The organism is Nocardiopsis tropica (genome assembly GCF_042660575.1).
Taxonomy (GTDB): Bacteria; Actinomycetota; Actinomycetes; order Streptosporangiales; family Streptosporangiaceae; genus Nocardiopsis; species Nocardiopsis tropica.
Window position 1 is genome coordinate 1 of record NZ_JBHSUF010000016.1, and the last position, 112,479, is coordinate 112,479.

Here is a 112,479-nt window from a genome sequence, read left to right on the forward strand (position 1 = left end):
GTACAACATGAGCGGCGCGCTGGCCGACGCCCCGATCTCGGGCCACTGGTTCTCGGCCCAGTTCCAGGAGCTGCTGGACAACGCCTACCCGCCGCTGAACTGATCCGGCCCGCCCCTCCGAGGTGCCGAGGGGGATGACTGAACAGGACGCCCGTCCGCTCACCGAGCGGGCGGGCGTCCGCCACGGGAACCCCGGGCGGCGCGCGGGGCGCGGCTCACGCTGATCCGGGAGCCGGCCCGCCGCTGGAGGCGCGTGCGACGAACTCGAAGCCCAGGACCTCGTGCACGGGGTCGTCGTTCACGGTGCGGCCCGCGAGGATCTCCACCACGCGCCGCGCCATGGCCTCCGTGGGCTGCTGCACCGTGGTCAGGGCGGGGATCGACACCAGGCAGTTGCGGGTGCCGTCGAACCCCACGACGGCCAGGTCGTCGGGGACCGTCAGTCCCGCCCGGTGGGCCGCGTACAGGACGCCGAACGCCTGCTCGTCGGTGGTGCAGTAGACGGCACGCGGCCGGTCCGCCCCGCTCAGCAGCGTGTAGGCGGACTCCGCGGCGTCGTGCCGTGAGATCTCCGAGCGGATCGTCCACGCGCGCACGCCCTCCGCGCCCGCGACCGCCCTGTCGAAGCCCGCGCGGTGCTGCCGTGCCCCGGTGGACTCGACCGGGCCGTTGAGCAGCACGATGCTCCCGTAGCCGTGCGCCAGGAGGTGCTCGGTGGCCCGCTGGGCGGCGGCCTCGTAGTCGATGGTGATCGACGAGGCGCGCTCGCGGTCCGAGATCGGGTGCAGCGCGACGACGGGGATGCCGGCCTCGAAGAACTCGCCGAGGTCGGGTTCGTCGCACACCGAGACCAGCACGACCGAGTCGACCTGGCGCTCGACGAGCGAGCGGGTGTGGCGGCGCTCCTGCTCCGCCGAGAGCGCGGAGTCGGCGATGAGCAGCAGGTTGCCCCGGACCCCCGCGGCGTCCTCGATGGCGCGGGCCAGTTCCGCGAAGTAGGGGTTGCAGATGTCGGGCACGATCAGCCCGATCGAGTGCGTCCGGCCGCTGGAGAGGGAGCGCGCCAGCGCGTTCGGCCGGTAGCCGAGCTCGGCCGCCGCGTCGAGGACCTTCTGCCGGGTCGCCGGGGCCACCCCGCGCGGTCCGTCGTTGAACACGTAGGAGACCACGGCGGTGGAGGTACCCGCCCGTCGCGCGACGTCCCGTGCTGTCGCCATGCGGCACCAGTCCCTTCCGTTCTCCCTAGCGTGAGGGTAGCCGTCCCCGCGGGCGGCCCGGGTGCGGGGGCGCCCGGAGGGCGCCGGGTCACGAATCGGGCCCCCGACCTTGTCATTTACCGTTCACATGAGGTTTGCTAGCTTATATCTAAGCGCATAGATCGCTGACTTCCCGGTGAAGGCCTCCGCGACCCAGCAGTGCCGTGCGAGCCGGAACCCGCCTCGAAAGGTCACCGTCCATGAGAAAACGACAGAGAGTCCTGGCGTCCGTCGCCGGAGCGGCATCCCTGGCACTGATCGCGGCCTGCTCCCCGGGCTCCGGTGACGGGGGCGGGGACGGGACGATCCAGTTCCTCGGCCCGGAGGACCCGGCCTTCTTCGAGCCCCTCATCGAGGCCTTCGAGGCCTCCCACGAGGGCTACACCGTCGAGTACACCCAGGTGCCCTTCGACCAGTACAACAGCACGGTCCAGCAGCGGCTCTCCGCGGGCGACGAGTCCATCGACGTCTACGCGGTCGACCAGCCCCGCGTGCCGTGGATGGCCGCCCAGGGGCTCCTGGAGGACCTCTCCGACCTGGAGGACCGCGCCCGCGAGGCCACCACGGAGGGCCAGTACTCCACCGGGATCCACCAGGACAAGCTCTGGGCCCTGCCCGTGTGGAACTCCACGCAGCTGATGTTCGTCAACCAGGACGCCCTCGCCGCCGCCGACATCGAGGGACCGGGCACCGACCCCTCCGAGCGCTGGACGTGGGAGCAGACCGCGGAGGCTGCCGAGGCGGCCCAGGAGGCCGGCACCGAGTGGGGCCTGCTCCTGGAGCAGACCGACTTCTACTACCAGCTCCAGCCGCTCATGGAGTCCAAGGGCGGCGGGAGCGGGGTCGTCGGCGAGGACATGCTCGACCAGGACGTCGCCAACGCCGAGTGGGTCGAGGCCATGGAGTGGTTCGGCGCGACCTTCGAGGACGGGCTCTCCCCGCGGGGCGTCGGCACCTTCGAGACCAGCCCCCTCTTCTCCGGCGGGGACGTCGCCTTCTTCGTCGGCGGCCCCTGGGACCTGGGGGAGTTCGCCGACTCCGACGTGGACTGGACGGTCGCGCCGATGCCCTACTTCGAGGGCGGCGAGGAGGTCACCCCCTCCGGGTCGTGGTCCTGGGGCGTCAACCCCGCCTCGCAGGCCAAGGACGCCGCACGCCTGTTCCTGGAGTACGCGGCGCTGGACCCCGCCGGCAACCTCGCCAGCACCGAGCGCCAGACGATCATCCCGGCCAACACCGAGGCCGCCGAGGAGTACCTGCCGCGCATGGACGCCCTGGCGGGCGACCGGAGCGCCGGAGCCGCCGACCTCATCTCCCACGAGGTGGCCAACACCGGGGTGGTGCGGCCCGTCACGGTCGGCTACGCCCAGTTCGAGGAGGTCATGAACACGGCCTTCGCGGACATCCGCAACGGCTCCGACGCCGCGTCCCGGCTGGAACAGGCCGGGGAGCAGCTCGAAGACGCCTGGGCCCCGCTGCGATGAGCGGTCCCTCCACACGGGCCGGGGACGGCGGGCGGGCCGTGGGCGCCCGCCCCCGGCCCGGCCACTACCGGCGCCCGTGGTGGCGCGGGACCGCGGCGGTCGCGCTCGCGTTCCTGCTGCCCTCGCTGGTGGCGCTCACCCTCCTGCGGCTGCTGCCCGGCGCGACGGCCCTCTGGGAGAGCCTGCACCACACGTCCCTGCTGTCCGGCAGGAGCTTCGTCGGACTCGGCAACTACCTCGACCTGTTCGCCAACGCCGACTTCCGCGGAGCGGTGGCGGTGACCCTGCTCTTCACCCTGGTGGTGAACCCGCTGCAGGTGGCGGTCTCCGTCGCGCTGGCGGTGCTGTACACGCGCCGCCGCATGGCCGGCTCCAAGGTGTGGCGTGCGCTGGTGATCCTGCCGATCGCCACCCCGCCCGCGGTCTCCGCCGTGGTCTGGAGCGTGATCTTCCGTCCCGAGGGCGGGCTCGCCAACGCCCTGCTGGCGGTGGTCGGACTGCCCCCTCAGGGGTTCCTGACCTCACCCGACCAGGCGCTGGCCTCGATCATCGTCCTGCTGTCGTGGATCGGCGTCGGCTACTGGATGCTGTTCCTCATCGCGGGGATCAACGACATCCCGGCCGAACTCTACGAGGCGGCGGAGCTGGACGGGGCGTCGCCGGTGCGCGCGTTCCTCAACGTCACCCTGCCGATGCTGCGCAGGCCGCTCTCGTTCGTCCTGGTCGCGGCCACCGTCTCCAACCTGCTGGTCTTCGCGCCCGTGCAGATCCTCACCGGGGGCGGGCCGGAGGGGTCCACGAACCTCCTCATGTACGACATCTACTCCCGCGCCTACTCGCTCGGCGACATGGGGCGCGCCCAGGCGGAGGTGGTCGTGCTGGTGGTGATCACCCTCGTGATCGTCGCCGTCCAGTTCCGCATGCTGCGAAGTGAGGACTGAGCGATGCCGACGAACACCTCCTCCGGCCCCGGGGCGCCGGCCGCCCGGGCGGACCGCCCCACAGGGCGGACACGGCGGCGCCCCCGCACACGGAGGGCCCTGATCACCGCCACGGGCGCCGTGGTGGGACTCGTCTTCGTGGTCCCGCTGCTCTGGGTGCTCACCAACTCCCTCAGGCCGAGCGCCGACACGTTCCGCTTCCTGTCGCCGGTCGGCTGGGAGACCTTCCTGACCCTGACACCGGCCCTCGACAACTACACGGCCCTGGTGGGGACGGGCCTGGGCCGGGGCATCCTCAACTCGCTGCTCATCAGCGCGGTCACGGTCGTGGTGGGGCTGGTGCTGTGCGCCACGGCCGCGTTCGGGCTCTCCGCGCTGCGGTTCCGCGGCCAGGGCGCGGTGTTCGCGGTGATCGTGGTCAGCTTCCTGATCCCGTTCGACGCGATCGCCATCCCGCTCGCGGACCTGTTCCGCGACTGGAACCTCCAGAACACCTTCACCGGGCTGATCCTGCCCGGCCTCGGCAACGGCATGGCGATCTTCATGCTGCGCAACTTCTTCCTCGCCGTCCCGGAGGAACTGGTGGAGGCCGGCCGCCTGGACGGCCTCAGCTGGTGGGGCGTGTTCTGGCGGATCTACCTGCCCCTGTCCAGGCCCGCGCTCATGGGGGCGGGCCTGATGCTGTTCCTGTTCCAGTGGCAGGCCTACGTGTGGCCGCTGCTCATGGGGACGGACGCCGAGCACGTCGTCGGCCCCGTCGCCCTGGCCAACATGCAGGGCCAGTTCAGCGTGGACTACGGCCTGATGTTCGCCGGGTCCGTGGTGCTGATCCTGGTGCCGCTGGTCGTGATCCTCTCCCTCCAGAAGTACTTCATCCAGTCCGTCTCGACCTCGGGGCTCAAGTGAGCCCGTCGAACCACACGAAAGGCTCCTCCATGCCCGCCGCCCCTACCGCCCGCGCCGTAGTCCTGGACACCGACATCGGAACGGACGTGGACGACGCCATGGCGCTCGCCCTGCTCCTCGGACTGCCGGGGGTGGACCTGCTCGGGGTCGCGACGGTGTACGGGGACACCGCGCTGCGCGCGCGGCTGGCCCGGCGCTACGGGGCCCTGGCCGGGCTCGCCCTGCCCGTGCGGGCCGGGGAGGGGAAGCCGCTCTCCGGCCGCGAGGTGTGGTGGGCGGGGCACGAGGGGTCGCTGCACACGGGCCTGGACGGGGAGGCCTACGAGGACGGGTCCGCCGTCGAGTGGCTGGTCCGCACGGTGGCCGAGCGGCCCGGGGAGGTCGACGTCCTCGCCATCGGTCCGCTGACCAACATCGCCCTGGCGCTGGAGGCCGATCCCGGCTTCGCGGAGAACGTGCGCACCCTGTGGGTGATGGGCGGCGCGTTCGACGACGTCGAGAGGACCGAGCACAACTTCCGGAGCGACGCCCTGGCCGCGCACCGGGTCTTCTCCTCGGGCATCCGCGCCGTGGTCACCGGCCTGGAGGTCACACGCAGGGTGAAGGTGCTGGAGCCGCACCTGCGCCGACTCGGGGCCGCGGGCGCGCTCGGCGGCGCGCTGGCCGCCGACATCGACCAGTGGTGGAAGTTCTGGGACGAGCAGTGGAACGTGCCCCACGACCCGGTGGCGGTCCTGAGCATGGCCAGACCGGAGCTGTTCACACTGTCCGAGCCGGGCACGGTCCTGATCGAGACGGAGGGGGAGGACGCCGGGGCGAGCGTCTTCAGGCCCGGCGGCGGTCGGACCCGCCTGGTCCGGGACCTGGACACGGCCGAGGTCCCGGAGGAGATCGTGCGGGGGATCGTCGCGGCGGGAACCGGGCGCGAGCCGGCGGCGGCAGAGGCCTGAAGCCGCCCGGGCTCCCCGGGAGGGGATGACGGGGCCTGCGCGTCCGGGGGCCGCTGCGTTCCACGGCCCCCGGGTGCGGGCCCCCGTGCTGCGGGGGAGCGCCACGCGCGGCCCCGGTGCCGTGGCCTCAGGCCGCCCCGAGGGCTGCGGCCAGGTCGTCGAGGCTCTTCGCCTCCAGGTCGAACGCGTCCGCCGCCCCGGGCGGGTCCCCGACGGGGCGTTCGACGTAGGCGGTCCTCATGCCCACCGCCTGGGCGCCCCGGAGGTCCCAGGCGTGGGCGGCGACCATGAGCAGGCGTTCCGGCGCGCAGCCCGCGTTGGCGATCGCGAGCCGGTAGACGTCGGGACGGGGCTTGTAGCTGCGCGCCTCCTCGGCCGAGAGCACCTGGTGCCAGCGCAGACCGGCGTGGGCGCCGATGCGGGTGAGCGCCGCGCGGCTCGCGTTCGACAGACCCACCACCGGGAAGCGGGAGGCGATCCTGTCCAGTGCCCGGACGGAGTCCGGCCAGGGGTCCAGCCGCTGCCCGGAGGCCGCCAGGGCGCGGATCGCGTCGGCGTCGCCGACACCGGCCCGGGCCGCGACGCGCGTCGCCGCCTCCAGGTCGAGCACCGTGCTGTCGGCGTAGGCGCGTCGGCCCGCGAGGATCTCCCGCTGCTGCTCGTCGACGTGTCCGTGCCACAGGGCGGCGAGCTCGCCCACCCCGGCCTCGTCGGTGTCCGGGAGCAGTGCGCGCAGACCGCGCCTGAGACCGGCGGGTTCGTCGACCATGGTCCCGAGGATGTCGAAGACGACCACGTCGATGTCGGGGTGGGGTGTCAAGGGGGTCGCTCCTGGGCGTCTCGGCCCGCGCGGTCCGGCGCGCGGGGCCCCGTCGGAGGGGCGCGGGGTTCGGCGCTGTGCCGGGTTCGCGGGCGAGCATAGTGCGCCGGGCCCCCCGTGTCAGGCGCGTTTATCCGACCTGCCGGTCCGCTGCCGGTCCCGGGCCTGCGGACCCGCGGCCGGGCGCCGACCCCCTGCCGCGAGGAATTCGCGGGCCCCGGAAAATGGCTCGACGGCTGCGCGGAGCCCTGCCACAGTGACGCGGTATGACGAACCCGGAACTTCTGACCGCCGCGGACGTGCGGCTCATGCAGGGTCTGGCGCAGCGTGTCACCGCCGTCCGCCCGGACCTGGTGAACAGCGACGCGTCATTCGGCGAGCTGGCGTGGAACTGGGGCAGGGGGCACGCCGCCGTCGGCGCGAGCTGGCGCCGCCGGCTGTGGTTCTCCGGCGGGGAGCTGGTGGCGTGGGGCTGGGCCCACCTGCCGCGCCGCGTGGAGCTGAGCGATGGATCGGTGAAGGACGTCACCAGCACCTATCTGGCGTACCAGGTGCATCCCGACCACGCAGGGCTGGTCGACGAGGTGATCGACTGGTACGACACCACGGCGGCCGGTCTCGAGCGCTCCGTGCTGCCAGGCGCCTCCGACGGGTTCGCCCTGCGGCGGTGGACGGAGCACGGGTACGTGACCGATCCGGCCTCCCTCGGCGACACGGGGGACTGGACCCAGCTCAACGTGCGGGACCTCGCCGACGTGGAACAGCCGGTGCTGCCCGCCGGGTACCGGTTCCGCACCGCCGACGAGGCCGGGCCGGAGGCCGCGGTCCGGGCCCACCTGGACGCCTGGGCCCCCTCGGCGTACACGGCCGAGGGGTACCGGGGCGTCCGGCAGACGGACGGGTACCGGGGCGACCTGCACCTGCTGGTGGAGGCGCCGGACGGGACCATGGCGGCCTCGGCCGTCATGTGGCTCGACGAGGCGAACAGGACCGTCGAGTTCGAGCCCGTCGGGACGCACCCGGACCACCGGCGCCTGGGGCTGGGAAGGGCGATGCTCCTGCACGGGATGCTTCTGGCGCGGGCGGCCGGGGCCGTTCAGGCGACGGTCGCCTGCCTGGGCGCGCCGGGTCATCCCGGGGCGCGCGGACTGTACTACGGCGTCGGGTTCCGGGAGTTCACACGGGACGCGCCGCTCGTCAAGGCCGGGACCCCGGGCTGAGGAGCGGTCGTTCGGGCAACCACCGGACCGTCCCATCGATGAGGGAGGAACACCGTGCAACGGCGCCCCTTGCTGTTCGTCGACATCGACGGCCCGCTCAACCCCTACGACCGCGGCAACCGCAGTGCCCGACGCGCCGGGTACGTCCGCCACAGCATCGAGGGGTTCACGGTCAAGCTCAAGCGGGCCCACGGCGCCGCACTCCTCGCCCTGCCGTTCGAGCTGGTCTGGGCGACCACCTGGAGGGACGACGCCAACACCCTGATCGGCCCCCGCATCGGCCTGCCCCGACTGCCGGTGTGCGAGTTCCCCTCCGGCGACGAGGGGGCGCCGGAGCCGGTCCACTTCAAGACCCCGGGCATCGTGGGGTACGCGGCGGGACGCGCCTTCGCGTGGATCGACGACGAGGTCACCGGAGCCGACCGCGCGTGGGTGGCGGAGCGGCACGGCGGACCGGCGCTGCTGCACCGGGTCGACCCGGCGGCCGGTCTGAGGGCGGCGGACTTCGGGGCACTGGCGGCATGGGCGGAGGACCCCGTCCCGCCGGCACCCTGACCGCACACTCCCGGTCGGCCGGACACCCCGGGAACCACGCGACGTTCCGGGCGCACCGGCGGAGGACCCGCGGTCCCCGGACCGCGGAGGTCCTGGGCCGGCGACGCCGCCCTTCGAGACGGGGGACGCGCTGCCGATCGCGGATCGGCCTCAGGGCCCCGCGCAGCGCGCCGGGGGCGCGGCCCCGGTTCAGGGGGACCCGTCGCGCCCGTGCAGCAGGCAGAACTCGTTGCCCTCCGGGTCGGCCAGCACCGTCCACCGGGCGTCCTCGGGCTGCCCCACGTCCACCGTCACCGCACCCAGCCCCCTCAGCCTCTCCAGCTCCTGGGCCACCGTCAGTCCGCCCGTGACCCTCAGGTCCAGGTGCAGGCGGTTCTTGACGGTCTTGCGCTCGGGCACGGTGAACACGTCGATCCCGATCCCGGCGTCCCCGGACGGGGCGAGGGTGAGCCCGTCCTCCGCCTCGTCCACGATCGGCCAGTCCAGGACACGGCTCCAGAATCCGGCCACTGTCCTGGCATCGGTCGCGTCGATGGCGACCACTGCGATTCGGCTTCCCATGGCCGGGACCCTGCAGGACGGCCCCGCGGACCTGTCGCACGCTCCCCAGGCGTTCCCGGGGCGGACCTACCCCCGGCCCCCGTCGCCCAGCCGCGCGTCGCGCACGGCGTTGGCGACGAGGACCCGGTTCGGGGCGTCCAGCTTGGCCATCACCCGGCCCACGACCGCCTTGACGTTGCTGACGCTCATGAAGAGGGCCTCGGCGATCTCGGTGTTGGACAGGCCCCGGCTCACGGCGAGCGCCACCTCGCGTTCGCGGGCCGAGAGCACGGCCACGCGCTCCCGCGCGCCTCGCAGCGCCTCGTCCTCGGCGCTCCCGACGGCGAGGTCGATGAGCCGCCGGGTGGCCGCGTCGGCCAGGTGCGGGCGCCGCCGGTGGACCGCGAGGACTCCCTCGACGAGTTCGTCCGGGGGCGCGTCCTTGAGCAGGAAGCCGCTCGCGCCCGCGCGCAGGGCGCGGACCAGGGCGCGGTCCGAGTCCAGGGTGGTGAGGACGAGCACGGGCGGCGCGCCGGGGGCGCCGCGGATGCGCTCGGTCGCGGCCACCCCGTCGGTGCCGGGCATGCGCAGGTCCATGAGGACCACGTCGGGGGCGTGCTCGGCGACGACCCGCACCGCCTCCTCGCCGTCGCCGGCCTCCGCGACGACCTCGACCGGCCCGCCGCCGAGGAGCAGGCGCAGGCCGCGCCTGACCATCGGGTCGTCGTCGACGACCACCACTCGTACGGGTTCGCTCACGGCGACCATGGTAGGCGCACCCTCAGCTCGAAGCGGTCCTCCGTCTCGCCCCAGTCCAGGGAGCCCCCGCAGATGGCGGCGCGCTCGGCCAGCCCCACGAGCCCCACCCCCGGGCCCGGCGCGCCCTCGGCGGGGGAGCGGGGGAGGGGGTTGGCGACCTCGATGAGGACGGTCCCGTCGGCCTCGGGCACGACGCGCACGTCCACCGGCCCGGGCGCGCCGTGCTTGCGGGCGTTGGTGAGGGCCTCCTGGAGGATGCGGTAGGCGTGGCGGCCCACGTTCGCGGGCGCCGGGAGACGGCCGCTCACCTCGTCGTGCACCCGCAGCCGCACACCCGCCCTGCGGTTCTCCTCCCACAGGCGCCCGAGCTCGTCGAAGGTCGGCTGCGGCCGGTCCCCGTGCCCGTCCTCCGCCGAGCGCAGGTCGGAGAGGACGCCGCGGACCTCCGCGAGCGACTGGCGGGTGTTGGCGAGGATCTCCCGGGCCAGGGCGTCCCGGTCGGCGGGACCGAGGTCCGGGCGGTGGGTGAGCGCGGAGGCGTTCAGCGAGATGAGCGTGAGCCGGTGGGCCAGCACGTCGTGCATCTCCCGGGCGATGCGGTTGCGCTCCTCCATCCTGGCGTTCTCCACGCGGAAGCGCTGCTGCCGCTCGGCGTCGAGTGCCCGCTCCCGCAGCACGCGGACCAGGTCGACGCGGGCGCCCCGGTAGGCCGAGGCCGCGGCCAGGGCGGCGACGGCGGCGGCCACGAGCAGCAGCTCGACCCACAGGGGCCCGATCGGGCTCACGGGGGACCAGGGGTTGTGCAGGCACAAGGCCAGGGCGGCGGCGAAGACCCCGCACAGGGGCACGACCGTCCGCCACCTCCTCCCCGAGGCCTCCCGGGCGACCGCGAGCGCGGCCAGTCCGGCGGAGGCCGACGACACGGCCGGCGCGGCGGCGACCAGCCACGGGGCCCAGGGGCGGTCCCCGAACCGGCGGTTCCCCGCGATGAGCACGGCTCCCAGTGCGGCGTCGGCCGCCAGGAGGGGCCAGGGGACGGTGATCATGTTGCCGAGGTAGGAGTCGGTGGCCGCGAGGGCGGCGAACACCACGGTCGACCAGGGGGCGAGACTGCCGAGAATCCTCACGAGCACACCGTATAGCCGCTGTTCACCGGGGTTGTCCGCAGCGGCGGACCTCCGGAGAAGCGGGTACCGCGGTCCTCTCCGGACGGTACCCGCGGCCACCCCGCCGGTACCCGGGTACACGCCCCCGGGCCCCCGGTCGGCCCCGACCGGGACCCGGGGCGGCGGGCCCGGCACCCGGGACACTGCCCTCCACGGCGGCGCCTCCCTAGCGTGATCGGTGCTGCCCCGGAACACGTCCGGGGCACGACCACGACGACAAGGAGTCGCATGTCAGCGGTGCTCTTGGTCGCGTCGATGATCGCGTTCGCGGGCGCGGTCACCATCGCGGCGGCCCGTTTCCTCTCTCCCGGCGGGACGAAGGGGTACGCCCTCCCCGGCGCCCTGCTCCTCGTCTACGCCGTCCTCTTCGGCCTGTGGATCGTGATCCCGTGACCCTGCTCGACATCCGCGGCGTCTCCATGGCCCACGGCCGCCACCAGGTGCTCCGGGACGTCGACCTGCGGGTCGAAACCGGCCGGGTGTACGGACTGCTCGGCCCCAACGGCTCGGGCAAGACCACCCTGCTCAAGTCGGTCCTGGGCGCCAACGACCACACCGGAGCCGTCGAGCACGCCAGGGGCCTGCGCATCGGCCGCCTGATCGAGTACCCGGCGTTCTACGGCAGCCTCTCCCTGCGGGAGAACCTGGAACTGCACGCCCGCTACCTGGGGACCCCTTTGGGCGAGGTCCCCGGTCTGCTGGAGGAGGTCGGCCTGGGCGGCCGGGCGGACCTGCGCTTCTCCCGCACCTCCCTGGGCATGCGGCAGCGGCTCGGCATCGCCCGGGCGCTCCTGGGAGAACCCGGCCTGGTGCTGCTGGACGAGCCGACGAACGGCCTGGACCCCCTCGGCATCCGCGACATCAGGGAGCTGATCCGGGCCGTCCAGAGCGAACGGGGGACGAGCATGATCGTCTCCAGCCACAACCTGACCGAGATCGCCTCCCTCGCCGACCACCTGCTGTTCATGCGGGAGGGCCGGATCGTCCGGCGCATGGACGCCTCCGAGGTCCTGGGCGACCTGGAGGAGCTGTACGCCGCGATACTGGGGGAGGGCGCATGAGGACGCTGGTCGCCAACGAGGTCCGCAAGATCCGCAGGGAGAGGTTCGTGTGGGCCGTCCTGGTCCTGAACGTCGTCCCCTTCGCCCTGGTGGTCGCCAACCACGCGGTGAACGGCGGGGAGCCCACCCCGGACCGCTTCTACTTCACCTTCCACAACCAGTACACGATGGTCCTTCCCCTGGTGGTGTGCGCGACCGTCGCGGCCTGCTTCCACACCGAGTTCAGGAACGGCACCTACTTCGAGTGGCTGACCTGCGGCCGCTCCAGGCCCGCCCTGTGGGCGGCGAAGCTGGCCGTCGCCTGCTCCCTGGTGGTGCTGATGGCGGCGGTGAACCACGTGGGCCTGGTGGTGTTCTTCCTGGTCGAGAACCCCGGAGCCGGGATCCTGCGGATGAGCGCCGCCTACTGGCTCCTCGTCGGCGTCTCGATCGCCTCCGTCGCGCTCCTGTGCGCCCTGCTGACGCTGGTGACCCGCAACGTCGTCATCGTGAACGTCTTCGGGATCGGCCTGACCGTGGCCACCCTCGTGTTCATGGCCGCCGACTTCTCGTACGTGATCCCCACGTGCTTCGCCTACCGGATCAGCCTGGGCATGATCGTCCCCGACGCGGCCTACCCGGACCCCGCGCAGGCCCTCACCGCGGGCTGGGCGGTGACGGCCCTGTCCCTCGTGCTGCCGCTGGCGGCCAACCTCGCGTTCGTCACGCGCCGCCGGTACCTGCGCTGACACGGGGCTGTCTTGCGGAGGTGGACCGGCCCGGGGACGTGCCCCGGGCCGGTCCGCCTGTGCGGCGCGGCGGTGTGCCCGGGGCGGGGCACACGCGCCGGGAACCGGGATCAGCGCCCGGTCGCGCCGTCGATCTGCTCGCGGAGGATGTCGGCGTGGCCGGCGTGGCGGCCGGTCTCCTCGATCATGTGGACGAGGGCCCACCGGACGCTGGGGGCGGGACGGCCCGGCCGCGTCCGGGGGAGCGGTGCGCCGAGGTCGGCGCACCCGTCGAGAACGGCGTTCGCGCGCTCGACCGTCCTCTCGTAGCGGGCGACGACGTCGGCCACGCCGTCCTCGGGCCCGGCCCGGAACGTCGCCTGCCAGTCGGTGACCTCCTCACCGAGGAACATCGCGCCCTCGACGGAGGCCAGGTGGTCGAGCAGGCCTAGCAGGTTCGTGCCGGAGGGGACCCCGGCCGACCGGACCTGCGGTTCGGGGGCGCCGGCGACCTTCGCGGCCATCGAGGCCCGCAGGTAGTCGAGGAACCCGCGCAGGACCTCGGCCTCACCGCCGCCGGTCCGCGGCGGAGGGGTGTCGCCGCGGCGGTCGCGGCGGTGGAGGGTCGGCACGGTGGCCTCCTTCGTCGGTGGAGCGGTTCCCTGCACCGGTCAGGCGGTGCGGCGGACGATCAGGACGTGGTCGGTGACCTCGGCGGTGCTCCCGTCCGGACCCGTCGCGATCCGGCGGGGGGCCTCGGCCCGCTCGACCGTCCACGACGCCGGGTCCAGGGCGATGCCCTCGGCGACCTCCTGCGGGGACGGGAACCGGGCGTCGGGGTCCTGGTTCCACGACCACGGCGCGACCGAACCGTGGTCGACGACCAGGAGCCGCCCGCCCGGACGCAGCGCGTGCGCCGCCGAGCGCAGGACGGCCGCCCGGTCCAGGGCGAAGAAGGTCTGGAGGTAGTGGGCGCTGACCAGGTCGAACCGGCCCTGCGGGAAGGACGCGTCCAGGTCGTGCCGCTCGGCGGCGACCAGGTCGCCCAGGCCGTGTGAGCGGGCGAGGCCGGTGAGGCGCTCGACCGCCACGGCCGAGATGTCCACGGCGGTGACCTGCCACCCGCGCCGGGCGAGCCACAGTGCGTCACCGCCGCCTCCGCACCCCAGGTCCAGCACACGGCCGGGCGGCAGGTCCGCGACCACCTCGGTGAGGCGGGCGTTGGGTTGCGGGTCGGTGGCCGCGGGGTGGGACGAGTGGACGTCGTTCCAGAACGTGACCGCATCGGTGGTGTCCATAAGGGCTCCTTCAGTCGGAATGCTCCCAGTCTCACCGCACCCACCACGATCTGGCACGAAAACTTGCGGTTCTGGCAAGCTGGCGGGATGGACCGTGAAACAGAAGACGTTCTCGACGTGGTCGGACCCCGACTGCGCGCGCTGCGCCGCGAGCGCGGCATCACCCTCGCCGACCTCGCCGCGACGACCGGGGTCTCGGAGAGCACCCTGTCCCGGCTGGAGAGCGGCCGGCGCCGGGCGACCCTGGAACTGCTGCTGCCGCTGGCCCGCACCTACGACGTCCCCCTGGACGTCCTGGTCGGCGCCCCGCGCACCGGGGACCCCCGGATCCACCTGAAGCCGATCCGCCGGTTCGGAATGGTCTTCGTGCCGCTGTCCAGGCGGCCGGGCGGCACGCAGGCGTTCAAGATGGTCATCCCCGCCGTGCCCGCCCCGCTCGAACCGACACCGAAGACCCACGAGGGGTTCGAGTGGCTGTACGTGCTCAACGGGCGCCTGCGGCTCGTGCTCGGCGAGCGGGACCTGACGCTGCCGCCCGGCGAGGTGGCCGAGTTCGACACGTCCCAGCCGCACTGGCTGGGCAGCGCCGACGGCGGGGCGGTCGAGCTCCTCATCCTGTTCGACCTGCAGGGGGTGCGCGCGCACGTGCGCACGGGTACCGCGTCCCAGGGCAGCTGAGACGCGGTCGGGGCCGGGACGAACGCCCGGGCGGGAGCCTCCGGCCGCCCCACTCCCGGGGCCGGGAGCCGCGCACGGCTCGGGCCCGCCCCGCGGCTCACCGCAGCCCCGGAGCGGGCCCGAACGCTGCTCAGAAGAAGAACCCCGCGACGCCCCGTCCGGCCGCGACCGCGGTCCGGCACCAGTCCATGCAGGACTCGGCGGCGCTCAGGACGGAGGGGTCCAGGGCAGCCTTGCCCTCATCGGTGGCGGCCTCCCACTGTTCGAGGGCCTTGCGGCACTCGGTGAGGCTCCACTCGCCGTAGCACGGCTCGAGCTCGGGCGCGGGAAGGGGTGAGGGCACACAGCCGAAACTGAACTCCTCGACGCCGACCGCGGTCACCCCCAGCTCCGCCAAGCCCTTGTCGACCGTCTCCAGCCACCCCGACCTCATGGGGCTGAAGTCGTTGTTGAACAGGGAGCGGCCGTGGAACGCGCAGATCCACTTGTAGGCGTAGCCGTACACGAAGCCGTACTGCTCGTCGAAGGGGCCGCCCTCGATGACCGCGCGGATCGCGTCGCGGATGGAGGGGCCGCCCTCGTCGGAGACGTGGGAGAACTGGTCGTCGAAGCCGCTCAGGTGCTGTTTGAACCGGCCGCCGATCATCCGGCGGAGCTTGTCGTCCTTCGACCCCACGGATGCGTGCAGGACGTCGAGGTCGACCACGTATGTCGTCAGCGAGTAGCTCATAGCGGGGAAGCTATCGCCCGGCGACGACATCGGGGAGCGGAGGTCGGTGCCGGTGGTCTCCAGGGGCCGGGGGAGCGAACCCGTGCCGGTGACGCCCGTCTCCGTCGGAGCGCTGCATCCCATGTCGGTCCTCCTCGTCCCTTCCTGCGGCCCGCCGGGGCCGGCCCGGTCTCGGTGCCGGTCCGGTCAGTCCTGCGCGGTGGCGGTGTCGGTCTTGACCAGGCGCTTGGTGGAGCGGCGGAAGGCCCAGACGACGGCGACGGCGGCCAGGGTGGTCAGGGGGAAGCCGGTCACGGTGTCGGCGATGGCCAGGCCGGCGGTGGAGTCGGCGACGTAGAGCCACTGGCGGACGATGAACCGGCCGGCGAAGACCGCGGTTATGGCGAGGGTCGCCAGGTCGTGCACGAGCAGGGTGGGACGGTCCTCGCGCCAGGGGTGGGCGCCGCCGTGGACGGCGTTCCAGATGACGCCGGTGAGCGGGCGGCGGACCAGGAGGGAGAGGAGCGTGACGATCCCTCCGGCGAAGGAGGCCCAGATCCCGATGAGGAAGAAGTCGTTGGCCGACCCGGTCATGGCGGAGACGCCTCCGGCGGCCGCGACGCCGAACACCCCGCCCAGCGCGGACATGAGCTTCTCGCCGCGCCACATCCGGAAGACGGCCAGGGCGGCGGCGATGGCGATCGCGGCGCCGATGGCGGCCATGAGCGACATGAAGGGGACGGCCAGGGCGAAGGCCACGACCGGCAGGGTCGTGTAGACCATCCCGGAGGGGCCGCCCAGCCCGTCGAGCACGGCCTGCTTCATGTCCACCGGCTGCTCGGGAGCCTCGTCGGCGCGGTCGGGTCCGGGGACGGGGGGCGGGGTGAGGCCGGGGGAGGTCTCGTGGGTGAGGCCGGTGTCGAGGTCCTTGGCTGCGGTCATCGCGTCCTCCCGGTGGGTTCGTCGTGAGTGGTTCTGTGCCGCTGTGGAACCAGTCAAAACCGTGCCGTTGCGGCATGGTCAACCTGCTCGTCACGAAAAGTCCCCGGGCGCGACGGTGAGTGATGCCCTCTCCGGGTTCCTGACCTGCGGAGATCCTGTGCGATGAAAAAATCGAACTTTCCGTCGGTCCCTGACGGTTCTCCGACGCGTCCGTGCCGGGGAGTGCGGCCTTTCGGTCACGTCCGCCCCTCCGGGCCCGTGCGGCGCCCCGCTCCCAGGACTGCGCGGCCCGTTCCGGCGGGGTCGGCCGCGCGTGCCCGGAGCGGAGCTTTCTTCGCTCCGCTCTGAGCCGCTCGGGAGACCCGGTGCCCGTGCGGTTGGCCTCAGTCCACCCCGAGGTGTGGGGGTCGCGTGGCTCGTTTCACTGCCGCCCTCACAGCGTGCTCTCATCGGGATGATGCTCGACCGGCTGGTCGGCGCCGGGAAAGGCCGAGCCGTACCGGCGGTTGTGGGGCGAGGCTGACGTGTCGAGGGGCGACGTCGAGACGGTCGCCGGCCAGGCCTGCATGGAGGTGCCGCAGGGATGACGGAAGCCCGCCCCCAGGGAAGCGGGGCGGGCTTCGGTGTCTACATGAGTTCAGCGCGCCGAGCCAGGGCGTGGAGAGTGATGACGCCGACGGCGATCAGGGCCCAGATGGCCCAGGCCCACCACGCTGCGCCCGGCAAGAGGGTGATCAGGGCGAGGGCGAGCGTCGCCCACGAAATCCAGACCCACGTTTTCGTGCTCATGGTCTCCCTCGGGGCTTGGGGGTCAGGTGAGAGTCCACGCCGGATCATAGTCCGGGTGGTCGGTGTAGGGGGCGGGCGGGAATCCGGAGACGCGCCGCCCCGACCGGCTGGTACCACCGCGGTCGGGGCGGTTGTGCATCTGTTGGCCACCGCCGTCGAGGATGGCCGGGACCTGTCCTCGATGAGCGGCTTCTGGCCGCCAGCTCCTACCGTCTGCTGTCGGCCTGGCGGGCCGGCCTCACTTCAGGTGCCGGGCGAAGAACCGGTTCCCGGCGTCCCCCTCGAACTGCGGGACGCCGGTGTGCCCGCCCATATTGGCGTGCAGCGTCTTCTCCCTGGAACCGAAGGCGTCGAACAGGTCCAGGGCCAGCTGCCGGTCGTTTCCTTCGTCGTCCCACTGCAACAGGACCTGCAGCGGAACGGTGACCTGCCGGGCCTCCTCGAACATGGTGCGGGGCACAAAACTCCCGGCGAACAGAAGGGCTGCCGAGATGCGCGGCTCGACCACCGCCAGCCGGATGCCGATGGAGATCACTCCCCCCGAGAACCCGACCGGGCCGCCGATCTCGGGCAGCGAAAGGAGGGCGTCCAGTGCGGTCCGCCATTCCGGGACCGCCTTCTCGACCAGCGGGAGGACGAGCCGGTCGACGATCTCGTCGTTGACCGGCTCACCGGCCCCCAGCGCCCGGAGCAAGTCGGCGCGGGCCTCCTCGGCGGCGGCCGAACGAGGCCGGTCACCGCCCCCAGGGAGCTCGATGGTGGCCGCGGCGAAGCCCTCCGCCACGGAGTGCCGGGCCCGCTCCGCCAGCCGGGGGTACATCTTGCGCAGTCCGCCGGGGTGGCCGAGCAGGATCAGCGGGGCCGGTGCGGATACGGATCCGGGCGTCCACAGGAGGCCGGGGATCTCGCCGAGAGTGAATTCGCGCTCGAGGACGCCGTCGTCGAGGCGCTGTCCGGAAGTGAATCGCACGGTCGTGCCTTTCAGGAGTGCTCTTGAACGGCGCTCCCGGACGACCTATCGTCCGACCATGACCCCGGAGGGGAGCACCCATGTTGATACTGCGTTCACGGGTACCACCTCCTCGCTCTCCGGCACGGCCTCCGGAAAAGTAGCAATGGTCGCGGTGGTCCACCAACGGGTTTTTGCGGAGGCTCCGGAGCCCGCCGCGAAGGCGATCACGCTCAGCCAGCAAGTTCCAACGGATCCACAGCCGCTCGCTCGACAAGTGCAGAGAAGGTCAAGGGCATGAGCGCCTGTCCTCCAGGACGGGTTGTCGTCGTGTCCGGGGTGGGGACTGCCCAGCTGGTAGAACTCGCCCCGCCCGTGTGAACCGCGTACCGCCAGCCTGGCGCGCAGCTCGGCAGCCGGGGCGGTCGGGTCCACCTGGAGGTCGGGGGGTTCGTGAGCCCCCACGCATGTGGGATCGCGCCGTGGTCCACCGGCTTCGGTCCGCGTGGCGGGGCTTGTCGGCCCTCGTTGCCGGGGGAGACGCTGAAGGACCGCTGGTCCCCGGCGACGTCATGGAAGGCCCTGCCGGTGCCGGTCCGGCAGGGCTCTTCCCGTCAGGGGGGCGGGGCCACCCGGTTGTCGGGCTCGTCGATCCACACCTGGTGGCCGATCGCGGTGACGGTGAGCCCCAAGCGGTCCCGGCCGGGCATTCCCCATCCCGCCCAGGTGAGGTAGGCCCTCTCCACCTCGTCCCACAGGTCGCGCGGACCCCTCTGCTCGACGCCTGTCCGGGCGTAGCCGGGGTCGTAGGCGATACGGGCCTGGGAGGAGCCGTCCCACATCCACACCTGGAAGGCGCCCCCCTCCCCGTCGGCTCCGTGCGCCTGGACCCCGGGGACCATGGCGCTGACGGTGACGTGGGCCCCCGGCGCGGCGCGCATGACCCGGCGGGGGTCGAGCAGTGTCGACCCCTCGCGCCAGCCCTCTCCGTCGAAGTCGGGGCCGGCGGGGCGCTGGGCCCGCATCAGCATGTAGGTGCTGCCGCCCGCGAACCGGCCGACGGCGCGGCTGTCGTCGAGGACGGTGAGTCTCACCCGGTGGCCGTGGCCGAACCCGGGCACCCACGGCGCGACGACGGTGCCGCCCGGCCGGGTCTGCTCCACCCACGCCATCGGGACCTCGCGCACGCCGCAGGTGGCGTGGACCCCGTCGTAGAGGGCGCCCGACTGCCAGCCCAGTGCCCCGTCGCCCGTGACGAGGGTGGGGGTGAGGCCTATGCGTTCCAGGTTCACCGCTGCCTGCCGGGCGACCTGTTCGTCGACCTCGATCGAGGTCACGGCGTCGGCGCCGAGCACGGTGGACAGCAGCGCGGCCGTCCACCCGGTCCCGGTGCCTATCTCCAGCACCTGGTCGCCGGGGTAGGGGTCGAGCAGTTCGAGGAAGGCGGCCACCATGCCCGGCGCGGACGCGGAGCTGGTCCCCGTCCCGGTGCCGAGGGTCAGGTCGCCTTCGCCGTCGTCGAGCTGGGTGACGACGGCGGTGTCGGTGTAGACCGCCGCACGCCAGGCGTCGGGGTCCCGGCCCCGGTCTATGGGGTGGGGCGGAGCGCCGTCCGTGGGAACCGCCCACGCCCGGGCCGGGACGAACTTCTCACGCGGTACGGAGCGCAGTGCGTCGCGCCAACGCGGTTCGGTCAGGTACCCCGACCGCGTCAGCGCGTCGACCAGGTTGTCGGTCCCGGGCATTACTTGGGCTTCTCGCGGGTTCTGCCGCCCGGGGGCGGCGTGTCGGGGGACTGCGGCGGCGGTTCGTAGGGCTTGCTGGGCTTGGGAGCACCCTGGTGCTTGGCCGTCATGGCACTGTCCTGTCGCTCAGGGAGAGGATTCAGAGTGACGGTAACTCACCGTGACTGATCTGTCAGTGGACCGGCCGATGCCGGACAGCGCGGGTTGCACCGCGTTGAGCAGGGGTACCGCCAGTCTCCTGGGCCGCCTCACTCGCGAAGGCCGGGTCCTTGAGCGTCCCTTCTTCGCCGGTGTGAGCCCCACGCGCGTCGGGATGGGCCGTCGTGCTGCGCCGGGCCCACGGGCCCGGCGCCGACGGCCTTCTCCCGCCGCGCCTCTGGTGTGGGGAGCGGCCTTCTCGGTCGGTGGGATGTCGGGAGAGGGGGGTAGGGCGCGGTCTGGGAGCAGCAGAGGCAGGACTCCCCGCAGGCGGCCGGCGCGCCGGAGCCGACACCCTCACCGACGCCGGCCTCACGGCAGGAGGTCACGGCCACGGCCTCCGACGCGGCACGCATCCGCGCCTACAGCGTCAGTGGCGAGACCGCTCTGACCGTCCACATCTACCCGGGAGAGTGCACGTCCGGCCATGTTCCGGCCAGTGCTCGGGAAGAGGAGCAGAGGCGCTGCCCCTGACCCCGGCACGAAGGTCCGGGTGGCCGGACGGGGCCCGGGTCGCACATCGTCGGGCGCACACCGCCGCGCCGCGTCCAGGAACAGGGCCGGACACGGGCGGCACCGCAGGTGCGGGAGCACGCGTCAGGGCTTGCGACCCACCCCGCAGTGCTCGTCCACGTCGTTGACCGAGCCCACCTCGGTGGGGTCCGGCCGCCAGCGGGGGCAGGAGACGACCCCGGGTTCGAGCAGTTCCAGGCCCTCGAAGAACGCCGCGAGCCGTTCGGGGGTGCGGTTCACGCGGGGACTCCCGCCCGAGGCGTTCCACCGGCGCACCATCGCGTCCATCTCCTCGGGGTGGATCACGTCGGTGTCGTCGGAGACGACCAGGAGGCTCCCCGGGGCCAGGGCCGCCATGAGTTCGGCCACCAGGACACGGGCCTCCCCGTCGTCGGTGACGTGGGCCAGCACCCCGGCCAGGACGAGCGCCACCGGCCGGGAGAGGTCCAGGGTCCGGGCCGCCTCCCGGACGATCCTCCCCGTCTCACGGATGTCGGCCCCCACGTAGCCGGTCGCGCCCTCCGCGGTCCCCACGAGCAGGGCCCGTGCGTGCGCCAGCACGAGCGGGTCGTCGGCCACGTAGACCACGCGCGACTCCGGGGCCGCCGCCTGCGCGATCACGTGGACGTCCTGCGCCGTGGGCAGCTCGCTGCCGACGCACAGGAACTGGCGCACCCCGTGCTCGTGGACCAGCCGGGTGATCGCCCGGCGCAGGAAGTCGCGGGCGGCCCTGGCGATCTCCAGGACGTGCGGGTTCGTCTCCAGGATCTCGTCGGCGACCGCCTTGTCCGCCGGGTAGTAGTCCTTGCCGCCCGTCCAGTAGTTCCAGACGCGGGCCGACTGCGGCACGGAGGCGTCGATCATCGGGGGACGTGCCTCGGAGGGGGTCACATGCGGCTCGCTTCTGTCCTCACGGGTCGACCGGGGGAGGGGACCCTGTCCGGTCGAACAGAGTGGCACAGCGCGGGAAGCCCTGCCACCACGGGACTCCAGTGTCTCAGGCGAGCTGCGGCGGACGGCTACCGCCGCCCGGGACCGGCCGCCGTGCGGCGCCGCAGGGGGGCGAAACCGACGGCCAGGCCGAGCCCGATCGCCGCCATCCCCAGCCAGGTCCCGGCCGTGGGGAGGGGCGCGCCGAACAGGGCGCCGATCAGCGCCGCGGCCGGTGCGGCCGCGCCCGCGGCGAGCCCCGCGCCGCCCGCCCCGATGCGCCCCACACCCGTGAACCACAGGACGAACGCCAGCGCGGTCGCCACGACCCCCAGGTAGGCGACCGCCCCCAGCGACGCGGGGGTGAGGAGCAGGCCGAGTTCCGCGCGCTCGGTCGCGGCGGACAGCACGGCGAACACCAGCGCCGCCACGGCTGCGGTCGAGGCCGTGTAGCTCCACGCCCCCATGCGCGGCAGCGCGGGTGCGCCGAACAGGGTGAGCCCCGCCTCCAGGGCGATCAGGGACAGGGCCATGAGGATGCCGAGGGCGTCGGCGGTGCCCCAGCCGGTCACCGCGACCGCTCCGAGGCTGACGACGACGGCCCCGGCGACAAGCCGCCGCGACGGGCGCTTACCGCGGGTGAGCGGGCCGGCCACCGAGAGGACGATCGGGATGCAGGCGACGGCGGCGCCCAGGACGGCGGGTTCGGCGTGCGCGGTGCCGATCACCACGGCGATGTTGAAGCCGACCAGGCCCGAGAGGGCGCCTCCGGCGACCCAGAGGAGGTCGCGGCCCCGGGGGAGTACGAGGCGCTTGCCGAGCAGGCGGGCCAGGGCCGCCACCGTGAGGGCGGCGACGGCGTACCGGGCGCTCTGGAGGCCGAACGCGGGGAGCCCGGCGGTCGCTCCGATGACCGCGACGCTGCTGCCCAGCAGGGCCATGCCGGCGAGGGCGGGCCACAGCCCCCACAGGATGCCGGGGGAGCCGGGGGCGGTGCGGGGGCGCGGGGAGGACGGGACGGGTGTTGTCTGCATGCGGTCCAGACTGGCCCCTCCTTGGTCCCGCCGACAGGGCCAAGTCCGGCGCAATAGAGTGGTCCAAATGAGCAAGGGTTCCGACTTCCTCCAACTCGACGCCGCCGGGGTCCCCAGGGGTGGGCGCACCGGCTGGCTGGCCTCCGCCCTGCGCGAGGCGATCGGTACCGGCGTCCTGGGGCCGGGGGCGCGCATGCCCGCGACGAGGGCCCTGGCCGAGGACCTCGGCTTCGCGCGCGGCACCGTCGTGGAGGCCTATCGGCGCCTCACGGAGGAGGGGCTCCTCGCCGCCAACCGTGGAGCCGGGACCACGGTGGCGGCGGGCCCCGTCCTCCGGGAGCCGTCGCCCGGTGTGGTGCCCCGCACCCGGTCCGGGGCCGGCTCCCGCCCCGGAGCTGGGGGAACAGGCGGCCCCGCCGCCGTACCCTCCCCCGAACTGGGTCGACGGCCCGGGCGGACGCCCGGTCCCGGTGCGGTCACGCCCGGCCGCACCGCGCCCGCCGAGGTCACGGACCTCTCCACCGGTCTGCCCGACCTCGCGGCGTTCCCGCGCGGCGCGTGGCTGCGGGCCGAGCGCGAGGTCCTGGCCACCGCGACCGCCCGCCAACTCGGCTACGCCCCGCCCCAGGGCACCCCCGAACTGCGCGTCGAACTGTCCGCCTGGCTGGCCAGGTCGAGGGGCGTGGACGCCCCTCCGGAGCGGATCGTCGTGTCGGCCGGGGTGACCGGGGCGCTCAGCCTCCTCGCCCAGGTGCTGCGCGACCGGGGAGTGGAGGAGGTGGCGCTGGAGGACCCCGGGGCCGACGGCAACCGCCGCATCCTGGGCTACTGGATGGACCGCGTCACACCGGTCCCCGTGGACGGCGAGGGGATCGACGTGGCCGGACTGGCACGCACCTCCGCGACGGCGGTCGCCGTGACCCCCGCGCACCAGTTCCCCACGGGTGTCGTCCTCTCGCCCGGCCGCCGGCGCGACCTGGTGGCCTGGGCGGGGCAGCGGAACGGGATCGTCATCGAGGACGACTACGACGCCGAGTACCGCTACGACCGCTCACCGGTCCGCGCCATGCACTCCCTCGCCCCGCACGCCGTCGCCTACACCTCCAGCCTGTCCAAGACCCTGGCCCCGGCGCTGCGCCTGGGCTGGCTCGTCCCGCCGCCGCGGCTGCTCGACGCGGTGGTGGAGCGGCGCTGGGCCACCGACCTCGGCTCACCGGTGCTGCCCCAGCTCGTCCTGGCCGCACTGCTGAGGGACGGAACGCTGGCCCGGCACCTGCGTTCGATGCGTACCAGGCACCGGGCCCGCCAGCGCGCGGCCGTCGCGGCGGTGCGCGAATACATGCCCGGGTGCCCGGTCCTCGGGGTGGCGGCCGGGGTCCACCTGCTGGTCATGCTGCCGGACGGGGCGGACGACGAGGAGGTCGCGGCCCGCGCCCTGGACGCGGGGGTCGCCGTGCAGCCGCTGAGCCGCAACCGCTCGGCGCCCGGCGCTCCGGGCCTGGTGGTCAGCTACGCGGGCCACGATCCGGAACGGCTCCGCGACGCCGTCGCGCGGCTCGGCAGGGTCGTCTGAGGGGCGGCGGGCCGGAGGTTGTCCACAGGGCGGCGGCTGGGGCTGGTCGGGGGCGCGGACGGGCGCCTACGCTGGAAATCGGGGGGGACCCCACGCGGGCGGCCCATGACCGGGCCCCGACGCGCGAACACGCCGACGCCCTCCCCGCCCCAGCGTCGGCTCCCGAGCCCTCCCCGCTCACGCCCCCGCCGCTGCCCGGGGCCCTGGCACAGCCGACGGCCGCCGCCCACCGGGTGGGGAAGGCCCGGTGGGCGGCGGCCGTCGCGCCTGTGTGCTGGTCGAAAGCGACGTGACTCCGGTTCAGAGCGAGTAGACGCGCACGTAGTCGACGACCATCCGCTGCGGGAACTGCGTGCTGCCGTCCGGGTAGCCGGGCCAGTTGCCGCCGACGGCCACGTTGAGGATCATGAAGAACTGCTGGTCGTAGACCCAGGGGTTTCCGCGCGTGTCGGCGGAGGTGTAGGTCTGGTAGGCGTTGCCGTTCACCGACCAGGTGACCGAGCCGGGCCGCCAGTCCACGGCGAACGTGTGGAACGTGTCGGCGAACGACCAGCCCTGCGGGTGCATGTAGGAGCCGGTCAGCGGGTTGCCGCCCGAGTAGCCGGGGCCGTGGAGGGAGCCGTGGACCAGGTGGGGTTCGCGGCCGATGTTCTCCATGATGTCGATCTCGCCGGAGTTGGGCCACGGCGTGCCCGGGAAGCTGCCGCCCAGCATCCAGAACGCGGGCCAGATGCCCTGGCCCCGGGGGATCTGGATGCGGGCCTCGATGCGTCCGTACTGCGGCTGGACCTTGCCCTGGGTGGTCATGCGGGCCGACGTGTAGGAGCCGTTCGCCTCCTGGCGCGCCGTGATGACGAGGTTGCCGTTGCCGTCGAGGGCGGAGTTGTTGCGGCTGTTCGTGTAGTTCTGCAGCTCGTTGTTGCCCCAGCCGTGGTTTCCGGTCTCGTGGTTCCAGTTGGCCGGGTTGGGCGCGCTGCCCGACGGGCCGTTGAACTCGTCGGACCACACCAGGGCGGCCTGGCTGTCCACCGTGTCGGAGGCGGGCGCCGCGGAGGCGGGTGCGGTGGACGCGGAGGCGGCGCCGGGGGAGAGGAGGGCCAGCAGGGTGAGGGCCGCCGTGGCCACGGGGGCGAGGAACGTGCGGGGGGAGCGCTCGGTGCGCATGGTCTGCTCCGGGGGGAGGCCCCGCCTGGGCGGGGCGGTCAGCGGGCGGAGTCGGGCCGTCGGACGCGGACCCTGGGAGGTCACGGCGGGAGGCGACCCAGCGTGGTCGCCGCGTGACCCGTTGGATTGTAAAGTTACTGTACGTTTAGTCACCTTGGTGTGCAAGGGGTGGGAACCCCGTTCTTGCCCGAACCGGGCGGCGTCGCCCCGACGCCGGGCACCGCGCGTCCCCCGGCCGTGCCCGGTCCCGCCCGCCGTCCCTCCGCTCCGCGTCGTCCCGGCGGCCGTTCGTCGGCTCCCCGCGCCTTGTCCGCGCCGGCCCGTGCCCCGCACGCCCTCCCGCCCCGTCCCGCCCCCTACTTGGAGGCCGCCGCCCCGTGGCGCCAGTAGCCGACGAAGGAGACGTTGGCCTTGGGGACCCCGTGCTCGCGCACCAGGGCGCGGCGCAGGCCGGTGGGCAGGCCCCGCTCCCCGGCCACGAAGCAGTAGGGCGTCCCCGGGGGGAGCTCCGCGGACAGGACGGTCTCCAGGGCGAGCGCCCCGGGTATCGCCGCCGCCCCGTCACGGGGCAGCCAGCGGACGCGGACGCCCTCGGGCGCCGCCACCTCCCGGGCATCCCCTTCCTCGGGCACCTCGAGGAAGACCTCGGCCCGCAGGTCCGCGGGGGCCTGCTCGACGATGGACAGCAGTGCGGGGACCGCGCTCTCGTCCCCCACCAGCAGGTGCCAGTCCGCGTTCTCCGGCGGCAGGTATTGACGTCCTCCCCGGGGTGAGCTCCGGGGATTCCCGCAGCCTCGCGGCTGTAGGCGCGAGACGCCTCGCGGCGTCCGCTGGTTCCTGCTTCGCGGACCGGTGCCCCACCCGAAAGCGGTGGTCTTACCCGGCCTCCACAGGCGTTTCAGCTCTCCGCTTCCCGCGCTCCGGCGAGTTTGCGTCCAGCGGCGAGCACGACCCGGGACGCGTTGACGTCCCGATCGTGGATGGTCCCACAGGCCCGGCAGGTCCACTTCCGCACGTGCAGGGGCTTGGGCCCGTCCACCACCCAGCACGTGTGGCAGGTCTGCGAGGAAGGCAGAAACCTGTCGACCCTGGCGAAGGTGCGCCCATACCGTGCGGCCTTGTACTCCAGCATGCTCACGAACGCCGCCCACCCGGCGTCGTGCACGCTCTTGGCCAACCGCGTGCGCCCGAGCCCCTTCACACACAAGTCCTCCACGTACACCGCTTGGTTGTCACGGATGATCGTGGTGGAGAGCTGGTGGTGGAACTCGCGGCGGGCATCGGCCACACGGGCGTGGACGCGGGCGACCCCCAGACGGGCCCTGGCCCGGTTCTTGGACCCCTCGGCCTTGCGGGACAGGGCGCGCTGGGCCTTGCGCAGTTTGCGTTGGGCGCGGCGCAGGAACCGGGGGTTGGCGACCCTGGTGCCCTCGGACAGGACGGCGAAGTGCCCCAATCCCAGGTCGATGCCCACATCATCGGTGGTCTGGGTGAGGGGTTCGTCCTGGGTCCGCACGACGAAGGACGCGAAGTAGCGGTCGGCGGCGTCCTTGAGGAGGGTCACGGTGGCCGGGGCCGAGGGCAGGGGCCTGGACCACTTCACCTTGACCTCGCCGATCTTGGGCAGGGACAGTTTTCCCTGGCCGGTGATCTTCCAGCGGGCGTTGGCGGTGAACCGGGCCGACTGCCGGTGGTCCTTGCGGGACTTGAACCGGGGCGGGCCCGTCTTGGGGCGTTTGCCTTGGAGGCCGTCGAAGAAGTTGCGGTAGGCGGTGTCCGCATCACGCAGCGCCTGCTGGAGCACGACCGCCGACACCCCGCCCAGCCACTCGCGTTCGGGGGTGCGCTTGGCGTCGGTGATCAGCTTCTTGGACAGCTCGCCGGCCGTGGGGAACGCCTGACCCTGGGCGCGCGCGGTCTCGCGGGCCCGCAGGGCGTCGTTGTAGACCACGCGAGCGCACCCGAACGCCTTGGCCAGTGCGGTGCGCTGGTCGGCGTCGGGGTACACGCGGAAGGAGTACCGCAGCTGCACACCCGCATCCTAGCGTTGGCCTAGGGGCGAGGAGAGCGATGTCAGGACCGGCAGACACTGTGTTTTCGCGATGCACGCGCACTTGGTTTTCGTGACGAAGTACCGGCACCGGGTCTTCACCGACCGCCACCTGTCACGGATGGAGGAGATCATGCGGGCGGTGTGCGCCGGCTTCGAGACCGAACTGGAGTCCCATTACTGGCGAGCCGAACGCCTGTGGTCCGGGTCGTACTTCGCCGGGTCGGTGGGCGGCGCGCCGATCGGTGTCCTGCGTCAGTACATCGAGGACCAGAAACGCCCGTCCCGAGGGACGGGCGTGTGTTCGGATCCGATTCACCTCTGGCGTGAACGCCGGAGCACCCTCGGACAAGACAGGTAGCACCCCTCCGCGAACAGCCCGGCCTCGTAGCCGGGCTCGGCCGCGGACGCGGACGACGTGCGCGCGGACCATCGCGCTGCGTTCGGGTTGCCGGATGCGCATGGCGTTCTCTTCTCCAGGGGGTGGGGAGGGGCGGAGGCCGCCGGGGTCGGGCGACCTCGGGCGGGTCAGGAAGAAGTTAGGTTAGCCTACCCAACATTCTTCTCCCCGTGCGGGGCCCGCCGCCCCGGCGGAAGCGGCCACGCGTTCCCGCGGTCCCTGGACGGCCGGAACCACCGCGTCCGCCCCGGTCGGGCGAAGCCTCCCCGCTCCGGCCTGCGGCGATGCCCCGCCCGGCCCGGCCGAACGGAGCCGGTGGCAGGAACCGCGGCGACGGGGGCATAGGGGAGGGCCAGAAGGGGAGGGAGATAGCAAGAGTTGCCGGAAAACGGTGTTGGAGGGACCGGAGTGATCTCCGGGCCGATGCGTCGTCCGCGAGGGCGGCGAAAGGATTCCGAAACCGCGTCATAGGCGCGGCACGGGACCGTGTACTCGGTGAACCCGGGGCACGGAAACCGTGTCGAACCGTGCACCCGGGGCTTTCCTGAACACCGACCCACCTCAAAGGACCATTCCATGAGCGCCACCGCATCCCACCAGGCCCACCCCGTCTCCGACCAGTTCGCGCGGGCCGCCTCCCGTGACACCTCCCGCGCCCGCTGGCGCCTGCGCGCCGTCCGGGCGGAGATCGTCGAGTTCGGTCCCGACGGCGACCCCGACCTCGTGCGCGTGACCGACGAACTGGAGCACCTGGAACTGGCCGCCGCCGCCAGGCCCTGACCGCGGCGGCCTCCGGCCGCCCGGAACCCCCGGGCCGGAGCGCCGGACCGTCCGCGGCCGGCGTCGCGCGGTCCCGACCGGTGGGTCGCGCGGACTCCCCGCACGTCCGCGCCCACACCGGCCCCTTCCGATCCCCGCCCGCCCTCCGACCGCCTCCGGGCGGTCGAGGTACCGGGCAGGGCGGACAGCAGCCCGCGCCCGCCCCGCGCTCCGCCGCCTCCCTACCCCGCCCTGTCCGAACTTCGCTCCCGTATGCCGCACGTCCCGGGGCCGTGTGCGGCGTGCCCGCTCCCGGCCGGGGCGCGGTGTCACGCGGAAACGGGAGAGGAACACCCCGCCCCCTGACTCCCGCGCCCGCTCGTGCGCGGTGTCACGGCGCCGGCGCCGGTTCGGCCGTTCCGGCGTCCGGAGAGGGTGCGCCACCGCAGCAGCCGGCCGGGGCAGCCGCTTCCGTGCCGGTCACGGGGAGCAGGTCCCGGCGGAGGGAGAGCACGGGCGTCTCCGCTCCGGACAGGCCGCCGCGGCGACCCCCCTGGTCCACGGCGGGCTCCTCCGCCGCCTCGGCGGGGCCGCAGCAGCCGCCGGCGTCGGCCTTGGTGGCAGTGGGGTCGTCGAACAGCCCGGCGCCGCCGCACACCCCCGTCTCGGGCAGGACCAGCTCCACCCGGGCCGCGCTCTCGTGGTCCCCGGCCAGGTGCGCGGCGATGCTGCGGACCTGCTCGTAGCCGGTCAGGGCCAGGAAGGTGGGGGCGCGACCGTAGGACTTCATCCCCGCGAGGAAGAACCCGGGCTCGGGGTGGGAGAGCTCGGCCGCCCCATGGGGGTAGACGGTGCCGCAGGAGTGCTGGTTGGGGTCGATGAGCGGGGCCAGTTCCACCGGGGCCTGGAGGGCCGGGTCCAGGCCGAGGCGGATCTCGGACAGGAAGGACAGGTCGGGTCGGAACCCGGTCAGGGCCACCACCTCGTCCACCGGCTCCAGCGCGCGCCCGCTCTCGCCGACGAGCACGAGACGGTCGTCCGCCGAGCGGACCTCGGCGGTGCGGAACCCGGTCACCACCTCGATGTGCCCCGCCTCCACGGCCGTGCGGGCCCGTTGGCCCAGGGCGCCTCGCGCGGCGAGCTGGTCGGCGGCCCCGCCGCCGAAGGCGTCGCCGACCTCCCCGCGCCGCAGCACCCACACCGCCTTCGTCCCCGGGCTCTCCTGGGCCAGTGAGGCCAGGGCCACCAGCGCGGTCAGCGCCGAGTGCCCGCGCCCGACCACGGCCGTGGTCCGCCCCGCGTGGCGCGCCCGGACCGCGGGGTCGGCCAGGTCGGGGATGCGGTAGGTCAGGTGGGCGGCCGCGGCCTCTTCGCCAAGAGCCGGCAGGCCGTCGCCGCCCACGGGGTTGGGCGCGTTCCAGGTGCCGGAGGCGTCCACGACCGCGCGGGCCGGGATCCGCTCCTCCCCGGCGCCGGTGCGCACGCGCACGGTGAAGGGCTGCTCCCCGCGCCCGGCGTCCACGAGCCGGTCCCGGCCCAGGCGGCTCACCCCCCTCACCTCGGCGCCGAAGCGCACACGGTCACCGAGGACCCCGGCCAGGGGAGCGAGGTAGGCGTCGACCCACTCTCGGCCGGTCGGGTACCCGCCGTCGTCCGGGCGCCGCCACCCGGTGGCGGCCAGGAGCTTCTCGGCCGCCGGGTCGACCAGGTCGCGCCACATCGAGAACAGCCGCACGTGCCCCCACTCGGACACGGCCGCCCCGGCCCGGTCGCCCTTCTCCAGGACCAGGACCGGAAGCCCGCGCGCGACCAGCTCCGCTGCCGCCGCCAGCCCCGCGGGGCCGGCGCCGATCACCACGACAGGAGATTCCTCGGCCATGACACACCTCTTTCATCGACTGCTGCCTATGAAGCGTGACTCTATCGATGAATATCGATGGAAGCAACCATAGATCGTGGTCGATAATGTGGGGCATGACCGTGACCCGGCCCGAGCGCGCCGTACCCGCACTGCCCCAGCCCGAAGCCGAGACCTACGCCGCCTGGTTCGCCTGCCTGGCCGAACCCATGCGCGTCCAACTGCTCCACGCCATCGCCACCACCCCCGGCTCGGTCAGCGTGGGGCAGCTCGCCGAGATGGTGGACGTGCGCCAGCCCACCGTCTCGCACCACCTGCGCAAACTCGCCGACGTCGGCTTCGTGACCCTGACCAGGGTGGGCACCTCCACCCGGGTCGCCGTCAACCCCGCCTGCTGCACCGGCCTGCCCCACGCCGCCGACGCCGTCATGGGCATGCTCAACGCCCGGCCCTGCTGCCCCACCGACCTGCCCGCCGACACCACCACCCGTGCCATGGCCGACGCAGACCTGGCCGAGGTGCACCGCATCTACGCCGAGGGCATCGCCACCGGCGACGCCACCTTCGAAACCGAGGCCCCCGCCGTCGAGGACCTGAAGGCCAGGTGGCTCCCGGGACACCGCTGGGTGGCCGAGACCGACGGGACCGTGGTGGGCTGGGCCGCCGCCTCGCCGGCCTCCTCCCGCGAGGCCTATGTCGGGGTGGCCGAGACGTCGGTGTGCGTCGCCGAGGGCGCCCGCGGCCGGGGCGTGGGAAAGGCGCTGCTGTACCGGCAGGTCACCGAGGCCGACGCCGCGGGCCTGTGGACCCTGCAGACCTCGGTCTTCCCCGAGAACCGGGCAAGCCTGGCCCTGCACCACCAGGCGGGCTTTCGCACCGTCGGGGTGCGCGAGCGCATCGCCCGCCACCACGGCGCCTGGCGCGACACCGTCCTCCTCGAACGGCGGAGGCCGGAGGACGACCGGGCCTGATGACACGGCGGGGGCGGCGCGGGCCGGGGCGCGCGACGGCCCGGCCGGGCGGGGCGCCGTCGCGGGAGGCGCGGGCGGAGATTTCGAGACGACGGGGTCTGCCCGCGGGGCCGATCACTCCAGCCACACGGTGACCACGCCCCCCACCGCCCCCAGGACAGCCCCACAGCTCCTCCTCCCTGGTGAACAGGGGTGCGGCCGTCTCCATAACCACCGTCACATTGTTGGTGGGAAAGATCTGTCAACCCCCTGTGTGACCACGGCGTCTCTGAGAGAGACGGTGCTCGCGCCGTCGAGCGCGTGGGAGTCACGCGTACGAGGTAGGGGGAAGCATGGAGGGCCGTCACGGCAACCTGGTGGAGAGCGGGGCGTACTGGCTCCTCTACGTGGTCTCGGTGAGCGGTGCGCTGCTGCACTGGCGGCTGGGCAACGAGGGCCTCGCGGCGGTGTGCGCCGCGGCCGCGGTGTCCGGCGCGCTCCTCATCGGCAGGGGGCACCGCGGCATCGCCGCATAGCGCGGCCGGAGCTCCGGCCGCGGCACTATTCCCGGCTGTACTGGGGGGATTTTCACCCACCGCCCGCACCCGTCCCCGGGCGTTCGCCGCACGGCCGTGCGGATAGTCTTCCGGGTATGCGTTCATGGTCTGCGCCTGACATCGTCCCCCTGCCGGGTACCGGCGGCCCCCTCCGTATCCACGACACCACCACCGGACGGATAGAGACGACGACGCCGGGGCCCCGGGCGGGGATGTACGCCTGCGGGATCACCCCCTACGACGCCGCCCACCTCGGACACGCCTTCACGTACCTCACCTTCGACCTGGTCAACCGGGTCTGGCGCGACGCCGGCCACGACGTCGACTACGTGCAGAACACGACCGACATCGACGATCCGCTCCTGGAGCGGGCCGAGGCCCTGGGCGTGGACTGGCGCGACCTCGCCCACCGCGAGATCGACGTGTTCCGGGACGACATGGCCGCGCTGCGGATCATCCCCCCGACCTCCTACGTCGGGGTCGTGGAGTCCGTCGACCTCATCAGCGAGCTCGCCGCGCGCATCCGCGGCACCGGCGCCGCCTACGAGATCGACGGCGACCTCTACTTCTCCATGGCCGAGGCCGAGCACTTCGGCGAGATCAGCCACATGAGCCGCGAAGAGATGCTGGAGGTGTTCGGCCAGCGCGGCGGCGACCCCGCGCGGGCCGACAAGAAGGACCCGCTCGACTGGCTGCTGTGGCGCGCCGAACGCCCCGGCGAACCCGCCTGGGAGAGCCCGCTCGGTCGCGGCCGTCCCGGCTGGCACATCGAGTGCAGCGCCATCGCCCTCGACAGGCTCGGCCCGAACTTCGACCTCAACGGCGGCGGCAGCGACCTGATCTTCCCGCACCACGAGATGGGCGCGGCCGAGACCCGCGCCACGACGGGCGGCCCCAACGCCCAGCACCACCTGCACGTCGGCATGGTCGGCCTGAACGGCGAGAAGATGTCCAAGTCCCTGGGCAACCTCGTGTTCGTGTCCAAGCTGCGCGAGCAGGGCGTCGAACCGGCCGTGATCCGCCTGGCCATGCTCACGCACCACTACCGCTCCCCGTGGGAGTGGACCGACGTGGAGCTCCCCGCCGCCGCCGAGCGCGCCTCCCGCTGGCGCGCGGCCCTCGCCCTGGGGGCGGGACCGGACGCCGCTCCCGTGCTGGCCGCCGTGCGCGCGGCCCTGGCGAACGACCTGGACTCGCCCGGCGCGCTGGCCGCCGTGGACGCCTGGGCCGACACCGCCCTCACCGCGGGCGGCACGGACGCCGCGGCCCCCGCCCTGGTGCGGGCCACGGTCGACACCCTCCTGGGCGTCGCCCTCTAGGGTTTTCCGGGCCGGGGTCCCGCCCCGGCCCCGGGGCGCTCCGACGCCCCGTCCGCCGCAGGAAGGGCGCACCGCGTCGCGCGCAGGCGGCGCCGCGCCCCTTGCCGGGCACGGGCCCTGTCGGGGCGCGGGGTTTGCCGGAGGCGCCCCGTCAGGGCGCCGAGAAGTCCGGGTAGGGCGACCGGGGCGGGTCGTCGGGGCTCAGCCGCACCACCGGGATGCCGTTCTCCGGATCGGCCCCCACCCTCGCGAAGGACTCCGGGCCGCCGTCCACCTCGTGCCCCAGCCCCCGCATCAGCGCCACCGCGGCCTCGGGGTGGCGCTCCGCGTAGTGCGCCAGCGCCTCCCCGGACTCCTGCGGGGAGAGCACGGTGGCCGTGCCCCGGTGGCGCCGCCCGCCGACCTGGAACAGCACACGCGGCTCCGCGACGATGTTGCGGAACCACTGGGAGCGCCGACCGTAGCCGGAGGCGATCAGCACCGCCCCCGTGGTGTCGTTGCGTCCCACCACCTCCAGCACCGCCTGGCGGGCCTCCCCCGTCGTGCGGCCCCGGTGCGTCAGCAGCACGAACCGGCCTCCGAGGGCCCCGCCCAGCCCCAACCTGTAGATCCAGATCGGCGCGCGGAACAGGGCCCGGCTCAGGGGTGTGGTGGGCGGTTGGGCGAACGGCATGGCGTGGCCTTCCTGGGTACGGTCCCGGGCACGGGCGCCCCGAGTGTAGCGACGACGCCGCCCCGCCCCGCCGCCGCCACGCCCGCGAACCGTCCGAGGGCGGTGCCACAATCCCGGACATGCAGACAGGACCGGACGTACTCCGCGACACCGACTGGAACCGTACCTTCCACGCCTACGGTTCCGGCGCCGACGCCCCCGACCACCTGGCGCCCCTGCTCACCGGAGACCCCGGCGGGAGCGAGCGGGCCCTGGGCTACCTGTACAGCGCGATCCTCCACCAGGGGACCGTGTACTCCGCGACGGTCCCCGCGGCGCTGTTCGTCGCCGGGATCCTGGACCGCCCCGCGCTCGCGGCCCCGGCCACGACGCCGTTCACCGCCTCAGGGGAGTCCGCACCCCTCCGGCAGCTCCTGCTGGGCTTCCTCGCCTCGGCCGCCGAGGGCGCGCTGCACTGCCCCGCCCCCGGGGACCAGGCGCCGCCCGAACCGCCCTCCGAGGCCGACCTCGACCGCGTGTACGCGGCGCTGAACGCCCCGGACGCCGCCGAGGACGCCGAGATCTGGGAGGACCCCGTGATGGACGCCCTCATGTACCGGGTCGGCCCGGACATGCGCGCCGCCGCCCCCGTTCTGTACGAGGCGGTCCACCCCCACCTCACCCACCCCGACCCGGTGACGCGCATGCACGCGGTGGAGGCCGCGACGGCCGCCGCCCGCCTGGGCGGGTTCGACCCGGACCTGTCCGGCGCGGCCGACATGGCCGAGTCCCGCGACGAGGGCGCGGTGATCGTCCTCGCGCTGGGACAGGCCGGGCGGGACACCGCCGAGTTCCTCGCCCACGCGGACCCGGCGATCCGTGCCTGCGCCGCCCTGGCCCCCTCCCAGGCCGGCAACCCGGCCGCCACCGACGAGCTGGCCGCCGCACTGGCCGACCCGGCCGCGGCGGACGCCTGGTTCGGGAGGCGTCCGGCGTACTTCCCCGGCCACGTCCGGTTCACCCTGGCCCGGGCGCTCGCCGAGCGGGCGGCCCCCGACGACGCCGAACGGCTGCTGCCGGTGCTGCGCGCGATGGTGCCGCTGTCCTCCACGTACGTCGGCGCCCAGGACGTCGGCCCGCTCCTGCGGGTGGCGTTCCCCGCGGCCGGGGAGGCCGGCGCGTGCCGGGACCTCACCGCGGTACAGCGCGCCTACCTGTCGGCCCTGCTCGACAACGACGCCCTGTGGGAGGGCAGGATCGCCAACTTCCGGGTCCACCTCAAGGGGCTGGGCCTGCCGGGGGACCGCGTCGGGATCAGCGCCCTGGCCGGGGTCTGAACGCGGGGGCGGACACCGGGTGCGGGGCCCGGCCCGCAGGGGCCCCGTCCGCTCCCGGCAAGGCCCGGAGGGGATTTGTTCATCTTCGTCTCGATATGCACGTGCAGGGTGACCACCTGTGGCCACGACCTCTGCCAAACACCCGTATCAGGGCTTCAGGCGTGGTGGGATAACCCCCATGACAACCCCCACGCGGCACAGCGCGGCCGCCGAACTCATCGCGGACTTCGTCTCCACCGGTGGTCACCTGACGGACCGGGCCGACCTCGCGCGGTTCCTCCGCCGGCACCACCTGGCCACCGAGGGGGCCATCCCCATCACCCTCGCCGACCTCGACGAGGCCATCGCCCTGCGCGACGGGATCCGGGCCGTCCTGGACCGGGACTCCGAACCGGACACCGAGGCGATCGCGCGGGGGCAGAAGGTTCTGGACGGCCTGCGGGTCACCGTGCGGCTGGAGCCCGCCCGCGACTCCGGGGGACAGCTGGCCCCCGCCGTCGTGGACGAGGTGCGGCGCGGCCTGGCCCGCATCGCCGGGGCCTGGGCCGCGGTCCTGGCCACGGGGGAGTGGCGCGGCCTGCGGGTGTGAGCGGGACCCTTCCGACCAGGGGCGGGACCCGGCGGCGGGGTGGCCGCGGCCGGGGCCCGTGGGCGTCGCGCCCGGATGTCAGCCGTCGTCGCGGCGGCGCAGGTAGCGCTCGAAGTCCCGGGCGATCGCGTCGCCCGAGGCCTCGGGGAGCTCGGCGGTGTCCTTGGCCTCCTCCAGGCCGCGCACGTACGACGCGATGTCCTCGTCCTCCGCGGTCAGCTCGTTGACGTTGGCCTCCCACGTCACCGTCTCCTCGGGCAGCGAGCCCAGGGGGACCTGGACGCCCAGGAAGTCCTCCACCCACGCGAGCAGCGCCAGGGTGGCCTTCGGGCACGGCGGCTGGGCCACGTAGTGGGGGATGGCCGCCCACAGCGACACCGTCTCCATGCCCACGGAGCTGAACGTCTCGTGCGCGACGCCCAGGATCCCGGTCGGCCCCGAGTAGGTGGTCGGCTCCAGACCCAGGTCGGTGCCCAGGTCCACCGGCGTGGCCATCCCGGTCACCGGGATCGGCCGCGTGTGCGGGGCGTCCGCCAGCAGCGAGCCCAGCATCACCACGCGGGTGACACCCAGCTCCCGCGCGATCGCCAGCAGGTCGGCCGCGTACGAGCGCCACCGCATGTTCGGCTCGGGCCCGGTGACCAGTACCACGTCGCGCCCGGCCCCGGGCGGAGAGGCCACCTGGACCCGCGTCGTCGGCCATTCGACCTCGCCGACCACGCCCTCCACCACGGACATGCGCGGACGCGTCACCTGGAAGTCGTAGTAGTCGTCCGGAGCCAGGGCGCACAGCTCGTACGCGCCCCACTCCCTGGACAGGTGTTCCACGGCGAGGCTCGCGGCCTCCCCTGCGTCGTTCCAACCCTCGAACGCCGCCACCATGACAGGCTCGACAAGCTCCCGGGCGAGCTTGATCATCGGTGGCCCCTTCCTGCACGTGGACGGAGTCCACCCTATGGGGTGCCGCCCCACCCGGGAAACCGTTATGCGGGCCCGGCCAGGGGGGCCTGGCGCACGCGAGGTGGGACACCTGTCTCACGTGCTGAAACAGCCTATGGGGTAGCCTCGGAGACAGCGACTGAAACGGACGCAGCTGTCCCCGGACGCCCGACCCGCCCCGCGCCGCGGGTCGACCCAGTGCCACGCATCACGGGGACAGAACTGGGCCGCCCCGGTGCTCTTACATAGAGTTGCTGAACATGAGAGCTCGCCTCACCTTCCGTGAAGCACTGTCCCGACGCGTCCTCGTGGCGGACGGAGCTATGGGCACCATGCTCCAGGCTCACGATCTCGACCTCGACCAGTTCGAGGGCCACGAGGGATGCAACGACATCCTCAACCTCACCCGTCCCGACATCGTCCGCGACACCCATGCCGCCTTTCTTGCCGTGGGTTCCGACGCCATCGAGACGAACACCTTCTCCGCCAACTTCTCGGGTCTGGCCGAGTACGGCATCGAGGAGAGGACCTACGAGATCGCGGAGGCCGGAGCACGGGTGGCCCGAGAGGCCGCCGACGCCTACTCCACCCCCGACCAACCCCGCTACGTCCTCGGCTCCGTGGGACCCGGCACCAAGCTGCCGACCCTGGGCCACGCCCCCTACGCCCTCCTGAGGGACTACTACGAGCAGTGCCACCGGGGCCTCATCGACGGTGGCGCCGACGCCATCCTCATCGAGACCTGCCAGGACCTGCTCCAGGTCAAGGCCGCCGTGGTGGCGGCCCAGCGTGCCCGCAAGGCCCTGGGCAAGGACATCCCGATCATCGCCCAGGTCACCATCGAGACCACGGGCACCATGCTGCTCGGATCGGAGATCGGCGCCGCGCTGACCTCCCTCGAACCCCTGGGCATCGACGTCATCGGCCTCAACTGCGCCACCGGCCCCGCCGAGATGAGCGAGCACCTGCGCTACCTCTCGCACCACTCGCGCATCCCCATCTCCTGCATGCCCAACGCGGGCCTGCCCGAGCTGGGCGCCAACGGCGCGGTCTACGCGCTCTCCCCGGCAGAGCTGGCCGACGCCCACGACACGTTCACCTCCGAGTTCGGGCTCAGCCTGGCCGGCGGCTGCTGCGGCACCACCCCCGAGCACCTGCGCCAGGTCGTGGAGCGCGTCCAGGGACGCGGCATCAAGGACCGCAAGCCGTTCGTGGAGGCCTCGGCCTCCTCGCTCTACCAGAGCGTGCCCTTCCGGCAGGACGCCAGCTACCTGGCGGTCGGCGAGCGCACCAACGCCAACGGGTCCAAGAAGTTCCGCGAGGCGATGCTGGAGGGCCGCTGGGACGACTGCGTGGAGATGGCGCGCGACCAGATCCGCGACGGCGCCCACCTGCTCGACCTCAACATCGACTACGTGGGCCGTGACGGGGCCAGCGACATGCGCGAGCTGGCCTCCCGCTTCGCCACCTCCTCCACCCTGCCGATCATGCTGGACTCCACCGAGCTCCCCGTCCTGGAGGCCGGGCTGGAGTGCCTGGGCGGCCGGGCGGTCGTCAACTCCGTCAACTACGAGGACGGCGACGGCCCCGACTCCCGCTTCACCCGCATCATGGAGCTGGTCAAGGAGCACGGCGCCGCCGTGGTCGGCCTGTGCATCGACGAGGAGGGCCAGGCCCGCACCGCCGAGTGGAAGGTCCGGGTCGCCAGCCGCCTCATCGACGAGATCACCGGCACCTGGGGCCTGCACACCGGCGACATCGTCATCGACTGCCTCACCTTCCCGATCACCACCGGGCAGGAGGAGACGCGCCGCGACGGCATCGAGACGATCGAGGCGATCCGCGAGCTCAAGCGCCGCTACCCCGAGGTGCAGACCATCCTGGGCCTGTCCAACCTGTCCTTCGGCGTCAACCCGGCCGCCCGCATCGTGCTGAACTCGGTGTTCCTGCACGAGGCGGTCCAGGCGGGGCTCGACTCGGCCATCGTGCACGCCTCCAAGATCGTGCCGATCAACCAGATCCCCGAGGAGCAGCGCAAGGTCGCGCTCGACCTCGTCTACGACCGGCGCGAGGGCGACTACGACCCGCTCTCCGCGTTCATGGACATGTTCGAGGGCGTGGACGCCAAGTCCATGCGCGCCTCCCGCGCGGAGGAGCTGGCCGCGCTGCCCCTGTGGGAGCGGCTGGAGCGCCGCATCATCGACGGGGAGCTCACCGGCATCGAGGCCGACCTGGAGGAGGCGCTCCGGTCCAAGCCGGCCCTGGCCATCGTCAACGAGACGCTCCTGTCCGGCATGAAGACCGTCGGCGAGCTGTTCGGCTCCGGCCAGATGCAGCTCCCGTTCGTCCTCAAGTCCGCCGAGGTCATGAAGAAGGCGGTCGCCTTCCTCGAACCGCACATGGAGAAGACCGACGACGACGGCAAGGGCCGCATCGTCCTGGCCACCGTCAAGGGCGACGTCCACGACATCGGCAAGAACCTCGTCGACATCATCCTGTCCAACAACGGCTACGACGTCGTCAACATCGGCATCAAGCAGCCCGTCTCGGCGATCCTGGAGGCGGCCGAGACCGAGCGGGCCGACGTCATCGGCATGTCCGGGCTCCTGGTCAAGTCGACGGTGATCATGCGCGAGAACCTGGAGGAGATGAACTCCCGGGGCATCTCCGAGCGCTTCCCCGTCCTCCTCGGCGGTGCGGCGCTGACCCGCTCCTACGTGGAGCAGGACCTGGCCGAGACCTTCGACGGCGAGGTGCGCTACGCCAAGGACGCCTTCGAGGGCCTGCGCCTGATGGACGCGTTCATGGCGGTCAAGCGCGGCGAGGAGGGCGCCTCGCTGCCGGCCCTGCGCCAGCGCCGCGTCAAGACGGGGGCCAGGCTCAAGGTCACCGAGCCCGAGGAGATGCCCGCACGCAGCGACGTGTCGACCACCAATGCGGTGCCCACCCCGCCGTTCTGGGGGGACCGGATCAGCAAGGGCATCCCGCTGGCCGAGTACTCCGCGTTCCTGGACGAGCGGGCCACCTTCATGGGCCAGTGGGGCCTCAAGGCCGCCCGCGGCGGAGAGGGCCCCTCCTACGAGGAGCTGGTGGAGACCGAGGGCCGCCCGCGCATGCGGATGTGGCTCGACCGCATCCAGACGGACGGCCTGCTGGAGGCGGCCGTGGTGCACGGCCACTACCCCTGCTACAGCGAGGGCGACGACCTGGTGGTCCTGGACGACGACGGGGTCACCGAGCGCACGCGCTTCACGTTCCCGCGCCAGCGCCGCGACCGCCACCTGTGCCTGTCCGACTTCTTCCGGCCCAAGGAGTCGGGGGAGCTGGACGTGGTGTCCTTCCAGGTGGTGACCGTGGGGGCGGCGATCAGCCGCGCCACCGCGGAGCTGTTCGAGAAGAACGCCTACCGCGACTACCTGGAGCTGCACGGGCTGTCGGTGCAGCTCACCGAGGCGCTCGCCGAGTACTGGCACACGCGCGTCCGCGCCGAGCTGGGCTTCGCGGGAGAGGACCCGGCGGAGCTGGACGCGTTCTTCAAGCTCGGCTACCGGGGTGCGCGGTTCTCCCTGGGCTACGGGGCGTGCCCCGACCTGGAGGACCGGGCCAAGATCGTGCGCCTGCTGGAGCCCGAGCGTGTGGGCGTGCACCTGTCGGAGGAGTTCCAGCTGGTGCCGGAGCAGGCCACCGACGCGATCGTCATCCACCACCCGGAGGCGACGTACTTCAACGTCTGAGCCGGACGCGCGGCCCCGCCCCCGGACCGGGGGCGGGGCCGCGCCCCTTTTCCCGGGCGCGGACTGTGGGGCAGCTCTCCTCCCGCCCCCGCCCGAGTGTTCGTAGTGTGGAAAGGACGCCGACAGGTCCTCTTCACGGCGCGGGCGCCCCCGGTTCGGCACGATGAACGGCAGGGGCGCCCCGCGGGCGGGCTGGGGTACCCATCACACACGAGGGGAGAGTGCGGCGCTCCGCCCGGCCGGGTGCCGGGACGCGCCGCCGAACGCATGAGTGAACCGAGCACGCTGAGCCGTGAGACCTCCGAGACCGGGACCGGGAGACGGCTCCAGGCCGTGCTGCTGGACATGGACGGCACCCTCATCGAGAGCGAGCACCTGTGGGGCGAGGCCGAGGCCGAGCTGGTCGCCGAGCTGGGCGGGGTGTGGACCGAGAGGGACCACGAGGCCAACGTCGGCAACGCTGCCGAGCCCGTGGGCCGCTACATCGTCGCCCTGACCGGGGCCGACCACCTCACCCCGCGCCAGGTGGCCGACCTGCTCTACGCGAAGTTCCGGACCAAGCTCGAGGGCGGGGCCCAGCTGCGCCCGGGGGCCAAGGAGCTGGTGGACATGCTGTCGCTGGCCGGTGTGCCCGTGGTCCTGGTGACCTCCACCGAACGGCAGCTCATCCAGGCGGCGATCGGCGGCATCGGCATCGACAGCTTCGACGACTCCGTGGCCGGTGACGAGGTCGAGGCCAACAAGCCGCACCCCGACCCCTACCTCAGGGCCGCCCGGCGCCTGGGCGTGGACCCCGAGCGCTGCGTCGCCTTCGAGGACTCGGTGGTGGGCGTGGCCTCGGCGGCCGACGCCGGGTGCGTCACGGTCGCCGTGCCCAACCACGTGGAGATCCCGCCGCGCGAGGGCGTGGTCTTCCGGGACAGCCTGGTGGGCGTGGACCTGGACTGGCTGGAGTCGCTGGTCGCCGACCGCTGACCGTCCTCCCCGGCCCGGGCAGGGGAGGAGGGCCGGCGGCGGGCCCGGCGTCCGTGCGCCGGACTTCCCCGCGGCCCCGCCCGGCCCCGGGGGACCGGCGGGCGGGGCCGCCGTCGGGGTGCCCCGCGCCCTCCTCCCGGCCCGCCGGCACGCGGGTAACGTGGGAGAAGGGCCCCGGCACGGGCGCCGGATCGGGGGCAAGCCCTAAGGGATCGACCGGATGTGCGCTCCGGCGCCGGATGGGAGACTGGGCCCATGCCTGAGAACCTGACGTGGATGACCGGTGTGATCCTGGGAGGCGGCCTCACCCTCGTGGGGCTGGTGATCTCCTTCGTCGTGTGGCGCGCGAAGGGCGCCGCCCACGGTCTGCGGGGGGTGGCGTGGTCGCTGCTCCCGCTGGCCGCCGGTCTGATCGGGCTGATGAACGCCGTCTGGCAGTTCGTCATGAGCATCGTCGGCATCCTGGTGGGGCTGCTGTTCAACCCCGCCGTGTGGGCGGGCGTGGCCCTGGCGGGCCTGGCGGTGGTCCTCTACGTCGTCTCCGGCGTCATGGCGGCCCGGGGCGTGGGGACCCGGTCCAGGGGCGGGGCCTCCGAGGAGCCGAAGGCCGCCCGGGGCGGCGGGCAGGCGGGCGCCGCCGGTGCGGCCAAGCCCGCGGCCGGCCAGGTGGGCGCGGCCCCGAAGAACCCGAAGAACCCGAAGAAGACGGCTGCCGACGACGACCTCGCCGACCTCGGCGACATCGAGGCCCTCCTGCGCAAGCGCGGTATCGACTAGGGCCCCTTCCGCACCGGCCCCGCGCCCTCTTCCCCAGGGCGCGGGGCCGACTGCTGTGCCCGGTTCCCCCGTTACCACGGACCGGTCGCCGGACGGACCGGGGGCCGGCCCCCGGTCCCGTGGCGGGTGGCCCGGTTCCGGTGACGGAGCGTGCGGACCCCCTGGTTCTCGGGGTGATGACGGCACAGTAACGGCCGAGTCACTGTTCGCTTTGCGCGTTCATGTCGTCACTCTTCGACGCATAGCACTTGCCATAGGACGCCGTTCTCGGGGTGGACGCGGGCAGAAGCGGACGTATCGTGGGGGATCGCGTCAGTGCCACATCGCCCCAGCTCGCGGCCGGTCGTCGGATGAATGCGAACTCTGTCATCATTTGTTGTTATATACGTTTTTTGACAGTGTTTGTCACGATTTAGATACATGGCCAGGGATTGGACGATATGCGCTCAAAGGGCGAGTAGGTTTGTCGCTGTGTAACAGCCCGGGCGTGACGGTCCCCGGATGTGCCCAACTCCTCATGTGAAGCGGCGCACCCCGGCGGCCAGAGTCGGCGAAGGCGGGTCACCCACCCGCCGCGCGGACCAGCGCCCACGCCAGCCAGCGTCGAGAACCGGCCGGCCCCACCGTGAGATCCCCGACGGGTCAACCCCCGGAGGTCTCACGCGTGGGATCTGCGCGTTCCCCTCGGCCAGAAGCGTATGAGTGGAGAGTGGTGGCCTGATGAGCGCGCCCTCGCATGTCCCTGAGTCGGCGGAGCAGTCCGACGCTGTGGACGTCGCAGTGACGGCCCCCGTGGGCCGCAGTGACGCGGGCAACCGGTCCCTCCGGCAGATCGCCTGGCAGCGGCTGCGCAAGGACAAGGTCGCGATGGTCTCCGGGATCGTCGTCGTACTGCTCATCCTGGCCGCGATCCTCGCGCCCCTCCTGGTCAAGTGGTTCGGGTACCCCCCCACCCAGTTCAACCAGGACCTGATCGAGCCCAACACCGGTCTGCCGATGAGGGACCCCGACAACCCGGACCCCTTCGACACCGACCCGTGGGGCGCCATCAGCGGCGACCACCTGCTGGGCATCGAGCCCAAGACCGGCCGCGACCTGTTCAGCCGCATCCTCTACGGCGCCCAGATCTCCCTGCTGGTGGCCTTCCTCTCCACGCTGCTGTGCGTGGCCCTCGGGACCGTCCTCGGCATCATCGCGGGCTACAAGGGCGGCTGGGTCGACACCCTCATCAGCCGGGCGATGGACGTCTTCCTCGCCTTCCCGCTGATGCTCTTCGCCATCGCGCTCGTCGGCGTCATCCCCGACGGGGTCCTCGGCCTCCAGGGCAACGGGCTCCGCGTCGGCGTCATCGTGTTCATCATCGGGTTCTTCAACTGGCCCTACATCGCGCGCATCGTCCGCGGACAGACGCTCTCGCTGCGCGAGCGCGAGTTCGTCGAAGCGGCCAGGAGCCTGGGCGCCAGCAACCGGCACATCCTCTTCCGGGAGATCCTGCCCAACCTGGTCACGCCGATCGTGGTCTACTCCACGCTGCTGATCCCGACCAACATCCTCTTCGAGGCGGCCCTGAGCTTCCTGGGCGTGGGCATCAACCCGCCCACCCCGAGCTGGGGAAAGATGCTCTCCGACGCGGTCCCCCTGGCCCAGTCCGCCCCGTACTACATCCTCTTCCCGGGCCTGGCCATCTTCATCACCGTCCTGGCGTTCAACCTCTTCGGCGACGGCCTCCGGGACGCCTTCGACCCCAAGACCTCCGACTGACCAAGGCCGGTGTGGCTGCCCCGCCCAGCCCACGCCATCCAAGGCACGGGTCCGACCACTGGTCGATCCCATCCCCACATCAGGTTCGCAAGAGAGGCAGTTCCTTGAGGAAACGCACCCTCGGATTCGTCGCGCTGGGCGCGGCGGCGTCCATCTTCCTTTCAGCTTGCGGCGGTGGTGGCTCCGAGGGCGGAGACACCCAGGCCAACGGCGCCTACGACCAGGGCTCCACGGAGATCGTGAACCCGTCCGAGCAGACCGGCGGCACCCTGCGCTACGCCATCTCCTCGGACTTCGACTCCACCGACCCGGGCGACACCTACTACGGGTTCAGCTGGAACTTCACCCGGTACTACGCCCGTACGCTCCTGGCGTTCACCCCGGCCCCGGCCAACGCGTCCACCGAGCTGACCACGGACATGGCCACCGGCATGCCCGAGTCCAACGACGACTTCACCGAGTGGACCGTCAAGATCCAGGAGGGCCTCAAGTACGAGGACGGCTCCGAGATCACCGCCCAGGACATCAAGTACGCGATCGCCCGCTCGAACTACAACGGCGGCGAGCTGCCCAACGGGCCGCGCTACTTCGAGGCGCACCTGGACCAGGAGCCGTTCAACGTCTTCGAGAGCGACGACCCGCTGGCGGACTTCACCGCCGTCGAGACGCCGGACGACTACACCCTGGTCTTCCACCTCAAGGACTCCTTCTCCGAGTTCCCGTACATCCTGACCCAGCCCCAGACCGCCCCGGTCCCGCTGGAGAGCGACCGCGGCGCGCTCTACAAGGAGAACGTCGTCTCCTCCGGGCCGTACAAGTTCGACGGGGCCTACCAGCCCGGCGTCGCGCTCAACCTGACCCGCAACGAGCACTGGGACGCCGAGACCGACCCGATCCGCCCGGCCCTGCCGGACGAGGTCACCGTCGAGATCGGCGTGGACCAGGACGAGATCGACCAGCGCCTGGTCAACGGCGAGATCGACGTCGACCTCTCCGGCACCGGCGTCGGCCCGGCCATGAAGAGCACGCTGCTCACCGACGAGGCGGCCCAGCCCAACCTGGACAACCCGCTCTCCGGCGCCCTGCGCTACGTCAACATCCACACCCCGGTCATCGAGGACGTCGCCTGCCGCCAGGCGATCATGTACGCGGCCGACCGTGACAGCCTGCACCGCGCCTGGGGCGGTGAGAGCGGCGGCGACCTCGCCACCAACCTGCTCCCGCCGACCATCCCCGGCGCCGACCCCGAGTCGGACCTCTACCCGTCCACGGACAACAAGGGCGACCTGGAGGCCGCGCAGGCCAAGCTCGAGGAGTGCGGCGAGGACGAGGGCTTCGAGACCACCATCGCCGTCCGCGACGGTCGTCCCAACGACATCGCCACCGCCGAGGCCCTGCAGGAGTCCCTGACGCGCGTCGGCATCCAGACCGACATCCAGACCTTCCCGGCCGAGGACTTCTTCGCCCAGTACGCCGGCTCGCAGGACTACGTCCGTGAGAACAACATCGGTCTGAGCGTCTCCGGCTGGATCCCCGACTGGGCCACCGGCTACGGCTTCGCCTCCAAGATCACCGACGGCGACGCCATCCAGGCGACCGGCAACTACAACACGTCCGAGCTCGACGACCCCGAGGTCAACGGCCTCTGGGACGACGCCCTCCAGACCGAGGACCCGGACGAGCGCGCCAACATCTACGCCCAGATCGACACCCTGGTCATGGAGCAGGCGGCCATCCTGCCCGTCGTCTTCGACCGTGCGATGTTCTACCGCTCGGACGAGCTGACCAACGTCTACTACACGTCGTCGTACGCCATGTACGACTTCATGGCCATCGGCGTGGACCGGGGCTAGAGCCCCAGCCGGCCTGAACTAGTACGAGAAGGCAGGTGAACGCGGCGGGGGTCCCACGGCCCCGTGGGTACCCCCGCCGCCGACCGCGATGCTGAACTATATTCTTCGCCGCCTCGGAGCGGGGCTGCTGCTGCTCGCCGTCGTCACGGCGGTGACCTTCTGTATCTTCTACGTCCTGCCCCGGTGGGCGGGCGTGACCCCGCGCGGCATGGCCGCCATGTACGTGGGCAAGGCGCCCACGCCCGAGGCGCTCGACGCCACGGTGGCCCGGCTCGGCCTCGACCAGCCCATCGCCGTGCAGTTCTTCGACTTCGTGAAGTCGCTGCTCTTCGGTTCCGAGTACACCTTCGGTCGGGAGACCGTGGAGTGCGCGGCCCCCTGCCTCGGCTACTCCTTCACCACCAACAGCCCCGTGCTGCCCCAGCTGCTCGACCGCCTGCCGGTCACGATGTCGCTGGCCTTCGGCGCGGCCGTCATCTGGGTCATCGGCGGCGTGGCCGTCGGCGTCCTGTCCGCGGTCAAGAAGGGCAGCCTCTTCGACCGCCTGGCCATGGGAACCGCCCTCGTCGGCGTCTCCATGCCCGTGTACTTCACCGGCCTGCTGGCCCTGGCCTTCCTCGTCCACGAGTGGAACCTGTTCCCCGTCTCGCGGTACGTGCCGCTGGGGGAGGACCCCGTCGGCTGGTTCCAGGTCATGATCCTGCCCTGGGTGACGCTGGCGTTCCTGCACGCGGCCCAGTACGCGCGGCAGACCCGCGCGGGGATGCTGGAGACCCTGGGCGAGGACTACATCCGCACCGCCCGGGCCAAGGGGCTCAGCGAGCGCCGCGTGATCTTCAAGCACGCGCTGCGCCCGACCCTGACCCCCATCGTGACGATCTTCGGCCTGGACCTGGGCCTCGTCCTCGGCGGCGCGATCCTCACGGAGAAGGTGTTCTCCCTCAACGGTGTGGGCGCCTACGCCATCGACGCGATCATCGGCAAGGACCTGCCCGTGGTGCTCGGCGTGACCCTGCTGGGAGCCGTCTTCATCGTCATCTGCAACCTGATCGTCGACCTGCTGTACCCGATCGTCGACCCGCGGGTGCGGATCGCGAAGTAACGCGCGACAGCGTTCGACCAGACCAGCTCTAATGAAGGAATGTGACATGGCCTCGACCGAGCCCGTCGTCCGCGTGGACGACCTGAGGGTGACGTTCCCGACCATGGACGGCGACGTCCAGGCGGTGAACGGGTTGTCCTTCGAGGTGCCCGCCGGCGGCGCCCTCGGCATCGTGGGCGAGTCCGGCTCGGGCAAGAGTGTGACGTCGCTGGCGCTGATGGGCCTGCACCGGGGCAGCCGGGCGCGGATCAGCGGCGCCATCGAGGTCGTGGGCAAGGACGTGGTGTCGGCGTCGGACAAGGAACTGCGGCGCATGCGCGGCAACGACATCGCGATGGTGTTCCAGGACCCGATGCAGTCGCTGCACCCGCAGTACACGATCGGCAACCAGCTCGTCGAGGCCTACCGGATTCACAACCCCAAGGCCTCCAAGGCCGACGCGGTCAAGCGGGCGGTCGAGTCGCTGGACCGGGTGGGCATCCCCGACCCGGCCAAGCGGATCAACTCCTACCCGCACGAGTTCTCGGGCGGCATGCGCCAGCGCGTGGTCATCGCGATGGGGCTGATGTGCGATCCCAAGGTGCTGCTGGCGGACGAGCCGACCACGGCCCTGGACGTGACGGTGCAGGCGCGCATCCTGGACCTGCTGGACGAGCTGCGCCGCGACCTGGACATGGGCCTGATCCTGGTCTCCCACGACCTGGCCGTGGTCGCGGGTTCGGTGGACGAGGTCGTGGTCATGCGCCACGGCGTGGCCGTGGAGCGCGGCGACGTGCGCCGGGTCCTGTCCGCCCCCGAACACCCCTACACGCAGGGGCTCCTGGCCGCGGTGCCGCGCGTGGAGGTCTCCCGCGCCCAGCGGCGCGCCCAGGACCGCGCGGACCGGATCGAGAAGGAGCAGCGCGAGGGCACGGTCACCGAGCCCGGCGAGTTCAAGGCCTTCGTCCCGCCCGTGAGCGGTACCGGCGACAACGCCGGCGAGCCGCTGCTGCGGGTCGAGGACGTGGCGCAGCGGTTCAAGGTGCGCGGCGGCACGTGGGGCAAGGCCACGGACTTCTGGGCGGTCAAGGGGGTGTCCTTCGATCTGCGCCAGGGGGAGACGCTGGGGATCGTGGGGGAGTCGGGGTCGGGTAAGAGCACGTTGTCGCGGATGGTGATGCGTCTGCTGGAGCCCACCCGGGGCCGGGTGGAGTTCGAGGGGCGCGACATCACGCACATGTCGGAGCGGGCGCTGCGTCCGCTGCGCCGTGATGTGCAGATGGTGTTCCAGAACCCCTACTCCTCGCTCAATCCGCGTCTGACGGTGGGGGACGCGATCGGTACGGCGCTGAGGGTGCAGGGGGAGAAGGACGGTAAGAAGGTGCGCCGGCAGGTGCAGGAGCTGTTGGAGCGGGTGGGGCTGGAGCCCAACCACTACAACCGGTTCCCGCACGCGTTCTCGGGCGGTCAGCGCCAGCGGATCGCGATCGCGCGGGCGCTGATCCTCAAGCCGAAGCTGATCATCTGCGACGAGCCGGTGTCGGCGCTGGACGTGTCGACGCAGGACCAGGTGTTGCGGCTGCTGTCGGAGCTGCAGGACGACTTCGGGTTGACGTACATCTTCGTGGCGCACGATCTGGCGGTGGTGCGCCAGGTCAGCGACCGCGTCGCCGTCATGCGCGCCGGCGAGGTCGTCGAGTCCGGTGACAGCGACTCGGTGTACGAGAACCCGCAGAGCGACTACACGCGCCAGCTGCTCACGGCTGCGCCCGTGCTGGACCCGGACGAGGCCCGCCGCCTGCGCGCGGAGCGCGTGGAGAAGCGCGCCAAGGGCGAGGCCGCCTGAGCCCGGCCCGGCAGGGACGGGCCGCCGGCGGGGCGGAACGGTAGGACGCGGAGGCGCCGTGGGGGACATCCCCGCGGCGCCTCCGCCGTTGCGGCTCACCCCCGTCCGGTGGCCGCCTCGGCGAACAGGTCCGCCATCTCGCGGGCGTAGGCCCCGTGCTCCTCGGCGGGGCGCCGTGCCACGGACCGCGGGGCGGAGCTGAGCGCGGCGAACAGGGCGTCGGTGAAGACCTCGGGGTCGAAGGGGCGGAACTCCCCGTGGCGCTGCCCCTCGGTGAGGAAGCCGACCAGCTCGGCCCGGCCCGCCTCGTTCCCCCGGGCGACGTGCTCCTGGAGCGCGGGCGGGAGCGCGGCGGAGAGCACCTCCCGGCGCGCGACCATCTCCTGGGGGTGGCTCGCGCAGTACGTGACGTGGCCGGTGACGATCCGGCGCAGACCGTCCTCGAAGCCCTCCAGGGGCTCGGGTCCGCCTTCCATCGCGCGGTCCAGGCGGGCGTCGATGTGGCCGAGGACCTCTCTGATCAGGTTCTCCTTGGTCTTGAAGTGATAGGTGATCAGCCCCGGGCTGATCGAGGCCCGTGCGGCGATGCGCACGAAGGAGGCGCGGGAGTACCCCTCCTCGGCGATGGCGGCGATCGCCGCCGTGACGATCTGCCTGCGGCGGGCGTCCTCGATGAAGGACCGGTCTCCGTCCGTCCTGTCGACTGGTTGCATGAATAGAATCCTATATGCTCAACTAGGATCATGGCGAACACCGGCGGAGAGGACCTCGGAACCCCGTGAAGAACGACCGCGTACTCGCCCTCACCGGAGCGACGGTGCTCGTGGGCGCCCCGCTCACGCCACGACGGGACCGCACCGTCCTGGTCTCGCAGGGCCGCGTCGGCGCGGCCGGACCCGGCCGCGCCGCCGACCTCCTCGCCGTGCGCGGGGACCCGCTGACCGGCCTCGGCGCGCTGCGCCGGGTCGCCCTGGTACTGCGCGACGGGCGAGCCGTCGTCGACCGAACCCGAGAGAAGGCGTCATGAGCAGGGCCGAGCAGGCGACGAACCGACCGACCGTGGTCCGCGACGGAGCGGTGGCCCACGTGCTGCTGTGGACGTGCTTCCCCCTGCTCGGGGCGGCGGCGGGCTGGGTCCTGTCCATGGTCCCCGGGTGGCTGGCGGTGCTTCCGGAGTGGGTCCACGCGCTCCCCATGGTGCCGGGCCGGGAGCAGGTCGACCTCCTGGCCGGGCTGGACGGACCCGTCCTCACCGCCGTCCTGAGCGCCGTCGGCCTGGGGGCCGGCGCGCTGCTGGCGCTGCTGTCCTACGGCGACATGGTCGTGGTGGAGGTCGGCGACGGGGGCGTGCGGATCACCCGCGGGGGGAAGGGGCCGGAGATCGGACGCGACCGTGTCGGCACGGTCTTCCTGGACGGCAAGGACCTGGTCGTCCTCGGCCCGGACACCGCCGAAGCCGCCCGCGAACGCACCGAGCACGGCGCCGGGCGCCTCCGCGCCGCCTTCGAGGCGCACGGCTACCGGTGGCGTGACGGAGACCCGCACGCGGACGAGTTCCAGCGCTGGGTGGACGGGATGCCCGGCCTCGAACAGCACGCGCAGGCGGTCCTGAGGGCGCGCCGGACCGCGTTGGAGTCCGGGGACGCGGACGACTGCGCGGAACTGCGCGGCGAGCTCGCCCGGCTCGGCGTGGTCGTGCGCGAGGAGGGGAAGCGGCAGTACTGGCGCCCGGTGCGGCGCGGAGCCGTGGGGGAGGGCTGACCCGCGCCCGACGGGGGAGCGGAGGGCTGCCGGAGCCGGAGGGCGCGCCCGGCGCGCCCTCCGGGACGCTTCAGGGGCGGGAACGCGGCGGAGGCATCCCCCCTTCCCGGGGGTCGGGCGCTCCGTCCTGGAGTCGCGCTGTTCCCCGGGCTCCTGCCTCCCGGGGGCCGGGGCTTTCCCGGGGACCGGTGCGGTGCGGTGGCCCGGTGTGGCGCCCCGGCCCGGTGCCGGGCCCCTGCGCCGACCGGGCCGGTTCTCGCACCCCCTCGCCGATGCGGTGGTTGCCGCGCGGCCTGTGCGCGGGCGATCCGATCCTGCGCCTGCAGTACGGACAGGGTCCGGAGACGACCACGGTTGCTCCTCAGTCGTTGATCATGGCCAGGAGCAGGACGCCGCAGAAGACGAGGAAGGCCGTGGTCGGCCATGACGAGAACTGACCCTTGAAGTTGCGTGCGGTCACAGACGCCTCCGTGTGCCGAGGGAAGGGGAAGACGGAACCTGAGTACCACGCGCCGGTGACACTCCGCAGTTCTCCGCTACGAAAAGTCACCCTCTGTCCTGCTTGTCGGGTGTCCTCCGCCGTGACCGGGGCAGAAAGCCGCCCGGGCGCCGGGGGCGGCCGTTGTGCGGCGGGTCTGCCGTGCGCCGCCTCCCGCCGGTCGGCCCGTCGTCATCGGAGCGGTCGATCCGGGAATGAAAACGGTTATCATTGGCTTATTAGGCGTGAGACCCCGAGGAGGCATCCATGGCACGCAACGAGGTACGCCCCATCATCAAGCTCAAGTCCACGGCGGGCACGGGCTACACCTACGTGACCCGCAAGAACCGGCGCAACACACCCGACCGGCTCACCCTGAGCAAGTACGACCCCCGGGTCCGCCGCCACGTCGAGTTCCGCGAGGAACGCTGACCCGGCCCGGCCGCCCGCACAGCCGCCGCGCCCCGGCCCCGACCGGGGCCGGCGCCGAGGACACCGCCAGGAGGCACGCATGAAACCCGGAATCCACCCCGCCTACGGGCCCGTCGTCTTCCGCGACCGCGCGGGGGACTTCTCCATCCTCACCAGGTCCACCGCCACCAGCGACAAGACCATCGAGTGGAGCGACGGCAACACCTACCCGCTGATCGACGTCGAGATCTCCAGCGCCAGCCACCCCTTCTACACCGGCAACGCCCGGGTGGTCGACACGGCCGGACGCGTGGAGCGCTTCCAGCGCCGCTACCAGCGCAAGGGCTGACGCCCGACCGCGGCGGGGCGAGCGCCCCGCCGCCCGACCCACACCACGACAACGACGAGGACAGGGCCGATGGCCGTACCCAAGCGCAGGATGTCGCGCTCCAACACCCGCACGCGCCGTTCCCAGTGGAAGGCCACCACCCCGGACCTGGTGCGCGTCACCCTGCAGGGGCGCGAGTACCTGGTGCCGCGCAACCTCGTCCGCGCCTACCGGCGCGGACTGCTCTCCCCGCCCGCCTGAGCGGGACGCGACGACCGCCGCCGCACGCCGGGCCGTCCCGGGGCGCGGCGGCGTCCGTGTTCAGACCACCCGGACGATGTGCTTGCCCCGCACGCCCCCGGCCTCCAGCGCCCGGTGCGCGGCGGCCACGTCCGAGAGCGGGTGCACCGTGTCCACCACGGGTCGCAGGGCGCCCTCCTCGACGTACCGGGTCAGATCGGCGAACAGCGCGTGCCGGGGCTGGCCGCTGAAGAACCGCACCCGCCGTGAACCGAACACGTACGAGGCCAGGACGTAGCCCACCATGGCCGCCGAGTCGAAGGACAGCCCGATCATGCGCCCGCCGGGCGCCAGCAGCCGCCGCAGGGCCGGCAGGTCCGACCCCGCGCTGTCGACGATGACGTCGAACCTCCCCAGATCGGCCAGGGGGGTCGCGGCGTAGTCGAAGGCCTCCTCGGCGCCGAGCTCGCGGACCAGGTCCAGGTTGCGCGCGGACGCGAGCCCGGTGACGCGCCCGCCCATCGCCTTCGCGATCTGAACCGTGGTGTTGCCCACGCCGCCGCTCGCCCCGCGCACGAGCACCCGCTCGCCGCTCCGGAGGCGGGCCTTGTCGCGCAGGGCGGTGATCGAGGTCGTGCCGACCGGCAGTGCTGCGGCCTCGACCAGGTCGATGCCCTCCGGCGCCAGGGACACCTGCCGGGTCGGCACCGCCACGTACTCCGCCGCGCTGCCGAACCCCATTCTCGGCAGCAGGCCCCACACCCGGTCGCCCACCCGGTAGCCGGTGGCGCCCGGCCCGGTCTCCGCGACCTCGCCGGTGAAGTCCATGCCGACCCTCTTGGGGAAGGAGCGGCCCGCCACCCACCGGAGCCCGCCCGAGCGCAGCAGCAGTTCGCCGCCGTTCACGCTGACGGCGTGGACCCGCACGAGCAGCTGCCCGGGGCCGGCGGTCGGGGCCGGGACCCGGCCCTCGTACAGGACCTCCGGGGGGCCGTACCCGTCGTACAGCGCCGCTCTCATCAGGCTCGCCGATCCCATTGCCCACTCCTTCGGATGTGCGGAGGACACACTCCCCGCCTTATGTGGACAGGGTCGTCCGCTTTCTCTCCACGCTAACGCGCCAAACGGACAGCACCATCCGTTTGCCGTAAAGTGAGAGGCATGGCAGAGCGGACCTCTCGGATGGAGCCCGGCGGCGCCGCCCGCGTCGCGGAGAACCCCTCGGGCGCAGGGGCGGAGCCGCCCGCCGTGCGCGAACCCCCGATCGCGGGCCGGGGCCTGCGGTCCGACGCCCGGCACAACCGCCGGCGCATCATGGAGGCCGCCCGGGCGGCGTTCGCCGAGCGCGGGATCGACGTGCCGATGGTCGCGATCGCACGCCGGGCGGGGGTGGGGCCGGCGACCCTCTACCGCCGCTTCCCGACCAGGGAGACCCTGGTCGCCGAGGTCTTCGCCGACGAGATGGCGGAGTGCGCCGGGCTGGTCGACGAGGCGCTCGCCGACCCCGACCCCTGGCGCGCCTTCTGCACGGTGCTCACGGAGGTGTGCGCCATGCAGGCGGCCGACAAGGGCTTCACCGAGGCCTTCCTCGCGGCCTTCCCCGACTCCGACGGCTTCGACGAGCGGCGCGTCCACGTCGAACACGGCCTGGACGAGCTGATCCGCAGGGCCAAGGAGTCGGGGCGGCTGCGCGCCGACTTCGCCCGGGAGGACATCGTCCTGGTGCTCCTGGCCAACGGCGGCATCGTCACATCCGACCCGGAGACGACCCGGGCGGCCTCGCGGCGCCTGGTCGCCCACATGCTCCGGTCCTTCGAGAGCGCGGGCGACTCCGGGGAGCTGCCCCCGGTGCCCCCGATCGGACTGGGCCAGCTGTACCGGCTGCCGGGGGACTGACGCCGACCGGGGCGCGCCCCGACCGGACGTACGAAACGCCCCCACCCCTGGCATCCGAATCCCCGCGGGTCGGGCAGGCTTGGACCCGTGACGACCCGAACCGCCCCGGACGCCCCCGTCCCGGACCCCAGCACCGCGCGCACACCGCGCAGACCCGTCGACCTCCTCCTGGGCACGGCGGGCCTGCTGCTGGTGGCGGCGATCATGCTCGCCGTCCGCGTGGCCACCGACAGCGGCGACGCGGCCGACCCCGACCGGCTCCGATCGATCATGCCCTCCGGCCTGCTCCTGTTCGTCGCGGTGGGCGCGAACCTGGTGATCATCGTCCTGGTCTGCTACGTGGTCCTGCGCACCCTGTTCACGGGGAGGCCCCGGGACCTCGCGCGCGCCATGGCCTCGGGCGTCGCCGCCTACGTCCTCGCCTCCCTCATCAACGCCGCCCTGGCCACCCTGATCAGCCCCGGCCAGGTCCCCAACCCCCTCACCCCCGCCCCCGACGACGTCTTCACCGGCGCCACCCTGGGCTACGTGGCCGCGGTCCTCGCCTTCATCCGCACGATGCCCACGGGCCTGCCGCGCACCCGCTCCGTCCTGTGGGCGGGGAACACCGCCGTCGCGGTCTGCGCCCTCCTGGCCGGGGTCACCAGCCTGCTCGCCCTCGTGCTCACCGTCCTGGTCGGCCTGACCTGCGCCTTCCTCGCCCGTTACGCCATCGGTGCGGGCGCTCCCGCCCCGGCCGACGACCGGCGCCTGCGCGCCGAGCTGGAACGGTTCGGCATGACCGCGACCACCGTCGCCCGGGCGGGCGAGGACCGGGAGGGCAACCCGCGCCACCTGGCCGAGCTCGACGACGGCGGCCGGGTCGAGGTCACCGTGCTCAGCTCCGAGAACACCTCCGGGTTCTGGCGGCGCCTGCGCGACCTGGTGTTCCTGCGCGGACCGGTCGCCCCCCGGATGCTCTACGGCGTGCGCCGCCGGGCCGAGCACGCCGCGCTGATGAGCTACTCCGCCCGGAACGCCGGCGTCACCGTCCCCCGGGTCCTGGGCGTGGGCGAACTCGGCCCCGGCACCGTCGTCCTCGTCCGCGAACTCCCCGGCTCCCTGCCCCTGGAGGACCTGGACGACGACGCCCTCACCGACGACGTCCTCGACCTGTGCTGGAACGGGCTCGGGATCCTGCACCGCCACCGCATCGCCCACGGCGGGCTCAGCGGGGCCACGGTCGGGATCCTGGGGGCCGCCCCGGAGAGGGCGGGGTTCACCGGCATCGACCGGGGCACGGTGGCCGCACCGCAGATGAGGATCTCCCTCGACCACGCCGCGATGGTCACCCTGCTGGCGATGCGGGTCGGCGCCGAACGCGCGGTGGACTCGGCCGTGCGCTCCCTCGGGGTTCCCGCCACGGCGGCGATCCTGCCCTTCCTGCAACCGGCCGGCCTGCCCTACCCGCTGCGCTCGGGCCTGCGCGCGCACCGCGGGCTCCTGGGCCGGCTGCGCGAGCGCATGGTCGAGACCGCCCCCGAGGCGCCCGCCGAACCGGCCCGCCTGGAGCGCATGCGGCCCCGCACGATCGTCAGCTTCGTGGTCGCGACCGCCGTCGGACTGGTGCTCCTCTACCAGCTGACCGGCGTCGACTTCAGCACCATCGGCCAGGCCGACCCGGCGTGGGCGGCCGCCGCCTTCGTCATGTCCACCGTGTGCATGGTCGCCGCGGCGATGATCCTGGTCGGGTTCGTGCCGGTCCCGCTGCCCTGGTGGCGCACGGTCATGGTCCAGTACGCGGCCTCGTTCGTGCGGATCGCCGCCCCGGCCGGGCTCGGGTCCATCGCGGTCAACACCCGCTTCGTCACCAGGGCGGGAGCCCCCGCCGCGCTGGCGCTGTCGGCCGTGGGCCTCACACAGCTGGTCGGGTTCCTCATCCACGTGCCGCTGCTGCTGGTGTGCGCCTACCTCACCGGCGCCTCGTACTGGACGGGCTTCACCCCCTCGCCGACCGTCGTGGGGATCAGCATCGCGGGGACCGCGGTGGTCGCCGTGGTCCTGCTGTCGCCCCGCATGCGCCGGGCGATCGCCTCCCGGACCCGCCCCTACCTGCAGGGGGTGCTGCCGCGGCTGCTGGACATGCTCCAGAGCCCGTCCTCCCTGCTCCTGGGGTTCGGGGGGACGCTGCTGCTGACCGCGGGGTTCGTGCTGTGCCTGTACGCCTCGGTGGCGGCCTTCACCGACCCGGGCACGCGGGTGAGCCTGGTCGCGGTCGCCGTGGTCTTCCTGGCGGGCAACGCGATCGGCTCGGCCGCTCCCACCCCGGGCGGCCTGGGCGCGGTCGAGGCCGCGCTGATCGGAGGGCTCACGGCGGTGGCGGGCGTGCCCGCGGCCGTGGCGCTTCCCGCGGTGCTGCTGTTCCGGCTGCTGACCTTCTGGTTCCCGGTCCTGCCGGGCTGGGCGGCCTTCAGCCACCTCCAGCGCCGTGAGGCGATCTGACCGGGAGGATTGCGGCGGGGGTGCGCGCCCGGCCCCGCCGGGGGCGGGCGGGGAGCGCGGTGGCCGGCGCCGCTAACCTGGGAGGACAGGGCCCGTGCGAGCGGGCGGTGCGCGGCCCCCGGTCCCTCCCCGCCTGCCGGCGGGACTCCTGTCCCGGCGCGGGGCGAGGGGGTCGAACACCGCGGCCCCGGCCCCGGAGACGAGCGGTTCGGGCAGGTCAGGCGAGTGATCCCATCATGTGCCGTTTGTCACTGGCGGGCGTCGGCGGGGGTAATCCTCAATTAAGATCGGGAAAATAGGAAATTCTGGTGGCAGGTCGGGTCCGTCCCGTTCCCTCCACCGCACCGCACCCGTGAGGATCCCCTTCATGCGCCGCACCGCCATCGCCGTCCCCGCCACCGCAGTACTCCTGGCGGTGGCCGCCTGTGGCGCCCCGTCCGAGAACGCCTCCGAAGCCGCCTCCGGCGAGGACACCCTCGTGGTCGGCGCGACGGCGGTCCCCGCCGGGGACATCCTGGAGTTCGTCGACGCGGAACTGGCGGCCGGGGCCGGGCTGGACCTGGAGATCGTCGAGTTCTCCGACTACATCGCCCCCAACGCGGCCCTCGACGAGGGGCAGCTGGACGCCAACCTCTACCAGCACGCCCCCTTCCTCGACGAGTTCAACGAGGGCAACGGCACCGACCTCGTCTCCGTCCAGGAGATCTACCTGCCCCCGCTGGGCCTGTACTCCAACAAGGTCGACGCGGTCGAGGACCTGCAGGACGGCGCCGAGGTCGCGCTGCCCAACGACCCGACCAACGAGTTCCGGGCGCTCCTGCTGCTGGAGGAGGGCGGCCTGATCACCCTGGCCGAGGGCGTCGACGAGGCCACCTTCTCGCTCTCCGACATCGAGGAGAACCCGAAGGACCTGGAGTTCCGCGAGGTCGAGGCCGCGCAGCTGCCCCGCTCGCTGGACGACGTGGACGCCGCGATCGTCAACAACAACTACGCCCAGGAGGCGGGCCTGGACTTCGAGGAGGACAGCATCCTCCTGGAGCAGGTCGAGGGCAACCCGTACGTGAACGTCCTCGCCGCCCGCGCCGACAACGCCGACGACCCCCGCGTGGCCACCCTCGTGGAGCTGCTGACCTCGCAGGAGACCGCGGCGTTCATCGAGGAGGAGTACGCCGGCAGCGTCATCCCCGTCACCGCCGGCTGATCCCGGCCTCCCGCGCACCCCGTCCGGAGGCGCACCCGCACGGCCGTCCCACCGCACCGGTGGGGCGGCCGTCGGCCGCTGCCACCGGTGGAGGCCCGGGCGGCCCCCGTGGCCGCCGACGGGTCTCCCCGTAGGCATCGGCTCCGGCCGGAAGGGTCGGCCACCGGGTTCGACCGCTCGGACCCGTGGCCGGATGGGGCCATCTCCCTCCGCGGCGGTCCCGCGAACGCCTACCGTGGTGGCCCCTACTTCGGAGGTCCCATGAGAGGCTGTCTCGTCTTCCTGGCTCTGGGCATCGCGGGCGGCATCGGTTACCCGCTGGTGGGAAGGGTGGCGGGCGGCGACCTGTCCGCACTGCTCCCGCTCACCGCACTGGCGGCGGCGACCGCGGCGCTGGTCCTGTTCATCCGCACGCGGCGGAAGGGGGCAGCGGATGACGGCAGCACGTCCGTCGCCGCCGCCACTGCCGCTGCCGCTGCCGTTGACGGCATCGCCGGCAGCGACGGCAGCGACGACGGTGCCGAGGAGGGCGGGAACGGCGGGAACGGCGATCGGGAACGCGGTGGCGGTGGCCGTGTCCGGAATCGCGTGGCCATGGCCGGGCTCGTCCTGTTCATCGGCATGTTCCCCGTCCTGTTCCTCCTCGCGTCGTTCGAGGCGGCCTCCTGGCTCGCCCCCTACGCGATGGGCGCGGGCGGCGTCGGGTTCGCACTCTCCCTCCTCGGTGACGGCGGCAGCACCGGCGGGGACGGCGGTGACGGCGGCGGTGAGTGACGGTGGCCGGGCCCGCACCGCGCCTGCTCGGGCCGGTGGTCCCGAAGCCGCGGTCGAGGGCAGGGCAGCCGGGCCGAGGGGGAGGGAGGCGGTGGGCCGGCCGTCCAGGTCCGCCGACAGGTGCGCGCGGAACCGCCCCGCCCCGGGCCGGGGAGGAGTCGGCAGCACGGCGGGTCCGCGCTCCACGGCGGTTGAGTCTCAAGCCGCTCGAGACCCGATAGTGGCGGTATGCACGACAACGACCTGTACCCGATCGGGGACGCCGCGCGCCGATCCGGACTGAGCGTCAGCGCCGTCCGGTTCTACTCCGACGCCGGGGTCATTCCCCCCACACGCCTGACCGGGGCCGGCTACCGGCTCTACGACGTCCACGCCATCGCCCGGCTGGAGCTCGTGCGGACCCTGCGCGAGCTGGACGCCGGCCTGGAGGACATCCGCCAGGTGCTCGACGGCGAGAGGACCCTGCACGACCTCCTCACCGCCCACCTGGGGATCGTCGAACGCCAGGAGCGCGGTCTACGCGCGAGGCGCGCCGTTCTGAGGACCCTGGTCCGGCAGGAGGGGACCGCCGCCCAGGCGGCGCTCCTGCACAAACTCGTCTCGATGACCGACGAGGAGCGCGAACGGCTCGTCGACGACTTCTGGAACGAGGTCGGCGCGGGCCTGGACGTGCCCCCGGTGTTCGTCGAGCGGTTGCGGCAGCTGCGGCCCCAGCTGCCGGAGGACCCCACCGCCGCCCAGCTCGAGGCCTGGATCGAGCTGGCCGACCTGGTCAGTGGCCGGGAGTTCCGCACAGCGGTCCACGACTACCTCCAGGTCACCTACACGACCGAGCCGGGGAAGCTCTTCGCCGCCTCACCGGTGCAGGAGTTCATGTACGAGACGGGGGTGCCGATCATGGAGGACATCCTCTCCGTCCACCGTTCCGGGGAGCCCGCGGAGTCCCCACGCGCCCGGGAGGCGGTCGTCCGCCTGGCCGATGCCGCCGCCGCGCTCGGCGGCGCCCGGTCCACCGCCGGGTACCGGGACAACTTGGCGTCGTACCTGGTCGAACTCATCAGGCTGGAAGGGGAGGAGCCGGTGGAGGACCCCTGGTTCGACAGCACGCACGGCAGGTACACGAGCCTGGTGGCGGTGATCAACGGGGGCCCGCCCGGCGGGGAGGAGGGCCCGGTGCCCTGGCCGTGGATCGTGGCGGCCCTGCGCGCGTCGGTCCGCGGGGACTGACGGGCGCGGGGCCCGCCCCCGGACGGGCCCCGCGGCACGGGGTCAGCCCGTGAGGGCGTCGGCGAAGAAGGCGAGCGAGCGGTCGACCTCTCCGAGGGAGGGGCCGCGGTTGAGGTGCCCGTGCGGCATCCCCGCCGCGAGGTAGGTCCTGTGGGGAACCCCCGACTCCTCCAGCTGCCTGGCGAGCAGTTCGCCGGAGGGCCGCAGGTCGTCGTACTCGGACAGCAGGATGCTGGTCGCCGGAAGGCCGGACAGGTCCGCGGCCCCGGGCATCGCGTCGGCCGGGAGCCCGCCCACGCGGCCCACGTAGTTGCGCACCATGGCCTCGATCGACTCGGGGGTGAACCGCAGGACCGGCGGCAGGACCTCCATCCGGGCCGCGCCGTCCGCGTCCAGCGCCGGGGTCGGGAAGTGGACGAAGGGGTAGGCCAGCAGCACCGAGCGGGGGAGGGGGAGGCCCCGGTCGCGCAGACGCAGCGCCGTGGACAGGGCGAGCGCGGAACCCGCGCTCGCCCCTCCGAGGGCGACGGCGCCGGCCTCCGCCCAGCCCGTTCCGGCGAGCCACGTCCACGCCGCGTACGCGTCGTCGACGGGGACCGGGTAGCGGACGCCGTCCACGGCGAGGCGGTAGCCGACGGAGACGACCAGGGCCTGTGCGCGGGCGGCCAGCTCCGAACCGACGGTGTGCGCCTCCGGCATGTCCAGGTCCCCGGCCATGAATCCGCCGCCGTGCAGCCACAGCAGCGCGCGGTCGCTCTGCTCCCGCGGCCGGTAGATCCGTACGGGGACCTCCCCGTGGGGGCCGGGGACGGCGCGGTCCTCGACCGAGACGTCGGGCATCCGCCACTCGGCGGGGTCGCGGTGGTACTCGGCGAAACACCGCGCCGCCTCGGGGTCCGACCGCGCCATGGCGCGGTCGCCGAGGCCTTCGAGGTGGTGCAGCCTGCCGGCGAGGTAGGGGTCGAGGGTCATGCCGTCTCCGGGTTCTCGGGTCGGTGCGTCCCGGGTGTGTTCCGCGGACCGCGGGGAGCGGCCGGACCGGGCACGCGGAGGACGGCGGTGTCCGTGGCGCACGCGGCAGCGGGGTGGGACGCGGTGATCCTGTCATACCTGGGGTCCGGAGCCCCGAACCGCTCCGGACGGTACGGCCGCTCCGCCCGCGGATCCCGGTCGCCGCGCACCCCGGGGCCGCCTGCCGCCGGCGGCACGGGAGGCCCCCGATGCGCCGCCGGACACGGACGAGCCCCGCCCGGGCTCCCCAACCCGGGCGGGGCTTCTCTCCTGTGATGGTCTGGTCAGCGGTTGGGCGGGGCCGCGCTCACGTCCGCCAGCGCGGAGTCCTCGTCGACCACCCGCGCCAGGTCGCCCATGGTTACGATGCCCACGACCTCGGGCCCGTCGACGACGGGCAGGCGGCGCACGCTGGACGTGCGCATGGCGTGGACGGCGTCCCGGAGGCTGCTCTGGCGCGGAACGGTCACGACCTCGGCGCTGCAGACCTGGCCGACCGTGACCCTGTCCGGGTCCCCCTCGTCGGCCACGCAGCGCACCACGATGTCCCGGTCGGTGAGCACCCCGCGGATCCTCCCGGAGTCGGTCACCACGACATCGCCCACGTCCTCGTCCCGCATGATCCTGGCGGCCTCGCGCAGGGTCGTTTCCGGTGCGACCGTGTGAACGGTCTCGCTCATCACTTCGGCGATACTGTCCGCCATGGTCAGCTCCTCTCACGATTACCGGCCTTGCACAGGGCCCTAGCCGACTTCCCGACGCCTAAACGTTCCCGTCCCTCCTTCCTCGCGTGTCCCGGGGCGCGGCTCCGACGCCCGGGAGGGCGCGGGCCGGGCGATACCTGGTGCGGGCCCGCAGGTGGCGGCCGCCCGTGCCCCGAAGGCGAAGCCCGCGGCCGCCAGCTCCCCGAGGGCTTCGACCGTCCGGGGGTCCTGGGCCGCGTCGGGGGTGACGGTGCGCAGCCCTCCCGGCCCCAGGGAGGCCAGCGCCCTCGTCAGGTCCGGGGACGGAGGGGACGCCGGAGTCCCGAGGGGGAACGGCGCGAACACGGCGAGGGCCGCGGCCACCGTCCACAGCTCGTGGAGCAGGCCGTAGCCCAGTGCCCCCTCCAGGGTGCGGCCCGTGGGGGAGGCCGCCCACCGGTCCAGCGCCCCGCACAGGTCCGCGTGCTCGACCCCCGCCTGTCGCAGTTCCTCCCGCATCAGGGCCACGTGGCTCTCGTAGCGGTGCGCCGCGGTGTCCCAGCGGATCGCCGCGGCGCGGGCACGGCGCCAGCTCACGAACGGCACCAGCCCGGGTGCGTGAAGGACGTCCTCGGCCACGGCCTCCCCGGGGCGCGCGAGCAGGGCGGACCGCCGGGCGCCCATCGCGTGGTCGTTGCCCACCAGGCTCGTGTCGCCGTCGTGCTGGACCAGGTTGGGCACCGTGACGAACGCGCTCCGGCCCAGCCCCTCCAGGAACCGGGCGACCACCTCGTCGTCGTGTTCGGCCGGATCGTGGGAGTCGATCGCCCTGACCAGGGCGGAGGCCGTCGCCGCGGGCAGGGCCAGGCCGACGGTGGGCACGAAGGCGTCGACGCACTCGGCGAGGCCGAACCCGCCCATGGACGCCCACCGCGCCATCGACCCCGTCCCCGACCCCCATTCGCAGAACAGGGCGACGGGAAGGTCCGGGTGGGCGCACAGGACCCCGGCCAGGGCGTCCGCCATACCGGCCACCGGTGCGGCGTCGTCCTGGAGCACCAGGTGGTGGGTGGCCCCAGGCGGTGCCGCCGCCCAGGCGGCACGTGCCGTCCGCAGGGTCGCCGGCGGGCCGTCCGGTTCCGGGTCGAGGACGACCCGGGGGGAGAGCCCGGGGAGGGAGGCCGCCAGGCGGTGGGCCGCCGCGGAGCGTTTCGGGTGCGCCATGATCGCGCAGGAGAGGTGGACGCCGGACATCAGTGCCCCCGATGGGTGGAAGGAAGGGCATCCCCGGACCCGGGGACGACGGTGTGGTCGTGGGATCTCGCGGTCGTCCGCAGCCGCGCGGTACACCCGGTAGGACGGGGACACCGGCGCGGGGAGGACGCGGTCATCGCTCCGGCTGCCGGAGCCCGCCCGGCCCCGGCACCCCGGGCGGCGGGCCCTGGCGGTACTGCTCGGCCTGCAGCCGGTACAGCTCCGAGTACAGCCCCCTCCTCCCCATCAGGTCGTCGTGGCTCCCGGACTCCGCGATCCGCCCGTCCGCCAGCACGAGGATCAGGTCGGCCGTGCGCACGGTCGAGAAGCGGTGGCTGACCAGGAGGGTGACGGCGCCGTTCCGCAGCCCCTCGGCCCTCGCGGTCCGCGCGTAGCCCTCGAAGAGCTGGTGCTCCGCCCGGGCGTCCAGGGCCGCGGTCGGTTCGTCGAGCATCAGCAGCAGCGGTCCCTCCCGCATCATCGTCCGGCCCAGCGCGAGCTTCTGCCACTGCCCGCCCGACAGCTGCACCCCTCCGGGCAGGCTGTGCCCCAGGGGTGTGGCCGCTCCGGAGGGCAGGTCACGGACCACCGCCCCGGCTCCGGCCCGCCGCAGGGCGGCGTCCACCGCGTCCGCGTCCGCCAGGCGCGGCAGGTCCCCGACGCCGACGGTCTCCCCTGCGGTCAGCTCGAAGCGCGAGAAGTCCTGGAATCCCGCCGTGATCCTCGCGCGCCACCGCTCCACCGGCAGGCGGCGCAGGTCGGTGCCGTCGATCTCGATCGTCCCCGCGGTGGGGAGGTAGAACCGGCTCAGCAGCTTGACCAGGGTGGACTTCCCGGCGCCGTTCTCCCCGACGACGGCCACCACGGACCCGGCGGGTATCCACAGGTCCACGCCGTCCAGGACCGCTTTCTCCCGGTCCGGGTACCGGAAGGAGACCCCCCGGAAGCGGATGCCGCCGGACAGCCGGGCGGGCACCTCGGCCGGCGGCTGCCCGCCCCGGTGCTCCCGGCGTCCGACCAGGGCCCTGACCCAGCGCAGGTCCGCCAGCGTCCGGGAGAGCCGCTGCAGCTCCTGGAGGAGCGCGACCACCCCGGACACCTGTTGGCTGACCTGGGCCGCGAGCACGACGGCCAGGACGACGTCGCCCACGGTGCGCTCCGCGGCGACGGCCTCCCGTACGACCAGCAGCGTGCCGGCGAGGTAGGCCGAGGCGAAGACCAGCTGGCCGGCGATACGCACGAGGACGGCCCTGGTCTCCCCGCCCCACAGCAGCCGGGTGGCGGCCCGCCAGTGCTCGGCGTGCCTGTCCTGGACGAAGTCGCGCATGCCCAGGACGCGGAGCTCCTTGGCCGTCGCGGCGTCCCCGGTCAGCTCCAGCACGTGTTGCGCGCCCCTGGTGTGCGGAGCGGCCCGGCGCCGACGTTCCCCCATCAGCGACTCGGCGTACCGGCCGGTCAGCAGGGGCGGCACGGCCGCCAGGGGGAGCAGCAGGAGCCAGGGGCTGAGCTCGACCAGGAGCACGACGGTGATCACCAGGCCGCACATGAGGCTCAGGCCCGACATCAGCGCGGTCATCCCGCTGGTGGAGACCCTGCTCAGTTCCTGGCGCAGGACCGTGATCCGGTCGGCGTACTCCGGCCGTTCGTGGTGCTCCAGCCCCTCGGAGCCGTTCGACAGGCCGATCAGCTCCCTGTCCAGCCGCAGGAAGGCCTTGTCGCCCAGCTCCATGTACAGGACGTGGGCGAAGTGGGCGCCGACGAACGCGACGATCATCAGCAGGCCCGCCAGGGCGCCCGTCCACCCGGCCCGGGCCGCCTCCCCGGCCACGGCGGCGTCGGTGAGCACCCCCAGGGCGAGCGCCGTGAGCGGCTGGGCCACCGCGGCGGCGAGCATCAGCGCCGCCGCTCCCAGCAACCGCGCCCGGTCGGCCGACCACGACAGCCGGGTGAGCTCCCACACGGCCCGGACGGTGTCCCTCATCGCGCCACGCTCCTTCCCTCGCCGCGGCCGGCGGGGTCGAAGCGCTCGGCCTGGAGCCGGAACATGCGCGCGTAGCGGTTCCCCAAAGCCATGAGCTCCTCGTGCGTGCCCTGTTCGACCACGCGCCCGCCCTCCACCACGACGATCCCGTCCGCCCTGCGGACACTGGAGAACCGGTGGCTGATCAGGACCGAGGTGACCCCCGCGGTCAGCTCGATGAAGGAGTCGAAGAAGGCCGCCTCCGCGCGCACGTCCAGGGCCGAGGTCGGCTCGTCCAGGACCAGCAGCCTCGCGCCGGCGTCGAGGGCGTAGAGGGACCGGGCGATGGCGACGCGCTGCCACTGCCCGCCGGAGAGCTCCGCCCCGCCCTCGTGCTTGCGGGAGAGCACGGTGTCGATGCCGTGCGGCAGGGCCTCCAAGGTGTCGAGGACGCCCGCGCGCCGCGCTGCGTCGCGCACCCCCTCCCGGTCGACGGGGAGGTGGACCGCTCCGCAGGCGATGTTGTCCGCGGCGGAGAACTCGTAGCGCACGAAGTCCTGGAACACGACGCTCACCTGCCGTCTCCACAGCTCGACCGGTGTCCGGCGGACGTCGAGCCCGTCCACCACGATGTCGCCCGCGTCGGGTTCGCGGAGCCGTGTGAGCAGCTTGACCAGCGTGGTCTTGCCGGCCCCGTTGACGCCGACGACGGCGGTGCAGCGGCCGGGGGCCAGGGACAGGTCCAGGCCGTCCAGGACCGGCCCTCCCGCGTTCGGGTAGGAGAAGCGCACGGACCTCAGCTCCACCGACGCCGGCGCGGGGCCGGTGACGGGCTCCTCCACGGCGTCCGCGGCCTCGGGGGACGGCGCCTGCTCCCCGGCCCGCGACATGCGCTCCTCCAGGGTGTCCAGGGACTGCCAGGCCCGCATGCCCAGGGAGGTCTGGAGGTCGGCCTCCGGGTAGTTGGCGCCGCACATCACCATCGCGGCGGTCGCCTGCAGCGCCAGCGCGAGCCCGGTGAGCGAGACGGCCCCCTGCGCGGAGCCGGAGGCGAGCAGGGCCAGGACGGAGCAGACCGCGAGCAGCCCCAGCGCGGTGTAGCCGAGGTACGGGACGAGGAACACCCGTCGCCTGGCCCGGGACACGCGGTCGTGCGCCCTCGTGTGCTCGTCGACGTAGCGGTCGGTGAACCAGGCGGTGAGCCCGAACACCCGAAGCTCCTTGGCGTCGCGGGCGCCCATGGCCACGCCGCGCAGGTGGTTCGCGCGGCGCAGCACCGCGCCCACCCCGGTGTCGTACACACGTGAGAGCACCCGCAGGCCGCCGCGTTGCCCCGTTCGGAAGACGAGTACCGCCACCAGGAGCGCCACCGCCATGGCCCAGGAGGCCACGGCCCCCAGGAGGGCGGTCAGGGCGGCGAGGCGCACGTAGCGGGCCACGAGCGCCAGCATTCCGGCGCAGGCGCCGCCCGGGGTGTGCGCACGGGCCTCGAACCAGCGGTTCACCTCGTCCAGGGAGTCGAGCACGGCCGGGTCCTCCAGCGGGCCGATGCCGGTGCTGCGCAGCGACGCCCGGATGAGGCGCTGCTGCAGGAGGCCGTCCATCCGCCGGGTCATGAGCTCGCCCAGCATGTGCTGCACGGGGGTGAGGAGGGTCTGGAGGGCGAAGAGCGCGGCGGCGGCCAGGAAGGTCCGCACGAGCGCGGACCAGGCCTGTGACCCCACCCCCGCCGCCACCGCCGCGGGCACCTGGCCGATCACGACCGAGGTGGCCACGACGAACGCGACGGGCAGCACGCCCAGGACCACGTTGACCAGGAGCAGTGCCGAGGCCAGTGCCGGGCCGGTCGAGGGGATCGCCCGGACGATGCGGACGCGGGCCAGGACGGCCTCGTCCCACCAGCGTTCCACGCCCGGACGCCGGTCGCGGGTCCCGGTCCGGGAGGACGTGCGGGAGGGGGGTGCGTGCTCTCGGTTCCCACTGCTCATGGGCGGCTCCAGACGGGGGTGGCGCGGACGGGGCCCGGGTCTGCGGCCTCGGGGCCCCGCGTCGTCGGGTCGACGGGTGTGGGGAGCTGGAGGAGACGGCGTCGTGCTCCTGCCTGTGGGGTCTGCGGGGCGCGCGGCAGGCCTCTTTCCGGCCGACGGCTCCAGATCGTAGGCCACGGATCACCGTGTGTCCGGGGTCCGTCCCCGGTGGAGGACCGCCGTCGGAGTCCGTTCCGGTCGACCGGACCCGCTTGACGTGGGAGCGCTTCCATCCCAGGGTGAACAGAAGGAAACCCTGGCCACATCCGGCCAGGGGCCGGGCCGGTGGCGGACGCGAGGGACGGGGACGGGTGCCGTGTTCCCCGTGGTCGTCGCGGGACGGGGGTCCGCGCACGCTCCGCCCCCGGTCGGCCGCCCGCGCCGGCCGGCGTGCCCCCGCTGCCGACGGGCCGTGCCCGGACGGGTGGAGGATGGGCGGTGGCCGAAGGAGGAGCGGAGGGCGGATGGCGTTGCGGATTCTGTTGGTGAGCGGGATCAGGCCCTGGGACCCGTTCGGTGGGGCCATGCGGACCAAGGTGATCGCCGGCGCCCTCGCCGGGCTCGGCACCGTGGACCTGCTGGTGCTGCCGCTCGACGGGAAGCACGAGGAGCCGCCCGCGGACTCCGTCTTCGACCGGGTGCTCACCGTGCCGCAGGAGTTCTCCCCGATGAACGAGGAGAGGTCACCGGCGCGCCGGGTCACCGAATTCCTCAAGGGCACCCTCGCCGCGCAGATCGGTAAGACGCGCAAGGCCGTCCTGGAGAAGGCGCCCGACTGGTTGGCGGGTACCCGGTACGACCTCGTCTGGTACATGCGCGAACACGTCTGGTTGATGACCCGCGGCCTGGTCTGCGCGCCCACCGTCATCGACGTGGACGACCTGAGGGACGTGCTGCTGGCCCGCTGGCTCTCCATCGGCAAGGCTGACCGGGGCATGGAGCTCACCCCGGTCCGCAGACTGGACATGCGCCGGGTCATCGCGCGCTGGCGGCGTATCCACCGCCAGGCCGCGCAGGGGGCGGACGTGCTCATCTACTCGGGACAGGGCGACCTCCGCCGTTCCGGTTTTCCGAACTCGCTGGTGGTCCCCAACACGTACACGCCTCCCGCCGGGGGCGGCGGGGCGGAAGCGGCGGAGAAGGGGCCGGGAAGGCCCACCCTCCTCTTCCAGGGGGTCCTGTCCTACGCCCCCAACGCCGACGCGGCCGCATGGCTGGTGAAGGGGATCGCGCCCCTGGTCCGGGAGGAGTTCCCGGACCTGCGCGTGCTGCTCGCCGGCCAGTCCTCGCCGCGCATCGACGCACTCGGCCGGTCCCCGGGGGTCGAGGTCACGGGCATCGTTCCCAGCATGACGCCCCACCTCCGTCAGGCGGACCTGGTGGTCGCGCCCCTGCGCGTGGCCGGGGGCACGCGCATCAAGATCCTGGAGGCCTTCGCCCACCGGGTGCCGGTGGTCTCCACCACCGTGGGGGCGGAGGGGCTGGAGGTCCGGGCCGGCGAGCACTGCGGGATCGCCGACACCACGGAGGCGATCGCCGACGAGTGCGTGCGGCTGCTCTCCGACCGTGCCGCCGCCCGCGCCATGGCCGACCGCGCCCACGAACTCTACGACTCCTCCTACCGCCCGGAGAGGGCCGCCGAGCAGGTGGCCCGGGCGGTCGACACGGCCCTGTCCGGGGGGCGCTGACGGAGGGCGGCGCAACCCCGGTCCCGGGGGTTTCGCCCCGGCGGCGCGGACCCCCCGGGACCGCGAGACGAGTGGACCGCCGAGCAGGACCGCCGAGCCCGGCCGGGGGCGATCCGGCCCCGGGGAAGGCCCCGCCCGCGCGCCTGCGTGCGCCGGCCACGTGTCCGGCCAGGCGGAAGGCATCCTCGACGCCGGCCCGCGCGCCTGCGTGTGCCGGCACCGGGACTCGCCCAGCATGGTCCCCATGAACGCATTGGCTCTCGTGTGCAGCCTCAAACCGTCGCCCGCCCCGTCGAGCAGCGAACTGATGGCGCGGCAGGTCCTCGACGCCCTGGCCGACCACGGTGTCGCCGGCGACCTCGTCAGGGTCGTGGACCACGACGTCCGCCCCGGTGTGGAGACCGACATGGGCCCGGGCGACGCCTGGCCGGACATCCGGCGGCGCATCCTGGCCGCGGACATCCTCGTGATGTCGACGCCGACGTGGGTCGGCCACATGTCCAGCGTCGCCCAGCGGGTCCTGGAACGGCTCGACGCCGAACTGAGCGAGACCGACGAGCAGGGGCGGCCGTCCATGTTCGACAAGGTCGCCGTGACTGCGGTCGTCGGCAACGAGGACGGCGCGCACAAGATCACCGCGGACCTGTTCCAGGCCCTGGGGGACACGGGTTTCACCATTCCGGCCCAGGGCGGCACCTACTGGAACAACGAGGCCATGAACCCCAAGGACTACAAGGACCTGGAGCAGACCCCGGAGGCGGTCGCCTCCACGACGGCCACCCTGGCCCGCAACGCGGCCCACCTGGCACGGAGCCTGCGCGAGAACCCCTACCCCGCGCCCTGACGCGGGCCGGGGGAGCGGGAGCGGCGCCGGGCGCTACCTGCCCGGTCCCTCCCCGTACACCGGGGACGGCGCGGGGGCGTCGAGCGCGGCGGCGCAGGCGGCCAGGACCTCCTCCACACCGATGGACTCCAGGCCCGGGTCGAGGTGCTCGGAGTGGGGGTCCCCGCGGCGTCCCGCCCAGAGGCAGCGGTGGGAGTCCCGGTCGACGAGCGGTCCCCACAGTTCCGGGGAGACCGGGCCGAAGAGGCGGACCGACGGGGTCGAGTAGGCGGTCGCCAGGTGTCCGACGCCCGTGTCCCCGCACACGAGCAGTCCGGCACCGGCGACCAGCCGCGCCAGCTCGACGAGACCGGTGCGGCCGGCCAGGACCGATCCGGGGCCGAGCCCCGCCTCCACCGCCACCGCCTCCGCCCGGGAGAGCTCCTGCCGCGAACCCGTCACCAGCACTCGCAGCCCGGAGCCGGCCAGGTGCCGGGCGACCCGCGCGAAGCGCTCCACGGGCCAGCGGCGGGACGGCGCCGCCGCCCCCGGGTGCACGATCACCGTGTCCGGCAGGCGCGTCGTCCGCACGGGCCGGGGCCATCGCAGGTCGGTGGGGTCGGCGGCCGTCCCGTGCTCCCGCAGGAGACGGCACCAGACCTCCGCGTCGTGGACGCCGGGCGGCCAGTCGGGGCCTTCCCGGCCGACCGCCGTGCGGTGCCCGAAGGCCCACATCACGCGCGGTGAGAGGGCGGCCAGGGCGGCCGTGCTCTCGGGTCCGCGCCCGTGCAGGTTCACCGCCAGGTCCGGCGGCGACGCGGAGCCCCACCCGGGCACGGCCAGAGGCTCCGTGGACAGGACCTCCCAGGAGAGCCCGGCCAGGGCGAGCAGGTCGCGGTACCACGGCGGGCCGGCCAGGACGCGGCGCCAGGAGGGGGCGGACCTCTCCAGCGCGCGGAGCGCGGGCACGGCGGTGGCGAAGTCGCCCAGGCCGAGCGCCCTCAGCGCCAGCAGCACAGGGCCGTGCCCGCCGGTCCTCCCGCCCACGGATCCCACCACGGTCGCACTCCCCTCGTCCGCGTACCCGCGCCTTCCGGCCGCACCGCCACTAACCCGTCGGCGCGAGAACAAACATGGCGGGCCGAAGGCGCTGCGGCCGCGCGGTTGCGGAGCCGACCGGGCGCGGACCCGCCTCGCGGCCATGTTTACCGGTGACCGCCTTCGGTAGTCGACAGGATGCGTTCGCCATCACACCCCAGTCTCGGAGGGAGCGGTCGCATGCGCATTCTCGGGGTCAACGCCGTGTTCCACGACCCGGCCGCCGCGCTCGTCGTGGACGGGCGGACCGTCGCCGCCGCGGAGGAGGAGAGGTTCTCCCGGCGCAAGCACGGCAAGGAGGCCGTCCCCTTCTCCACCTGGGAGCTGCCGTCGGCGTCGATGCGGTGGTGCCTGGAGCGGGCGGGACTGCGCCCCGCCGACCTGGACGCGGTCTCCTACTCCTACGACCCGGCCCTGGCCGACCCCTCCGGGCCGGGGCAGGACGTGGGCTGGGAGCAGCTGCGGCTGTTCTACGTCGAGCGGGCGCCCCACTTCCTGGCCTCGGAGCTGCCGGGCCTGGACCCGGCGAAGGTGGTGTACGTCCCCCACCACGTGGCGCACGCCGCCTCCGCCGGGCTCGCGGCCCCACCGGAGGCGGGGGGCGGGGACTGCGCGGTGTTCGTGGCGGACGGCCGGGGCGAGGCGACCTCGCACCTGGCCGGCTCCTACACGGACGGGCGCCTGGAGGTCCTGGCGCGCCAGCCCCTGCCGGAGTCCCTCGGACTGGTCTACGAGGAACTCACCGAACACCTGGGGTTCCACCGCTCCAGCGACGAGTACAAGGTCATGGCCCTGGCCTCCTACGGTTCGCCGACCATGCTCGACCGCGTGCGCGAGCGCATCGGCTACGAGGGGGAGGGGCTGGTCCGGGCTTCGGGCGTGGACTGGAAGTCCCTCACCGAGCCCTGCCGCAAGGGCGAGGAACCCACCCGGGAGCACGCGGACCTGGCCGCGAGCGTCCAGGCCGCCATGGAGGAGGCGCTGCTCGGCGTCCTCGGCTGGCTGCACCTGCGGACGGGGAAGAGGCACCTGACCATGGCCGGGGGCGTCGCCCTCAACTGCGTCGCCAACAGCCGCATCGCCGCCGAGGGGCCCTTCGACAGCGTGTGGGTCCAGCCCGCCGCCGGGGACGCGGGCACGGCCCTGGGCGGGGCGATGCACCTGGCCTCGCTGGCAGGGGAAAAGGTCGAGCCCATGCCCGGGGCCGAACTGGGCCGCTCCTGGGACGAGGAGGAGCTGCGGGCCCTGCTCGACGAGGCCGACATCGAGTTCGAGCGCCCCTCCGACCTCGCCGACGCCGTCGCCGCGGAACTGGACGCCGACGCCCTGGTCGCCTGGTTCCAGGGAGGGTCGGAGTACGGCCCGAGGGCCCTGGGCCACCGGTCCCTGCTCGCCAACCCGCTCAACGCCGGCAACCTCGAACGGCTCAACAACGTCAAGGGGCGCGAGCAGTTCCGGCCCGTGGCGCCCATGGTGGCCGAGCGCAGGGCGGGGGAGATCTTCTCCGGAGGCCCCCTGCCGAGCCCCTACATGCTCTTCGTCCACGAGGTGGAGCCCTCCTGGCGCGAGCGCCTGCCGGCGGTGGTCCACGTGGACGGCACCGCCAGGGTGCAGACGGTCTCGCCCGAGGACGACCCGCTCACCGCGCGGCTGCTGGACCGCTTCGAGGAGCGCAGCGGCCTCCCCGTCCTGGTCAACACGAGCCTCAACACGGCGGGGCGGCCCATGGTCGACTCACCGCGCGACGCCCTGGAGTGCTTCGGGTCGGCGCCGGTGGACATCCTCGCGATAGGCCCCTTCCTGGTGCGCCGCCACGCCCGGGCGGGGCAGCGGTGAGCGGCCCCGGGTACGCGGTCGTCATCCCCACGGTGGGCCGCCCCAGCCTCGCCCGGGTGCTGGAGGCCCTCCTCGACGCGCCGCCGGAAGCGGCGCCGGAGGAGATCGTCGTGGCCGACGACCGGAAACCGGGTTCCAACGGCCCGCTCCCGGGAGCCGACCACGCCCGCGTGCGCGTCCTGCGCACGGGCGGCGGCGGTCCCGCGGCGGCCCGGCAGGCCGGGTGGCACTCCTGCCGCAGCGAGTGGATCGCCTTCCTGGACGACGACGTCGCGCCGCCCGCCGACTGGCCGGCCCGGCTGCGCTCCGACCTGGCCGCACTTCCCGCGGAGGTCGCCGGGAGCCAGGGCCGGATCACCGTGCCGAGGCCGGAGGGGCGGGCGCCCACGGACGCGGAGCGCGCCACCGTCGCCCTGGAGGACGCCCGCTGGATCACGGCGGACATGGCCTACCGCAGGAGCGCGCTGGAGGCGGTCGGCGGGTTCGACACGCGTTTCCCGCGCGCCTACCGGGAGGACACGGACCTGGCCCTTCGGATGATCGACGCCGGGTTCGTCCTGGTCGGCGGCGACCGGGAGTGCCTCCACCCCCTGCGGGAGGGGGAGCGCAGGCTCAGCCTCACCGCCCAGCGCGGCAACGCCGACAACGTCCTGATGCGCCGCGTCCACGGCCCGGGCTGGCGGCGCCGGACCGGTGAGCACCCCGGAGGACTGCGCGCCCACGCGGTGACCACGGGCGTGCTCCTGGCCGCGGTCCTGTCCTGGCTGACCGGTCGCCGTGCCGCCGCGGGCGTGCTCGGAGCGGCCTGGACGGCCCGCACCGCCCTGTTCGCCCTGCGCCGCCTGGCCCCCGGCCCGTGGACCGCGGAGGAGGTCGCCGACATGGCCCTGACGAGCGCGCTGGTGCCGCCGCTGGCCTGCTGGCACCGCCTCACCGGCGAGGTCCGCCACGCCGGCGCGGGGCCGGGGCCGGCGGTCCGGGCCGTCCTGTTCGACCGGGACGGGACGCTGGTCGAGGACGTCCCCTACAACGGGGACCCCGACAAGGTGCGGCCCATGCCCACCGCCGCCCGCGCCGTCGCCCTCGCCCGCCGGGCCGGGCTCGCCGTCGGCGTGGTCAGCAACCAGTCCGGCGTCGCCCGGGGGCTGCTCTCCGCCGCACAGGTGGAGGCGGTCAACCGGCGCGTGGACGAACTGCTGGGACCCTTCGACCTGTGGAGGGTGTGCCCGCACGGCGAGGACGACGGCTGCCACTGCCGCAAACCCGAGCCCGGCATGGTCCTCTCGGCCGCCGCCGAGCTGGGCGTCCTCCCCTGCGAGTGCTCCCTGGTCGGCGACATCGGCGCCGACACCGACGCGGCGTCGGCCGCAGGGGCGCGCGGCATCCTCGTCCCCACCGCGAAGACGCGGGAGGACGAGACGGAGGCCGCCGCGGAGACCGCCCCCGACCTGGAGTCGGCCGTCCTCCGACTCCTGGCGGGGGCACCCCGGTGAGCGGCCGCAGCGTGCTTGTGGCACGCCTGGACAGCATGGGCGACGTCCTGCTGTCGGGGCCGGCCGTGCGCGCCGTCGCCCGAGGGGGCCGCGAGGTGGTCTACCTCGCCGGTCCGCGCGGCGCCGACGCGGCCGCGCTGCTCCCCGGCGTGGACCGCGTCCTGACCTGGTGCGCGCCCTGGATCGCCGCCGACCCTCCACCGGTCGACGCGGAGGACGTCGCCCGCCTGGTCCGGCGGATCGCCGCCCTCGACGTGGCCGAGGCCGTCGTCCTGACGTCGTTCCACCAGTCGCCGCTGCCGCTGGCGCTCCTGCTGCGGATGGCGGGGGTCCCCCGCGTCTGCGCGACGAGCGAGGACTACCCGGGCAGCCTGCTCGACGTCCGCCACCGCGTCGGCGACGGCGGCCCCGAGGCGCAGAGGATGGTCTCCCTGGCCCGGGCCGCGGGGTTCCCCCCGTCCCCGGAGGACCGCGGACTCCTCGCGGTGCGGCGGCCGCTGCCCGACACGTGCCGCCTGACGGGGCCGGACGGCTACGCGGTGGTGCACGTCGGAGCGGACGCGCCCTCACGGGAGATACCGCCCGCCCTGGCCGCCAAGACCGTCGCGGCTCTGGCCGGGCACGGCCACCGGGTCCTGGTCACGGGCGGCGCGGAGGAGACCGGCAGGGCGGAGGAGGTCGCCGGCCCCGGCGGTCTGAGCCTGGCCGGCCGCACCACCGTGGCGGAACTGGCCGACGTGCTCGACCGCGCCTCCGTCCTGGTCGCGGGCAACACGGGCCCCGCCCACCTCGCCGCCGCGGTGGGCACGCCCGTCGTCTCGCTCTTCTCCCCGGTCGTCCCCGCCTCGGCCTGGGCGCCGCACGGCCCGCGGGTCCGCGTCCTGGGGGACCAGGGGGAGGCCTGCGCGGGGACGCGGGCCCGCGTGTGCCCCGTGCCCGGGCACCCCTGTCTGACCTCGGTCACGGCCGACGAGGTCCTGGCCGCCGTGGAGGACCTGCTCGAGGAAGGGGAAGAGTGATGACCGTAGACGAGCACCTCTCCCGTCGCGCCCCGGACGGGGCGGACGAGGGGGTCCGTGTCCCGCGGAGGACGCTCCGCGTGCTGATGTGGCACGTCCACGGGTCGTGGACGACGGCCTTCCTGCGCGGGGGCCACACCTGCCTGCTGCCCGTGACGCCCGACCGGGGCCCCGACGGGCGCGGGCGGGCCCGCACATGGGACTGGCCCTCCAACGCCGTGGAACTGCCCTGGGGCGAGATCCGGGGCTGCGAACCGGACCTGGTCGTGCTCCAGCGCCCCCACGAGGTGGAGCTCGCGGCACGGCTGCTGGGACGCCCCATCGGCAGGGGACTGCCCGCCGTCTACGTCGAGCACAACACCCCGCGCGACGACGTGCCGGTCAGCCGGCACCCGCTCGCGGACCGCGACGACATCCCGGTCGTGCACGTCACCCGCTTCAACGACCTGTTCTGGGACTGCGGGCGCGCGCCCACCAGGGTGGTCGAGCACGGGGTCCCGGACCCGGGCCACCGCTACACCGGAGAGGTGCCGCGGGCGGGGGTGGTGCTCAACGAACCCCTGCGCCGCTGGCGCTTCACCGGCACCGACCTGCTCCCGCGGCTCGCGGAGGCCGCGCCCCTGGACCTGTACGGCATGGGCGTGGCGGACGTGCCCGGGCGCCTGGGGCTCCCGGAGTCGCGGCTCCGGGCCCACGAGGACCTGCCCCAGTCCGCCATGCACGGGCAGCTCGCGCGGCGCCGCGCCTACGCGCACCCGCTGCGGTGGACCTCGCTGGGGCTCTCCCTCATCGAGGCCATGATGCTCGGTCTTCCCGTGGTGGCCCTCGGTACCACCGAGGCGTACGAGGCGGTGCCGTCCGGGGCGGGGGTCGTCTCGACCGACACCGGGGTGCTCGCGGAGGCCCTGCGCGCGTTCAACGGGGACCGCGCCCTGGCCGCCCGCACCGGTGCGGCGGCCCGGAGGGCCGCTCTGGACCGCTACGGGCTCACACGGTTCCTGGACGACTGGGACCGCGTGCTACAGGAGGTGACGTCATGAGGATCGCCATGGTCTCGGAACACGCCAGTCCGCTGGCGGCGATCAGCGGAGAGGACGCCGGGGGCCAGAACGTGCACGTGGCCGAGCTCGCCACGGCGCTCGCCGCACGCGGTCACGAGGTCGTCGTCCACACGCGCCGCACCGACGGCGGGCTCCCGGACACCGTCCCGCTGGGCCCGGGGGTGTACGTGACGCACCTGCGCGCGGGGCCGGCCGGCCCGATCAGCAAGGACGAGCTGCCCCGGTACATGCCCGAGTTCGCCAGGAACCTCCGGGCGCACTGGCGGACCGACCGGCCCGACGTCGTCCACGCCCACTTCTGGATGAGCGGGTTCGCCGCGCTGCGGGCCGCCCACGGCCTCGACGTCCCCGTCCTGGAGACGTTCCACGCCCTGGGCACCGTCAAGCGCCGCCACCAGGGTGCGGCCGACACCAGCCCCGGGGAGCGGATACCGACCGAGCGCGCGGTGGCCCACCGGTGCGACCTGGTCGTGGCCACCTCCACCGACGAGCGGGAGGAGCTCGGCGGGTGGGGGGTCCGGCCGGAGCGCGTGGAGGTCGTCCCCTGCGGGGTCGACACGGAGCGTTTCACACCCGGGGGGCCGAGCGCGCCGCGCGGTGACGGACCGCGGCTGCTGAGCCTGGGACGCCTGGTCCAGCGCAAGGGCATCGAGACGGTGGTCCGCGCCCTGGCCGAGATCCCCGGCGCCGAGCTGGTGATCGCGGGCGGCGCGGACGCCGAACGGCTGTGGACCCAGCCCGAGGCCGTCCGGTTGCGCATGGTCGCCGAGCGGATGGGCGTCGCCGACCGCGTCCGCTTCCTGGGGTGTGTCCCCCGGGAGGAGGTTCCCGCGCTGCTCAGGTCGGCCGACGTCGCTGTCAACGTGCCCTGGTACGAGCCCTTCGGGATCTCCACCGTCGAGGCGATGTCCTGCGGCGTCCCGGTGGTCGCCTCCCGTGTGGGCGGGCACATGGACACGGTCGACCACGGCCGGACGGGGCTCCTGGTGCCTCCGAGGTCCCCCGGGAGGCTGGCCGCCGCCGTGCGGTGGGTGCTGTCGGACGACGCGGCCAGGGCGGCCTTCGCGGAGGCCGCCGCGGAGCGGGCCCGCGAGCGGTACTCGTGGCAGGAGGTCGCCCGGCGCACCGAGGAGTGCTACCTGGGGGCCGTCGCACGGAGGCGGACGGCGGTGCCGGCGCCGAGGGAGGCCGACACCGCCCCGGTCGGGACCACGGCACTGGGAGGCGAGAAGTGATGCACACGCACCTGAGGCAGTTGAGCGCGGTCCTGGACCGCACGGACGCGGCCCGCGTCGAGGCGTGGGGGCGCCGGGCGGCCCGCGCGCTGCGCGACGGGCAGCGCCTGTTCGCCTGCGGCAACGGAGGCAGCGCGGCGGAGGCGCAGCACCTGACCGCCGAGCTGACGGGGCGCTTCGAGGACGAGCGGGCCCCGTTGTCGGCCATCGCCCTGCACGCGGAGACGTCCAGCGTCACCGCGATCGCCAACGACTACGGCTACCGGCAGGTCTACGCGCGCCAGCTGCGCGCGCACGCCCGACCGGGAGACCTCCTGGTCTGCCTCTCCACCAGCGGCGACAGCGAGAACGTCGTCGCCGCCGCCAAGGCGGCGCGGGAGCTCGGCGTCGTCTCCTGGGCGCTGACCGGCCCCGGGCCCAGCGCCCTGGAGGCGCTCAGCGACGAGACGGTGGCGGTGCCCGCGCCGAGCACCTCGACCGTGCAGGAGGTGCACCTGGCGCTGGTCCACGTGTTCTGCGCGTCCGTGGACGCGGAGTTCCGCGTCGCCGGACACACCGTGTTCGTCCCGGAGGGGAGGGCGGCCACGTGAGCCCCGCCACCGGGCCCGTGGTCGTGGTCGGGGACGCCCTCCTGGACGTCGACCTGAGGGGCTCGTCCGGACGCGACTGCCCCGACGCGCCCGCGCCGGTGCTGGAGGGGGTCTCCGCCTGGCACCGCCCGGGCGGCGCCGCCCTGGCCGCGACGCGGGTCCGCGACCACGGCCGCGACGTCGTCCTGCTGACACCGGTGGGCCGCGACGCCGCCGCCGACGACCTGGCCGCGCTCCTGGGCGACGGCGTCACCCTGCTCGGACTGCCGCTGATGGAGCGCACGCCCACCAAGACGCGGGTCCGGGCCGACGGCCGCACCGTGGCCAGGATCGACGAGGGCTGCGACGGCGTGGAGGGGGTGGCGTCCGCCCGGGCGGTGGCCCGGGCGCTGGAGGAGGCCTCCGCGGTGCTGGTGGCGGACTACGGCCACGGGTTCACCCGCCAGGGCGCGGTGCGCGCGGCCCTGGCCGCGTGCGCGGAGCGCGTCCCGCTCGTGTGGGACCCGCACCCGCGCGGGGCCGAGCCGCTGGCGGGGTCGCGCCTGGTCACTCCCAACGCCGCCGAGGCGGGGGTTGCCGAGGCCGCGGGAGGGGACGCGCTGGGCAGGGCCGCGGAACTGGCCCGGCGGTGGGGGGCGCGCGCCGTCGCGGTCACCCTCGGCGAGCACGGGGCGGCCTGGGCCGGGGGCGACGGGTCCGGCGCCCTCGTGCCCGGTGAGCCTGTGCGCGCGCCGTCCGACACCTGCGGCGCCGGGGACGCCTTCGCCGCCGCGTGCGCCGCCGCCCTCGCCGCCCGGGCGGGCACCGGGGACGCGGTACGGGAGGCGGTCCTGGCCGCGTCGGCCTTCGTCACCGGGGGCGGGGCCTCCTCCTGCGCGGTGCCCGCCGCAGGCCCGGGGGCGCCGCTGCGGGGGCCGACCGCTCCCGGACCGGGGACCGCGCACCGCCGGGGCGGGGGCGTCGTGGCCACCGGCGGCTGCTTCGACGTCCTGCACGCGGGCCACATCGACCTGCTGCACCGGGCCCGCGCACTCGGGGACCGGCTCGTCGTCCTGCTCAACAGCGACTCCTCCGTGCGGCGCCTCAAGGGCGCGGGGAGGCCGGTCGTCGGTGAGCGCGACCGCGCCAGGGTCCTGTCGGCACTCGACTGCGTGGACGAGGTGGTCGTGTTCTCCGAGAGCACGCCCCTGCGGGCCCTGGAGCGGCTGCGGCCCGACACCTGGGTCAAGGGAGGGGACTACGAGGTGGAGGACCTGCCGGAGACACCCCTGGTGAGGAGCCTCGGCGGGGAGGTGGTCACGGTCCCGCTCGTGCCGGGGCACTCCACGACGGAGCTGATCACCCGTATACGCGGAGGCGGCCGCGACGGCGCCGCCGTCCGCTGACGCGGCCGGCCGCGACGGGCCGCGCCACGGCCCGACCGGGCGACGACGGAGCACCCACAGGAAAGGAACGGGATCAGGAGATGCGTCCACTCGGAAACACCCTCATCACCGGAGGAGCGTCCGGCCTGGGAGCCGCGACGGCCGAGGCCGTGGCGGCCGAGGGCGGCCGCCCGATCGTCCTCGACAGGCAGCACCCCGGCAACGACCTGCCCTTCGAGCAGGTCGACCTGGCGGACCGCGAGGGCGTCGAACGCGCCGTCCACCGCGTCGCCGTCCAGCACGGACGCATCGACGCACTGGTCAACGCGGCCGGGACCGACGCCTGCGGCACCCTCCTCGACGTGTCGGCCGAGGACTGGGAACGCGTCGTCCAGGTCAACCTGATCGGCACCGCCTCCGTGACCAGGGCGGCCCTGCCGCACCTGCGCGCCTCCCGGGGGACGGTGGTCAACTGCGCCTCCACGCTGGGGTTGCGCGCGCTCAGCGACGCCACCGCCTACTGCGCCTCCAAGTTCGGGGTCGTGGGCTTCACGAGGGCGCTGGCCGCCGAACTCGCCGGACAGGTGGGGGTGACCCTCCTGGTGCCCGGCGGCATGAGCACCTCCTTCTTCGACGACCGCCCCGACCAGTACAAGCCGGGGCCGGACGCCAAGCTCAACACCCCGGAGAACGTGGCCCGGACGGTGCTGTTCGCGCTGCGCCAGCCGCCCGGCTGCGAGGTCCGCGAGATGGTCGTGTGCTCCTCCGAGGAGTCCTCGTGGCCCTAGGACGTGTTCCGCGGATCTTCCCGGGACCGCGCCGGCCCACGCGGGCGCCGGACCGGCCGGGGACATCCGCGGACCGCGCCCCGCGGACCGTTCCGGGACCCCGCCGGACGTCCGCGCAGGGGGCGACCCGCCGCCGACCGGGTGCGGCGGGCGCCGCCGGACCGGCCGCGGGACCCCGGGAGCAGTGCCTGGCTCCCCGCCGCGCATGACGGCGGGGCCGACCCTTCGAGGAGGTGGGCAGCAATGCGAGAGCCCGTATCGACAAAGACGGCCCTGGTCACCGGTGGAGCCGGATTCCTCGGTTCCCATCTGTGCGACCGGTTGCTGGAGAGGGGGACACGCGTGGTGTGCCTCGACAACTTCGCCACAGGACGCGCGGAGAACGTGGAGCACCTGGCCGGGCATCCCTGGTTCGAGTTGATGGAGGCGGACCTGACGGAGCCGTTCACCCTCGACACACCCGTCGACACGGTCTTCCACCTGGCCTCGGCGGCCTCGCCGCCCGACTACCTGAGCATGCCGGTGGAGACACTGGAGGTGGGGAGCCTGGGCACCCGCAACGCCCTGGCGGTGGCGCAGGAGCACGGAGCGCGACTGGTCCTCGCCTCCACCAGCGAGGTCTACGGCGATCCGCTGGAGCATCCGCAGCGCGAGACCTACTGGGGCAACGTCAACCCCGTGGGACCGCGCAGCGTGTACGACGAGGCCAAGCGCTACGCCGAGTCCCTGACGATGGCCCACCACCGGGCCTACGGGGCCGACGTGGGCATCGCGCGGATCTTCAACTGCTACGGGCCCCGCATGCGCCCCGACGACGGGCGCATGGTGCCGACCTTCGTGAACCAGGCGCTGGAGGGGAGCCCGCTGACCGTCGCCGGGGACGGGCACCAGACGAGGTCGCTGTGCTACGTGGACGACACGGTGCGCGGCCTGATCGCCCTCGCCGAGAGCGACGCCACGGGGCCCGTCAACATCGGCAGCGACGAGGAGCTGACCGTCAAGTCCCTGGCGCTCGCCGTCCTGAACCTCACGGGGGCACGGTCCCGGATCACCTTCGTCGACCTCCCCGAGGACGACCCGCACTACAGGCGCCCCGACATCCGGCTGGCCGGCGACCTGTTGGGGTGGCGTCCCCTCCTGCGGCTGGACGAGGGGCTCAGACGCACCATCGCCTACTTCCTGGACCAGGACGTCCGCGTGGCGGGCTGGGTCGAGCGGGCGATGCCCGTCAACGAGACGGACCGGGCGAGGTGAACGGCGATGGGCAACGCCGAAGGGGGGCGGGTCACCGTCGTGGTGGCCACCCGCAACCGTGTCGACGAACTCCGGCGCACACTGCGCCACCTGGAGAAGCTGGACCCGCGGCCCGCCGTGGTGGTCGTGGACAACGCCTCCACCGACGGCACGGCCGAGGCCGTCGGTTCCGCCTTCCCGGACGTCCTGCTCGTCAGGAGACCGCACAACACGGGGTGCGTCGCCCGCAACACGGGCGTCCTGTACGCGGACACGCCCTATGTGGCCTTCTGCGACGACGACTCCTGGTGGGCCCCGGGAGCGCTGGAGCGGGCCGCCGATGCGCTCGACGCCCATCCCCGCCTGGCACTCGTCGCGGCCTCGGTGGCGGTGGGGGAGGAGGAGCGGCCGGACCCGGTCAACCAGGACCTGCTGCGGAGCCCGCTGCCGCGGTCCGAGGGCCTGCCGGGCCCCAGGATCCTGGGCTTCCTGGCCTGCGCCGCGGTGGTCCGGCGCAGTGCCTTCGAGGAGGTCGGCGGTTTCGACGCGCTCCTGTTCTTCGGAGGGGAGGAGGCGCTGCTGGCCCAGGACCTGGCGGCGGCCGGCTGGGAGCTGTGCCACCTCCGGGACGTGCTCGTCCACCACCACCCCTCGGCGGTCCGGCCGCCGGGGGTGTGGCGCAGGTCCCTGGAGGAGCGCAACGCGCTGCTGACCGTCTGGCTGCGCCGCAGCCCGGGGACCGTGCTCGCCCGGACCGCGCGCCTGGCGGCGCGTTCGCTGCACGACCCCGCCTGCCGCCGGGGGCTGGCCGGCGCCGTGGCGCGGCTGCCCTCCGCGGTGAGGCGGCGGCGACCGCTGCCGGTCCGCGTGGAACGCGACCTGGCCCTGTTGGAGCGGGCATGACGGGCGGGGGGATGCCCCGGATCGGGGTCGTCGTCATCACGCACAACCGGCGCGACACCCTGCTCCACACCCTCCGGCGCCTGGAGGAGCTGGAGCCGAGGCCTCCCGTCGTGGTCGTCGACAACGCCTCCGCCGACGGGTCCCCGGACGCCGTCGCCCGGGAGCACCCGTGGGCGGTGCTCGTCCGTGCCCGGGTGAACCTGGGCGGGGTGGGGCGCAACATCGGGGTGGAGGCCCTGGACACGCCCTACGTGGCGTTCTGCGACGACGACACGTGGTGGGAGCCGGGCTCCCTGGAGCGCGCCGCGGACCTCCTGGACGCGCACCCCGGCCTGGGCTCGGTGACCGCGCGCATCCTGGTCGAACCCGGGGGGCGGGAGGACCCCATCACGGCCGAGCTCCGCGACTCGCCGGTCCCGGCGCCAGCCTGGCTCCCGGGACCGGCGCTCCTGGGCGTCCTCGCCGGCGCCACGGTCTTCCGCACCACCGCGTTCCGGCGGGCCGGGGGCTTCTCGCGGCGGTTGTGGCTGGGAGGCGAGGAGGAGCTCCTCGCACTGGACATGGCCGCGGACGGGTGGTGGATGTGCTGGGACGAGGGCATGGTCGTCCACCACGCCGCCTCACCGGTGCGCGACTCCTCCGCACGACGCCGCCTGGGGCTGCGCAACACGCTGTGGACGGCGTGGTTGCGCCGCCCCGCCGGCGGGGCCCTGCGCCACACGTGGTGGGTGCTCCGGTCGGCCCCGTTCGACGTCTCGACCCTGCGGGCGGTCCTGGCGGCGGCGGGGGGAGCGGGATGGGTCGCCCGGGAGCGGAAGGTCCTGCCCGCCGAGGTCGAGAGCGGGCTCCGGCTGCTCCAGGGCCCGCGCAGCCGCTCCCGGGCCCGCCGCTACGTCGGGTGAGGGGACCGTGCGCGAGAGCCCGCCGCCACGTCGGATGAGGCAACCGTGGCGAGGGCCGGTCGCGGGCGCCCCTCCGCCGGGGGTGCGCGGGAGGGGGCCGTCCGGGGGCGGCCCCCTCGGACCGCGCCCTCAGCCCGACGCCCGCAGCCGGGTCCCGCCGAGGAGCTCGTCGACGTACTCGAACTCGTCGAGCAGGCGCTGTGTCTCGATGAGGAACACCCCGTAGGGCCGGGTCGGGTCGCCCAGCGGCGGGGTGCGGTCGCCGCCGTCCGCGCAGACGCCCTCCAGCGCGGACTCGTGCCGCCGGACGCCCTCGACCGCCTCGTGGAACCGCTCCGCGTGCGCACGCGTGCGCAACCCGTCCGGCTCCTCCAGCACGCGCAGCGCCGAGGCGACGGCCTGCACGAGCTCGCCGCACCGCACCAGGAACTCCCAGTGGGGGTCGGCGCGATCGTCCTTCTGCCACCGGTCCAGGGCCCGCGCCAGGGACTCGACCTGTCTGACGGCCCTCTCCAGGCTGTCGGCGAGCTCCTCGTAGAACTGCGGCCGGGGCTCCGAGCGCCCCCGCCGGCCCAGGAACCGGCGCGGGTGTAGTACACGCTCTCCCGCGCGGTCCCGACGGCCAGCCGGGCCTGCCGGACGGCCGGTTCGAGCGCGTTGGCCCGCTGCCTCCACCACGCGGTCGTGGACTCGTCGGTCCGCCCCTCCAGCAGGCCCCGGCTCATGTCCGCGCACAGGTGGCGCAAGGAGCCGACCAGGGTCCGCAGGGCTGACTCGGCGCTGCGGAACCGCAGGGGCGGGAACACGAGGAGGTTGACGGCCACGCCGATCGCGCTCCCCACGAGGACCAGCAGCACGATCTGGCCGAGCTGGGAGAGCCGCTCCACCGTTCCCGAGGCGGACACGTACGTGGCGAAGGCGAAGAACGCGGCGGTGGCGACCTGGGTCCCGTACTGGCCGAGGGCACGCCACTGCCCCACGCCCAGGGCGACGAGCGCCACGAGGACGAACGTGAGGAGGTCCGGGCCCGCCGTCAGCGCGGACACGGCCTGGAGGGCGACCCCCAGGACGATGGCGCCGACGAAGCGCAGGGACTGCACGACGGACTGGTAGACGGTCACCTGCACCATCAGCACCGCGGAGAACGGGGCGAACGCCGGGCTCGGCGCCGCCATGAGGTGGTGGGCGACGAGCCACGCCAGGGTGGCGGCGAGGGCGCCCTTCGCCACCAGGGCCAGGGTGTGCCGCTCGTAGTTCCCCGAGGCCGCGGACCTGGTCAGCCATACCCGGACCCGTGTGTACCGGTCCGTCCCGGATCTGGCCCGCTCGCCGGAGCCCCTCGCCCCCACGACCCTCTTCAGGAAGTCTCCTCGCACATCCTCCCCCTCGGTTCGTACGGTACGGCCGACGCCGTGTCGGGCCCTGCGGAGAGCGGGCCCGCGCGGCACGGGGTTCTCCCGGTTCTTCGGAGGCAGGGCGGGGGAGCGCGCACCGGTCGCGCCGTCCGGCCTCCGGCCCCCGGCGCCGGCGCGCCCGGGGGCGGTCGTGCATGTAGCTGCCCCGCAGGGCGCCGCCGAAACGGCCGGGATGTGCGCGACGCCCCGACGACGTCGGGAAAGGGCCGCCCTGTGCCTCTCCGGGAGGGGGCGGAGGGGAGGAGCGGGATCGCCGGGAGGCGTTCCGGAACGCGGCCGGAACTCCCACGGCCCCGGGTCGGGCGGCCCGGATCCGTCGTCCGCGGGCGCGCGCCGTGCCCGCGGACGACGTCCCCGGGGGACCTCAGGCTCCGGTGTGCGCGTGGTCGTGCAGGCCGTGGACGTCCCATTCCGGGAAGGGGTCCTGGAGCGATTCCCAGGGCGCGGCGAGCTCGTCGTCGGTGAGCAGGCAGGAGCGCAGGGCCCGGTCCAGGGAGTCGCGCCGCAGGGAGGTGCCGATGAACACCAGTTCCTGGCGGGGCTCCACCGGTTCGCTGTCCGCCAGGTCCTCGGGCGCGTAGCCCAGGGCGGCCCCGTCGGCCGGGTCCCACACCCCCGCGGGCTCGAACCGGGCCACCGGCCCCGCCTGGGACCACAGCCCCGTGGTCCGGGCGCGGGTCGCCAGCCAGAAGAAGCCCTTGGTCCGCAGGATCGTGCCGTGCCGGTCCCCGTCGAAGCCCGCCGAGACCAGCTCCCAGAGCCGTCCGGGGTGGAAGGGGCGGCCGGCGCGGAACACCAGGCTGGAGATCCCGTACTCCTCCGTCTCGGGGACGTGGTCGCCGTTGAGCTCGGCCACCCACCCCGGCGCGCGGGAGGCGCGTTCGAGGTCGAACCGGTCGGCCCCCACCAGTTCGCGCGGGTCGACGCGGCCGTGCGTGACGCGCAGGACCCGGGCGAGGGGGTTGAGCCTGCGCACGGCCGCCTCCACCCGCTCGGCCTCCTGCGCGGTGACCAGGTCGGTCTTGGTGACGAGGAGGAGGTCGGCGAACTCCACCTGGTCGACGAGCAGGTCGCTGACCGTGCGCTCGTCGTCCTCGTAGGCGTCGAGTCCGCGTTCGACCAGGTCGTCGCCCTTGTCGAGTTCCGTGAGGAAGTTCGCGGCGTCGACCACCGACACCATCGTGTCCAGCCGCGCCCCCTCCAGGAGGGGGCGTCCGTCCGGGCCGGGGACGGCGAAGGTCGCCGCCACCGGCATCGGTTCGGAGATGCCGCTGGACTCGATCAGCAGGTGGTCGAAGCGGCCCTGTTCCGCGAGACGGGAGACCTCCTCCAGCAGGTCGTCGCGCAGGGTGCAGCAGATGCAGCCGTTGGTCATCTCCACCAGGCGCTCGTCGGTCCGGGACAGGTGGCCCTCGCCCCGGACCAGGTCGGCGTCGATGTTGATCTCGCTCATGTCGTTGACGATCACCGCCACCCGCAGGCCGTCCAGGTTGCCGAGGAGGTGGTTGAGCAGGGTCGTCTTGCCCGCGCCGAGGAAACCGGACAGCACGGTCACCGGGAGCCCGTCGGGTGCGCTCATGGCCTCAGCCCTCCGGGAGGAGCTTGTACAGCCCGGCCTCGGAGGGGCCGTGCGGCACGGCCCGCAGGCGGTGGGGCGAGGTCTCGGCGCGCAGCGCCTCCTCGGTGATCGTCCACCAGTCGTAGCGGACGTCGTCGGAGGCGAGGACCCGCCCGCCCTCGTGGACCTCGTAGGTCATGTGCCAGTTCACCCGTTCCGGGCCGCTGGGCTCGGCGGCGGCCCAGCCGACGTAGGAGCGGTCGCCGAGGCGGACCTCGCTCATCCGCGCCCGTTCCACCCGCTCGGGCTTCAGCGGTGCGGCGAGGTTGAGCAGGATGAAAGCCCCGGGGGCCAGGCGCGGGGCCAGGTCCTCCCAGAGCCGGTCGCGCTCGTGCGGGCTGAAGTGCCCGATGAGGTTGGCCATCACCATCCCGCCGATCCGGTCGGGCAGGTGGGCCGAGAGCAGGTCGTCGCCGTCCACGGTCACCCGGTCGCGCAGGTCGGCGTCCTCGGCGATCCGGGAGAGCAGCACCGTCCTCAGGGGGAGGGAGGGCTCGACGGCCAGGATCCGGGCCTCCGGCAGGGCGGCGGCCACGAGGCGGGTCCCGTGGCCCCCTCCGGCGCCGGCGTCCACCACGGGACCGGCGTCGGAGGGGAGTTCCCCCAGGGCCTCGACGAGGGTCTCCCCGTGGTGCTCCCACCAGCCCGCGATCATGATGTCGATGTACTGCCCGGAACGGGCGTAGGGGTCGTTGTGTTCAGGCACGGTGCGTCTCCTCGCCGAAATGGTGCGCCCTGGTCGGGGTGGTGGCCGTGGCCGCTCCCGAGGGCCCGCGGCCCTTCCGGCGGGCCCGGCCGGGGCCGGGCGCCCCGCTCCGGCCGGACAGCCGGAGCGGGGACGCCCACGGGTTCTCCGCTACCAACTGGACTTGGTGATGCCCGGCAGCTCCCCGCGGTGGGCCATCTCCCGGAAGCGGATGCGGGAGAGGCCGAACTTGCGGAGGTGCCCCCGCGCGCGGCCGTCCACCGAGTCGCGGTTGCGCACCCGGGTCGCGCTGGCGTCGCGGGGCTGGCGGCGCAGTTCGGCGAGGGCCGCGGCGCGCACGTCCTCGCCGGTGCGGGGGTTCTTGATGAGCTGCTTCAGCTCGGCGCGGCGCTCCGCGTAGCGGGCGACGACGGCCTTGCGCTGCTCGTTGCGGGCGATCTTGCTCTTCTTCGCCATCTCAGACCTTCTCCCCGCGGGCGCGGATGTCCGCGACGACGCGCTCGATCCCGCGCGCGTCGATGACCTTCATGCCCTTCGTGCTCACCCGGAGCTTGACGAAGCGCTGTTCGCCGGGCAGCCAGTACCGCTTGCTCTGGATGTTGGGGTCGAACCTGCGCTTGGTCCGCCTGTGGGAGTGGGAGACGGCGTTTCCGAAGGACGGGGACTTCCCCGTGACCTGGCATACGCGGGACATGGTGACTCCTTGTCTTTCCAGGACCGTTTCCGGTCCTTCTCAGGCCTTCTGCGTCGGCGTGTTGGAGGGGTAGGGCAGCAGGGCCATCTCGCGAGCGTTCTTGACCGCCGCGGCGATCAGCCGCTGCTGGCGTGCGGTGACCCGGGTCACCCTGCGGCTGCGGATCTTCCCCTTCTCGGAGATGAACTTGCGCAGGAGGGCGGTGTCCTTGTAGTCGACGTAGTCCTGTTCGCCCAGGGGGTTCGTGAAGGTCCGCGACGTCTTGCGCTTGTCGGAACGGCGTGCTGAAGCGGGCATGCTCACCTTTCTGAGAACTCCGCGAAGGGGTCGGTGCTGAATTCCTGGCCCGTCTCCTCGTCGGTGACCAGGCAGGAGTCCAGCAGTGATTCCAGGGCCGCGGTGTCGAGGCCGACACCGACGAAGGAGAGGTGCTGGCGCCGGTCGCCCGCCTCGGGGTCCCAGTCCAGGAGCGCGGAGACGCGCCTGGCCTCGGGGGCGAGGTCCATGGCGGCCGGGGGCAGGGCGTCCATCCACGGGCCGCCGTCCTCCACCAGGAGCAGCGCCCCGAACGATTCCCAGACGAGGAGGGAGTCGGCCTGGCTGGCCAGCCAGAAGCGCCCCCGGCCGCGGACGCTCGTGGACAGCACCTGTTCCAGGGCGTCGGCGAACCGCTGGGGGTGCAGGGGGCGGGTGCGTGTCCAGGTGAAGGTGCGCACGCGCCCGTCGAGGCGGTCGCCGTACTGGGCCCAGGCCGGGTTGGACCGGGCGTGGGCGGCCCCCGGGTCGAAGAGGCCCCGTGTCGGGTCGATCGCCCGGGACCCGGGGAGCGCGACGACCGCCGCGGGGTTGAGGTGCTCCACCAGGACGTGCGCCTCGCTCCCGGCGTCGGTCCCGTACAGATCGATCACCGAGGGGTACTCGATCTGCCTGGTGAGCACCTCGCTCACGGTGCGGTTGTCGTCCTCGGCGATGTCCAGGCCGCGGTCGCCCAGGTCGTCGTCGCTGAGCAGGTCCTCGACCAGGCGGCCGGAGTCCACCGCGCCGACGACGGCGACCAGGCGCAGGGCCCCCTCGTGGGCGATCGCCTCGGCGATCAGCTTCGGTTCGACGCCGTCCCAGGCCTCCACGACGCACAGGCCGGGCGGATCCTCCGCCGCCATGCGGAGCAGGTAGGGGATCAGGTCCTCCCGCAGCGTGCACGAGGCGCAGGCGTGGACGAGGTCGACGTGCTCGCGTTCGACCCGGCCCGTGGCGTCCCGGACCACGCGGTGGACGATCCCCTCCCCGATCTCCTCCAGGTCGTGGTGCACGGACACCGATCCTGGGGACGTGGCGAGCAGTTCGTCGACCGAGAGTCCACGTGCCGACCGGTGTATGCCGGTGACCAGGACCACGCGCATGTGCCCTCCTTCCCGTAGGGGCTTCCACCAAGGAAGTGAAAACGATTATCGTTTCCGAAAGTCTACAGGGTGTTCGGAGGGGTGTGTCCACGACCCCCGTGGGCGGGGTCCGGTTCGTCGGTGCCGTGCGATCGGGCCAGGACGCCGGGGGCCTGCCCCGGCCGCGCGGGTCCGGGGGCGGCGCGGGCAGCACGAAGCCCCCGCTCCGGACCGGGGGTCCTGTGGGGAGCGGGGGCTTCTCGTGCCGGGGCGGCGGGCCGGACGGCCCTACCGGTCGGGACGGGCCGCGGGGGAGGTCACCGCCGACTCGGGTCCTCTTCGCTGGCGGGCTCGGCCGGAGAGGCGTCCGTGGGCCGCCCGTCGAGCGTCCGGTCGACGGCCGAGGACAGCTCGGCCAGCCAGGCCAGGTGGCTCCGCAAAGCCGTGCGGCCCTCGGGGGTCAGGCGGAACCACGTCTTGGGGCGGCGCCCGACCGCTCCCTTGCGGACGTCGAGGTAGCCCGCGGTCTCGAGGGTGCGGCTGTGCTTCGACACCATCGGGTCGCTGACGCCGAGCAGGTCGCGGACGGTGGCGAAGTCGACCCAGTCGGCGCTCTGCAGGAGCGCGCACATCGCCAGCCTGGGACCGGTCTCCAGGATCGGCCGGCGCCCGGTGCCGCTTGCGCCCGGTTCGCCGTCGCCGGGGTGGTCAGGCTCGGTCACGGCTTGACCCGACCGGCCTCGATGCTCCGGCGCATGGCCGCGCGGACGAGCATGTACCCCACGAGCATGACGGTTGCGACGGGGACCAGGGCGGCGAGCGCGAGGCCCATGTGTCCGTGGTCGACCAGGGCCTGGATGCCGAGGAAGCCGGCGCCGGTGGCGGCCAGGGTGGCGACCCACAGGATCCGGGCGCCGGGGTAGGAGGTGACGCGGCGCGGGAGGTACACGCCGGTGCGCCGCCGCCGGACGATCGCGTAGACCGCGGACGCCGCGGCCAGGACGACCAGGCCCCAGTCGAGGTAGGCGCCTGCGGTGGGGAGGAGCGCCCTCCAGATCGGAAGGCCCGCGATCAGCGTGCCGGCGAACGCGAGGAACACCCAGTAGGAGCCGGGCAGTGAGGCGTGGGCGGCGATCCTGCTGCGGGCCTCGGCGACTTGGTCGAGCTCGGGAGTGCTGGCCATGTCTGTCTCCTCTTTGGTATCTGCTTTCCTTTTGGAAAGTAGATACCAAAGAGTGGGTGATGTCAACGGTGGAGAGGCCGCCGCGGGCCGTCGGCTCCGCCGGTGGGCGGATGTTCTCCCAGGTCGGGGCGGGGCAGGACGAATCCACAGAAAAACGGGGGTCCGGCGGTCCCCCTCGGAGGGGAGCGGGGCGGACAGGACGGGGAACACGGCCTCGGGTGCCGCGTGGATGAGACGGGCCGATGCGTCGGGAGGGCGGGCGCCCCGCAACCGCCCCGGCAGCAGGAGGTTCGCGGCCCCGGTCACCGGGGCGTCGGCTCGTCCTCCCGCGTCACATGCCGACGGAGGGATCCAGGAGCACGGCCCGGCCCTCCATCCAGTTCTGTCCCGTGAGGCGGCGGAACGCCTGGACGAGGTGGTCGCCGAAGTCGAAGGAGGGGTCCAGGAGCCACTGGGCCTGAAGGCCGTCCCAGGTCGCGAGGAACTGGCGGGCGACCCCGACCGCGTCGAGGCCGGGGTGGGCCGTGCCCGCGCGCTGGCGGTGGCGCACCACCCGGGCGAAGTGCGCCACGGCCTCCCGGTTGTGGCGGGAGAGGAACTCCTGGGCCGGGTGGTCGGGGGAGGTGGCGCGGCCCAGGAGCGCGGTGTGCAAACGCATGATGTGCGTCCGCTCCGCCGTGGTGTCCACAAAAGCGCGCAGGTCGTCCAGGCCCATGGCGGGGTCGGACGTGAAGGGCCGCAGCGCGGTCTCCTCGTCGGACAGCTCCAGGGCGGCGACGAGGAGGTGCTCCTTGGTGGGGTAGTGGTACAGCGCGGTGGCCTCGCTGGTCCCGGCCCGCCGGGCGGTCCCGGCCGTGGTGACCCGCTCGTGGCCCTCCTCCAGCACGGTGTCGAGCACCGCTCGGGCGATGCTCCTGCGGCGCTCGGTCGAACGGGCGTAGGGGCCGCGCGACCCGGTGGAGGTGGTGCTCATAGTGATCACTCTAGGCTTCCCCCAAAACCGATGTCGACTCGAATTTCCTCGAAGCGATGCTCTTGTTCCGGCTTCTGGCAGGCCGGTATGCTGCGAATCCCTCGCGAAAACACATCTTCACTCAGTTTTGATGGTCCGTACCGCGGCGTCCACCGCACGGCGGCGGCACCGCCGTCCCGCGCCCGCGGACCCCGGGATCCGGGGCCTGGCGGGGCCACCGCGACCGCGGCACGGCACCGGGTGAAGCACCGCGAGGGGACCCACGACCGACACGAAGGAGCTCGTGCCTTGAACGCACACCCCGGACCCGTCCCCGACCTGAGCGGGCTCACCCTCGCGGAGCTGGCCTCGCTGAGCGGCGGCGCCGACTTCTGGAGCACCAAGGCCGTGGGGGAGGTCCCCTCCCTCGTGCTCACCGACGGGCCGCACGGGGTGCGCCGCCAGGCCGGAGCCACCGACCACCTCGGGCTCGCCGAGAGCCTGCCCGCGACCTGCTTCCCCCCGGCCGTGGGCCTGGCCCAGAGCTGGGACCCCGACCTGGTCCGGCGGGTGGGCGCCGCCCTCGGGGCCGAGGCCGGCGCCCTGGGGGTCGACGTGCTCCTGGGCCCGGGGATCAACATCAAGCGCGACCCGCGCGGCGGACGCAACTTCGAGTACTACTCCGAGGACCCCTTCCTCACCGGCGTCCTCGGCGGCGCCTGGGTGACCGGGCTCCAGGGCGCCGGCGTGGGCGCCTCGCTCAAGCACTTCGCCGCCAACAACGCCGAACACGACCGGATGCGCTCCAGCTCGAACGTCGACCCGCGCACGCTGCGCGAGATCTACCTGCGCGCCTTCCAGAAGGTCGTGCGCACGTCCGCCCCGTGGACCGTGATGTGTTCCTACAACCGCATCAACGGCGTCTACGCCTCCGAGGACCACTGGCTGCTCACCACCGTGCTGCGCGAGGAGTGGGGCTTCGACGGCGTGGTCGTCAGCGACTGGGGCGCGGTACGGGAGCGCTCCGCCTCGGTCCCGGCGGGGCTGGACCTGGAGATGCCCGGCGACGGCGGGGCGAGCGACGCGCGGCTGGTCGCCGCGGTGGAGGACGGCTCCTGCTCACCGGAGGACGTCCGCACGGCCGCCTCCCGCGTGGCCGCGCTGGCCGCGCTGGCCGCGAAGGCGGCCCACGCCCGCGGGGAGCGGGCGTCGCGGGAGGCGGGGACCCACGAGGTCGCGGCGCAGGACGCCGAGGCACACCACACGCTCGCCCGCGAGGTGGCGGCGCGGTGCGTCGTCCTTCTCAGGAACGAGGGAGGACTCCTGCCGCTGGCGCCGGGCTCCTCGGTCGCCGTCATCGGCGGGTTCGCCCAGAACCCGCGCTACCAGGGCGGCGGCAGCTCCCACGTCAACCCCACGCGCCTGGACGTGCCCCTGGAGGAGATCCGCGCCTTGGCAGGGGAGGGCACGGTCACCTTCTCCCACGGGTACACCGAGGGGGAGGACGGCGACGCGGGCCTGCGCGAGCAGGCGGTGCGCGACGCGGAGAACGCGGACGCCGCCGTGGTCTTCCTCGGCCTCGCCGAGCACCAGGAGTCCGAGGGCTTCGACCGGGACCACATCGAACTGCCCGCCGAGCAGCTCGACCTGCTCGCCGCCGTCGTGGCTGCGCAGCCCCGCACGGTCGTCGTGCTCTCCCACGGCGGCGTGCTGCGCCTGGCCCCGGTCGCCGAGCTCGCCCCGGCGATCCTCGACGGGGCACTGCTCGGCCAGGCGGGCGGCGGCGCGATCGCCGACGTGCTGTTCGGCCGGGTCAACCCGTCCGGGCGGCTGGCCGAGACGGTGCCGGTGCGGTTGCAGGACACCCCCGCGTACCTGAACTTCCCCGGGGAGAACTCCGCGGTGCTCTACGGCGAGGGCCTGTACGTGGGCTACCGCTGGTACGACGCCCGTGAGACGGAGGTGGCCTTCCCCTTCGGGCACGGGCTGTCCTACACCAGCTTCGCCTACTCCGACCTGCGGCTGGAGCAGGACGGGACCGGCGTCACGGCGAGCCTGACCGTGACCAACACCGGCGACCGGGCCGGGCGCGAGGTCGTGCAGTTCTACGTCTCCAAGCCCGACTCGGCCGTGTCGCGGGCGCCCCGCGAGCTGAAGGGCTTCGCCGGCGTGACCCTGGAGCCCGGACAGAGCGAGCGGGTCTCCGTGCTCCTGGCCCGTGAGGACCTGGCGTACTGGGAGGTGCGGGTCGACCGCTGGGTGGTCGAGGGCGGCGAGTACACGGTGTCGGCCGGTGCTTCGAGCCGCGACCTGAGGGCCGAGGTCGCGGTCACCGTCGAGGGCGACGAGCTGCGGCTTCCCGTGACGCTCGACTCGACGCTGGGCGAGGTCATGGCCGATCCGAAGGCGGCGGCCGTGCTCGGAGAGGCCCTCTCCTCCTCGCCGCTGGCCTCCGGCGACTCCTCCGCGCTGGGCATGGACATGGTGCGGATGATGGCCTCGATCCCGCTGGGCCGCCTCGCGTCCTTCGGGCCGGTGGGGCGCGAGGAGCTCGAAGCCCTCATCGCCCGCATCAACCAGGAGGCGTGAGCGCAGGGCCGCCGTCCCCGGAGCGGGACGGCGGCCCACCCCCTCCGGTCCCCGATCGCTGACCCGGCGGATCCGGGATCCGGCGTTCCCCGAGGCGCCGAGCGCAGGAGAAGGTCGAGGCCCGCAACAAGCTGATCGCCGCCGCAGCGGCGGGGCTGGCGCAGCTGGTGGCGGACGAGCTGGGGATCACGGCCGGCCTGGAGTGCTTCACCACGGGTGATCTGGGGGCGTGCGGTGAGACGGCGCTGAACGTCGCGTCGATGTTCGTGGGTGGCCTGGCGGGCAAGATCGACAACCTCTGCGCACCCGGTAACAGCTTCGTGCCCGGTACGCGGGTGCTGATGGCCGACGGGTCGACCAGACCCATCGAAGAGGTCGATGTCGGCGAGAAGGTGTTGGCGACCGACCCGGAGACCGGTGAGCGGACCGCGCGGACGGTGCTGGCCACCATCGTCGGGTCGGGTGCCAAGCACCTGGTGCAGATCACGGTGGACCCGACCACCGAGCGCGAAGCGGCTGATGAGGACAACGGTTCCGACAACGCAGGTGAGCAGGTCGGACAGTCGGGGATTCCAGGGCCGGTTGCCGCTGGTGACGTGATCATCGCGACCGACGGGCACCCGTTCTGGGTGCCCGACCTGGAGCAGTGGGTCGACGCAATTGATCTGGCTCCGGGGATGTGGTTGCAGACCTCGTCCGGCACCTGGGTACAGGTCTCCGCGGTCCAGGCCTGGATCCAGCCTGCGACGGTCCATAACCTGACCGTCCAGGGCGTCCACACGTTCCACGTGGCTGCCGGGGACCTGAACGTCCTCAACCACAACTGTGGTGGCCCTGGAGGAGCATCGAGCGCCGCCAACGGTGCGAGATTGTCGGAGGAACTTCGAGACCAAGCTGGGCCTCTAGGTTCAATTCAAAATGTCCGTGCCATCTATGAAAACCCTGAGTCCATCTGTGGAGCTATTCCAAATGGCGTTCGTGCATCAGTGGGAACTAACCCGAACTGGCGTCACGAAGGCCTTGGTCGGGGTGACCATGCTGGTCAAGGTTGGCTTTACCGTGAGTACGATGATCGTGGTGTTACTACTGGAAGTATGATTCGTCGGCATCCTGGCGGAGGCCATTATGGGCCAAGTGCATACTGGAGAGTGATTCGCAACGATGGTTTTCGTTGGACGGATTTGCCGAGGTGATCGGTAATGTACTCGACGCCACATCTGAGTGGTCTGATCTTTGCAATTAAAGTAGCATCCTGGGATGCGGAGCGTCAAGTTTCTTGGATTGAGCGAACCGGGTTTCATGTAGATGAGATTGCTCTGCAGATCGGCGACCTTTATAATGCAGTGAAATATAATATTCAAGGCGAAGGTTTTCCGGATGGGGTTGAGCAAGGAATTGTGGATGTGTTGACCCTGTTTGATTCCATGAGTTCGCCCGGCTCTGGCCTGTGGTCTGTCGATGCTCTTTTTTTGGCCGCAGAGTGGGATGTTGTAAGGGGAAAGGGCTTCTTTATTGATTGGCTTGATGAGATCTTCTTTTTGGTCACCTTTTTTCGGAGGTGATGGGTTTGTGGAGGGTGGTGGATATTCTTAGTGGCAACGGCGGCGAACCTGTGACCTGAGTGCCTGTTTAGTTCGCATCTTTCGCTTGATCTTTGGTGATGTCATCGGCCGAGGAGATCTCGACCTGGTGCAGAGGCGCAGGGATAGCGCCAGGAGAGGGATCCTGGTTCTGTGCAGGGAATTCCTCGGGAAGACGGGTGAGCAGGCTCTGGATGTCGTGGACCTGATCGAAGGCGACCGTTCGAGGCCGGCCGGCTTCAGAGACGTTGCCGCCCGGTCCTGGCGCAGCTGAGAACGGGGTCCTCCGAATCGGGGAGCGGAAGCAGCGAAGCGCTCATCGCCCGTGCCAACCGGGAGGGGTGAAGCGGGGGCGGAAGAAGCGGCGGCCGTCGACCACCGCCCCGGCCTCGATCTCCTGCAGAGTCCACGGGTGGGCGGAGTGGTCGTCGACCGCCACACCGCCGTGCGCGAGGAGCAGTGCGACGGCCCGGTGGACCTCCGCGATGCCGTCCACGCGCCCGGAGACGTCGATCTGCACCGCCCAGGCGGGGCGGCGCCCGACGACCGCTTCGAGGACCGCCACGTCGTCGGGGTCCCAGTCGGAGAACAGGTGGCCCGTCTCCTCGTCGTCGATGTCGATGTAGAGGGCGCCGTCGAGGATCCACGGCTCGCGCTGCCCGGGCACGCTCCGGTCCAGGAGGGCGGCGGTCGCGGACCGCTCGCCCGGGGGGAAGACGAACACGCTGCGCACGCGGGGAGTGTAGCCGGTGCGGTTCCGCCGCGCCCGTGGACGCGTCCGGGCGTACCCCGCCGCCGGCGGGGCGCACGGGCCCGACCTTTCAGCCGTCGCCGTCCCCGGCAGCTGTCCCGGCGCCACCGTGTACGGGGGAGTGGATGTGCAGCTCGCCTATCCGTCCGGCCTGGACGACGGTGCCCGCTCCGTCGCCGTGGAACTCGTTCCGGCTGATGAGGGGCTCCGCGGCGGGAGGCCCCGTCCCGGCCGGGCCGCGCCGGGGTTCCGACCGCTCCAGCCCGGCCCACCTCTGCGCGGCCTTGTGGGTCAGGACCCTCACGAGGAGGTCAGCGGTTCCCGCGGCGACCTTGCAGGTGAACACGCCCGCGGCGATGACCAGGAGGAACTGGAGGAGCGTGGCGGGGCCGAGGTGGAGGGCGAGTTTCCGGGCAGGCTCCGCCAGCTGTGACGGCTCCGGAAAGACGAAGCCAGAACGCTCAGGGCCAGTGCCTCGATCTTCGCTCGCGCCTTCCTGTTCGCCCGAAGGGTGACCGGGCCGACGCTACCGGAGGCGGACGGCGGCGCGCGAGGGCGGGACGTGTCCGGACCCGGCCACGGAGCCCGCCGGGAGCGCCGAACCGCGCGGACCGGCCACCACGCGGCGGTCGGGCGACCGGGGTTCCGGCCGGCCCGACCACGGGCGTGTCAGAGTCCGACCATCGCCATCCCCCGGGCGTTGTACCGGTCCCCCCGGACGCCCACCCGTGCGGCGAGTGCGTCCAGGTCGGCGACCTCGTCGGCGGAGAGCGCGATCCGGGTGGCCCCGGAGTTCTCCGCAACCCGGCCCCGTCGGCGCGTGCCGGGGATCGGCACGATCCACGGGTGCTGGGCGAGCAGCCAGGCGAGCGAGACCTGGCCCGCCGTGGCCCCCTTCGCCTCGGCGAGGGCGCGGACGTGCCCCACCAGCGCCCCGTTGGCGTCGATGTTGCCGGCGTCGAACCGGGGGATGGTGGAGCGGATGTCGCCCTCGGCGAACTCGGTCGAGGAACCCACGGTCCCCGTCAGGAAGCCCTTGCCGAGCGGGCTGAACGGGACGAACCCGATGCCGAGTCCGCCGCAGGCCGGCAGCACCTCCGGCTCGGGGTCGCGGGTCCACAGCGAGTACTCGCTCTGCACCGCCGTGACGGGGTGGACCGCGTGGGCCCGCCGGATCGTCCCGGCGCCCGCCTCGGACAGTCCGAAGTGGCGGACCTTGCCGGCCGCGACGAGTTCGCCGACCGTCCCAGCGACGTCCTCGATCGGCACGTCGGGGTCGACCCGGTGCTGGTAGAAGAGGTCGATCACGTCGGTGCCCAGCCGCCGCAGCGACGCGTCCGCGACGCGTCTGATCTGCTCGGGCCGGGAGTCGGTCCCGACCATCCTGCCGTCCTGGATGTCCCAGCCGAACTTGGTGGCGATCACGACCCGGTCGCGCAGGGGCGCCAGGGCCTCGCCGACGAGTTCCTCGTTGGCGTAGGGCCCGTAGACCTCGGCGGTGTCGAAGAAGGTGACACCCTCCTCCTCCACGGCGTGGCGGATCACGCCGACCATCTCGTCGCGGTCCCCCGGGTTGGGCCCGTAGCTCTGGGACATGCCCATGCAGCCGAGGCCGACGGCGGAGACCTCCAGGCCCTGTCCGAGCGTGCGCGTGTGCATGACGGCCTCCTCAGGCCTCGGGGATCTCGATGCCGAAGTTCTCGCGGGTGATGTCGGCGGCCTCGGGGCCGCCGCGGATGCCGGTGTCCAGCGCGTCGACGGCGGCGAGCTGCTCGCCGGTGAGCTCGAAGTCGAACACGTCGAAGTTCTCCGCGATCCGGGACGGCGTCACCGACTTGGGGATGACCTGGCGGCCCTGCTGGATGTGCCAGCGCAGCATCACCTGTGCGGGTGTCCTGCCGTGCGCGTCCGCGATCTTCCCGATCACCGGGTCCTCCAGGGTGGAGCCCTTCGACCCGTCGCGGTAGAACGTGATGCCCCCGATCGGCGACCAGGCCTGGTTGAGGATGCCGCGCTCGCGGTCGTACTCCAGCAGCTCCGACTGCCGGAAGTAGGGGTGGACCTCGATCTGGTTGACCGCGGGCACGGTCCCGGCCCCGGAGAGCAGCCGGTCGAGGTGGTCGGGCATGAAGTTGGAGACGCCGATCGCGCGCACCCTGCCGTCGGCGTGGAGCTTCTCCAGGGCCTTGTAGGCCTGGACGGTCAGCTCGAACTCGCCGGGCAGCGCCTGGTGCAGGATCAGCAGGTCCAGCTGCTCGACGCCGAGCTTGCCGGCGGACTTGTCGAAGGCGTGCAGGGTCTCGTCGTAGCCGTAGTCGGTGATCCAGACCTTGGTCTCGAGGAAGACCTCGTCGCGCGCCAGACCGGAGCGGCGCACCGCCTCGCCCACCTCGCGCTCGTTCCCGTAGGCCGCGGCGGTGTCGATGTGCCGGTAGCCCGTGGACAGGGCGGCCTCCACGGCCGTGATCGTCTGCTCCGGCGGGGTCTGGTAGACGCCGAAACCGAGGACCGGCATGTCCACGCCGTTGTTGAGAGTGACGCTCGGAATGCTCATGTACGCCACGCTAGATCAGGGGTGACCTGCGGAGGAGTACCTGGTGATACGGGTACCCGCAGTGCCCCCCACGCACCGGATCCGGCGGCCGGACCGGCGCGTCCCCGCCGGGCGCGCCCCCGTCCCGCGGCCGTCCCGGGTAACGGCAGTACCTCCCACGCCGCGGGCGGTGCGCCTACCGTGGGGGCATGGCGACGATGGACCTGCGCAGTGAGATCCGCGAATTCCTGAGTTCGCGGCGGGCGCGCATCACCCCGCGGCAGGCGGGCCTTCCGGCGTACGGGGGCAACCGCCGGGTCAAGGGGCTGCGCCGCGAGGAGGTGGCGATGCTCGCCGGGGTCTCGGTGGACTACTACGTGCGCATGGAGCGCGGCAGCCTGGCCGGCGCCTCCGAGGGCGTGCTCGAGGCCCTGGCCTCGGCGCTGCAGCTGGACGAGGCCGAACGCGAACACCTCTTCTCCCTCGCGCGGGAGTCGGGCGCGCGGAGCGGGCGCCGCGGGCGCAGCGCCCCCGCGACCGTCCGACCGGCGCTGCGACAGGTCCTCGACGCGATCGCCGACGCCCCGGCCTGGATCCGCAACGGCCGCCACGACGTGCTGGCCATGAACCGGCTCGCCCGGGCCCTCTACGCCCCCGTGCTCGCGGACCCGCGGCGTCCGGCGAACACCGCCAGGTTCGTCTACCTCCAGCCGGAGGCGGCCCGGGAGTTCTTCGTCGACTACGACCAGGTCGTCCGCGACGCGGCCGCGATGCTGCGCCTGGAGGCGGGCCGCAACCCGCACGACAAGTCGCTCATCGCCCTGGTCGGCGAACTCTCGACCCGCAGCGAGCTGTTCCGGCAGAGATGGGCGTCCCAGGACGTGCGCTTCCACCGCTCCGGGCGCAAACGGCTCTTCCACCCGGCCGTCGGCCTGCTCGAACTCGACTTCGAGGCGATGGAACTCCCCGCCGAGCCGGGCCTGCAGCTGAACGTCTACACCGCGCCGGCCGACTCACCGGCGGCCGACGGGCTCAAGCTGCTGGCCTCCTGGGCGGCCGACCAGGAACGGCTCTCCACCGAGGAGCCCCCGGCCACCCGCTGACCCGGCCCCCGGGGGACCGCCCGGGCCGGCCCCGGTCCCCCTCCGTCCCCGGGCCGTCCGGAGTGCCGGGCGGGCGCGCGGCGCACCCCTCAGTGGAACACCCGGTCGGACCCGGCGGGGGCGGCCAGCCGGACGGCGGACTCCAGCATCAGCGCGTGCACGAACGCCTGGGGGAGGTTCCCCCGCATCTGGCGCTGGCCGATGTCGTACTCCTCGGCGAACAGCCCGGGCGGCCCGCAGGCGGCGCGGTTGCGCTCGAACCAGCGCAGTGCCTCGCCGTGGTTGCCCTGCTGGTGCTCGGCCAGGGCCGTCACGAACCCGCACAGCAGGAAGGCCCCCTCGGCCTCCTCCAGTGGGCGCCCGTCGTGCCGGAAGCGGTACGCGTAGTGGTCGTGGGTGAGTTCGCGGACGAAGGCCCGCAGGGTGTTCACCGTCCGCGGGTCCCCGGCCGGAAGGGCGCCGCGGAGCGGGGGTAGGAGCAGGGAGGCGTCCAGCCCCGGGTCCTCGGGGCTGCGCTGCCACCGGCCGCCGGGGTGCAGGCTGGTGGCGGCGGTCTCGGCGACCATGGCGTCGGCCAGGCGTGTCCACTCGTTCACGCGGCCCGCGGTGGGGGCCGCGCCGGCCAGGGCCCGGAGCCCGGCCGCGCAGGTGAGCCTGCTGTGGGTCCACGCCCGGTCGCCGATCTCCCAGATGCCGGCGTCCGGCCTCCTCCTGTACCGGGCGACGGCGCCGACCGCGGCGTCCGCTGCGCGCCACCCCTCCGGTTCCAGCCGCCCGTGCCGGTGGGCGGTGGCCAGCAGGATCAGCGCCTCGCCGAAGGCGTCGAGCTGGAACTGCCGGTTCACCCAGTTGCCGACACGGTCGAAACCGCCCGGGTACCCCTCCAGGCCGAGCGTCTCCTGGTCGGGTATCCGCTCCCCGGCGACGGTGTAGGCCGGGGCCATGTGCGGGCCGTCCTCGAGCAGCCGCGCCGAGACGAAGCCCACCGCGCAGTCCAGGAGGGGGAAGCTCCCCGCCGCAGCCGCGGCCAGGCCCGCGTAGCACTGGTCCCGGATCCAGACGTACCGGTAGTCGTAGTTGCGCCCGGTCCTGGCGCGCTCGGGGAGGCTGGTGGTGGCCGCGGCCACCATCCCCCCTGTGCCGCTGGTCAGCCCCCGCAGGACCGCGTAGGCGTGCCGGGAGTCCCGCGGGGCGAGGCCGTGGTCCAGGGCGGGGACCGTCCTGGACCACTCGGCCGTCGTCGCCTCCCACGCGCGGGAGGCGTCAACCACGGCGCCGAGGGGGCCGTCGGCGATCTCCAGCACCAGGTCGTGGTGTTCGCCGGCCGCGAGGGAGACCTCGGCCGCGAGGCCGGTGGGCTCCCCGCTGCGTGGCACGGGGTGCGCGGAGGGCGCCCCGCTCCACCGCAGGCGCAGGTCGCCCGACCGCGCCGTCCACACGCCCTCCTCCAGGTGGAACGAGGGCGCGCCGCTCCGGCCGAAGTCGGCCGCGGGCTCGAGCCGCAGGTCGAGGCGGGCGTCCCCCTGCACGGCCGTGATGCGCCGCAGCAGCACGGCCCGGTGCGGGTCGCCCGGGAACGCCAGCGCCTCACGGCACTCGGTGATGCCCCCGAGGTGGTCCAGCGGCTGCGCCAGACCAGTGTGCCGGGCTCGTAGTGGCCGCCGCCGACGAAGCGCCCCCGCGGGGCGACCGTGTAGTGGCCGGGCCCTCCGACGAGGTCGCCGAAGACCGCGCCGGAGTCCCAGCGCGGGGCGCACATCCAGACGATCTCCCCGTGCAGGCCGATGAGGGCCCCGCGTTCGCCGTCCGCGAGCAGCGCGTAGTCCCGCAGGGTCTGCGGCGCGGGCCTTCCGTGTGCGTCCCCCATGGTCCTCCTCGTCCCGGGCGCCGCGTCCGGCACGGCGGTCCCCCGCACCCGGTCCGGCCCCCGGCGTTCAGCCGCGCTTGTGGTGGCGCCCCCGGCCCGGGAGGAAGTCCTGGATCTTGGCCTTGACCCCTTGCCTGACGATGCCGGCGCTCTCGCTGTCCCCTTGGAGGACCGCCGAGGCCGCGGCCTCGATCTGCTCGAGGGTGGCGTGCGGCGGGATCGGGGGGACGTCGGGGTCGGTGCGGAAGTCGATGACGAAGGGCCGGTCCGCGCCCAGTGCCCTGTGCCAGGCGCCCTGGACGTCCTCCGGCCTCTCCACGCGCACCCCGTCGAGGCCGATCAGGCGCGCGAAGTCGGCGTAGGGCACGTCGGGCAGGGACTGCGAGGGCAGGAACTGCGGCGCCCCGGACATGGCGCGCATCTCCCACGTGACCTGGTTGAGGTCGTGGTTGTTGAGGACGGCCACGACCAGCCTGGGGTCCTTCCACTCCTGCCGGTACTTGGCCGCGGTGACGAGTTCGGCCATGCCGTTCATCTGCATGGCCCCGTCGCCCACGAGCGCCACGACGGGCCGGTCCGGATGGGCGAACTTGGCGCCGATGGCGTAGGGGACCCCCGGCCCCATGGTCGCGAGCGTGCCCGACAGGGACCCCCGCATGGTTCCGCGTATCCGGAGGTGGCGCGCGTACCAGTTCGCCGCCGAACCCGAGTCGGCCGTCAGGATCACGTCGTCCGGCAGGAGCGCGTCCAGGGCGTGCACGACGTACTCGGGGTTGATGGGATCGGCCTCCACGGCGGCCCGGCGCTGCATGACCTCCCACCAGCGCGCCGTGTCCTTCTCGACCTTCCTGCGCCAGGCCTTGCGCTTCCTGTCGCGTTTGAGCTGGGGGAGCAGGGCGGCGAGGGTCTCCTTGGCGTCCCCGACGAGGTTGACCTCGAACGGGTAGCGCAGGCCGATCATGTGCGGGTCGATGTCGATCTGCACCGCGCGCGCCTGGTCGAAATCCGGGAGGAACTGCGAGTAGGGGAAGCTGGACCCCACCACCAGCAGGGTGTCGCAGTCCCGCATGAGCTCGTAGGAGGCCCGGGTGCCGAGGAGACCGATCGAGCCCGTCACGTACGGCAGGTCGTCGGGCAGGACGTCCTTGCCCAGCAGGGCCTTGGCCACCCCGGCGTCCAGGCGCTCCGCGAGCGCGACGACCTCGGCCCGCGCGCCCGCGGCCCCCTGGCCGACCAGGACGGCGATCCGTTCCCCCGCGTTGAGCACCTGCGCGGCCCGGGAGAGGTCTGCGGGCCTCGGGACGGGGACGGGGGCGGACAGGCCGAGGCTGGACGGGACCATCTTGAACTCGTGGGTCGGCGGCGAGTAGTCCAGTTCCTGCACGTCGGCGGGGATGATGACGGCGGTCACCGTCCTCCTCGCGTACGCGGTGCGCATCGCCCTGTCGATGACGTTGGGCAGCTGCTCTGGGACGGTCACCATCGCGCAGTAGTCCGAGGCCACGTCCTTGTAGAGGCTCAGGAGGTCGACCTCCTGCTGGTAGGAGCCGCCCATGGCGCTCCTGTTGGTCTGCCCCACGATCGCCACCACGGGGACGTGGTCGAGCTTGGCGTCGTAGAGGCCGTTGAGCAGGTGGACGGCGCCGGGCCCCGAGGTCGCCGCGCAGACGCCGACCCTGCCGGAGAACTTCGCGTAGCCGACCGCCTCGAAGGCGGCCATCTCCTCGTGCCGGGCCTGGACGAACTTCGGGTCGTTCTCCGCGCGCCCCCAGGCGGCGAGCAGGCCGTTGATGCCGTCGCCGGCGTAGGAGAAGACGTGCTCGACGCCCCATTCGCGCAATCGCTGCAGGACGTGGTCCGAGACCTTGACCGCCATGGGTTCCCTCGTCTTCCTCGTGGTGGGACAGGTGCCGCGACCGTGCGGACCGGTGGCGCGCGGGCGCCGGTCAGGCCCGCCGCCGTGCGCGGTACCGGGAGCCGGCCGCCGCGCCGGGCACGGCGGCCGGGAGGGACGCCTCCGGCTCCCCGCCGGACGCGGGCCCGGCCCGGCGCCGCGTCCCGTCGGGGACGACCGGAGCGCCGGTGTCCTGCCCTCCCGAGCCGGTTCCCCCGCCCCGGGAGAGAATGGAGGCGCCGAACCGGGCGCCGACGGAGACGGCCTCCGCCGCGGTCCCCGCGTCGCCGCGCACCATGGCCCCGAGGGGGACCCGGCGGCGGTCGGAGGCGTCCGTGGAGCAGACGCCCGCGTCGCACCGCGCCTCCCCGTCGGCGCGGCGGCGCAGTTCCATTCGCGGGGCCGCGACGTCCACGGGAGTTCCCTTGCCCGCGGCCGGACCGGAGACTGCGCTTTTCGGCATGGGGGCAGCGTTCCCGCAGGCGGTGTCGGCCACGCCGGGAATTCGGGACGGTCGGCAAAAAATGGCCCGGGCGGCGACAAAGAAGGCAATGGGAGCGTCTTCGGGAAGAAATGCATGGCCCTGGGGAAGGGAAACGCTGTGCGCATTCCCCTTTCCGTTTCCGGTCGGGAGGCGGGCGTCGGGCCGCCCCGCCGGAGCCGCCCCCCGCGACGGCCTCCTCCACCTGGAGGCGCGCGGTCACCCCGGACCGGTGCAGCCACCACGGCGCCCAGACCTCCCGACAGGGTTCCGGGCCGCGCGGCGAGCACGCCCGGATGTGCGGGCTCGCCGAACGGCTACAGGCGGAGCGCGCGGCGCGTCAGAGCAGCCCCTTCAGATAGGCGCCGGTCCGGCTGTCCGGGGCGGCGGCGATCCTCGACGGATCCCCCTGGGCGACGATCCGGCCGCCCTCGGAGCCGCCGCCCGGGCCCAGGTCGATGACGTGGTCGGCGGTGGCCACGACCCGCATGTCGTGCTCGGCCGCCACGACGGTGGCGCCGGCCCCGACCAGGTCGTGCAGGCGGCCCATCAGCACGTCGGTGTCGTACGGGTGGAGCCCGGTGGTGGGCTCGTCGAGCAGGTAGACGGAGTCGGCGACCCGGCGGCGCTGGAGCTCGGTGGCCAGTTTGATCCTCTGCGCCTCGCCGCCGGAGAGCTCGGTGGCCGGCTGGCCCAGGCGCAGGTAGCCCAGCCCGACCCCGGCCAGGGTCTGCAGCGACCGCCGCACCGACGGCTCCCCGGTGAAGAAGCCCTCCGCCTCCTCGACCGACATGGCCAGCACGTCCGCCACCGTGCGCCCCCGGTACCGCACCCGGAGGGTGTCCTCGTTGTAGCGGGACCCGCCGCAGGCCGGGCACGGGGCGTAGGCGGTGGGCAGGAACAGCAGCTCCACCGACACGAACCCCTCCCCCTCACAGGTCGGGCAGCGTCCGCCCACGACGTTGAAGGAGAACCGGCCCGGCCCGTAGTCCAGGGCCCGCGCCTCCTCGGTGGCGGCGAAGAGCTTGCGCACCGTGTCGAAGAGCCCGGTGTAGGTGGCCAGGTTGGAGCGCGGGGTCCGCCCGATCGGCTGCTGGCTGACCCACACCACCCGCCCGTGCCCGGCGGCGCGGTCCGCGACCGCCGCCAGCAGGGTGGACTTGCCCGAACCGGAGACCCCGGTGACGGCGGTGAACACCCCCAGGGGGACGTCGGCGTCCAGCCCCCTGAGGTTGTTGCGGGTGACCCCGCGCAGTTCCAGGTGTCCGCGGGGCGTGTGGGGGCGCCTCTCCGGCAGGGCGTCGTGGAACAGGTAGCGGCGGGTCACCGACTCCGGGACGTCGCGCAGCCCCGCCACCGGACCGCTGTAGAGGACCCTCCCGCCGCGCTCGCCGGCCTCCGGGCCCACGTCCACGATCCAGTCGGCCCCGCGCACGATGTCCAGGTCGTGCTCGACGAAGCACACGGTGTTGCCCCCGTCCCGCAGGCGCCGCAGGATCCCCGACAGCGCCTCGCAGTCGGCCGGGTGCAGGCCCGCCGAGGGCTCGTCCAGGACGTAGACCACGCCGAACAGGCCCGTGCCCAGCTGGGTGGCCAGCCGGATCCGCTGGAACTCGCCGGTGGACAGGGTCGGGACCGGGCGGTCCACGCTCAGGTAGCCCAGCCCCAGTTCCTCCAGCACCTCGACCCGGCCGGTGATCTCCCCGGCCAGCGCCCCGGCGGCGCCGGCGTCCTCCCGCCAGGGGCGCAGCAGGGCGGCCAGCTCGGTCAGGGGCAGCCCCGCCACCTCGGTGATGGTGCGGCCCGCGAAGGTGACCCGCAGCGCCTCCCGGCGCAGCCGCCTCCCGCCGCACTCGGGACAGGTCCGGTCGACCATGAACCCCGCCGCCCGGCGGCGCCGCGCCTCGCTGGCCGAGGAGGCGTACGCCTTGAGCACCAGACGCCGGGCGCTGCTGTACTCGCCCTGGTAGCTGCGGTGCACGCGGCCCGCCTCCCGGACCGGGTGGACGGTCACCACCGGCTGCTCCTCGGTGAACAGGATCCACTCGCGCTCCTCCCGGGACAGCTCCCGCCAGGGCCGGTGGATGTCGTACCCGAGGGTGTCGAGGATGTCGCGCAGGTTCTTGCCCTGCCAGGCCCCCGGCCAGGAGGCGACGGCGCCGTCGGCGATGCTCAGCGAGGGGTCGGGCACCAGCGACTCCTCGGTGACCTCGTGCTCGACCCCCTCCCCGTGGCAGACGGGGCAGGCTCCGGCCACGGTGTTGGGGGAGAAGGAGTCCGAGTCCAGGCGGTCCGCGCCGGGCGGGTAGGTCCCGGCGCGGGAGAACAGCATGCGCAGCGTGTTGGAGACCGTGGTGAGGGTGCCCACGGTGGACCGGACCGACGGCGCGGTGCGCGGCTGGGCCAGGGCCACGGCCGGGGGCATGCCGGTGATGTCGTCCACCTCCGGGGCCGGGAGCTGTTGGAGCAGGCGCCGCGCGTACGGCGCCACGGACTCCAGGTACCGGTGCTGGGACTCGGCGTACAGCGTCCCGAAGGCCAGCGAGGACTTGCCCGACCCCGAGACGCCGGTGAAGGCCACCAGCGCGTCGCGGGGCAGCTCCGCGTCCACGTTTTTCAGGTTGTGGATGCGGGCTCCGCGCACCCGGATGCGGTCGTCGTGGTTTTCCATGGGACCAGGCTTACCCGGTCGCGGTCCCCGCCGGTTCCATGGATCGTCCGGGTACGGCAAACACCCCGGGTCCCGCACGCCCCGGGCCGGACGGGGCCGGCCCGGGAGGGGCGTGCGCGCTCCCCGGTCACGGGTTCCGGGAGACCCGGCCACGTTCTGCCCAACTCCGGTCGCCCCGGCCGCCGTCGGCGGGCGCGGTCCCGGCCGCCCCGCCCACAGCCCCCGCACCGAGGCGGTCACGGGGCCCGGCCGCCTCCCCGCCGTACGGGCGCCCGACGCGGCTCTGTGCGCCCCCGGTCGGCCCCGTGTCAGCGGTCGGCGGGACCGCTGTGCGCGCTGCGCGTGCGCCCGGCGGGACCGGTGCCGGCCCCGCGTGGGCGGCCCCTCCTTTCGTGGCCTGGTCCCGACCGCCCACCGAGGGAGACACACCATGTGGACCGGACCGCTGCACACCGCCGAGCGCGAGTTCCTGCGTTCGGACCTGGACCCGCGAGAACTCGCCGCCCTGCTCGAACCGTTCACCGACCCGCGCCCCGCGACGCTGCTGGAGGTGCGCGAGGCCCTGCTCTCGGGCGCGGTCGCGCGCCAGGTGCGCGACGCCGTCTGGCGGCGGGTGATCACCGACGCCCGCCTGTCGGAGGAGTGGATGGTCGCCGCCGTCGGCCTGGCCGTGCCCGGGTTGAAGGCGTGCGCGCGGCGGCTGTGCGAGGGCCTGGACGGCCGCGCGGCCGAGGACGTCCAGGGGGAGGTCCTGGCGGGTTTCATCGCCGCCGTCCACGAGATCGACACCGGCTGGTACCGGCTGCCGTGGATGCTGCGCTGCCGAGCCCAGCGGGCCGGCCTGCGGGCGCGCCGTGACGCCCTCGCCCACCCGGTGGCGGGGGAGGGGCCCGAGCGGGGCGCCCTCGCGCCCCGGCCGCCCGGGAGCCCCGACCTGGTGCTCCGGGACGCCGTCCGCCAGGGCGTGCTCAGCGAGTCGGAGGCGTGCGTCATCGGCCTCACCCGGCTGGAGGGCGTCCCGCTGACCCGGTTGGCGAGAGAACGGGGGACCGCGTACTGGAAGCTCGCCAAGCGGCGCTCCCGCGCCGAGAAGCGCCTGGCGGACGCGGTCCGCTCCGGCCGGGTCGCCGCCCGCTCGCCGGTCCCGGCGCCGGCCTGAGGGTCCGGACCGGGTAAAGGAAAGCCTTGACCCGGTCCAATCCCGCCCCTCCACCGGCTTCTTTCCCAGTAGGCGAGCGGAAGGGGGCGGGATGGGGGATTCGCGCGGTACGGGACGGACGCGGCGCCTGCCGGCGGCACGGACCTGCGTCCTCGCGGCGGGAGCGGCTCTGGCGCTCGTCGCCCTCGGCGGCGACCCGGCCGCGGCCGAGGTGGAGGCCTACACCGTCCACATCAACGAGGTCGTCCGGCGCCTGACCCGGGTGGGGCAGAGCATCGCCGTCTCCTTCGCCGTCCTGTTCACCGTGGTCGCCGGTCTGCGCTGGATCCTGGCGGGCGGCGAGCCGGGGGAGATCGACAAGTCCAAGCGCGCCTTCGCCGGCGCGGGCATGGGCTACCTCGTCGCCTTCTCCGGCGAGGTGATCCTCCTGGCCCTGGACTACGTCAACGGCTACGACGCGTGACGGGGGCGCCGGGGAGGCCGGGGGAGCCGGAGGAGCACGGGGACGCCGCCACGGAGCAGACCTACGCGGAGGTCTTCGACTGCGGTGCCCTCGAGGTCTCCTGCCACATCACCCAGTGGTTCCACGGGCTGGTCGTCGGCGTCCTGGACCCCCTGCTGGGCTGGGTCGCGGGAAAGCTGTTCGCGACCCCCGGGCCGACCGCGGGGGTGACCGCCGTGTGGGAGGGCGTGTCCGCCACCGCCAACGCCCTCTACCTGCTCCTCGTCCTCGCCGCCGGGTTCGTCCTCATGGCACACCACAGCGTCCAGGCCCAGTACGGGGCCAGGGAGGTCCTGCCGCGCCTAGTGGTGGGGTTCGTCGCCTCCAACGCGTCGCTGAACGTGGTGGGCCTGGTGGCGGAGGCCTCCACCGCCGTCGCCCGGGCCGTCGGCGACGACGGCATCGACGCCGGCGCCGCCGCCCGCCACCTGAGCAGCAGGTCCACCCCCTTCCTCGCCGACGAGACCTCGGCGGTGGTGCTGTTCCTGCTGGTCCTCGTGGTCCTGCTCGTGCTGTGGGTGGTCGTGGAGATCGTCCGCGTGGTCATCGTGATCCTGCTGATGGTCGGCGGCCCGCTCATGCTGATGTTCCACGGGCTGCCGCAGACCAACCGGGTCGCGCAGATGTGGTGGCGGACCCTGGCCGCGGTGTGCCTCGTCCCGGTCGCCCAGGCGATCGCGTTCGTGGCGCTGACCCGCGTCTTCTTCGAGGGCGACACCCGGGCGCTGTTCGGGGTCGTGCACATCGTGCGCGGCGAGGCCGACCTCTTCGACCTCTTCCTGCTCCTGGTGCTCGTCTACGTCCAGATCCGCATCCCCGTGTGGGCCTACAGGGCCGTGTGGTCCCCGCCGGCCGGAAGGTCTCCGGCGGCGGACGCCGCCAGGTCCCTGGCCTCGACCGCGGTCCTGGTCGCGGTCACGGCCGCCACCGGAGGGGGAGGGGCGCTCGCCGCCGCGGCCCGGAGCACGGGCGGCCGGACCGGCGCGCTCCTGCGGGCGGTCGAGCGCCGCCCGCGCGCCGAGGCGGGCGTCCCCGCCCTCCCCAGGCGCGTGCGCACCTGGCGCTTCGGCACCCCGGACTCCGGATCCTCCCCCGGCTCCGCGTCCTCCGCGCCGCACCGGCCAGCCGCCGCCCCCACCTCCCGGAGCGCACCGGGACCCGCGCACGCCCCGCCACGGGGACGGGGAGGGCCGGCGGACGCGGCCGCGCACCGGAGGCCCCGCAACGCCCCGGCCCCGCCGCCCGCAGGACCGCCGCCCGCAGGACCGCCGGACAGACGGGGAGGGACGCCCCGGGCCGTCCCGCGCCGCCCGGGCACACCGCCCGCGACCGGGGCCGACGCCTCCGCCACACGGCCGGAGCCGCCACGGGACCGCGGCGCCGAGCCGCGGCGCGGGCGGACCCCGCCGGACCCCGACGCCCGGCCGGCACGGCCCCGGGCCGAGCCCGGGCACCGCCGACACGTTCCGCCCCGGCACCGGCCGCGGCGCGAGACCTGAACCGACACCGAAGGACGGCCCCATGGACCAGGACGCCTCCACCTGGCGGGCACGCGTGCCCGCCGACATCGACCGCCCCGAACCCGTGCTGTGGAACCTCACCGCGCGCCAACTGCTGCTCATGGCCCCCGCGGCACTGGCCTCCTGGGCCGTGTTCTCCGCCGGATCCGGACACCTGCCGGCGTGGCTGCTGGGGATCGCGGCGGCCGTACTGCTCGGCCCCGCCTGGGCCCTGGCGTGCGGCCGCAGGGACGGCGTCGGCCTCGACCGCCTCGCCTGGTCGGCCCTGCGCTGGAGGACCGCCCCCCGGACGCGGCGGGCGGACGAGGCCCTGCCCGCGGTCGGCGCCGACGGGGTGGTGGACCTGGGCGGCAGGTCCGCCGTCGTCCTCGCCTGCACCAGCGTCCCGCTCCACCTGCTCTCCGGGGAGGAGCAGGACCGGACTCTGGCCACGTTCGCCGCCCTGCTCGACTCCCTGGCCGAACCCGTCCAGATCCTCGTCCGGCGGCGCCCCACGGACCTGGCCCCGCACGCCCGGCGGCTGCGCCGCGACGTCCCGAGGCTTCCCGCAGGGCTGCGCCGCGCGGCCCTGGCCCACGCCGCGTTCCTCGACGACCTGCAGGCCCGCCACGAACCCACCCGCCACAGCGTCCTGCTCGTCCTCACCTCCGACGGCGCCCCGGAGAGGGCGGGGGAGGCGCTCCTGCGCCGCGCCGAGGACACCGCCTCCCACCTGGCGGCGCTCGACGTCCGCGCCCTGACCTGCGACGGACCCACCGCCGAACGGCTCATCCGGGAGTCCCTCCCCACCGCCGGCACCGAGGGGGCCCACCGGTGACCGCACCCGAGATCCGCCTGCGCCCGCGCCGCCTGGACGCGGACGGCTGGTTCGCCCGGACGATGGTCGTCACCGGCTACCCGCACCAGGTGCGCGCCGGATGGGCCGACCCGCTCCTGTCCTTCCCCGGCAGGGTGGACGTGGCCTGCCACCTCACCCCGGTGCCCGGACCGCTCGCCGCCCGACGCCTGCGCCGGTGCCGCGCACGCCTGGAATCGGCGTGGCGCACCGACACCGCCCACGGACGCCTGGAGGACCCCCAGCGCACCGCCGCGGCCGAGGACGCCGCGGACCTGGCCGAACGCGTGGCGCTGGGGGAGACGCGCCTGTTCCGGCTCGCCGTCTACGCCACCGTGCACGCGCCCACACCGGAAGAGCTGGACGCCGACGTGCGCCGCCTGGCGGCGCTGGCCGGATCGATCCTGGTCGACCTGTCGCCCGCCACCTACCGCGCCTGGGAGGGATGGCGCTCCACCCTGCCGCTGGGAACCGACACCCTGCGCACCGGGCGGACCGTGGACACCGAGGCCGTCGCGGCGCTGATGCCCTTCGCCGGGGCCGAACTCCCCGCCGGCGCCGGACGCACCGCCGTCGTCCACGGGGAGAACGCCCACTCCGGCGGGCTGGTGGTCTGGGACCGCTTCCACGGCGGCCTGGACAACGGCAACGCCGTCATCCTCGCCCGCAGCGGCGCCGGAAAGTCCTACCTGGCCAAACTCGAACTCCTGCGCTCCCTCTACACCGGTGTGCAGGCGAGCGTGATCGACCCCGCCGACGAGTACGGGCGCCTGGCCGAGGCCGTCGGCGGCGACCGCGTCCGCCTCGGGCTGCCCGGGGGCCGCCTCAACCCCTTCGACCTGCCCGCCGCCGAGGACCGGGCCCCCACCGCCCGGGCCCTGTTCCTGCACACCCTGGTGACCGCCATGGTCGGCGCCCTCACCGCGGACGAGGGCGCCGTCCTCGACCGGGCCGTCCTGGACGCCTACGCCGGACGCGGCATCACCCCCGACCCCGCCACCTGGCACCGCACACCACCGGTCATGGCGGACCTGGGCACGGCCCTGCGCGACTGGACCGGCCCGGCCGAGCAGGCCGGCGCCGCACACACCCTGGCCGCCAGGCTCGGCCCCTTCACCCACGGCTCCCGCCGGGGCCTGTTCGACGGACCCACCACCGCCCGCCTCACGGGCCACCTCACCGTCGTCTCACTGCGCCACCTGCCCGAGGAGCTCAAGACCGTCGGACTGCTCCTGATCCTGGACGCCCTGTGGCGCCGCGCCCGCGACCCCGCCGACCGCAGACCCCGGCTCATCACCATCGACGAGGGCTGGACCCTGCTCCGCGACCCGGTCGGGGCCCGCTACCTGTTCGACCTCGCCAAGAACGCCCGCCGCCACTGGACCGGGCTCACGCTCGTCACCCAGGACGTCGCCGACCTGCTCGCCACCGACCTCGGCCGCGCCGTCGCCGCCAACGCCGCCACCCAGATCCTGCTCCGCCAGGCCCCGCAGAACCTCGACGCCGTGTGCGAGTCCTTCCACCTCTCCCGGGGAGAGCGCCGGATCGTCGCCACCGCCGAACGCGGCAGCGCCCTCCTGGCCGCCGGCCGCCACCGCGCCGTGTTCCGCGCCCTCGCCTCACCCGTCGAACACCGGCTGATCACCACCGACCCCGCCGAACTCGCGCACCTGGAAGGCGAAGACCGATGAGCGCCCTGTTCCCGGCCACCGCTGCCGCCACCGCCGGAGCCGCCCTGCTGCTGTGGGCCGCCTCCGTCATCGCCCTGCGCCTCGCGCGCACCTCCTACCTCTCCCGAGGGGCCCACACCCTGGAGATCCACGCGCCGCCCCGGACCACCGTCGACCACGCCCTCGCCTTCTGGACCCACACCCTCGGACTCCTGCGCCCGCGCTGGACCCACCGACTCGTCCCACCCCACCTGGCCTGGGAGTACGTCGCCTCCGCCGACGGGGTGCGCATCCAGATCTGGGTCCCGGGCACCGTCGACGCCCACGCCCTCGCCCGCGCCGTGGCCGCCGACTGGCCCGGCGCCACCACCCGCCTGCGCCGCGCCACCGCCGCCATTCCGCGGGGCGAACACGTCACCGGGAGCTGGCAGCGGCTGGCCCGCGGCGACCAGTACCCGCTCCGCACCGGCTTCACCGACGACCCCCTGCGCAACCTGTTCGGCGAACTCTCCGACCTCACCCCGGGCCAGCACGCCGTGGTCCGCGTCTGCGCCCGCCCCGCCGGACCGCGCCGGGCGGCCGGCGCCCGCACCGCCGCCGCACGCCTGCGCGGCCTCGGCACCCCGCACCTGGCGACCGGCACACCCTTCCGCGGCGGCGGCCGCACCACCCTGTACCCCGGGACCGCGGACGACGTGCGCGCCATCCTCACCAAGGCCGCCTCACCCCGACTGGCCTGCCAGGTCATCGTCCTGACCAGCACCGAGCACCCCGGCCGCCCGGCGGCGGGACGCCTGCGCGCCCGTGCCAAGGGCATCACCGCCTTCCTGTCCGCCTACACCTCCGGCCTCAACGGGTTCCGCCGCCAGTGGACCCCCTTCCCCGGCCTGTGGACGGGCCGCCGCCACCTGGCCCGAGGCTCCCTGCTCAGCACCGCCGAACTCGCCGCCATCGCCCACCTGCCCACCGACGCGGCCGTCCCCGGACTCACCCGTGCGGGCGCCCGCCGCGTCGCCCCCGACCCGCGGGCACCCCGCGCCGGCCGCGTCCTGGGCGAGGCCGACGCCGGCCCGCGCCGCCCCGTCGCCACGGGGATCGCGGAGGCCCGCCAGCACACCCACGTCATCGGCAAGACCGGCTCCGGCAAGTCCACGCTCCTGGCGCGCATGGTCCTCCAGGACGCCGAGGCCGGACGCAGCGCCCTGCTCCTCGACCCGCGCGGCGACCTCGTCCTGGACGTCCTCGACCGCCTGCCCAGACGCTCCGTCGACGCCACCGTGGTGTTCGA

At 73.7% G+C, this 112,479-nt stretch carries 103 protein-coding genes and 3 pseudogenes (1 of these 106 only partly in view); 58 read left to right on the plus strand and 48 right to left on the minus strand.

Annotated elements, in window-relative coordinates; translation table 11 throughout:
• Positions 1-215 precede the first annotated feature (215 nt).
• Positions 216-1,217, minus strand: coding sequence for a LacI family DNA-binding transcriptional regulator (locus ACFQBR_RS23720; protein WP_344181954.1), 1,002 nt, complete (start codon positions 1,215-1,217; stop codon positions 216-218).
• A gap of 239 nt (positions 1,218-1,456) precedes the next feature.
• Here ACFQBR_RS23720 and ACFQBR_RS23725 point away from each other — a divergent pair, with 239 nt between their 5' ends.
• From ACFQBR_RS23725 to ACFQBR_RS23740, 4 genes are read left to right on the plus strand one after another with little or no spacing between them, the layout of a single operon-like run.
• Positions 1,457-2,740 carry a sugar ABC transporter substrate-binding protein gene (locus ACFQBR_RS23725; protein WP_267945286.1) on the plus strand — a complete coding sequence of 428 codons (1,284 nt, stop codon included), beginning with the start codon at positions 1,457-1,459 and terminating at the stop codon, positions 2,738-2,740.
• Positions 2,737-3,681 carry a carbohydrate ABC transporter permease gene (locus ACFQBR_RS23730; RefSeq protein WP_344181951.1) on the plus strand — a complete coding sequence of 315 codons (945 nt, stop codon included), beginning with the start codon at positions 2,737-2,739 and terminating at the stop codon, positions 3,679-3,681. Before ACFQBR_RS23725 ends, ACFQBR_RS23730 begins: the two co-directional genes overlap by 4 nt.
• Before the next feature lie 3 nt (positions 3,682-3,684).
• Entirely contained in the window at positions 3,685-4,587 is a 903-nt protein-coding gene (locus ACFQBR_RS23735) for a carbohydrate ABC transporter permease (protein WP_344181949.1), read from the plus strand.
• Between the two features lie 29 nt (positions 4,588-4,616).
• Complete coding sequence (locus ACFQBR_RS23740; RefSeq protein ID WP_344181947.1) at positions 4,617-5,537, plus strand: nucleoside hydrolase; 921 nt, start codon at positions 4,617-4,619, stop codon at positions 5,535-5,537.
• 127 nt (positions 5,538-5,664) lie between these two features.
• Here ACFQBR_RS23740 and ACFQBR_RS23745 read toward each other — a convergent pair whose 3' ends face one another.
• Positions 5,665-6,357 carry a haloacid dehalogenase type II gene (locus ACFQBR_RS23745; RefSeq protein WP_344181945.1) on the minus strand — a complete coding sequence of 231 codons (693 nt, stop codon included), beginning with the start codon at positions 6,355-6,357 and terminating at the stop codon, positions 5,665-5,667.
• 266 nt (positions 6,358-6,623) lie between these two features.
• On the opposite strand from ACFQBR_RS23745, the gene ACFQBR_RS23750 reads away from it, so the two are divergent.
• A complete protein-coding gene (locus ACFQBR_RS23750; protein WP_344181943.1) occupies positions 6,624-7,577 on the plus strand; it encodes a GNAT family N-acetyltransferase in 954 nt (317 codons plus the stop codon).
• Between the two features lie 54 nt (positions 7,578-7,631).
• Positions 7,632-8,132: a hypothetical protein gene (locus ACFQBR_RS23755; RefSeq protein WP_344181941.1), complete on the plus strand. Its 501-nt coding sequence runs from the start codon at positions 7,632-7,634 to the stop codon at positions 8,130-8,132.
• 189 nt (positions 8,133-8,321) lie between these two features.
• On the opposite strand, the gene ACFQBR_RS23760 is transcribed toward ACFQBR_RS23755, so the two are convergent.
• From ACFQBR_RS23760 to ACFQBR_RS23770, 3 genes are all read right to left on the minus strand, one after another.
• A complete protein-coding gene (locus tag ACFQBR_RS23760; protein WP_344181939.1) occupies positions 8,322-8,693 on the minus strand; it encodes a VOC family protein in 372 nt (123 codons plus the stop codon).
• 66 nt (positions 8,694-8,759) lie between these two features.
• Positions 8,760-9,440 (minus strand): response regulator transcription factor, encoded by a 681-nt coding sequence (locus ACFQBR_RS23765; protein WP_344181937.1) that lies wholly within the window; start codon positions 9,438-9,440, stop codon positions 8,760-8,762.
• Positions 9,428-10,558, minus strand: a complete 1,131-nt coding sequence (locus ACFQBR_RS23770; protein ID WP_344181935.1) for a sensor histidine kinase — start codon at positions 10,556-10,558, stop codon at positions 9,428-9,430. Before ACFQBR_RS23770 ends, ACFQBR_RS23765 begins: the two co-directional genes overlap by 13 nt.
• Before the next feature lie 267 nt (positions 10,559-10,825).
• Here ACFQBR_RS23770 and ACFQBR_RS23775 point away from each other — a divergent pair, with 267 nt between their 5' ends.
• From ACFQBR_RS23775 to ACFQBR_RS23785, 3 genes are read left to right on the plus strand one after another with little or no spacing between them, the layout of a single operon-like run.
• Entirely contained in the window at positions 10,826-10,990 is a 165-nt protein-coding gene (locus ACFQBR_RS23775) for a histidine kinase (RefSeq protein WP_267945277.1), read from the plus strand.
• Positions 10,987-11,658 carry an ABC transporter ATP-binding protein gene (locus tag ACFQBR_RS23780; protein ID WP_344181932.1) on the plus strand — a complete coding sequence of 224 codons (672 nt, stop codon included), beginning with the start codon at positions 10,987-10,989 and terminating at the stop codon, positions 11,656-11,658. Before ACFQBR_RS23775 ends, ACFQBR_RS23780 begins: the two co-directional genes overlap by 4 nt.
• Positions 11,655-12,386: an ABC transporter permease gene (locus tag ACFQBR_RS23785; RefSeq protein ID WP_344181930.1), complete on the plus strand. Its 732-nt coding sequence runs from the start codon at positions 11,655-11,657 to the stop codon at positions 12,384-12,386. Before ACFQBR_RS23780 ends, ACFQBR_RS23785 begins: the two co-directional genes overlap by 4 nt.
• 110 nt (positions 12,387-12,496) lie before the next feature.
• Here ACFQBR_RS23785 and ACFQBR_RS23790 read toward each other — a convergent pair whose 3' ends face one another.
• Together ACFQBR_RS23790 and ACFQBR_RS23795 are read right to left on the minus strand one after the other, a co-directional pair.
• On the minus strand, positions 12,497-12,997 hold the full coding sequence (locus tag ACFQBR_RS23790) for a DinB family protein (RefSeq protein WP_344181928.1): 501 nt from the start codon (positions 12,995-12,997) through the stop codon (positions 12,497-12,499).
• A 39-nt stretch (positions 12,998-13,036) separates the two neighbouring features.
• Complete coding sequence (locus tag ACFQBR_RS23795; RefSeq protein ID WP_344181927.1) at positions 13,037-13,663, minus strand: class I SAM-dependent methyltransferase; 627 nt, start codon at positions 13,661-13,663, stop codon at positions 13,037-13,039.
• Positions 13,664-13,750: 87 nt separating this feature from the next.
• On the opposite strand from ACFQBR_RS23795, the gene ACFQBR_RS23800 reads away from it, so the two are divergent.
• Positions 13,751-14,341, plus strand: coding sequence for a helix-turn-helix domain-containing protein (locus ACFQBR_RS23800; protein WP_344181926.1), 591 nt, complete (start codon positions 13,751-13,753; stop codon positions 14,339-14,341).
• Between the two features lie 130 nt (positions 14,342-14,471).
• Here ACFQBR_RS23800 and ACFQBR_RS23805 read toward each other — a convergent pair whose 3' ends face one another.
• The 7 genes from ACFQBR_RS23805 to ACFQBR_RS23835 all read right to left on the minus strand — a co-directional run bounded on the left by ACFQBR_RS23805 (position 14,472) and on the right by ACFQBR_RS23835 (position 22,150).
• The gene (locus tag ACFQBR_RS23805; protein ID WP_344181958.1) at positions 14,472-15,071 is read right to left on the minus strand and encodes a DUF7691 family protein; all 600 of its coding nucleotides are present in this window, start codon (positions 15,069-15,071) and stop codon (positions 14,472-14,474) included.
• Positions 15,072-15,257: 186 nt separating this feature from the next.
• Positions 15,258-15,992, minus strand: coding sequence for a DUF3159 domain-containing protein (locus ACFQBR_RS23810; protein ID WP_344181925.1), 735 nt, complete (start codon positions 15,990-15,992; stop codon positions 15,258-15,260).
• 627 nt (positions 15,993-16,619) lie between these two features.
• Positions 16,620-16,781 carry a hypothetical protein gene (locus ACFQBR_RS23815; protein WP_267945269.1) on the minus strand — a complete coding sequence of 54 codons (162 nt, stop codon included), beginning with the start codon at positions 16,779-16,781 and terminating at the stop codon, positions 16,620-16,622.
• A 238-nt stretch (positions 16,782-17,019) separates the two neighbouring features.
• Positions 17,020-17,751 carry an alpha/beta hydrolase gene (locus ACFQBR_RS23820; RefSeq protein WP_344181922.1) on the minus strand — a complete coding sequence of 244 codons (732 nt, stop codon included), beginning with the start codon at positions 17,749-17,751 and terminating at the stop codon, positions 17,020-17,022.
• 593 nt (positions 17,752-18,344) lie between these two features.
• Positions 18,345-19,475, minus strand: a complete 1,131-nt coding sequence (locus tag ACFQBR_RS23825) for a methyltransferase domain-containing protein (RefSeq protein ID WP_344181920.1) — start codon at positions 19,473-19,475, stop codon at positions 18,345-18,347.
• A 795-nt stretch (positions 19,476-20,270) separates the two neighbouring features.
• Positions 20,271-21,050: an SAM-dependent methyltransferase gene (locus ACFQBR_RS23830; protein WP_344181956.1), complete on the minus strand. Its 780-nt coding sequence runs from the start codon at positions 21,048-21,050 to the stop codon at positions 20,271-20,273.
• Positions 21,051-21,205: 155 nt separating this feature from the next.
• Positions 21,206-22,150: a DMT family transporter gene (locus ACFQBR_RS23835; RefSeq protein ID WP_344181917.1), complete on the minus strand. Its 945-nt coding sequence runs from the start codon at positions 22,148-22,150 to the stop codon at positions 21,206-21,208.
• Between the two features lie 67 nt (positions 22,151-22,217).
• Between ACFQBR_RS23835 and pdxR the strand changes: the two genes are divergently transcribed.
• Positions 22,218-23,723 carry a MocR-like pyridoxine biosynthesis transcription factor PdxR gene (pdxR, locus tag ACFQBR_RS23840; protein ID WP_344181915.1) on the plus strand — a complete coding sequence of 502 codons (1,506 nt, stop codon included), beginning with the start codon at positions 22,218-22,220 and terminating at the stop codon, positions 23,721-23,723.
• A gap of 300 nt (positions 23,724-24,023) precedes the next feature.
• On the opposite strand, the gene ACFQBR_RS23845 is transcribed toward pdxR, so the two are convergent.
• The 3 genes and pseudogenes from ACFQBR_RS23845 to ACFQBR_RS23855 form a co-directional block, all read right to left on the minus strand.
• Positions 24,024-24,887 (minus strand): glycoside hydrolase family 16 protein, encoded by an 864-nt coding sequence (locus tag ACFQBR_RS23845; protein ID WP_267945264.1) that lies wholly within the window; start codon positions 24,885-24,887, stop codon positions 24,024-24,026.
• Positions 24,888-25,243: 356 nt separating this feature from the next.
• Positions 25,244-25,648 (minus strand): annotated as a pseudogene (locus tag ACFQBR_RS23850) (siderophore-interacting protein); the annotation flags it as partial.
• 137 nt (positions 25,649-25,785) lie between these two features.
• Complete coding sequence (locus tag ACFQBR_RS23855; protein ID WP_344181913.1) at positions 25,786-26,919, minus strand: RNA-guided endonuclease InsQ/TnpB family protein; 1,134 nt, start codon at positions 26,917-26,919, stop codon at positions 25,786-25,788.
• A 70-nt stretch (positions 26,920-26,989) separates the two neighbouring features.
• On the opposite strand from ACFQBR_RS23855, the gene ACFQBR_RS23860 reads away from it, so the two are divergent.
• Together ACFQBR_RS23860 and ACFQBR_RS23865 are read left to right on the plus strand one after the other, a co-directional pair.
• Complete coding sequence (locus ACFQBR_RS23860; protein WP_344181911.1) at positions 26,990-27,298, plus strand: transposase; 309 nt, start codon at positions 26,990-26,992, stop codon at positions 27,296-27,298.
• A 615-nt stretch (positions 27,299-27,913) separates the two neighbouring features.
• Complete coding sequence (locus ACFQBR_RS23865) at positions 27,914-28,117, plus strand: hypothetical protein (protein WP_267945261.1); 204 nt, start codon at positions 27,914-27,916, stop codon at positions 28,115-28,117.
• A 370-nt stretch (positions 28,118-28,487) separates the two neighbouring features.
• On the opposite strand, the gene ACFQBR_RS23870 is transcribed toward ACFQBR_RS23865, so the two are convergent.
• Positions 28,488-29,975, minus strand: coding sequence for an FAD-dependent oxidoreductase (locus ACFQBR_RS23870; RefSeq protein ID WP_344181909.1), 1,488 nt, complete (start codon positions 29,973-29,975; stop codon positions 28,488-28,490).
• 95 nt (positions 29,976-30,070) lie between these two features.
• Here ACFQBR_RS23870 and ACFQBR_RS23875 point away from each other — a divergent pair, with 95 nt between their 5' ends.
• From ACFQBR_RS23875 to mshC, 3 genes are all read left to right on the plus strand, one after another.
• On the plus strand, positions 30,071-30,925 hold the full coding sequence (locus ACFQBR_RS23875) for a helix-turn-helix domain-containing GNAT family N-acetyltransferase (RefSeq protein ID WP_344181907.1): 855 nt from the start codon (positions 30,071-30,073) through the stop codon (positions 30,923-30,925).
• Between the two features lie 332 nt (positions 30,926-31,257).
• On the plus strand, positions 31,258-31,440 hold the full coding sequence (locus tag ACFQBR_RS23880; protein WP_267945258.1) for a hypothetical protein: 183 nt from the start codon (positions 31,258-31,260) through the stop codon (positions 31,438-31,440).
• 116 nt (positions 31,441-31,556) lie between these two features.
• Positions 31,557-32,780 carry a cysteine--1-D-myo-inosityl 2-amino-2-deoxy-alpha-D-glucopyranoside ligase gene (mshC, locus tag ACFQBR_RS23885; RefSeq protein ID WP_352986608.1) on the plus strand — a complete coding sequence of 408 codons (1,224 nt, stop codon included), beginning with the start codon at positions 31,557-31,559 and terminating at the stop codon, positions 32,778-32,780.
• 151 nt (positions 32,781-32,931) lie between these two features.
• Here mshC and ACFQBR_RS23890 read toward each other — a convergent pair whose 3' ends face one another.
• On the minus strand, positions 32,932-33,453 hold the full coding sequence (locus ACFQBR_RS23890) for a nitroreductase family deazaflavin-dependent oxidoreductase (protein WP_267945256.1): 522 nt from the start codon (positions 33,451-33,453) through the stop codon (positions 32,932-32,934).
• A 119-nt stretch (positions 33,454-33,572) separates the two neighbouring features.
• Here ACFQBR_RS23890 and ACFQBR_RS23895 point away from each other — a divergent pair, with 119 nt between their 5' ends.
• Both ACFQBR_RS23895 and ACFQBR_RS23900 read left to right on the plus strand, forming a co-directional pair.
• Positions 33,573-34,769: a hypothetical protein gene (locus ACFQBR_RS23895; protein WP_344181904.1), complete on the plus strand. Its 1,197-nt coding sequence runs from the start codon at positions 33,573-33,575 to the stop codon at positions 34,767-34,769.
• Positions 34,770-34,947: 178 nt separating this feature from the next.
• Positions 34,948-35,358: an ABATE domain-containing protein gene (locus ACFQBR_RS23900; RefSeq protein ID WP_267945254.1), complete on the plus strand. Its 411-nt coding sequence runs from the start codon at positions 34,948-34,950 to the stop codon at positions 35,356-35,358.
• 78 nt (positions 35,359-35,436) lie between these two features.
• Here the strand turns inward: ACFQBR_RS23900 and ACFQBR_RS23905 are convergent, their stop codons facing one another.
• Entirely contained in the window at positions 35,437-36,276 is an 840-nt protein-coding gene (locus tag ACFQBR_RS23905) for a PAC2 family protein (protein WP_267945253.1), read from the minus strand.
• Between the two features lie 281 nt (positions 36,277-36,557).
• On the opposite strand from ACFQBR_RS23905, the gene metH reads away from it, so the two are divergent.
• From metH to ACFQBR_RS23940, 7 genes are all read left to right on the plus strand, one after another.
• On the plus strand, positions 36,558-40,031 hold the full coding sequence (gene metH, locus ACFQBR_RS23910; protein WP_344181899.1) for a methionine synthase: 3,474 nt from the start codon (positions 36,558-36,560) through the stop codon (positions 40,029-40,031).
• A 267-nt stretch (positions 40,032-40,298) separates the two neighbouring features.
• Complete coding sequence (locus ACFQBR_RS23915) at positions 40,299-41,006, plus strand: HAD family hydrolase (RefSeq protein WP_267945251.1); 708 nt, start codon at positions 40,299-40,301, stop codon at positions 41,004-41,006.
• Positions 41,007-41,261: 255 nt separating this feature from the next.
• Positions 41,262-41,783: a cellulose synthase gene (locus tag ACFQBR_RS23920; protein WP_344181897.1), complete on the plus strand. Its 522-nt coding sequence runs from the start codon at positions 41,262-41,264 to the stop codon at positions 41,781-41,783.
• A 720-nt stretch (positions 41,784-42,503) separates the two neighbouring features.
• Positions 42,504-43,544, plus strand: a complete 1,041-nt coding sequence (locus ACFQBR_RS23925; RefSeq protein WP_267945249.1) for an ABC transporter permease — start codon at positions 42,504-42,506, stop codon at positions 43,542-43,544.
• Positions 43,545-43,648: 104 nt separating this feature from the next.
• Positions 43,649-45,397 (plus strand): ABC transporter substrate-binding protein, encoded by a 1,749-nt coding sequence (locus ACFQBR_RS23930; protein WP_344181895.1) that lies wholly within the window; start codon positions 43,649-43,651, stop codon positions 45,395-45,397.
• Positions 45,398-45,485: 88 nt separating this feature from the next.
• Complete coding sequence (locus ACFQBR_RS23935; RefSeq protein ID WP_267945247.1) at positions 45,486-46,499, plus strand: ABC transporter permease; 1,014 nt, start codon at positions 45,486-45,488, stop codon at positions 46,497-46,499.
• A gap of 46 nt (positions 46,500-46,545) precedes the next feature.
• Positions 46,546-48,324, plus strand: coding sequence for an ABC transporter ATP-binding protein (locus tag ACFQBR_RS23940; protein WP_378554461.1), 1,779 nt, complete (start codon positions 46,546-46,548; stop codon positions 48,322-48,324).
• A 95-nt stretch (positions 48,325-48,419) separates the two neighbouring features.
• Here the strand turns inward: ACFQBR_RS23940 and ACFQBR_RS23945 are convergent, their stop codons facing one another.
• The gene (locus tag ACFQBR_RS23945; RefSeq protein ID WP_267945245.1) at positions 48,420-49,037 is read right to left on the minus strand and encodes a TetR/AcrR family transcriptional regulator; all 618 of its coding nucleotides are present in this window, start codon (positions 49,035-49,037) and stop codon (positions 48,420-48,422) included.
• A gap of 65 nt (positions 49,038-49,102) precedes the next feature.
• On the opposite strand from ACFQBR_RS23945, the gene ACFQBR_RS23950 reads away from it, so the two are divergent.
• From ACFQBR_RS23950 to rpmF, 5 genes are all read left to right on the plus strand, one after another.
• The gene (locus ACFQBR_RS23950; RefSeq protein ID WP_344183913.1) at positions 49,103-49,351 is read left to right on the plus strand and encodes a hypothetical protein; all 249 of its coding nucleotides are present in this window, start codon (positions 49,103-49,105) and stop codon (positions 49,349-49,351) included.
• Positions 49,348-50,085, plus strand: a complete 738-nt coding sequence (locus ACFQBR_RS23955; protein WP_344183914.1) for a YqeB family protein — start codon at positions 49,348-49,350, stop codon at positions 50,083-50,085. Before ACFQBR_RS23950 ends, ACFQBR_RS23955 begins: the two co-directional genes overlap by 4 nt.
• Positions 50,086-50,830: 745 nt before the next feature.
• A complete protein-coding gene (rpmG, locus tag ACFQBR_RS23960) occupies positions 50,831-50,995 on the plus strand; it encodes a 50S ribosomal protein L33 (protein ID WP_267945242.1) in 165 nt (54 codons plus the stop codon).
• Between the two features lie 79 nt (positions 50,996-51,074).
• Entirely contained in the window at positions 51,075-51,323 is a 249-nt protein-coding gene (locus tag ACFQBR_RS23965; RefSeq protein ID WP_267945241.1) for a type B 50S ribosomal protein L31, read from the plus strand.
• Positions 51,324-51,392: 69 nt separating this feature from the next.
• The gene (gene rpmF, locus ACFQBR_RS23970) at positions 51,393-51,563 is read left to right on the plus strand and encodes a 50S ribosomal protein L32 (RefSeq protein WP_330160548.1); all 171 of its coding nucleotides are present in this window, start codon (positions 51,393-51,395) and stop codon (positions 51,561-51,563) included.
• A gap of 60 nt (positions 51,564-51,623) precedes the next feature.
• Here rpmF and ACFQBR_RS23975 read toward each other — a convergent pair whose 3' ends face one another.
• A complete protein-coding gene (locus tag ACFQBR_RS23975) occupies positions 51,624-52,580 on the minus strand; it encodes an NAD(P)-dependent alcohol dehydrogenase (RefSeq protein ID WP_267945239.1) in 957 nt (318 codons plus the stop codon).
• 123 nt (positions 52,581-52,703) lie between these two features.
• Between ACFQBR_RS23975 and ACFQBR_RS23980 the strand changes: the two genes are divergently transcribed.
• The 5 genes from ACFQBR_RS23980 to ACFQBR_RS24000 all read left to right on the plus strand — a co-directional run bounded on the left by ACFQBR_RS23980 (position 52,704) and on the right by ACFQBR_RS24000 (position 59,121).
• Positions 52,704-53,438: a TetR/AcrR family transcriptional regulator gene (locus ACFQBR_RS23980; RefSeq protein WP_344183915.1), complete on the plus strand. Its 735-nt coding sequence runs from the start codon at positions 52,704-52,706 to the stop codon at positions 53,436-53,438.
• 87 nt (positions 53,439-53,525) lie between these two features.
• Positions 53,526-55,919, plus strand: a complete 2,394-nt coding sequence (locus ACFQBR_RS23985) for a lysylphosphatidylglycerol synthase transmembrane domain-containing protein (RefSeq protein WP_344183916.1) — start codon at positions 53,526-53,528, stop codon at positions 55,917-55,919.
• Positions 55,920-56,286: 367 nt separating this feature from the next.
• A complete protein-coding gene (locus ACFQBR_RS23990; RefSeq protein WP_267945236.1) occupies positions 56,287-57,120 on the plus strand; it encodes a MetQ/NlpA family ABC transporter substrate-binding protein in 834 nt (277 codons plus the stop codon).
• Positions 57,121-57,381: 261 nt separating this feature from the next.
• Positions 57,382-57,894 (plus strand): hypothetical protein, encoded by a 513-nt coding sequence (locus ACFQBR_RS23995; RefSeq protein ID WP_344183917.1) that lies wholly within the window; start codon positions 57,382-57,384, stop codon positions 57,892-57,894.
• A 228-nt stretch (positions 57,895-58,122) separates the two neighbouring features.
• Entirely contained in the window at positions 58,123-59,121 is a 999-nt protein-coding gene (locus tag ACFQBR_RS24000) for a MerR family transcriptional regulator (protein ID WP_344183919.1), read from the plus strand.
• A 42-nt stretch (positions 59,122-59,163) separates the two neighbouring features.
• Here ACFQBR_RS24000 and ACFQBR_RS24005 read toward each other — a convergent pair whose 3' ends face one another.
• The 5 genes from ACFQBR_RS24005 to ACFQBR_RS24025 form a co-directional block, all read right to left on the minus strand.
• Positions 59,164-60,093, minus strand: coding sequence for an alpha/beta hydrolase fold domain-containing protein (locus ACFQBR_RS24005; RefSeq protein WP_344183920.1), 930 nt, complete (start codon positions 60,091-60,093; stop codon positions 59,164-59,166).
• A gap of 323 nt (positions 60,094-60,416) precedes the next feature.
• A complete protein-coding gene (locus ACFQBR_RS24010) occupies positions 60,417-60,836 on the minus strand; it encodes a CBS domain-containing protein (protein WP_344183921.1) in 420 nt (139 codons plus the stop codon).
• 39 nt (positions 60,837-60,875) lie between these two features.
• Positions 60,876-62,069 carry a hypothetical protein gene (locus tag ACFQBR_RS24015; RefSeq protein ID WP_344183922.1) on the minus strand — a complete coding sequence of 398 codons (1,194 nt, stop codon included), beginning with the start codon at positions 62,067-62,069 and terminating at the stop codon, positions 60,876-60,878.
• Positions 62,070-62,202: 133 nt separating this feature from the next.
• The gene (locus ACFQBR_RS24020; RefSeq protein WP_344183924.1) at positions 62,203-64,050 is read right to left on the minus strand and encodes an ABC transporter ATP-binding protein/permease; all 1,848 of its coding nucleotides are present in this window, start codon (positions 64,048-64,050) and stop codon (positions 62,203-62,205) included.
• Positions 64,047-66,017, minus strand: coding sequence for an ABC transporter ATP-binding protein (locus ACFQBR_RS24025; protein WP_344183925.1), 1,971 nt, complete (start codon positions 66,015-66,017; stop codon positions 64,047-64,049). Before ACFQBR_RS24025 ends, ACFQBR_RS24020 begins: the two co-directional genes overlap by 4 nt.
• Before the next feature lie 503 nt (positions 66,018-66,520).
• Here ACFQBR_RS24025 and ACFQBR_RS24030 point away from each other — a divergent pair.
• Positions 66,521-67,744 carry a glycosyltransferase gene (locus tag ACFQBR_RS24030; RefSeq protein WP_344183926.1) on the plus strand — a complete coding sequence of 408 codons (1,224 nt, stop codon included), beginning with the start codon at positions 66,521-66,523 and terminating at the stop codon, positions 67,742-67,744.
• A 244-nt stretch (positions 67,745-67,988) separates the two neighbouring features.
• Entirely contained in the window at positions 67,989-68,588 is a 600-nt protein-coding gene (locus tag ACFQBR_RS24035; protein WP_330157132.1) for a flavodoxin family protein, read from the plus strand.
• Between the two features lie 33 nt (positions 68,589-68,621).
• Here ACFQBR_RS24035 and ACFQBR_RS24040 read toward each other — a convergent pair whose 3' ends face one another.
• Positions 68,622-69,626, minus strand: a complete 1,005-nt coding sequence (locus ACFQBR_RS24040) for a glycosyltransferase family 9 protein (RefSeq protein ID WP_344183927.1) — start codon at positions 69,624-69,626, stop codon at positions 68,622-68,624.
• Between the two features lie 219 nt (positions 69,627-69,845).
• Here ACFQBR_RS24040 and ACFQBR_RS24045 point away from each other — a divergent pair, with 219 nt between their 5' ends.
• From ACFQBR_RS24045 to ACFQBR_RS24095, 11 genes are all read left to right on the plus strand, one after another.
• Positions 69,846-71,501 (plus strand): carbamoyltransferase family protein, encoded by a 1,656-nt coding sequence (locus ACFQBR_RS24045; protein ID WP_344183928.1) that lies wholly within the window; start codon positions 69,846-69,848, stop codon positions 71,499-71,501.
• Complete coding sequence (locus ACFQBR_RS24050; protein WP_344183929.1) at positions 71,498-72,994, plus strand: HAD-IIIA family hydrolase; 1,497 nt, start codon at positions 71,498-71,500, stop codon at positions 72,992-72,994. The genes ACFQBR_RS24045 and ACFQBR_RS24050 overlap by 4 nt, the downstream gene beginning before the upstream one ends.
• On the plus strand, positions 72,991-74,013 hold the full coding sequence (locus ACFQBR_RS24055; RefSeq protein ID WP_344183930.1) for a glycosyltransferase family 9 protein: 1,023 nt from the start codon (positions 72,991-72,993) through the stop codon (positions 74,011-74,013). The genes ACFQBR_RS24050 and ACFQBR_RS24055 overlap by 4 nt, the downstream gene beginning before the upstream one ends.
• The gene (locus ACFQBR_RS24060) at positions 74,013-75,053 is read left to right on the plus strand and encodes a glycosyltransferase (RefSeq protein WP_378554471.1); all 1,041 of its coding nucleotides are present in this window, start codon (positions 74,013-74,015) and stop codon (positions 75,051-75,053) included. The genes ACFQBR_RS24055 and ACFQBR_RS24060 overlap by 1 nt, the downstream gene beginning before the upstream one ends.
• Positions 75,050-76,309, plus strand: a complete 1,260-nt coding sequence (locus tag ACFQBR_RS24065) for a glycosyltransferase (protein ID WP_344183931.1) — start codon at positions 75,050-75,052, stop codon at positions 76,307-76,309. Before ACFQBR_RS24060 ends, ACFQBR_RS24065 begins: the two co-directional genes overlap by 4 nt.
• A complete protein-coding gene (locus ACFQBR_RS24070; RefSeq protein ID WP_344183932.1) occupies positions 76,309-76,899 on the plus strand; it encodes a D-sedoheptulose-7-phosphate isomerase in 591 nt (196 codons plus the stop codon). Before ACFQBR_RS24065 ends, ACFQBR_RS24070 begins: the two co-directional genes overlap by 1 nt.
• Positions 76,896-78,284, plus strand: coding sequence for a D-glycero-beta-D-manno-heptose 1-phosphate adenylyltransferase (rfaE2, locus tag ACFQBR_RS24075; RefSeq protein ID WP_378554474.1), 1,389 nt, complete (start codon positions 76,896-76,898; stop codon positions 78,282-78,284). Before ACFQBR_RS24070 ends, rfaE2 begins: the two co-directional genes overlap by 4 nt.
• A gap of 80 nt (positions 78,285-78,364) precedes the next feature.
• Entirely contained in the window at positions 78,365-79,051 is a 687-nt protein-coding gene (locus tag ACFQBR_RS24080; protein ID WP_330157124.1) for an SDR family oxidoreductase, read from the plus strand.
• A gap of 243 nt (positions 79,052-79,294) precedes the next feature.
• Positions 79,295-80,305, plus strand: a complete 1,011-nt coding sequence (locus ACFQBR_RS24085) for a UDP-glucuronic acid decarboxylase family protein (RefSeq protein WP_344183719.1) — start codon at positions 79,295-79,297, stop codon at positions 80,303-80,305.
• Between the two features lie 6 nt (positions 80,306-80,311).
• Positions 80,312-81,187 carry a glycosyltransferase family 2 protein gene (locus ACFQBR_RS24090; RefSeq protein ID WP_378554477.1) on the plus strand — a complete coding sequence of 292 codons (876 nt, stop codon included), beginning with the start codon at positions 80,312-80,314 and terminating at the stop codon, positions 81,185-81,187.
• Positions 81,184-82,089 carry a glycosyltransferase family 2 protein gene (locus tag ACFQBR_RS24095; protein ID WP_344183715.1) on the plus strand — a complete coding sequence of 302 codons (906 nt, stop codon included), beginning with the start codon at positions 81,184-81,186 and terminating at the stop codon, positions 82,087-82,089. The genes ACFQBR_RS24090 and ACFQBR_RS24095 overlap by 4 nt, the downstream gene beginning before the upstream one ends.
• Before the next feature lie 129 nt (positions 82,090-82,218).
• Here the strand turns inward: ACFQBR_RS24095 and ACFQBR_RS24100 are convergent, their stop codons facing one another.
• The 11 genes and pseudogenes from ACFQBR_RS24100 to ACFQBR_RS24150 all read right to left on the minus strand — a co-directional run bounded on the left by ACFQBR_RS24100 (position 82,219) and on the right by ACFQBR_RS24150 (position 90,057).
• Entirely contained in the window at positions 82,219-82,767 is a 549-nt protein-coding gene (locus ACFQBR_RS24100; RefSeq protein WP_344183727.1) for a hypothetical protein, read from the minus strand.
• A gap of 188 nt (positions 82,768-82,955) precedes the next feature.
• Positions 82,956-83,264: pseudogene (locus ACFQBR_RS24105) on the minus strand (aromatic acid exporter family protein); the annotation flags it as partial.
• A gap of 604 nt (positions 83,265-83,868) precedes the next feature.
• A complete protein-coding gene (locus ACFQBR_RS24110) occupies positions 83,869-85,083 on the minus strand; it encodes a GTP-binding protein (protein ID WP_344183713.1) in 1,215 nt (404 codons plus the stop codon).
• 4 nt (positions 85,084-85,087) lie between these two features.
• Positions 85,088-85,828, minus strand: coding sequence for a class I SAM-dependent methyltransferase (locus ACFQBR_RS24115; RefSeq protein WP_344183711.1), 741 nt, complete (start codon positions 85,826-85,828; stop codon positions 85,088-85,090).
• 150 nt (positions 85,829-85,978) lie between these two features.
• Positions 85,979-86,284, minus strand: coding sequence for a 30S ribosomal protein S14 (gene rpsN, locus ACFQBR_RS24120; RefSeq protein ID WP_344183709.1), 306 nt, complete (start codon positions 86,282-86,284; stop codon positions 85,979-85,981).
• Position 86,285: 1 nt separating this feature from the next.
• The gene (gene rpmB / locus ACFQBR_RS24125; RefSeq protein ID WP_267945221.1) at positions 86,286-86,522 is read right to left on the minus strand and encodes a 50S ribosomal protein L28; all 237 of its coding nucleotides are present in this window, start codon (positions 86,520-86,522) and stop codon (positions 86,286-86,288) included.
• A 39-nt stretch (positions 86,523-86,561) separates the two neighbouring features.
• On the minus strand, positions 86,562-86,819 hold the full coding sequence (gene rpsR, locus ACFQBR_RS24130; protein ID WP_267945220.1) for a 30S ribosomal protein S18: 258 nt from the start codon (positions 86,817-86,819) through the stop codon (positions 86,562-86,564).
• A gap of 2 nt (positions 86,820-86,821) precedes the next feature.
• Positions 86,822-87,922: a CobW family GTP-binding protein gene (locus ACFQBR_RS24135; protein WP_267945219.1), complete on the minus strand. Its 1,101-nt coding sequence runs from the start codon at positions 87,920-87,922 to the stop codon at positions 86,822-86,824.
• A gap of 296 nt (positions 87,923-88,218) precedes the next feature.
• Positions 88,219-88,623, minus strand: a complete 405-nt coding sequence (locus ACFQBR_RS24140; protein WP_378554482.1) for a winged helix-turn-helix domain-containing protein — start codon at positions 88,621-88,623, stop codon at positions 88,219-88,221.
• Positions 88,620-89,084 (minus strand): hypothetical protein, encoded by a 465-nt coding sequence (locus tag ACFQBR_RS24145; protein WP_267945218.1) that lies wholly within the window; start codon positions 89,082-89,084, stop codon positions 88,620-88,622. The genes ACFQBR_RS24140 and ACFQBR_RS24145 overlap by 4 nt, the downstream gene beginning before the upstream one ends.
• A 331-nt stretch (positions 89,085-89,415) precedes the next feature.
• A complete protein-coding gene (locus ACFQBR_RS24150; protein WP_267945217.1) occupies positions 89,416-90,057 on the minus strand; it encodes a TetR/AcrR family transcriptional regulator in 642 nt (213 codons plus the stop codon).
• Positions 90,058-90,345: 288 nt separating this feature from the next.
• Between ACFQBR_RS24150 and ACFQBR_RS24155 the strand changes: the two genes are divergently transcribed.
• From ACFQBR_RS24155 to ACFQBR_RS24165, 3 genes are all read left to right on the plus strand, one after another.
• Positions 90,346-92,625 (plus strand): glycoside hydrolase family 3 C-terminal domain-containing protein, encoded by a 2,280-nt coding sequence (locus tag ACFQBR_RS24155; protein WP_344183705.1) that lies wholly within the window; start codon positions 90,346-90,348, stop codon positions 92,623-92,625.
• Positions 92,626-92,792: 167 nt separating this feature from the next.
• Positions 92,793-93,818 (plus strand): polymorphic toxin-type HINT domain-containing protein, encoded by a 1,026-nt coding sequence (locus ACFQBR_RS24160; protein WP_344183703.1) that lies wholly within the window; start codon positions 92,793-92,795, stop codon positions 93,816-93,818.
• A 6-nt stretch (positions 93,819-93,824) separates the two neighbouring features.
• On the plus strand, positions 93,825-94,187 hold the full coding sequence (locus tag ACFQBR_RS24165) for a hypothetical protein (protein WP_344183701.1): 363 nt from the start codon (positions 93,825-93,827) through the stop codon (positions 94,185-94,187).
• A 334-nt stretch (positions 94,188-94,521) separates the two neighbouring features.
• On the opposite strand, the gene ACFQBR_RS24170 is transcribed toward ACFQBR_RS24165, so the two are convergent.
• The 4 genes from ACFQBR_RS24170 to ACFQBR_RS24185 all read right to left on the minus strand — a co-directional run bounded on the left by ACFQBR_RS24170 (position 94,522) and on the right by ACFQBR_RS24185 (position 97,510).
• A complete protein-coding gene (locus tag ACFQBR_RS24170) occupies positions 94,522-94,938 on the minus strand; it encodes a hypothetical protein (protein WP_344183699.1) in 417 nt (138 codons plus the stop codon).
• Positions 94,939-95,026: 88 nt separating this feature from the next.
• Positions 95,027-95,302: a hypothetical protein gene (locus ACFQBR_RS24175; protein ID WP_344183697.1), complete on the minus strand. Its 276-nt coding sequence runs from the start codon at positions 95,300-95,302 to the stop codon at positions 95,027-95,029.
• Positions 95,303-95,625: 323 nt separating this feature from the next.
• The gene (locus ACFQBR_RS24180) at positions 95,626-96,615 is read right to left on the minus strand and encodes an aldo/keto reductase (protein ID WP_344183695.1); all 990 of its coding nucleotides are present in this window, start codon (positions 96,613-96,615) and stop codon (positions 95,626-95,628) included.
• Between the two features lie 10 nt (positions 96,616-96,625).
• Positions 96,626-97,510 (minus strand): aldo/keto reductase, encoded by an 885-nt coding sequence (locus tag ACFQBR_RS24185; protein WP_344183693.1) that lies wholly within the window; start codon positions 97,508-97,510, stop codon positions 96,626-96,628.
• Between the two features lie 188 nt (positions 97,511-97,698).
• Between ACFQBR_RS24185 and ACFQBR_RS24190 the strand changes: the two genes are divergently transcribed.
• The gene (locus ACFQBR_RS24190) at positions 97,699-98,592 is read left to right on the plus strand and encodes a helix-turn-helix transcriptional regulator (protein ID WP_378554487.1); all 894 of its coding nucleotides are present in this window, start codon (positions 97,699-97,701) and stop codon (positions 98,590-98,592) included.
• Between the two features lie 89 nt (positions 98,593-98,681).
• Here the strand turns inward: ACFQBR_RS24190 and ACFQBR_RS24195 are convergent, their stop codons facing one another.
• The 5 genes and pseudogenes from ACFQBR_RS24195 to ACFQBR_RS24215 form a co-directional block, all read right to left on the minus strand.
• A complete protein-coding gene (locus ACFQBR_RS24195) occupies positions 98,682-100,145 on the minus strand; it encodes a glycoside hydrolase family 15 protein (protein WP_344183691.1) in 1,464 nt (487 codons plus the stop codon).
• Positions 100,146-100,267: 122 nt separating this feature from the next.
• Positions 100,268-100,459, minus strand: a pseudogene (locus tag ACFQBR_RS24200) (trehalase-like domain-containing protein); the annotation flags it as partial.
• A gap of 67 nt (positions 100,460-100,526) precedes the next feature.
• Positions 100,527-102,335, minus strand: a complete 1,809-nt coding sequence (locus ACFQBR_RS24205) for a thiamine pyrophosphate-requiring protein (RefSeq protein ID WP_344183689.1) — start codon at positions 102,333-102,335, stop codon at positions 100,527-100,529.
• A gap of 70 nt (positions 102,336-102,405) precedes the next feature.
• Positions 102,406-102,816: a hypothetical protein gene (locus ACFQBR_RS24210; protein ID WP_344183687.1), complete on the minus strand. Its 411-nt coding sequence runs from the start codon at positions 102,814-102,816 to the stop codon at positions 102,406-102,408.
• Positions 102,817-103,174: 358 nt separating this feature from the next.
• Positions 103,175-105,505 carry an excinuclease ABC subunit UvrA gene (locus ACFQBR_RS24215; protein WP_344183685.1) on the minus strand — a complete coding sequence of 777 codons (2,331 nt, stop codon included), beginning with the start codon at positions 105,503-105,505 and terminating at the stop codon, positions 103,175-103,177.
• Positions 105,506-105,935: 430 nt separating this feature from the next.
• Here ACFQBR_RS24215 and ACFQBR_RS24220 point away from each other — a divergent pair, with 430 nt between their 5' ends.
• The 6 genes from ACFQBR_RS24220 to ACFQBR_RS24245 form a co-directional block, all read left to right on the plus strand.
• Positions 105,936-106,664 (plus strand): hypothetical protein, encoded by a 729-nt coding sequence (locus ACFQBR_RS24220; RefSeq protein WP_344183683.1) that lies wholly within the window; start codon positions 105,936-105,938, stop codon positions 106,662-106,664.
• A 91-nt stretch (positions 106,665-106,755) separates the two neighbouring features.
• Positions 106,756-107,127, plus strand: a complete 372-nt coding sequence (locus ACFQBR_RS24225) for a hypothetical protein (RefSeq protein ID WP_344183680.1) — start codon at positions 106,756-106,758, stop codon at positions 107,125-107,127.
• On the plus strand, positions 107,124-108,665 hold the full coding sequence (locus ACFQBR_RS24230; RefSeq protein WP_378554491.1) for a hypothetical protein: 1,542 nt from the start codon (positions 107,124-107,126) through the stop codon (positions 108,663-108,665). The genes ACFQBR_RS24225 and ACFQBR_RS24230 overlap by 4 nt, the downstream gene beginning before the upstream one ends.
• Before the next feature lie 22 nt (positions 108,666-108,687).
• A complete protein-coding gene (locus tag ACFQBR_RS24235; protein WP_378554493.1) occupies positions 108,688-109,503 on the plus strand; it encodes a PrgI family protein in 816 nt (271 codons plus the stop codon).
• The gene (locus tag ACFQBR_RS24240; RefSeq protein WP_344181962.1) at positions 109,500-111,212 is read left to right on the plus strand and encodes a VirB4 family type IV secretion system protein; all 1,713 of its coding nucleotides are present in this window, start codon (positions 109,500-109,502) and stop codon (positions 111,210-111,212) included. The genes ACFQBR_RS24235 and ACFQBR_RS24240 overlap by 4 nt, the downstream gene beginning before the upstream one ends.
• Positions 111,209-112,479: the 5' portion of a type IV secretory system conjugative DNA transfer family protein gene (locus tag ACFQBR_RS24245; RefSeq protein ID WP_378554495.1), read on the plus strand. The gene runs 1,015 nt beyond the window's last position; only the first 1,271 of its 2,286 coding nucleotides appear in the window; the start codon lies at positions 111,209-111,211; its stop codon lies beyond the right edge, outside the window. Before ACFQBR_RS24240 ends, ACFQBR_RS24245 begins: the two co-directional genes overlap by 4 nt.

Coding starts and splice junctions, on each gene's coding strand:
- ACFQBR_RS23965 (WP_267945241.1), top strand. CDS start 51,075: ATGAAACCCGGAATCCACCCCGCCTACGGGCCCGTCGTCTTCCGCGAC.
- ACFQBR_RS24025 (WP_344183925.1), bottom strand. CDS start 66,017: ATGAGCAGTGGGAACCGAGAGCACGCACCCCCCTCCCGCACGTCCTCC.
- ACFQBR_RS23775 (WP_267945277.1), top strand. CDS start 10,826: ATGTCAGCGGTGCTCTTGGTCGCGTCGATGATCGCGTTCGCGGGCGCG.
- ACFQBR_RS24015 (WP_344183922.1), bottom strand. CDS start 62,069: ATGTCCGGCGTCCACCTCTCCTGCGCGATCATGGCGCACCCGAAACGC.
- ACFQBR_RS23975 (WP_267945239.1), bottom strand. CDS start 52,580: ATGGGATCGGCGAGCCTGATGAGAGCGGCGCTGTACGACGGGTACGGC.
- ACFQBR_RS24225 (WP_344183680.1), top strand. CDS start 106,756: ATGGGGGATTCGCGCGGTACGGGACGGACGCGGCGCCTGCCGGCGGCA.
- ACFQBR_RS24215 (WP_344183685.1), bottom strand. CDS start 105,505: ATGGAAAACCACGACGACCGCATCCGGGTGCGCGGAGCCCGCATCCAC.
- ACFQBR_RS23880 (WP_267945258.1), top strand. CDS start 31,258: ATGGAGGGCCGTCACGGCAACCTGGTGGAGAGCGGGGCGTACTGGCTC.
- ACFQBR_RS23870 (WP_344181909.1), bottom strand. CDS start 29,975: ATGGCCGAGGAATCTCCTGTCGTGGTGATCGGCGCCGGCCCCGCGGGG.
- ACFQBR_RS23980 (WP_344183915.1), top strand. CDS start 52,704: ATGGCAGAGCGGACCTCTCGGATGGAGCCCGGCGGCGCCGCCCGCGTC.
- ACFQBR_RS23795 (WP_344181927.1), bottom strand. CDS start 13,663: ATGGACACCACCGATGCGGTCACGTTCTGGAACGACGTCCACTCGTCC.
- ACFQBR_RS24185 (WP_344183693.1), bottom strand. CDS start 97,510: ATGAGCATTCCGAGCGTCACTCTCAACAACGGCGTGGACATGCCGGTC.
- ACFQBR_RS23725 (WP_267945286.1), top strand. CDS start 1,457: ATGAGAAAACGACAGAGAGTCCTGGCGTCCGTCGCCGGAGCGGCATCC.
- ACFQBR_RS23935 (WP_267945247.1), top strand. CDS start 45,486: ATGCTGAACTATATTCTTCGCCGCCTCGGAGCGGGGCTGCTGCTGCTC.
- ACFQBR_RS24145 (WP_267945218.1), bottom strand. CDS start 89,084: ATGGCCAGCACTCCCGAGCTCGACCAAGTCGCCGAGGCCCGCAGCAGG.
- ACFQBR_RS23895 (WP_344181904.1), top strand. CDS start 33,573: ATGCAGACAGGACCGGACGTACTCCGCGACACCGACTGGAACCGTACC.
- ACFQBR_RS24095 (WP_344183715.1), top strand. CDS start 81,184: ATGACGGGCGGGGGGATGCCCCGGATCGGGGTCGTCGTCATCACGCAC.
- ACFQBR_RS23740 (WP_344181947.1), top strand. CDS start 4,617: ATGCCCGCCGCCCCTACCGCCCGCGCCGTAGTCCTGGACACCGACATC.
- rpmG (WP_267945242.1), top strand. CDS start 50,831: ATGGCACGCAACGAGGTACGCCCCATCATCAAGCTCAAGTCCACGGCG.
- ACFQBR_RS23890 (WP_267945256.1), bottom strand. CDS start 33,453: ATGCCGTTCGCCCAACCGCCCACCACACCCCTGAGCCGGGCCCTGTTC.
- ACFQBR_RS23810 (WP_344181925.1), bottom strand. CDS start 15,992: ATGACCGCAGCCAAGGACCTCGACACCGGCCTCACCCACGAGACCTCC.
- ACFQBR_RS24180 (WP_344183695.1), bottom strand. CDS start 96,615: ATGCACACGCGCACGCTCGGACAGGGCCTGGAGGTCTCCGCCGTCGGC.
- ACFQBR_RS23940 (WP_378554461.1), top strand. CDS start 46,546: ATGGCCTCGACCGAGCCCGTCGTCCGCGTGGACGACCTGAGGGTGACG.
- ACFQBR_RS23900 (WP_267945254.1), top strand. CDS start 34,948: ATGACAACCCCCACGCGGCACAGCGCGGCCGCCGAACTCATCGCGGAC.
- ACFQBR_RS23800 (WP_344181926.1), top strand. CDS start 13,751: ATGGACCGTGAAACAGAAGACGTTCTCGACGTGGTCGGACCCCGACTG.
- ACFQBR_RS24085 (WP_344183719.1), top strand. CDS start 79,295: ATGCGAGAGCCCGTATCGACAAAGACGGCCCTGGTCACCGGTGGAGCC.
- rpsR (WP_267945220.1), bottom strand. CDS start 86,819: ATGCCCGCTTCAGCACGCCGTTCCGACAAGCGCAAGACGTCGCGGACC.
- ACFQBR_RS24110 (WP_344183713.1), bottom strand. CDS start 85,083: ATGAGCGCACCCGACGGGCTCCCGGTGACCGTGCTGTCCGGTTTCCTC.
- ACFQBR_RS23865 (WP_267945261.1), top strand. CDS start 27,914: ATGAGCGCCACCGCATCCCACCAGGCCCACCCCGTCTCCGACCAGTTC.
- ACFQBR_RS23835 (WP_344181917.1), bottom strand. CDS start 22,150: ATGCAGACAACACCCGTCCCGTCCTCCCCGCGCCCCCGCACCGCCCCC.
- ACFQBR_RS24080 (WP_330157124.1), top strand. CDS start 78,365: ATGCGTCCACTCGGAAACACCCTCATCACCGGAGGAGCGTCCGGCCTG.
- ACFQBR_RS23765 (WP_344181937.1), bottom strand. CDS start 9,440: ATGGTCGCCGTGAGCGAACCCGTACGAGTGGTGGTCGTCGACGACGAC.
- ACFQBR_RS23760 (WP_344181939.1), bottom strand. CDS start 8,693: ATGGGAAGCCGAATCGCAGTGGTCGCCATCGACGCGACCGATGCCAGG.
- ACFQBR_RS24020 (WP_344183924.1), bottom strand. CDS start 64,050: ATGAGGGACACCGTCCGGGCCGTGTGGGAGCTCACCCGGCTGTCGTGG.
- ACFQBR_RS23805 (WP_344181958.1), bottom strand. CDS start 15,071: ATGAGCTACTCGCTGACGACATACGTGGTCGACCTCGACGTCCTGCAC.
- ACFQBR_RS23825 (WP_344181920.1), bottom strand. CDS start 19,475: ATGCCCGGGACCGACAACCTGGTCGACGCGCTGACGCGGTCGGGGTAC.
- ACFQBR_RS23785 (WP_344181930.1), top strand. CDS start 11,655: ATGAGGACGCTGGTCGCCAACGAGGTCCGCAAGATCCGCAGGGAGAGG.
- ACFQBR_RS23875 (WP_344181907.1), top strand. CDS start 30,071: ATGACCGTGACCCGGCCCGAGCGCGCCGTACCCGCACTGCCCCAGCCC.
- ACFQBR_RS24030 (WP_344183926.1), top strand. CDS start 66,521: ATGGCGTTGCGGATTCTGTTGGTGAGCGGGATCAGGCCCTGGGACCCG.
- ACFQBR_RS24205 (WP_344183689.1), bottom strand. CDS start 102,335: ATGGCGGTCAAGGTCTCGGACCACGTCCTGCAGCGATTGCGCGAATGG.
- ACFQBR_RS23915 (WP_267945251.1), top strand. CDS start 40,299: ATGAGTGAACCGAGCACGCTGAGCCGTGAGACCTCCGAGACCGGGACC.
- ACFQBR_RS23955 (WP_344183914.1), top strand. CDS start 49,348: ATGAGCAGGGCCGAGCAGGCGACGAACCGACCGACCGTGGTCCGCGAC.
- ACFQBR_RS23920 (WP_344181897.1), top strand. CDS start 41,262: ATGCCTGAGAACCTGACGTGGATGACCGGTGTGATCCTGGGAGGCGGC.
- ACFQBR_RS23845 (WP_267945264.1), bottom strand. CDS start 24,887: ATGCGCACCGAGCGCTCCCCCCGCACGTTCCTCGCCCCCGTGGCCACG.
- ACFQBR_RS24220 (WP_344183683.1), top strand. CDS start 105,936: ATGTGGACCGGACCGCTGCACACCGCCGAGCGCGAGTTCCTGCGTTCG.
- ACFQBR_RS23830 (WP_344181956.1), bottom strand. CDS start 21,050: ATGATCGACGCCTCCGTGCCGCAGTCGGCCCGCGTCTGGAACTACTGG.
- ACFQBR_RS24210 (WP_344183687.1), bottom strand. CDS start 102,816: ATGCCGAAAAGCGCAGTCTCCGGTCCGGCCGCGGGCAAGGGAACTCCC.
- mshC (WP_352986608.1), top strand. CDS start 31,557: ATGCGTTCATGGTCTGCGCCTGACATCGTCCCCCTGCCGGGTACCGGC.
- ACFQBR_RS24070 (WP_344183932.1), top strand. CDS start 76,309: ATGCACACGCACCTGAGGCAGTTGAGCGCGGTCCTGGACCGCACGGAC.
- ACFQBR_RS24150 (WP_267945217.1), bottom strand. CDS start 90,057: ATGAGCACCACCTCCACCGGGTCGCGCGGCCCCTACGCCCGTTCGACC.
- ACFQBR_RS24135 (WP_267945219.1), bottom strand. CDS start 87,922: ATGCGCGTGGTCCTGGTCACCGGCATACACCGGTCGGCACGTGGACTC.
- ACFQBR_RS23750 (WP_344181943.1), top strand. CDS start 6,624: ATGACGAACCCGGAACTTCTGACCGCCGCGGACGTGCGGCTCATGCAG.
- ACFQBR_RS23905 (WP_267945253.1), bottom strand. CDS start 36,276: ATGATCAAGCTCGCCCGGGAGCTTGTCGAGCCTGTCATGGTGGCGGCG.
- ACFQBR_RS24035 (WP_330157132.1), top strand. CDS start 67,989: ATGAACGCATTGGCTCTCGTGTGCAGCCTCAAACCGTCGCCCGCCCCG.
- ACFQBR_RS24045 (WP_344183928.1), top strand. CDS start 69,846: ATGCGCATTCTCGGGGTCAACGCCGTGTTCCACGACCCGGCCGCCGCG.
- rpmB (WP_267945221.1), bottom strand. CDS start 86,522: ATGTCCCGCGTATGCCAGGTCACGGGGAAGTCCCCGTCCTTCGGAAAC.
- ACFQBR_RS23735 (WP_344181949.1), top strand. CDS start 3,685: ATGCCGACGAACACCTCCTCCGGCCCCGGGGCGCCGGCCGCCCGGGCG.
- pdxR (WP_344181915.1), top strand. CDS start 22,218: ATGAGCAAGGGTTCCGACTTCCTCCAACTCGACGCCGCCGGGGTCCCC.
- ACFQBR_RS24060 (WP_378554471.1), top strand. CDS start 74,013: ATGACCGTAGACGAGCACCTCTCCCGTCGCGCCCCGGACGGGGCGGAC.
- rpmF (WP_330160548.1), top strand. CDS start 51,393: ATGGCCGTACCCAAGCGCAGGATGTCGCGCTCCAACACCCGCACGCGC.
- ACFQBR_RS23945 (WP_267945245.1), bottom strand. CDS start 49,037: ATGCAACCAGTCGACAGGACGGACGGAGACCGGTCCTTCATCGAGGAC.
- ACFQBR_RS23925 (WP_267945249.1), top strand. CDS start 42,504: ATGAGCGCGCCCTCGCATGTCCCTGAGTCGGCGGAGCAGTCCGACGCT.
- ACFQBR_RS23990 (WP_267945236.1), top strand. CDS start 56,287: ATGCGCCGCACCGCCATCGCCGTCCCCGCCACCGCAGTACTCCTGGCG.
- ACFQBR_RS24190 (WP_378554487.1), top strand. CDS start 97,699: ATGGCGACGATGGACCTGCGCAGTGAGATCCGCGAATTCCTGAGTTCG.
- ACFQBR_RS23720 (WP_344181954.1), bottom strand. CDS start 1,217: ATGGCGACAGCACGGGACGTCGCGCGACGGGCGGGTACCTCCACCGCC.
- ACFQBR_RS24065 (WP_344183931.1), top strand. CDS start 75,050: ATGAGGATCGCCATGGTCTCGGAACACGCCAGTCCGCTGGCGGCGATC.
- ACFQBR_RS23815 (WP_267945269.1), bottom strand. CDS start 16,781: ATGAGCACGAAAACGTGGGTCTGGATTTCGTGGGCGACGCTCGCCCTC.
- ACFQBR_RS24090 (WP_378554477.1), top strand. CDS start 80,312: ATGGGCAACGCCGAAGGGGGGCGGGTCACCGTCGTGGTGGCCACCCGC.
- ACFQBR_RS23730 (WP_344181951.1), top strand. CDS start 2,737: ATGAGCGGTCCCTCCACACGGGCCGGGGACGGCGGGCGGGCCGTGGGC.
- ACFQBR_RS24005 (WP_344183920.1), bottom strand. CDS start 60,093: ATGACCCTCGACCCCTACCTCGCCGGCAGGCTGCACCACCTCGAAGGC.
- ACFQBR_RS24000 (WP_344183919.1), top strand. CDS start 58,123: ATGCACGACAACGACCTGTACCCGATCGGGGACGCCGCGCGCCGATCC.
- ACFQBR_RS24010 (WP_344183921.1), bottom strand. CDS start 60,836: ATGGCGGACAGTATCGCCGAAGTGATGAGCGAGACCGTTCACACGGTC.
- ACFQBR_RS24235 (WP_378554493.1), top strand. CDS start 108,688: ATGGACCAGGACGCCTCCACCTGGCGGGCACGCGTGCCCGCCGACATC.
- ACFQBR_RS24165 (WP_344183701.1), top strand. CDS start 93,825: ATGTACTCGACGCCACATCTGAGTGGTCTGATCTTTGCAATTAAAGTA.
- ACFQBR_RS23860 (WP_344181911.1), top strand. CDS start 26,990: ATGCACGCGCACTTGGTTTTCGTGACGAAGTACCGGCACCGGGTCTTC.
- metH (WP_344181899.1), top strand. CDS start 36,558: ATGAGAGCTCGCCTCACCTTCCGTGAAGCACTGTCCCGACGCGTCCTC.
- ACFQBR_RS23995 (WP_344183917.1), top strand. CDS start 57,382: ATGAGAGGCTGTCTCGTCTTCCTGGCTCTGGGCATCGCGGGCGGCATC.
- rpsN (WP_344183709.1), bottom strand. CDS start 86,284: ATGGCGAAGAAGAGCAAGATCGCCCGCAACGAGCAGCGCAAGGCCGTC.